Origin of the sequence: Bradyrhizobium sp. STM 3557 (genome assembly GCF_045571465.1) — a bacterium.
Taxonomy (GTDB): Bacteria; Pseudomonadota; Alphaproteobacteria; order Rhizobiales; family Xanthobacteraceae; genus Bradyrhizobium.
Genome location: NZ_CP120697.1, coordinates 1488845 through 1585000, shown reverse-complemented (window position 1 = coordinate 1585000; position 96156 = coordinate 1488845). Strand labels below are relative to the sequence as shown.

Sequence of the window (96156 nt, the reverse complement as noted above, 5' to 3'; positions counted from 1 at the left end):
TCTCATACCTTCTCTTGATAACCGGAAATCCAAGACCTCACGGCCTCAGATCCTCTCGGTCTCCCAATCAAACCCCATGACCAAAGGTCTTGGAGTTCCGGCTATCGAAGGTGGGTTTCCCCATTCGGAAATCCGCGGATCAAAGCTTCTTCGCAGCTCCCCACGGCTTATCGCAGCGTAGCACGTCCTTCATCGCCTCTCAGCGCCAAGGCATCCACCGAACACCCTTAAGGCACTTGATTGCTCTCATCATCAATGTCCACACACTCGGCAGAATGTATGCCGTGCACCACGCCCGAAGACGCGGACATCACGGCCGGACACTGATTAGAAAGACCAGCTTGCTTCGTAAGATCGAACCGATGGCGACGCGGTCAAGCCTCGCCAACAGAGTCATTTACAACAGGACAGCCCGCTTCACAGCGTTCAGTCCCGCGCCGAAATGACCCGGAGATAGTGAAGGATCCGCGCAAATTCCGACCGCCGCCGATTGCTCGGTGACGCTCCATTGCGCGATCCAACTCGGATCGATCTCCTCTTCACGATGTCGAATAACCCGCATCCCACGTCGATTGCGACATGGATGCGAAGTGATGTTTCGCGGACGACGATTCGAGCAACCTCGGTGATCAAACCATCTGGTGGAGCCAGACGGGATCGAACCGACGACCTCATGCTTGCAAAGCACGCGCTCTCCCAGCTGAGCTATGGCCCCGTAACCAGAAGACGAATGCATAACGCCCGTCTTCGCCAAGTGGCTTCGCCGGGCACGCTTCGCTCATTTCAGAGCACGGCGTGCCACGCGAAGCCGAAGGCGAAGCGTGGTGGGCCTGGGAAGACTTGAACTTCCGACCTCACGCTTATCAAGCGCGCGCTCTAACCAACTGAGCTACAAGCCCCAAACGCTCATCTCTTCGAGAGACGCCAGGGCCCGCGCACGCTCAGCCCGGCTCGACGCCGATGCATCGCACAGCGCCAAGCCCCAGGCAGCGTGTTCGTCCGCGAAGAAAGAGAAACGAAGACGGCGAAATCCCGCCTATGGAGCTCATCAAAGATCTGGCGATCCGATGGCCCCTGAATGTTTCTAAAACAGCTCGATAGAAGCAGATGGTCAAAGACCAAAGCTTGCTGAAGAGCCATCCTTAGAAAGGAGGTGATCCAGCCGCAGGTTCCCCTACGGCTACCTTGTTACGACTTCACCCCAGTCGCTGACCCTACCGTGGCCGGCTGCCCCCTTTCGGTTAGCGCACCGTCTTCAGGTAAAGCCAACTCCCATGGTGTGACGGGCGGTGTGTACAAGGCCCGGGAACGTATTCACCGTGGCGTGCTGATCCACGATTACTAGCGATTCCAACTTCATGGGCTCGAGTTGCAGAGCCCAATCCGAACTGAGACGGCTTTTTGAGATTTGCTAGGACTTGCGTCTTCGCTTCCCATTGTCACCGCCATTGTAGCACGTGTGTAGCCCAGCCCGTAAGGGCCATGAGGACTTGACGTCATCCCCACCTTCCTCGCGGCTTATCACCGGCAGTCTCCTTAGAGTGCTCAACTCAATGGTAGCAACTAAGGACGGGGGTTGCGCTCGTTGCGGGACTTAACCCAACATCTCACGACACGAGCTGACGACAGCCATGCAGCACCTGTGCTCCAGGCTCCGAAGAGAAGGTCACGTCTCTGCGACCGGTCCTGGACATGTCAAGGGCTGGTAAGGTTCTGCGCGTTGCGTCGAATTAAACCACATGCTCCACCGCTTGTGCGGGCCCCCGTCAATTCCTTTGAGTTTTAATCTTGCGACCGTACTCCCCAGGCGGAATGCTTAAAGCGTTAGCTGCGCCACTGGTGAGTAAACCCACCAACGGCTGGCATTCATCGTTTACGGCGTGGACTACCAGGGTATCTAATCCTGTTTGCTCCCCACGCTTTCGTGCCTCAGCGTCAGTATCGGGCCAGTGAGCCGCCTTCGCCACTGGTGTTCTTGCGAATATCTACGAATTTCACCTCTACACTCGCAGTTCCACTCACCTCTCCCGAACTCAAGATCTTCAGTATCAAAGGCAGTTCTGGAGTTGAGCTCCAGGATTTCACCCCTGACTTAAAGACCCGCCTACGCACCCTTTACGCCCAGTGATTCCGAGCAACGCTAGCCCCCTTCGTATTACCGCGGCTGCTGGCACGAAGTTAGCCGGGGCTTATTCTTGCGGTACCGTCATTATCTTCCCGCACAAAAGAGCTTTACAACCCTAGGGCCTTCATCACTCACGCGGCATGGCTGGATCAGGCTTGCGCCCATTGTCCAATATTCCCCACTGCTGCCTCCCGTAGGAGTTTGGGCCGTGTCTCAGTCCCAATGTGGCTGATCATCCTCTCAGACCAGCTACTGATCGTCGCCTTGGTGAGCCATTACCTCACCAACTAGCTAATCAGACGCGGGCCGATCTTTCGGCGATAAATCTTTCCCCCGAAGGGCTTATCCGGTATTAGCCCAAGTTTCCCTGGGTTGTTCCGAACCAAAAGGTACGTTCCCACGCGTTACTCACCCGTCTGCCGCTGACGTATTGCTACGCCCGCTCGACTTGCATGTGTTAAGCCTGCCGCCAGCGTTCGCTCTGAGCCAGGATCAAACTCTCAAGTTGAACTTGAAGCTTGAACCGGCTGATCACAACGTTTGACGAGGTCCCACCAACAGATCGCCTACGCTTCACAGCGCAAGCAACCATGGTGTTACCTTTGAAACGTGTAACCGCCGAAGTCTTCTCGTCCGATCCCAAACATCAAGCCGAAGCCCAACGCCCGAGACCCGCAAGGACTCCGCCGTCCACGTTTCTCTTTCTTCATCTTCACTTGTCAAACAGCCTGGGACCGAAATCCCACTCCCACATAATATGGGAGCCTTGCCCAATCCCACCCGACGACAATGTGCAACCGGGTTTTACCGGTTGTGCACCACTCATCATAAGGTGAGGAGCAACACCGGCGCGAATGCTTGCCTCGGTCAGTTCCGAAGCAGCGCCGCGCTCAGTGGTGGTGCTTATATGGCCCTCCGATCCGGGTGTCAACGGTCAATGTCAACAAATCGTCGCATCGAATCATTTTTCTGCGGCGCGCTGGGATCGCTGCTCTGCACCGTAGTTTTTTGGAGACGACGTGCCGCACTTGAGCCACAATCCTGCGACGATTTGTTAATAGGTAGGTATTGTGAATCGCCGGCCACCAGCGGGGACCACCGGTTATTCATTTCCTAGTGGAGACGGCGATCCCATCGCCCGATCCTGCGGATCAAGACCACTATCGAGAGCTCCTGATCAAGCGTCATGGTTCGATTCCGGCCGATTCAAATCGGCCTTCGGTTCCGAACCGCCTGCGGCACGCCATCATCCTGAACCTTTTTTGGATAGAATGGTGCGCTCGGATCGACGGATGCTTGATCTTAAGGATTCGGTATCGGCGCTGAATTTGGGGGACGCGGGTTGAACCATCGGACGTCACGCGGGGCTTATGGGCGCGAGATCGGGATGATCGATCTCGGGCACGAGCCGCCGCTATCGGTCGATGGCTCCGAGGCCGCGGTGATCGACCGTCGCCGCGTCTCCGTACAATGGTTCAGCGGCACCATTCTCACCGGCCTGTGCGGCGCAGCCCTGATCGGCGGCGCCGTCTTCGCATCTCTCGACGGTGAGATGACCTTTGCGCGCATGCCCGAGCGCGTCGAAAGCGCGCTGCGCGGCGCCTTCGGTGCCAATGATCACGTCGCCACCTTGCGCAAGAGCGATCGTCTGCCGCCGCCGAACGAGGCCACCGCCGCGCGTAACCTGGTCCGGATCTCGACCGTGACCCGGGTCGGCGCCCGCGACGTGGTCCGGGTACGTCCGTTCGTGCGCATCTCCGGCAACCTGTCGATGACAACAAGCGACTTGTCGGCGAAGATTCCGCCATTCAACGCGCAGCGCCTGCTCGCCGACAGCGGCCCGGCGGCGCCCGGCACGGCAGAGGATCCGAACAATCCCGAGGCCGTCGAGCCGGATGCCGAGGTGTCCTTCGTCACCAAGGACCTTGCCGCCGTGCTGCCCAAGGCGAAGATCGCCGCCTCCGTCGGGCTGGACGAGATCGTGATGCGCGTCCGCGACGCCGCCAACTGGCGCGGCAGCGGCACCGGCGTGCGCTATGCGGCGCTGGCCAATGCAGCGGCCGACGCCAGCGGCGCCGGCGCCCAGTCCAGCGATCTGAAGCTCGCCTATGCCAGCGAAGGCAGCACGCCTGCCGACCCCTATGCCGGTTTCGAGACACGCGTGGTTCCCGAGAACGTCACGCTGCTGCCGAAGACCAAGGAGCAGATCACCGGCGGCAATCCGGTCGCCGAGCGCGTTCATCTGGTCAAGAAGGGTGACAGCGTCGCGTCCGTGCTGCGCGACCAGGGCGCCACCCCCGACGAGGCCAAGGCGATCGCAGCCCAGCTCGGGCCTCGCGGCCGGGACGGCGGCCTGAAGGAAGGCGAGAAGCTTCGCATCCTGATGGCACCGGCGAGTTCGACGCCGGGTGCCCGGCTGCAGCCGTTCCGCGTCATCGTCGCCAACGACACCACGGTGGAAGCGGTCGCCGCACTCTCCGATCTCGGCAAATATGTTGCCGTCGACGTGCAGAGCATGAACACCGCCACCGAGACCGCCGACAACGGCAAAGACGACGAGGAGGACGACGGCAGCGGCGTAAGGCTCTACCAGAGCATCTACGAGACCGCGCTGCGCAACAAAGTGCCGACGCCGGTCATCGACGACATGATCCGGATCTACTCCTACGACGTCGACTTCCAGCGCAAGGTGCAGCCCGGTGACTCCTTCGACGTCTTCTATGCCGGCGACGACGACGACAAGCCCGGCAACAACGACAAGGCCGAGGTGCTGTTCGCCTCGCTCACGCTGGGTGGTGAGACCAAGAAATACTACAAGTTCGTGACCCCCGATGACGGCGTGGTCGACTACTACGACGAGAGCGGCAAGAGCGCGAAGAAGTTCCTGGTGCGCAAGCCCGTCAACAACGCGATCATGCGCTCCGGCTTCGGCGGCCGCCGCCATCCGATCCTTGGCTATGTCAAGATGCACACCGGCGTCGATTGGGCCACTGCCTACGGGACCCCGATCTTCGCCTCCGGCAACGGCGTGATCGAGAAAGCCGGCCTCGAGGGCGGCTATGGCAAATACATCCGCATCCAGCACAACAACGGCTACGAGACCGCCTACGGTCACATGTCGGCGTTCGCCAAGGGCATCGAAGCCGGCAAGCGTGTGCGGCAGGGCCAGGTGATCGGCTTTGTCGGCTCGACCGGCCAGTCGACCGGCCCGCACGTGCATTATGAGATCCTGGTCAACGGCCGGTTCGTCGATCCGCTGCGCGTGAAACTGCCGCGCGGCCGCTCGCTGGAAGGGCCGATGATGGCGAACTTCGAGAAGGAGCGCGACCGGATCGACACCATGATGACCGGCCGCAACGGCGCCGGCGCCCGCCTCTCCGATGCCGGCCCGCTGCAGATGCAGTCGACCAGCCGGTGAGCCGGCAAAGCCCTTGCTCTGGACCACTATCCAGACCGCAGCAGCCGCACCGGCACCTCTGCGATCCGCGCGCGCCTCATGGCCCGAGCTTCGCCGGAAGCACAAGCAGCGGCACAAGTGCGCTTCAAGGCAGGCTCATCAGCCGACCACGAACAGAGCGCCATCTGGGAAGCGGATTCGCCGTGCTAAATTGATTGATCCGCAGAGGAGTATCTTTCGCTCCTGGTGAAGCCGCTCGTAGCCACGGCCAACGATCGCCCGGCGTCAACCGCGAAGCCCGAGAGCGGCGCCATAGATGCCGCGGCCCCCTTGCTTGCCAGCCGGCGTACGCACCCACGGTTTTCAATCAAGATTTCATCGCGAGGCCGAGGAACCGGCGCGGCAATGGTCCGGTTGATTATTCAGAGGACCTTCGACAGAGGGAGCGTGCCATGGAAAATTGGAGCAATGCAAAATGGTGCGACGTCGCCAATTTGGTGCTCGGCGCATTCCTGTTCTTCACGCCTTGGATGTTTGGTTTCGACGCAGGAAAGGTCTCCCAGAACGCCCATATCTCCGGGCTTGTCATTGCGGTGCTTGCAATCGCAGCCCTCGCTGCATTTGCCGTCTGGGAGGAGTGGCTGAATCTGATCGTCGGATTATGGGTGCTTGTCTCACCCTGGGTACTTGGGTTCCAGGGGACCACCAATGCCTTGACGATCCACGTCGTGGTCGGCATCGCCGTCGCCGTGCTTGCCGTGATCGAACTGTGGATGATGCAGCAGCTCCCGTGGAGGCTCACCACGCACCGCTGAGGTTGGTTACCCGGCTACCCTGCCCGCCATCTTTGGTGGTGGGGCGACAGAAGTCTGTGAGGGATGAGAGTCATGAGACACGTCACGCGAGACGACGTTATCAAGGCGGTCGGCCCCGTCGACGATGTGACGATCGCCCAGATCATCGGAACCGGAGCAACGATAGACGAGCTGGCCGAGGCGCAGGCATGGCTCGCCAATGACGAGCCATTCATGAACACGGGCAAGCCCTTGGCGACCGGACGCGTGCGCGGACTGGTCGAGATACTTTCCGAGCTTGAAACGAGCGAGGACCCCGACGACGGGCAAAGCGGCCCGGCAGTCAGCTGATTTGCCTAAAGCGCGATGCGATTGGGAGGAATCGACATCGCGCTTTAGGTTGTTGTTTGAGCATGATCTTTGCGGAAAACCGCTTCACACTTTTCCGGATCATGCTCCGGCGCGACGACAATTCATTCGAAATCATCGTGCTCTGACGAAAATGCCCCAATCCTCAAGATCGGATTGGGGCATTCGCTTGGTTCAGCTCGGCTTATGCGTCTCAGTTCAGCTTGCGCTTCGGTATCGGCGCTTCGAACTGCGCGATCTCCGCGGTGCGGTGCGCCTTGCCGTTGAAGGTGAGCACATTGCCTTCCGATGAGATCGCGACGGTGTCGCCGTCCCGCACCTCGCCAGCGAGGATCATCTCCGCCAGCGGATCCTGCACATTGCGCTGGATCACCCGCTTGAGCGGCCGCGCGCCATAGGCCGGATCCCAACCCTTGTCCGCGAGCCAGTCGCGCGCCGCCGCATCCAAGGTCAGGGTGATCTTGCGGTCCTCCAGGAGCTTTTGCAGACGGCCGAACTGGATCTCGACGATCCGGCCCATCTCGCTCTTCTGCAGCCGATGGAACAAGATGATCTCATCCACCCGGTTCAGGAACTCGGGCCGGAAATGCGAACGCACGGTGCCCATGACCAGTTCGCGCACCGCCGAGGTATCCTCGCCCTCCGGCTGACTGACCAGGAACTCGGAGCCGAGATTGCTGGTCATGATGATCAGCGTGTTGCGGAAGTCGACGGTGCGGCCCTGGCCATCGGTCAGGCGGCCGTCGTCCAGCACCTGCAGCAGCACGTTGAAGACATCAGGATGCGCCTTCTCGATCTCGTCGAACAGCACGACCTGATAGGGACGCCGCCGCACCGCTTCGGTGAGCGCGCCGCCCTCATCATAGCCGACATAGCCGGGAGGGGCGCCGATCAGCCGCGACACCGAGTGCTTCTCCATGTATTCGGACATGTCGAGGCGGACCATCGCGGTCTCGTCGTTGAACAGGAATTCGGCGAGCGCCTTGGTCAGCTCGGTCTTGCCGACGCCGGTCGGGCCTAAGAACATGAACGAGCCCATCGGCCGGTTCGGGTCCTGCAGCCCGGCGCGCGAACGCCGCACCGCGGTCGCGACCGCATGCACCGCCTCGGCCTGGCCGACGACGCGCTTGCTGAGGCCCTCTTCCATCTTCAGCAGCTTGTCCTTCTCGCCCTCCAGCATCTTGTCGACGGGCACGCCGGTCCAGCGCGAGACCACCTGCGCGATGTGGTTGGCGGTGACCGCCTCCTCCATCATCTCGCCGGCATTCTCCTTGGCCTCGATTTCGGCCAGCCGCTTCTCCAGCTCGGGGATCCGGCCATAGGCCAGCTCGCCCGCCTTCTGGTACTCGCCGCGGCGCTGCGCATTGGCAAGCTCGATGCGCAAGGCGTCCAGCTCGCTCTTGAGCTTCTGCGCGTTCGACAGCTTGTCCTTCTCGGCGCTCCACTTCGCGGTCAGCGCTGCCGACTTCTCCTGCAGCTCGGCAAGATCCTTCTCGAGCGTCTGCAGCCGGCTCTTGGAGCCGGGATCACTCTCTTTCTTCAAGGCTTCCTGCTCGATCTTGAGCCGGATGATCTCGCGATCCAGCGAGTCCAGCTCCTCCGGCTTGGAATCGACCTGCATCTTCAGCCGCGCCGCCGCCTCGTCCATCAGGTCGATGGCCTTGTCGGGCAGAAAGCGGTCGGTGATGTAGCGGTTCGACAGCGTCGCCGACGCCACCAGCGCGGAATCGGTGATGCGCACGCCGTGATGCTGCTCGTACTTGTCCTTCAGGCCGCGCAGGATCGAGATGGTGTCCTCGACCGACGGCTCGTTGACGAAGATCGGCTGGAAGCGCCGCGCCAGCGCGGCATCCTTCTCGACGTGCTTCTGGTACTCGTCCAGCGTGGTGGCGCCGATGCAATGCAGCTCGCCGCGCGCCAACGCCGGCTTCAAGAGGTTGGACGCGTCCATCGCGCCGTCGGCCTTGCCCGCGCCGATCAGCGTGTGCATCTCGTCGATGAAGAGGATGTAGGTGCCCTCGCCCGCGGTCACCTCCTGCAGCACCGCCTTCAGCCGCTCCTCGAACTCGCCACGATATTTCGCACCCGCGATCAGCGCGCCGAGGTCGAGCGACAGCAGCCGCTTGTCGTGCAGGCTGTCCGGAACGTCGCCATTGACGATGCGCAGCGCGAGGCCCTCGACGATGGCGGTCTTGCCGACGCCGGGTTCGCCGATCAGCACGGGATTGTTCTTGGTCCGGCGCGACAGGACCTGAATCGTGCGGCGGATCTCCTCGTCGCGGCCGATCACCGGGTCGAGCTTGCCGTCACGCGCCGCCTGGGTCAGGTCGCGGGCATATTTCTTCAGCGCATCATAAGCGTTCTCGGCCGTCGCGGAATCGGCGGTGCGGCCCTTGCGCAAGGTCTCGATCGCCGCATTGAGATTCTGCGCGGTGACGCCGCCCTTGTTCAGGATGCCGCCGGCTTCGCTGTTCTTGTCCAGCGCCAGTCCCAGCAGCAATCGTTCGACGGTGACGAAACTGTCGCCAGCCTTCTCGGCCGCCTTCTCCGCCGCATCGAAGGCACGCGCGAGTTCCGGCGACAAATAGATCTGCCCGGCGCCGCTGCCCGACACCTTCGGCAGCTTGCCAAGTGCATCCTCGGTCGCCTTCAGGATGGCGCGCGAATTGCCGCCGGCCCGGTCGATCAGACCTCCGGCCAAGCCCTCACTGTCGTCGAGCAGCACCTTGAGAAGGTGCAGCGGCGAGAACTGCTGGTGTCCATCGCGCACGGCCAGCGACTGCGCCGATTGAATGAAGCCCCGCGCGCGCTCGGTGTATTTTTCGATATTCATAACTCAAATCCCTCAGCCTGCCGCTCGAGCCCCGAAGGCACTGTCCGCGACATCTTCATTGGGTTCCGCAGGCGCGCATTGACGTCCGTCAACGCGCGGCCAAGCGGTCGCTTCGCCGGCATCTCGTCGCCGGCTTGAGGCAGATGTGGGAAGCACACGCGGAAATCGGAAGAGGTACCCTCACAATTTCGTGTTCCCGGACGCGGCGGAATCTCTTAACTAAGGCCGATGACCCAGAGCCCCATCGCCACCATCGCCGGCCTTTACCGCTACCCGGTCAAAGGCCTCACGCCCGAATCGCTGCAAACCGTGCCGCTGCGGGTCGGCCAGACCCTGCCCGCCGATCGGCGCTACGCCATCGAGAACGGCCCGAGCGGGTTCGACCCGGAAGCTCCTAGCTGGAAGATCAAGACCGTCTACCTGATGCTGATGCGCAATGAGCGCCTGGCCGGCTTCAACTGCCGGTTCGACGATGCGACCCATGTGCTGACCATTCGACGGGATGGCATGGTGGTCGCGCAGGGCGACCTGGAGAGCGCGTCAGGACGCGCGACGCTGGAAGCCTTGTTCGCCACCAACTTCGCAGACGAGCTGCGCGGCCCGCCGAAGATCCTGTCGGCCAGCGGCCACAGCTTCTCCGATCTCGCCCGCAAGGTGGTCTCTATCATCAATCTCGCAAGCCTCGCCGAGATCGAAACGATGGTCGGCGCAACCGTCCACCCCTTGCGCTTCCGCGCCAACGTCTACGTGACCGGCTGGCCGGCCTGGCACGAAGCCGGTCTAGTCGGCGAGACGCTCCGCATCGGCGCGGCGCGACTGAAAGTTGTGAAGACCATCACCCGCTACGCGGCCGTCAACGTCGACCCCGACACCGCGGCGCGCGACCTCGAGATTCCGCCTGCACTGATGCGCCACCGCGGCAACAATGAATGCGGCATCTATGCCGAGGTGATCGAGGACGGCGACATCGCCATCGGCGATCAGCTCGCGGTGGAGCAGCCGAGCTTGGTGTGATGCTCTCGCACCGTCATTGCGAGCGAAGCGAAGCAATCCAGAAGTGGGCAAAGACTCTGGATTGCTTCGTCGCTTCGCTCCTCGCAATGACGAGTCACTAATCAGTTCGGCATCACATAGGCATAGATCCGCCCGCGCGAGATCGGCAGTTCGCGGACACGATGGCCGCTGTTGCCGGAGATCACGATCGGATTGCCTCTGGCGTCGATACCGGAGACGACGCCGACATGACCGCCGCCGCGCCGGCCCATCACGGCGATCGCGCCCACCTGCGGGCCGGAGACGCGCTGGCCGTAGCTCGCAAACGAGCGGGCGAGATCGGAACCGGTGCCGCGATGGCCGGTATGCTCCAGCACCATGTTCATGAAGCGCGCACACCACAGGCTGCGGCGGCTGGTCGGATTGCCGCCGATGTAGCGCCGCGCCTCGGCGACCACGCTCGAAGCGCCAAAGCCGCCCGACATCCCCATGCCTTCGGTCGCGGTGCCCGGCATCATCAGGCTTGCCTGTGTGTCAGCGAAACCACCCGCACGCAATTGCGCGACACCGCGCTCCCAGCGCGATGCACGGGCGTAGGACCTGACATGACGGACATGGCGCCGAGCGAAATGACTGTGATGACCTGAATGGGCGTGATGCCCCGCGCCGTGATGATGCGAACGGGCCGAAGCCGGCGTCGCAGAAGCGGCAAAAGCCGCCGAACAGATGGCGAGCGCGGCAAGCTGCAGCGACCGGCGAAACGTAGACACAACCATACTCAATCCTTCTTGTTCTTGCCCCTGTACGCAGACCTGGACACCCCCTGGTTCTCTGCCGGCTCTCCAACTGCCGACAGCGGGCCGGTCGTAAAGTGGCGCGATGTGACGAAAACAAGGCGGAGGGCGGCCGATCGGCGCAACGCACAGGTCGGCTTGCGATGACTGCATGACTAGAGCTGCATGAGCGGTGCCGCATTGCCGCCGGAAGAGTTAATTGCGATGCTCGCGCGCAGCCAAAAGTCCGGCTGCGCGGCCAACGCGTGGCCTCACGGAAGGAGCCCGATCATGCCTCACGCAGCGGCCAAGGACGGTGTTCGCCTGTATTTCGAGGAGGCGGGCCGGGGCACGCCGATTCTCTTCCTGCACGAGTTCGCAGCCGACCACAGCAATTGGGAGCCGCAGATTCGCTATTTCTGCCGCGGCCATCGCTGCATCGCCTATGCCGCACGCGGCTACACGCCGTCAGACGTCCCGCCTTCGGCCGAGTCCTACACCTATGAGCATTTCTACACCGATGCGCTCGCGGTGCTCGATCACCTCGAAATCGAGGCGGCGCATTTCGTCGGTCTCTCGATGGGCTCCTACTCATCGCTGCAGGTCGCGCTGCATGCCCCTCACCGCCTGAGCTCGATGACGCTGGCCGGCGTCGGCTCGGGCTCGGCCATCGAGAACCTCGATGCCTTCCGCGCGCAGTGCCGCGCCACTGCCGAGCAGTTCGAGACGTTGGGATCGGCCGAGGTCGCCAAGGTCACGCGCGAGGCGCCGGGACGGATTCCATTCCTGGTCAAGGACCCGCGGGGACACGCGGAATTCTATGCCGCGCTGGCGCGGCATGATGCGACAGGCTCGGCCAATACCATGCGCGGCTTTCAGGGCGGCCGCCCGTCGATCTACACGATGACGGACGCCATCCGCAAAGTGGCGACGCCGGCGCTGATCATCTGCGGCGACGAGGACGACGCCTGCATCGCGCCGAGCCTGTTCCTGAAGCAGCATTTGCCGGCCTCGGGCCTGACCTTCTTCCCGAAATCGGGCCACGTGCTGAATCTGGAGGAGCCGTCTTTGTTCAACGCCGCGGTGGAGCGCTTCATCGCGCTCGCCGAGGCGGGCCGCTGGGGCGCGCGCGATCCGCGGTCCGTGGTCTCTTGAACCAAATCGACGCGATCAGCGATTTGCGCGCTTGCGTCAGGAGAAGGTCCTGCTGTCGAACAAGAAAGGCCACCTCGCGGCGCCCGCAGCTCATGTAATAATCGAACCTGCTGATCCACTTCTGCTGCGAGGCACCCGAGACAACACTCGGCGCAGTATGCTTTTCTGCACGGTATGCTTTTCTGCACTCCAGGCTAGGGCACGTCATCACACGACAAGGAGACGTCAGATGGAGGTCGCCGGCCTTGTTCTTCCCGTATTCGCGATCATCGTCACGGGTTGGCTTGCCGGATGGCTCGGCTACCTCTCCCGTTCGCTTGCCGATGGGCTGGTGCAATTCGCTTATAACGTTGCGATGCCGGCGCTGCTGTTCGTCACCATCGCGCAAGAGCCGGCGCGCAACCTGCTGGAGTGGCGTTTCCTGCTCGCATTCGGAGGCGGCTCTCTGCTCTGCTTCGCGCTCGTATTCCTGCCGGCTCGCGCGGGCGAGGCGCATGATCTGGCGAGCAGTACGATGCGGGGAATGACGGCGGCGATGACCAATACCGGCTTAGTCGCGCTGCCGATCCTGCACGCCATCTATGGCCAGCCTGCCGTCTTGCCCGCAGCGGTCGCGACCGTGTTCGTGGCGGCCGTGATGTTCCCGGCGACGGTGATCCTGCTGGAGAGCGACAAGAGCGGCACGCTCGGATCGAAAGCGCACCCGATGACCTTGGCGAAACAGATCGTGCTCAATCCGATGGTGCTATCGACCCTGCTCGGTCTCGCCTGGGCGATCGCAGGCTTGCCGATCCCGGCTCCGGTGGCGGCCTATCTCAACATCATCGCAGCCGCGCTCACGCCCTGCGCGCTGTTTGCCATCGGGCTTGGCTTGTCGGTCGAAGGACTGCGCGCGAACCTTGCTGCGTCGCTCGTGCTGGCGGCCGTGAAGCTCATGATCATGCCGGCGATCGTCTATGGCATCGCGGTGGCTTCCGGCCTCAACCCGCTCTACACGGTCGCGGCCGTGATCTGCGCGGCCGTGCCGACCGCGAAGACGGTGTACGTCCTGGCACATGCCTACAAGGTCGAGGAGCCGCTGGTCGCCGGTACCGTTTCGATCACGACGATGTTGTCCGTCGCAACGTTGCTTGGCTGGCTATACCTGCTTTCCGAGCTGCCCACAGGCACGAGGTGACATTGCGGCCATTGCGGCGGAGGCGCAGCAAGGTGGGGAAGTCTTCCTGCCTTTTTGCGACGAAAGATGTGGAGTAATTTTCCGCTGCGAGCTGCCGTCCCGCGCGTGCCGTACGCTCGCACATGACGGACAGCGATAGCGTCGTCGCCGGGCAGCATCCCGCAACTTTTCAAAGAATTTTTTCCGACGCAATTCGCGGCGCACGCCCACATGCCCAGCGCAGTGCCCCGTGCTGCGATCGAACGGAAAGGCTTGAGGAGACGGCCGAAGCGTCGCGCGCGGTTCGAACAGGCTTGCGCGTGATCAGGCGAAGGGGAGACTTACGATGAGCATTCAGTCTGCGCGGATGGCATTTGCGACCGGGCTGATCACTGCCGCATTGGCAAGTGGCGCAATCGGCCAGCAGGACCAACAGCTCGGCAAGGTGACCTTCCCCACCTCCTGTAGTCCCGCCGTGCAGGATGAGTTCGACCGCGGCGTCGCCATGCTTCATTCGTACTGGTTCCTGATCGCCCGGCGCAAGTTCGAAGCGATCCTGCAGCAGGATCCGAACTGCGCCATGGCCTATTGGGGCGTGGCCATGGACCTGCTCGGCAACACGCTGGCAACCACGCCGACGCGCGCCGAGGCGCAGGCGGCCTGGGACGCGTTAGAGAAGGCCCGGGCTGCGGGACCAAAGACACCGCGGGAGCGCGATTGGATCGAGGCACTGAGCGCCTATTTCCGTGACTACGAGAACGTCCCGGTGAATGCTCGCCTCGCCGCCTACAACGCCGCGATGGAGCGGATGGCGCAAGCCTATCCAGATGACTACGAGGTCCAGGTCTACTACGCGCTGACGCTGCAGGCGTCCGCGCCGAAGAGCGACCTCACCTATGCCAACCAGCTCAAATCTGCATCGATGCTCGAGAAGCTGTACGATCAGAACCCGCAGCACCCTGGCGTGACGCACTACCTCATTCATGCCTACGACTTCGCACCGCTTGCCGAAAAGGGCGTCGCATCGGCGCGCCGCTATGCCGGGATTGCGCCGGCCGTGCCGCATGCCCGGCACATGCCCTCGCACATCTATTCCATGGTCGGGCTGTGGGAGGACTCCATCGCCTCGAACGCCTCGGCGCTCGAGATTCAGCCGGACTACCATCATGCAGCGGATTTCACGGTTTATGCGCATCTGCAGCTTGCTCAGGATGCCAAAGCCGATGCGATGATCAAGAAGTCACTTGCGACCGCCGATCGCGGCGACCGGCCGATCAACTTCGTCAATTTCACCGCCAAGGCCGCCATGCCTGCGCGCTATGTGCTGGAACGGGCAGACTGGGCCGGTGCGGCAGCGCTTCCGATGACCTCCACCAAATATCCCATGGCGGACTCCCTGGTCCGCTTCACCCGTGGCCTCGGCATGGCGCGCACCGGCGACCTTGCCGGGGCAAGGGAGGAGATCGAGGCCATGAAGGCGCTGCGCGCGACCCTGCAGAGTGCCGATCAATCCTACTGGGCGGACCGCACCGAGGAGCAGATGCTGGCGATTTCGGCCTGGGTGGCGCTGAAAGAAGGTGATCGCGACCGGGCGCTGAAGATGATGCGGGCGGCCGCCGACAGCGAGGATGGCAGCCTCAAACATGTTGCGATGGAGAACCGTCTGTTTCCGTTCCGGGAGCAGCTCGGGGAGCTGCTTCTCGCAACCGACCAACCCGCGATAGCCCTGAACGAGTTTGAAACCGCGCTCAAGCAGACACCCAACCGCCTGCGTGCATGGTTGGGTGCCGCCCGCGCGGCGGACGCCGCCGGCGACGGCCGGAAGGCAACCCAATACTTCGGCAGTCTCCTGGAGCTCACCAAGAATGCCGATACGGAGCGGGCGGAAATCCGCGAGGCAAGGGCCTATTTGGGCCAGGGCGACACGGTGGGTGAATCACGCAGATGACATCCGGCCAGCCCACAAGAACCAGGCGGCCAGCAATGGCGGGACGACGGCGGTGACCCGCGCGATCATGATGACTGCGGTGCTGGGATTGCTGGTCGCCGGAGCCGCAATCTCAAGTGGCGGCCTGGCGGAGTGGTGGACCGCACCGTCGGGCGGCGGGCGCGGAGGTCGCGCGGAGACCGCGATCGCGCCGGAGGCTTGGCCGATCTGCACCACCATGACCTCGGTGGTGCCGGACGCTGATTGGGCGCAGCTGGATCCCGAATTCAAGGCCGGCAAACGAGCGCTTGCCGCAGAGGATTGGAACGGCGCTATCGCGGCGTTTGAACGCGCAGCCTTGCGCGATCCGGAGAACGCCGACATCCAGAACTACATCGGCTATGCCTACCGACGGCAACGTCAGCTCGGTCCGGCGATCAGTCATTATCAGCAGGCGCTCGTGCTCAATCCCCGCCACCGCGGCGCGCACGAGCATCTCGGCGAGGCCTATCTGGTGCTTGGCGAGCCGGCGAAGGCCGAGCGGCTCCTGAGCGGGCTCGAAGCCCTGTGCCTCATTCCCTGTGATGAATATGCCGACCTCAAGCGAGCCATCGGCACCTACAGGAGATCGGCCGCGCGGTGACACCACTCCAGGCGCCGATCGCCGGCTGGCGCAGCGGTTCGCCGGGACGACTTAGTGAGCCAAACATCGTCACATCGTGGACTGCGGGTCCGGCGCAGTCGTGAGGCTCAACCGCAACTTGGTCGGTGACGTCATGCACGCCAGCAACACAATCCCGTCCGAATCGATTCCCGTCAACATCTCCAGCGCAGAAATCAAGTTCGCGCCAGGCGTCGCTTCCGTCCCCAATCATCTCGCTAGCGATTGCCGGCCCCGTCCGATCGGCCTAACCTTCACAGAAAAGCAGGGAGGAACCAAAATGGCGCGCATCGAGACCACCGAGAGCGGACTCTACCGCATTCCTCTTGCTGTCACGCTGTCCGACAGCACGCATGGCGAGATCACGGCCTTCGAACTCGTCACCTGCCGCGTCCGCGATGCCGATGGCGCCGAGGGCGTCGGATACACCTATACGGTGGGCCGCAATGGCGGCGCTATCGCCGACATCCTCGTCAGGGAAATCCCGGACCTGATCGCGGGCCGCGAAGCCGACGACACCGAGGCGATCTGGCAGCACGTCTGGTGGGGGCTGCACTATGGCGGGCGCGGCGGCGCCGCCGTGCTGGCGCTCTCGGCGCTCGACATCGCGCTATGGGATCTGAAGGCGCGGCGCGCCAATCTGCCGCTGTTTCGCCTGCTCGGCGGTTTCGATGCCCGTGTGCCCTGCTACGCCGGCGGCATCGACCTCGATCTGTCGGTCGAGGCGCTGCTCAAGCAGACCGACGACAATCTGGCCAAGGGCTTCCGCGCCATCAAGCTGAAGGTCGGCCGCCCCGATCTCGCATCCGACGTCGCGCGCGTCGCGGCGATGCGCAAGCATCTCGGCGACGGCTTCCCATTGATGGCCGACGCCAACATGAAGTGGACGGTGGAGCAGGCGATCCGCGCCGCCCGCGCGCTGCAGCCTTTCGACCTGACATGGCTTGAGGAGCCGATCATTCCCGATGACGTCGCCGGTCACGCCCGCATCCTGGCGGCCGGCGGCGTGCCGATCGCCGCCGGCGAGAACCTGCGCTCGCTCTGGGACTTCAAGAACTACATCGCCGCAGGCGCAGTGTCCTATCCCGAGCCTGACGTCACCAATTGCGGCGGCGTCACCTCCTTCATGAAAATCGCGCGGCTCGCGGAAGCCTTCAATCTTCCCGTTACCAGCCATGGCGCCCATGACATCACGGTGCACCTGCTCGCCGCCTGCCCCAATCGCTCCTACCTCGAGGCGCACGGCTTCGGGCTCGACCGCTATATCGAGCACCCGCTTTTGCTGCAGGACGGCTTGGCACTGGCCCCGACTCGGCCCGGCCACGGCATCGGCTTCGACTGGAAGGGGCTGGCGCAGCTTGCGTGATAGTTCCGCGGGCCATACGGCAACGGCAGGCGGCCCCTTCGCGGGCGATCCGCTCGCGAGCCCGCATCCGGGCGTCCGCTGCCGCTCAGCTGGCGTGGTTACTGGTCCTGCTCGCGGGCTGGCTCGCCTTGCTGCGGAAACGGCTCGAAGGTCTTGCGTCCCAGGAACGTGTCCGGCAGCGACTGCTTCAGCAGCTCGCGCGCCCGCTGCACGATGCGGCGCATCTGTGTCGTCTGATCGAAATCGCTGCTGGACGGATGATGGACTGGTGGACGGCTCGCCATGAGCATCTCCCTCTGCTGTGCAGGCGGGAGCACGCTCGGTCTCTCAGCCACCGACGCCTACGGGCAAAGCCTCAGCCGGTGATATTGGCAAACTAGCACAGCCCGAAATGGTTCAAAATCGATCCGGCGCGGGAACGATGCGTCGATCGGCCGCTTGCCGGTTCCAGCACTCCTCTTGTCGCCAGACCGTCTGCAGCCGCGATCCGCCGGGACAACACCCGCTGGTGTACTTCTTAGGAACGTTGAGCGCGATGACCGATTGCCTGCGATGCGGATCGGATGATGCGCCAGGTCAACTTTCGAAAGGACGTCGGCCGGACCGAATGGCAGATCGTGACGAACTTCTCGGGCGTCAGCGCGCGCTCGCCGAATTCGGCGAGTTCGTGCTGCGCTGCGACGATCTGGAGCCCATCCTCACGCAAGCATGCCGGTTGATCGCCGACGCGCTACAGACCGAATTCGCCAAGATCATCGAAATCGAGCGCGACAACGACTCCGGGTTGATCCGGGCCGGCGTGGGCTGGACCCACGGCGTCGTCGGACAGCAGCGGGTATTCTTGAATGAGCGCTCCTCCGAATCCTACGCCATCAGACAATCGGTGCCTGTTGTCACCCGGGACATCGGCGAGGAGCAGCGGTTTGATTTTCCGCCCTTCATGACCGCCCACGACATCGTCGCGATCGTCAACGTGCCGATTTTCCTGCCCGGTGGCCAACCCTACGGCCTCCTGCAAGTGGACTCCTGCGAGAGGCGCGAGTTCGGCGATGAGGACATTCAGTTTCTCCGCACCTACGCCTCCGTTCTGGGTCCGGTCGTCGACCGCCTGCGGAACGTCGGCGAGCTGAGGCACGCCGCCGAGCGGTTCCAATTGATCGTCGAGAACGCACGCGATTACGCGATCTTCATGACCGATCCCAATCAGGTCATTACGGACTGGCTCCCCGGCGCGGCCGCAGTCTTCGGCTGGCGCGAGGATGAAATTGTCGGCAGGCCCGTCGCTGTCACCTTCCTGCCCGATGACCAGGCGAGCGGGGTGCCCGAACGTGAGTTCGAGCACGCGCGCAACGACGACACCGCGCCGGACGTGCGCTGGCACATGCGCAAGGACGGCTCGCCGGTGTTCATCGACGGCCAGACCGTCACGCTACGCTATCCCGACCGAAGGGTCCGCGGCTTCATGAAGATCGGTCAGGACGTCACCAAGCGGCGGCGCGACGAAGAGCGGCAAGGCGTGCTGCTGGCCGAGCTGCAACACCGCGTCCGCAATGTGCTCGCCATGGTCCGGTCGATCATCAACCGCGGAGCCGGCGCCGCCACCGTGGCGGAGTTCCGCGCCGAGCTCGACGGCCGGATCGCTGCGCTTGCGCGGACCCAGGCGCTTCTGACCCGCGGGACCGACGCGGGTGTCGATCTCGCAGCATTGGTGCATGACGAGCTGCTGGTCCACAGCCCCGACGAGGCGCGGCTGAGCATAGCGGGGCCACCGGTCACGCTGGCCGCCAAGGCGGCCGAAATCCTGACGCTCGCCGTCCATGAGCTTGCGACCAACGCGATGAAGCATGGCGCGCTCAGCCAGCCGGCCGGTCATGTCGACATCAGCTGGCACATCGTTCCGCGGGGCGACCACAAATGGCTCGAGCTGACCTGGCGCGAAACTGGCTTGGCGATCGCGTCCGATGCGGTGCCGGGAAAGGGCTTCGGCACTGAGCTGGTGACCCGCCGTGTCCCCTACGAACTTGGCGGGCGAGGTCACATGAAGTTCGAACCGGACGGGCTTTGTTGCGAGATCGCGTTCCCGCTTCGCCCGGGCACGAGCACGCTGCAAACAGATGCGCCGGCGGCCTTTCGCGACGCAAACCCTCGGAAAGGATAGTCCTGTGAGTGCAGTTTCGCTCGATGCCTTGGATGTGCTCGTGATCGAAGACGATTATTATATCGCGGACGACATGCGGCAATGGCTCGAGAACGCCGGCGCCCACGTGCTCGGCCCCTGCCCTGACGTGGAAACTGCGTTCCGGACATTGGAGCAGTATCATGCGGATTGCGCGGTGGTCGATATCAACCTCGGAAATGGCCCCAGCTTCGATCCGGCGCGGGATCTGCTCGCCCGCGGCATGTCCGTGGTGCTGGTGACCGGCTACGACGCCAAGGTCATTCCAACGGACCTTTCGCATCTGCCCTGTCTTCACAAGCCCACGGAGCCACAGAAGATCATCAAGGCCGTTCATGACGTCTGCAGCACAGGCGGCCGATGATGATCCGCCTGGGATTTGCGCCGGCTTCGGCGCAGGATCGAGGACCTCATGGTTCAAGGCGATGCGAAGCGCGGTTGCCCTGCGATCAGGAAAGACCGGAGCGCTGGGATTCGAACTGCAGGTTCGACTTCGCAGCTTTGAGCGCCGCGGCGAGCTCGTCGATGTGATAGGGCTTCGGCAGGATCTGAACGCCGGCAGCCTCGGCATCGTGGGCCGCGGCTTCGGAGTATCCGCTGGTCAGCAACACCGGAAGATCGCTACGTCGTCGCTTGATCTCTCGCGCGAGCTCGACGCCGTTCATGCCGCCCGGCATCATGATATCGGAGAAGATCAGGTCGACGGAACGGCCATCGGCCAAGGCGCCGAGAGCCGCCGCGGCACTGGCGGCGCGCGTGACCTCGTAGCCGAGCTGCGCGAGCATCTCGCTCACCAGTGCGGCAACCTCGTCGTCATCTTCGACCAGAAGGATCTGGCCATGATTGCTCTTCTTCGGGCGCCCCCGGACCGTGTTCAAATCGATGAGATGCCGCGCCCTGGAAGGCGCGTTTCGGGAGCGAGGCAAATAGAGCTCGATGCAGGTTCCCTTGCCGAGCTCTGATTTGATGCGGACAGCGCCTCGCGACTGGGTGACGAATCCATGAACCTGGGCGAGCCCCAGCCCCGAGCCTTTGCCGACGTCCTTGGTCGTGAAGAACGGCTCGAACACGCGCGACAGGACCTCCTGGCTCATCCCCGTGCCGGTGTCGATGACAGACAGGCGCACGTAGTCACCCGCGATCTGCTCGTCGTTCAGGTCCAGCAGATTTTCGCCGCGGACGATGATGTTGCCGCCATTGGGCATTGCGTCGCGGGCGTTGACGGCCAGGTTGAGGATGACCAGTTCGAGCTCGCCGGGATCGACCTCCACCGGCCAGAGAGCCTCCGGAAAATCGAACTCGACGTGAACGTCACCTCTGAGGCTTCGATCGAGCAGCTCGCGCATGCCGCCGATCTGCATGGCGACGTCGACCGGCTCCGGATGGAGTTTCTGACGGCGCGAGAAGGCGAGAAGCTGCCTGGTCAGGCTGGCGCCGCGCTGCGCCGCCTGGATCATCCCATCCATCAGGCGGCGACGGCGGTTCGGATCGGTCTGCCGATCCAGCATGTCGAGGCCACCGGAAATGACCATCAGCAGATTGTTGAAGTCATGCGCCACGCCGCCGGTCAATTGGCCGATGGCCTCGATCTTCTGAGCCTGGCGAAGCGTCTCCTGGACGCGGGCGCGCTCGTCCATCTCGACACGCAATTGCCTGTTGGCTTCCTCGAGCGCGCGCGTCCGCTCGATCACGAGCTTCTCGAGTTCCTGGGCGGTCTGCTCGCGCGCTTTCAGCAAGGCCCGGATCTCATATTGCCGGCGGCGCGCTCGCATCGCCGACTGAACGGCGCTGGTCAGCGTCATCGGCTGAACCGGCCGCTCCAGCAGCGACACGTTACGAAGCAGCTCGACGATGCGGCGGCGCCAGGCCACGACCGCCGGCTGCTCCCGATGGCTGGTGAGAACCACGAACGGGAGGTCGGACCAGGGCGGCTGGCTCTCGATCCACCGGGCCAGTGGCGCCGTGTCCTTCCCGAACAAGCCTTCTTCGGCAAGAAAAACAGTGCCCGCGCCGACAGCCATCTCACTGATCAATTCAGGAAGGCTTCGGCAACTGATCGCCTCGAGATTCGAGCTCCGAAACAGCTCGGCGGACGCCGGACCGTCGCGGCCGATCGGAGCGAACACGAGAACCCGATGGTCCAGGTCAGCACTCATCCCGCCGACCCTTCCGGCATCACCGTGCCGGTATAACGCGGATTGCCGGAAAAGATTCCGCTGAACTCCTTGAGCGGCGGGCCGAGCTTGACTCCGGCACTGCTGAGGCGAAATTCGCGGATGGTGTGTTCATGATTGCCACTGCGCTTCTTGACGACCGAGAGGGCGCGCCGCACCGTTCCATCGAACTCGAAGTAGCGCAGCATCAGCACCGCATCGCTCAAATAGCTGATGTCGAGCGGCGTATCCATCGGACCGACCAGCCCATGCTGCGCGAGCACCAGGATGGTCAGCACGCCCTGCTGCGCGAGATAGGTCAGCAGCTCGTGCATCTGCAGAACGAGAAACCGCTCGTCCGGCATCGCGTTCAGGTAACCGTTCAGACTGTCGATGATGACGACACGGGCGTTGTCCACTTCGACACTCCTGCGCACATTGGCGGCGAACTCGCCAGGCGACTGCTCGGCAGGATCGATCTGCTGAAACCGGATATGTCCGGACGAGATATGTTTTTCGAGCGGCAGTCCAAGCGTCCGGGCGCGGGCTTCGACCGTGCCGCGGCCTTCATCGAAGGCGAAGAAAACCGCGTGCTCGCCGCGCTCGGCGGCTGCGATCGCATAGGTCAACGCGACCGACGATTTGCCGACGCCGGCCGCGCCGATCAGAAGCGCGTTGGTACCGCGCTCGAGGCCGCCGCCCAGGAGCTCGTCGAGCTCGACATTTCCGCTCGACGTGAACTCGCCGGAAAACGGCTTGTGATGTTCGGCCGCAATCAGGCGGGGGAATATCCGCAATCCGCCCTTTTCGATGATGAAATCGTGGTAGCCGCCACGAAATTGGATGCCGCGCATCTTGATCACGCGAAGCCGCCGCCGCTCCGCGCCATAATCGATGGCGAGCTGTTCGAGCATCACCACGCCATGCGCAATCGAATGCAGCTGCAGGTCATCCTGCGATGAAGACAGGTCGTCAAGCAGCACGACCGTGCAATTGCGGTTGGTGAAGAAATGCTTCAGCGCCAGAACCTGGCGCCTGTAACGCAGCGGACTCTGGGCGAGCAGGCGCAGCTCGGACAGGCTGTCCAGCACCACGCGCGTCGGATTGATGCGCTCGACCTCCTTGAAGATCAGGCTGGTGGTTTCGCTCAGCTCCATCTCAGCAGGATGGAAGACGGTGAGCTCGCGTTCCGGATCGAGCGTCGTCTCGGGCGGGACCAGCTCGAAGATCTCGACACCTGCGAGCGACCAGCCGTGCCGCTGCGCCACGACGGTCAACTCGCGCTTTGTCTCCGACAAGGAGACATAGAGCACGCTTTCTCCGGCGCTCACGCCCTTGAGCAGGAATTGCAGCGCGATCGTCGTCTTGCCGGTGCCTGGCCTGCCCTCGTAGAGATACATTCTATTGGCGTCGAAGCCGCCTCCCAGGATGTCGTCCAGGCCCTCGCTGCCCGTCGACACCCTCGGCAAATCTCCGGCGTCAGCCGCGTTGTTTCTAACGGTCATCGGATGTCCTGCCGCTTTTCCTCGAAAAGGGCACCTGTCGCCTTACATGAGCCGGAGGCTAGCGGCTCGGGTTGGGACCGAAAAGGGACCTGAACAACGATTTCGGGAGCCGGCGGGTTCCCCTCCGGCGGACCAGCGCGAGCCGGCAGTTGCAATAAAGCCGCGCTGCCCTTGCCAAGACCGAGCATGCGGTATACCGTCATCACGTTCGATTAGCCGCTGTGCCTTGTTGAATTGCGCCTGCGGGCTCCTTTTTCCAAAGACATCGACAGTTGAATTTGGCTTGCGTGATCGTCACGCGAGATGTGCGCGTGCGCGCTTTGGAGAAGAGATATGGCGACAGGTACTGTCAAATGGTTCAACGGCCAAAAAGGCTTTGGCTTCATCCAGCCCAACGACGGTGGAAGTGATGTGTTTGTGCACATCAGCGCCGTCGAGCGGGCCGGTCTTCCCGGCCTCGCCGAGGGCCAGAAGGTTTCTTACGAACTCAAGACCGACAAGATGCGCGGCAAGGTCAGCGCCGAGGGCTTGTCACTGGTTTAATTCGCTCGGCCATTTCACGGATGTACTGAAATGGCTGTCTTGCCCGCTCGATCTCCGGACCGAGCGGGCAATGCCTGTCTCCGGTATGGAAGAGATGAGCAGCAAGAAATCAGCCGAGCCATCCCCCGCAAGCGCGGCGCGCGCCGAGCGGCAGCGTCTGGCCAAGGAAGAGGGCGCTCAAGCGATGGCCGACGTCGAGCGGCGCGCGATCGAGCTGCGTCAAAACATGCAGCGTCTGCGGGCGTTGCGGGAAGCCAGGGAAGCGGACGAAAATAGCACTGGGGCGCCGGTCTCGACGCCTGCAAAGAAGAAACGCGTGAAGCGGATCGTCAGGTGACCCGATCCGCACCGAGGTGAGCTGGCACTTCAAGGGTTCATTCCCGCGAACCGGCCCCCCGTCCCCGCGACTTCCAAGAGCGGACTTCCAAGAACGAACTTCCAAGGACGAACGTCCAAGAGCAAAGCTCGCTCCTCTCGGCGCCACGACGTCGCTTGGCCGATCGCGACGGGATGCGGTTCGCGTGGACGACTTAGTGAGCCAAACGTCGTCACACGATGGACTGCGGGTCCGGCGCAGTCGTGAGGCTCAACCGCAACTTGATCGGGGAGGACGAACTCGCTCGGGCCGATGACGTCCCGGGTCCGTTCTTCACGCTATCAGCCGGGCCGCGATCCTACCAGAAGTTCGAACCATCTGCCGGTTCGATGCCGCCGTGCGGTCTTGTCGCAGGGGCCCCCTGGTGCCGATGCTGATGATGCTATTTGTTTCCCTGCTGCAACTTGCCCAGCGCTGCCTGTGCGCGCTCGGAGCCAAGCGCGGCTGCCGCTTTCAATTGGACTGCCGCTTCTTTCGGATGATGTCCCGCAAGCAGCGCCAGACCTAATGTTGCCATGGCCTCGCGGCGGACGATCGGCATCAGGAACGGCTCGGGCGAATCCGGCCACTGCGCGGTCAGATCGCGCCGCGCCAGTGCAGCCGCCTGGTCAGGCTTGCCGAGTCCAATCAGGATGGCCGCCCTTGTGGTGTTCGCGCCTGGTACGGACTTGATGCCGGCCGCGCCTGCGAGAACACTTTCGGCTTCGGCGTTCGCGCCTTCGGCCGCAAGAGCGGACGCCAGTGCGAGCGCTGCCGGGCCCCAGGCCGGATCGAGCGCAAGGGCATGGCGGGCCGACGCCACGCTCGAATCGAGCCTGGCGAGCACCGTCGCGATGCGCGCCGAACGCGGCGCCCGCGATGCGGCTTCCCGCGCCAGCGCTTGCGGACTTGCGAATTCCTGCCGCGCGATCGTCAGCGGGAATTCGCCAAGACCGAGCTCGGATGCGCGGATGACCGTGTACCAGAGAGGCTCCGAATCCGGACAGTCGGCCAGGCGTTCTCGCGCACCCATCAACTGATTGCGCAGCTCACCGGCTTCGTTTTCGGCATACCCGGCCAACGGATCGGGCGAAGCGGCTGCCAAAGAGCCGCAATCCGCAGCCCGCAGTGCCGTCGACCCGAACACCAGCAGCAATGCGGCGATGATGCGTGCGACAATCACGGCGGCCCCTTCTCTCCGTACGACCTGACCTCGAATTCGACGCCCTGCTTGAGATAACCGCGCGACATCATGTCGTCCCGATCGGCGGGCCGAAGATGGATGCAGCCATGGGAGTTCATCAGAAAGAACGCCTTGTGCGCATCGGTCGCGGCCTCGTCCTCCGGCGTAGTGTGGATGTAATAGGCCGTTCCGCCGCCCTTGGTCCGCAAATTCCATCCCCAGCGGCCGAAATCGTTGAACTTCCATTCAGTGAAACGAAGCGTCTTCGTCACGGGATCGATGAACGAGTTGCGGACCCCTTCGGTGACCTTCCTGATGTCGACCTTTTCCTTGTCGCGCATCTTGAAATTGATCACCGCGCGGGTGACGACACCATGCGGTCCTGTCACGACATGCCAGCCGCCGGTATGACTGTCGTCCTGGTATTCGACCTCGCCCTTGTGAATCCGAAACGTGGCGCCATAGGGAATCGCCGACTTCGGCCAGCTCGGCGCAATGACATGGGCGCGCGGACCGAGCGTGTAATGGCCCTTGGGCGTGGGCTCTGCGGTGTGACCACCGCGATCCTTGAATCCCTTGGTCGGGCCGCCCGCGGCTTCGTATTTCTCACCCTTGCCGCCGATGACGTAGATGGTCCCGACCGTCTGTCCGTGGGACGTCGTTTCGCCGGGGAAGAATACGAGCCGCACGCGAGGCGGGTGCGCCGGAGCATGCGGATGTCGATGCACTGGAGGAGCCATGACCTACCATCTCACCGTTTATGGCAAATGCGGGTATCCAACTTATCCAGAGAGACCGCTTGTTAGAGGTTCACACGATGCGTTCGGTTCAATGCCCGCGGGCAGTTTTTGCATGCAGGGCATGCACGAATTGCCCATCGTGCCAGCTTGTCGCAGGTGGGGGCGCTTGCGTCGTCGGCCAAATCAGCTGCAGATTTCCGCGCGTCCCGCCCCGGTGAGAGGGGCGTATCGCGATCGTCACGACACGCAGGGTGGGATGCGATGGACGCGGCGTGCCGCAGCGTGTGTTGTGCACGCGGACGAACGGCACGGCGCGGACGGCGAAATCGTGTGGTCCTGGCGCCCCGGTGCTGGCGTTAAGGCCGCGATGTTCATGACGAGCATTGCGGACGACAGGGGCAAGAAAGCCGGTCCCTGGGGAGATCACGTATAAGCGTTAAAACTATCGCGCAGGGAAGGCCGGTTATTTGGCTGAACCTGTGGTTCTGCCGCGTGCTTTTTTGCTGCACGCGGACCATGGGTATCAGTCGGTACCCGGCCTTCCCTGCACCCTCTTGCTATTCGAGGGTGATGCTTTCGCAAAGCTCGGGCGCGAACTGCGCCGCGAGGATGCTTGTGCATGTGCAGGGCTGTTTGAGATGTGAAGAGACGGATCACGCGTCCGTCGGTGGCCGGAGCCGACGCCGGTAGTTGCTTCATCCAAAGCGGCACCTCCAGCACAAGTGTCGTCCCGGCGAACGCCGGGACCCATACCGCGTAATCGCAGTTGCGTCCGCGCTGTAGCTCCAGCTCATTCGAGCATCAATGACGGTGATTATGGGTCCCGGCGTTCGCCGGGACGACATGGGAGAATGCCGAGGCGTCACCGAGCGGCGTAGCCCGCATGAGCGGAGCGACATGCGGGGCCGACCCTATTCCCCGCATATCGCTTACGCTCATGCGGGCTACTTGTTCACTGTTGCTAACGCTACCGCCCCTTCCCCGCCCGGCTGAGCAGAAAGACGCCCTGCTCGCCGAACATGTTCCAGAACCACCAGGGCATGTTGAAGCGCAGCGGGCGGGCGTAGGAGTCGAGCGCGACCGCGCGCTCCATCTTGACGTGGATCTCGTCGCAGAGCTGGACGAAATCCTTGATGGTGCAGAAATGGATGTTCGGCGTGTCGTACCAGGTGAACGGCAGGTTCTCGGTCCGCGGCATGTGGCCACCGATCAGAAGCTGCAGGCGCAGCCGCCAGAAGCCGAAATTCGGAAAGGTGACGATGGCGCGGCGGCCGATGCGCAGCAGATTTTCCAGCACGGCCCTGGGCTGCCGCGTCGCCTGCAAAGTCTGCGACAGGATCACATAGTCGAAGGCATCGTCGGGATAGTTGACGAGATCGGTGTCGGCGTCGCCCTGCACGACGGCAAGCCCCTTGGCAACGCAGCGGTTGACGCCCTCGCGCGACAGCTCGATGCCGCGCCCGTCGATGCCGCGACTCTCGAGAAGCTGCAGGAGATCACCATCGCCGCAGCCGACGTCGAGCACCCGCGAGCCGCGCTCGATCATCTCCGCAATAAGAAGATGATCGGCGCGATAGGCCAGTGGCTGCGCACCCGCGAGGCCGTTCAGCGGCAGAACCTGTTGCTGCATCGACATCGCTTACTCCCCCTGCGCGGTCAGCCCGCGGGCATGGCCCGCCGAGTCCAGGAATGCGCTGGCGATGTCGAAGAACTCGGGCACATCGAGCAGGAAGGCGTCATGGCCCTTGTCGGTCTCGATCTCGGCGAACGACACCCGCGCGTTGGAGGCGTTGAGCGCGTGCACCAGTGCCCGCGACTCCGCTGTCGGAAACAGCCAGTCGCTGGTGAAGGACACCACGCAGAAACGGGTCTTGGTGCCGCGAAACGCTTGCGCCAGCGCACCGTCATGATCGGCGGCGATATCGAAATAGTCCATCGCACGAGTCAAATAAAGATAGGAGTTGGCATCGAAGCGCTCGACGAAGGACGAGCCTTGATAACGCAGATAGCTCTCGACCTGGAAGTCGGCGTCGAACGAGAAGGTCGGCAACTCGCGGTCCTGCATGCGCCGTCCGAACTTGCGATGCAGCGCTGCGTCCGAGAGGTAGGTGATGTGTGCGGCCATCCGCGCCACGGCGAGCCCGCGATGCGGATGGATGCCCTTGTCGGCATAGCGGCCGTGATCCCAGTCCGGATCGGCCATCACGGCCTGGCGGCCGAGCTCATGAAAGGCAATGTTCTGCGCCGAATGCCGCGTGGCACAGGCGATCGGCAGGGCCGAGAACACGCGCTGCGCATAGGCGGCGGTCCATTGCAGCACCTGCATGCCGCCCATCGAGCCGCCGACAACGGCAAACAGCGTGTCGATGCCGAGCTTATCGATCAGCATCGCCTGCGCGCGCACCATGTCGGGAATGGTGATGATCGGGAAGTCCAGCCCGAACGCCTTGCCGGTCGCGGGATTGAGCGAGGCCGGCCCGGTCGAGCCCATGCAGCCGCCGATTACGTTGGAGCAGATGATGAAGTAGCGCGAGGGGTCGAGCGGACGGCCGGGGCCGACCAGCGTCTCCCACCAGCCGGGCTTGCCGGTGACGGGATGAGGATTGGCGACATGCTGATCACCGGTGAGCGCGTGACAGACCAGAATGGCGTTGGACTTGTCGGCATTGAGCTCGCCATAGGTCTGATAGGCGATCTGGAATGGCGCGAGATCGACGCCGCAATCGAGTCTCAACGGCTGATCGGGGCCGAACATCGCAAGCTGCGAGCTCGGATGATCCACTTCATGCGAGCGCTCTTCCGGCTGGATCGTGCGCCGCGGCGACACGAGCTTCGATTTGGCCGCCTTCGATTTGGATGTCAGGCCTGTCATCTGCTTCGTCCCCGGCTGCTCGCCGGGGCTCCCGAACCGCGCGACAAATCAGGCCACAAAAAACCCGGCCTGAACTGGGTTCGGCCGGGATCGAAACTGTCCCCGGCCTGTTTAGCGAGTTTTTTAACGTGGCTGCAAGCCGGCCGGCTCAAATGACCACGGAACCTTCGTAAACTAGTCCGGCTCGGTGTCGCCGTCAAGGCGAGGCATGGTTAACCGCATCGAGGTCCGGCCGCATCGCCGGAGCATTCGGCCTCATCAGCATCAGATAAACTTGATGTTGCGCCATGCTCGTTGATGCGACAGAACCACGATGTCCTCGTAGAGACGTTGGGCCAGCGCCCCTTTCGAGAACGATTAGCGAGATTCCGCCGATGCCCCAGACGCCTCCCGCCCCGCCATCGCTCGCCGACCTGCGCAAGGAGATCGACACGATCGACGAGCAGATGCATCGGCTGCTGATGCAGCGCGGCGACATCATCGACCGCCTGATCAAGGTCAAGAAGACCCAGGAGGTCGGATCGGCGTTTCGCCCGGCGCGCGAGGCCGACATGATGCGGCGCCTGGTCGAGCGCCATCGCGGCATCCTGCCGCTCGATACGGTCGAGAGCATCTGGCGCGTGATCGTCTCCACCTTCACCTATGTGCAGGCGCCGTTTTCGGTGCATGCCGATGTGTCGGTCGGCGAATCCGCGATGCGCGATTCCGCGCGCTTTCATTTCGGCTTCCTGGTGCCCTATGTGGCGCATTTCAGCGCCCAGGCCGCGGTCGAGGCGGTGGCGAGCTCCAAGGGCGACCTGGCGCTGGTGTCGGCGATCGCAGGCCACACGCCGTGGTGGATCACGCTGGAGCCGGTCGGTGCGCCGAAGATCATCGCGCGGATGCCGTTCCTCGAGCGCGCCGATCATCCGGCCGCCCTGCCGGTATTTGCGATCTCGCGCGTCGCCGATGACGCATTGCTGACGGAGGTCGAGACCTGGAGCGTCCGCGTCTCCGGCTGGAACGCGCAGGTGTCCCGGGCGCTGTCACCGCTCGCCGATGTCGTCGCGGTGCCCGACACCGCGTTCGACAGCGCCGCGCTGCTGGTCTCGATCACGGCCCCCACCGGGATCGACCAGATCAAGTCAGCCCTGATCGCAGCGGGCGCCTCGGTGCGCTCGACGGCCCTCGTCGGCGGCCATGCAACGCGCTATACGGTCCCGAGCTAGGGCTCGATTGCCCGCCCTTGATACCTTCCGGAGTCTGAAATGTCCCGCCCTGTGCCGAATCCCGGCATCCTCGATATTGCGCCCTACACCCCCGGCAAGAGCCCGACGCCGGAGCCGGGCCGCAAGGTGTTCAAGCTGTCCGCCAACGAGACCCCGTTCGGACCGTCGCCGAAGGCGATCGAGGCGTTCAAGAGCGCAGCGGCGCATCTGGAGGACTATCCGGAAGGGACCTCCCGGGTGCTGCGCGAGGCGATCGGCCGCACTTTCGGGCTCGATCCCGACCGCATCATCTGCGGCGCCGGCTCCGACGAGATCCTGAACCTCTTGGCGCACGCGTTCCTCGGCCAGGGCGACGAGGCGATCTCGACCACGCACGGCTTTTTGGTTTATCCGATCGCGACCATGGGCTGCGGCGCCAAGAACGTGATCGCCGCCGAGACCGACTTCACCTGCGATGTCGATGCGATCCTGAACGCGGTCACGCCGCGCACCAAGCTGGTCTGGCTCGCCAACCCGAACAACCCGACTGGCACCTACATCCCATTCGACGAGGTCAAGCGGCTGCGCGCCGGTCTGCCTTCGCATGTCCTGCTGGTGCTGGACGCCGCCTATTCAGACTACGTCTCGCGCAATGACTACGAGCTCGGCATCGAACTGGTGGCAACGACCGAGAACACGGTCGTCACTCATACTTTTTCGAAGATCCATGGACTCGCCGCGCTGCGCGTCGGCTGGATGTTCGGTCCCGCGCATATCGTCGATGCCGTCAACCGCATCCGCGGGCCTTTCAACGTGTCGACGCCGGCGATGCTGGCAGCGGTCGCAGCGATCCAGGACACCGCGCATCAGCAGATGTCGAAGACGCACACCGAACACTGGCGCAACTGGCTGAGCGAGGAGATCGGCAAGCTTGGACTGAAGGTGACGCCGAGCGTGACCAATTTCATCCTGATTCACTTCCCAACCGAGAAGGGCAGGACGGCGGAAGAAGCCGATGAGTTCCTCACCCGCCGCGGCCTCGTGCTGCGCGCGCTGAAGAACTACAAGTTGCCGCATGCGCTGCGCATGACCATCGGCACCGAGGAAGCCAACCGCCTGGTGGTCGATGCCCTGCGCGACTTCATGGGGCCGAAGTGACGGGAGCGCCCACATTCGAGCGCGTCGCGCTGATCGGCTTCGGCCTGATCGGCGGCTCGATCGCCCGCGCCGCCCGGGTGCACAACCTTGCCGGCGAGATCGTCACCACGGCACGCTCGGAAAAAACGCGCGCGCGCGTAGCTGAACTGGGCCTCGTCGACCGCGTGGTCGAGCGCAATGTCGAGGCCGTCAGGAACGCCGACCTCGTCATCCTCTGCATTCCCGTCGGCGCCTGCGGGCCCGTCGCGCAGGAGATCGCCGCGCACCTGAAGCCGGGCGCGATCGTCTCGGACGTCGGCTCCGTCAAGGGCGCTGTTGTCCGCGACATGGCGCCGCATCTGCCGGATGGCGTTCACTTCGTGCCGGCGCATCCGGTCGCCGGCACCGAGAATTCGGGTCCGGATTCGGGTTTTGCCGAGCTCTTCATCAACCGTTGGTGCATCCTGACGCCGCCCGACGGCACCGATGCCGCGGCGATCGAGAAGCTGCGCGCGTTCTGGGCCGCGATGGGCGCGAAGGTCGAGATCATGACGCCGGATCATCACGACCTGGTGCTCGCCATCACCAGCCATCTGCCGCACCTGATCGCTTATACGATCGTCGGCACTGCCGATGAGCTGGCGCAGGTCACCGAGTCCGAGGTGATCAAGTTCTCCGCCGGCGGCTTCCGCGACTTCACCCGCATCGCCGCCTCCGACCCGACGATGTGGCGCGACATTTTCCTCAGCAACAAGGAAGCCGTGCTGGAGATGCTCGGCACCTTCAACGAGGACCTGTCGAAGCTCACCCGCGCGATCCGGCGCGGCGACGGCGAAGCCCTGTTCGACCATTTCACAAGGACGCGGGCGATTCGTCGCGGCATCGTCGAGGTCGGCCAGGACTCGGCCGCGCCGGATTTCGGCCGGCCGCACCCGCAGCTCAAGACGCCTTAGCGATGGCAGCCGCGCTCAGAATAGAGGCGGGATCTGCGCGACCTTCAGCGGCCCGACCAGCACCGCGCCGTCGGAGAAGCGCAAGGGGAAGGTGCGGGCCTTGCGTCCTTCCAGCGTGGCTTCCTTGCCGAGCGCGTTGATGGTGGCGGCAACGCCGACATTGGCATTCTGCTTGACCACCTTGCCGAGCCCGGGAATGGCACGGTCGAGCGCGCCGAACAGGTTGTTGAGGTCCTGCGACTTCACGCCCGGCGCAACGCGGTCGAGCGTCGATTGCGGCACGCCCTGCTCCAGCATCTTGTCGATGCCGAGCGCGGGGATCACCTTCTCGAAGCCGGTGACCGTCATCTGCAGCTCGCCGTCGATATTGCCATTGGCGGTGAGGCCGAGCGTGCCGGTAGCCACCGCGATCAGCTCGCCCTGCTGAATGCGCGACCGCACGATCTCCACATGACCGCCGGCCGCCTGAAGCTCGCGAAACCGCTGCGGCCAGGGCTTTGGCGCAAAATCCTTCAGACCACTGACGCGCGCGTCGACGTCGGCATTGAACGGCTCCGCCAGCATCGGATGCGCACCGAGAATGCTGCCGCCATTGACCTGCAGGTCGGTCTCGATCACCGGATGGTCGGCTGGCGTGCCATCGACCAATCGCCCATGCAGTTCAACATGATCAGCGCGCGCGACCGCGGTCTGTGCGGCGCCATCGTTGCGGCTGATCGTGGGCGCGTCAAAAACCAGGGCGCCACGCTGCGGCACCGACGGCAGGCCATAGACGCTGGCTTCGCCGAGGCGCCAGTTCACGGCGAAGGAGGACGATGGATCGCCACCATTCGAAATCGTCGCAGGTCCCGCGAACAGCGCGATCAGGCGCTTGGGATCATAGACCTGCGCAACGACCATGATCTGGCCGAGCTTGGCATTCATCAAAGCCGTGCCGGCCGCCTGCGAGAACAGCGATACGCTCGGATTGTCGCAGCGGACCTCGAGTCGGAACGGGAAGCCGGCCACCGAGCGGCGGCCGCAATCATAGACGCGCCCGGACTTCGCCTCGCGCGCACGCCACGCATCGGCCTGGACATCGACCTGCGAAGCAGCAAAAAACCAGAATACGCTCCAGGCGACCGCTGCGATCAGGAGCAGGACGGGAGCGATGAAAAGCCCCCACAGCGGGCGCCGGCGCGGCGCAGGCATCATATCGGACATGCGGGGAGCCTTTGAGCAGCAATTTTGGCAATTACGCGATCACGGGTTGTGTATTTGCGTTAACAAATATCAATCGACCCACCAGATAGGCCTCCATCGGCATGTCGGCAATGACCGTCTCTGATACCGTGTTCCCCAAGGGCGACCTCTGGGTGTTTGGCTATGGCTCCCTGATGTGGCGTCCCGGCTTCGATTTCATCGAGCAGGTTCCGGCGCGGCTGATCGGCGAGCATCGCGCGCTCTGCGTGTACTCCTTCGTGCATCGTGGAACGCCGGAGAAGCCGGGTCTCGTGCTGGGACTCGATCGTGGCGGCGCCTGTCGCGGCATCGCGTTCCGTGTCCCGGAGCGGACGCGGGAGGAGACGATCGCCTACTTGCGGGCCCGCGAGCAGGTCACCTCGGTCTACCGCGAGGTGATGCGCTCGGTCTGGCTGGAGAACGATGCCAGGCAGCGCGTCAGCGCGCTGACTTATGTCGTCGATCGCGGCCACGTGCAATATGCCGGCCGGCTCTCGCTGCACGAGCAGCTCAGCCATGTTCGGCAGGGCCACGGCCAGTCCGGCGCCAACCGCGACTACGTCACCTCGACCGTCAAGGCGATCGAGGCGCAGGGTTTTCGCGATCCGCAGCTGCATCGGCTGGCGATGATGCTGCATGATGATGGACATTCGCTGCATCCCGCCACACCAAAGACGACTACGCTTTAGCTGCCTGTGGCATACGGCCGAACAATCGCGCCTGCTCGGCCTGGCCGGCGGCAACCAGCCGGCCGGTCGCCTCCTCGATGACGCTCTGGATGCGCTTGAGAAACTCATCGCGCGGCAGGCCCGGCGGCAGCGGATCGAGAAACTCGACCACCAGCGTACCGGGATAGCGCATGAAGGTGCGGCGCGGCCAGAACAGGCCGGAATTGAGCGCAACCGGCAGGCATGGCACGCCGCAATCGGCATAGATCAGGCCGACACCGGCTTTGTAGTCAGGTGGCGCGCCAGGCGGGCGCCGCGTGCCTTCCGGGAAGATCACGAACTGCCGCCCGCGGCGCACCTCCTCGCTGGCCCGCTTGGCGATCTTCATCAATGCCTGCCTGCCTGAGGAGCGATCGATCGCAACCATGTCGGCCTTCATCAGATACTGACCGAAGATCGGGATACGCAACAGCTCGCGCTTCAACACGAAGAACGGTGCATCGAAGAAGTGCAGCAGCGAGATGGTCTCCCACATCGACTGGTGCTTGGCGGCGACGATCAAAGGCCCTTTCGGGATCTTCTCGGCACCGCGATATTCGACCTTGATGTTGCAGATGACGCGCATCATCACGATGTTGCTCTGGGCCCACCAGTTGGCGACGCGCAGCAGCGCCTTGCGCGGCATTGCCAATGTCGGCAGCGCGACGATCGCCCAGAAGACAAAGTTCGGATAGAACAGCAGGTTGAACAGCAGCGAACGCAGGAAGATTAAAACCATCGAGAAACCTGTTCAGTTGGCCAGCGCGGTCGCCGGACGGCGGGGAAGCTGGCCCCCCGGCGGCTCGCTCTCCGGCGCAAGGTCGAGGCCGAGACGGGCGAGACGAACCCGAAGCTCGGCAGCGACGAACTTGACATATTCGGACAGCAACAGCCGGACGGTCGCTCCGCTGGTCCACCACGGCTCGTCGCGCCATTTTTCGCCGACCACGGCAAACGGAATGAGGTCGATGTCCGGCATCGCGTGGGACAGCTCCACGATGGCGCGGGGCATGTGATAGTTCGAGGTCACGACGATCAGCGACTTGAAGCCGCGCTCGCGCGCCCAGCGCCGGGTCTGCGCGGCATTGCTGCGGGTGTTGATGGCGGAGTAGTCGAGATCGACGCAGCAATTGATCAGCGGCTTGCTGTCAGGGACCGAGCGCGAGATGTCGCTGGCGTCGTTGGTCGGATGCACGCCCGATATCAAGAGCCGCTTGCCATAGCCGGCGGCGAGCAGGTCCATGGCATCGGAGACGCGCGAGGAGCCGCCGGTCAGGACCACGATGCCGTCGGCCGGCCGCTCCGGCTTGATCTCGGCGCCACGCAGCTGCGACAGGAAGCCGATGAAGCCCACTGCCGCGGCGAAGAAGCCCACCGCCGTGATCGCGACGAGACCCGCGCAGACGCGGCCGACCGCGACGTGCAGCGGCGTTCTCGGCGGCGTATCGTCGACCTCTGACGCCATGAGGGCGAATGATCCTTAGTCGATACTCTCAAGCGTTGCGAACAAGGTGCGGCGCGCAGCCCAGCCGGTCACCGCGGCGATCACGACCGCCTGCACGGCGATGACGAGATAGCCGGCGGGCCGCAGCGAGAAGGTGCCGAGCAGCGCCGCGAACTGGTCGCCGACCGGCGTGCCGGAGAACCAGTTGGCGATCGACTCGGAGAAGCCGAAACCGAGCATTGCGATGCCGCCGCCGATGACGCCGCCCTCGAGTCCGAGCTGCAGGAAATGCCGCAGGAAATGGTTGGCGATGTAGCGATCGCCGGCGCCGACGAAGTGCAGGACCTCGACGATCGGCCGGTTCGCCGCCATTGCGCCGCGGGTCGCGAACGACACGGAGATGATGGTCGCGATGATCACCAGCGCCAGGATGCCGACCCCTGCGAACAGCGTGGCGCCCGTCATCGAGCGCATCCGCTCGATCCAGGCGCGGTGGTCGTCGACACTGGCATTCGGCGCCACCTGCGTCACCCGGTTGCGCAAGGCGGTGAGATCGAAGCCGGTGCCTGGCTGAACGCGGGCGACGATCACGCGCGGCACCGGCAAATCATCGAACGACAGCCCGCTGCCGAGCCACGGCTCCAGCAACTTGGAGGACTCGTCCTTGGTAAACGGCTTGGTCTCGACGATGCCGGGCTGCGCCCGCATCGCCTCGGCCACGGCCGCGGTGTCGCGCTCGAGATCGCGCCCGGGCTTGGGTCGGACCTGCACGGTGATCTCGCTTCCGACCTCGGACTGCCATTCCGCGGCCGACTCGCTGACCAGGAACACAGTGCCCGTGGTGATCGAGGCGAGAAAGGTCATGATCGCAACCACCGCGACCAGCGCGCGGCCGGCGATCGAGGCCCGCGGCACGATCGGTGACACGATGCGGGCCTGTGCCGGCAGTTGCGGGCGCTCCTCGCCGAGATCGACCAGAAGGCCGTGTTCGTCCACACTACTCATAGATGTGCAAGCGTCCCTGGTGCAGCACCAGCCGGCGGGCCTCGTACTGGTCCATCAGCGTGATGTCGTGGGTTGCGATGATGACGGCGGTCCCCGAACGGTTGAGTTCGATGAAGAGGCGCAGCAGGCGGCGGCCGAGCGTCGGATCGACGTTGCCAGTCGGCTCGTCGGCGAGCAGCAGCTGCGGCCGCGAGATCACCGCGCGCGCGATCGCCGCGCGCTGCTTCTCGCCGCCGGACAAGATCGGCGGCAGCGCATCCATGCGCTCCCCTAAGCCCACCCATTTCAGGAGGTCGATGACCTCCTTGCGGTAGCTCGATTCCTCGCGGCCCATGACGCGGAACGGCAGCGCCACGTTCTCATAGGTCGTCATATGATCGAGCAGCCGGAAGTCCTGCAGCACGATGCCGATCCGCTTGCGCAGGTCGGCGACCTCGTCCTTGCCGAGCAGCGAGACGTCATAGCCGAACAGATTGACCAGCCCGCGGGTCGGCCGCAGCGACAGGAACAACAGCTTGAGCAGCGAGGTCTTGCCGGCGCCCGACGGCCCGGTGAGGAACTGGAAGGAATGGGCCGGCACCTGGAAGCTGAGGTCGCGGAGGATCTCCGGCCCTAGTCCATAGCGCAAGCCGACATTTTCGAACCGAACCAAGGCTCAGCTCCGTTCGCAGGCGGGTCGGGCCGGACGTGGCCGCGCTGGAACCGCGGCCGAAACCAGCGATGCGCCTGTTATGGTTTCCGGTTCGTTAACGGTCATTTTGTACCATCCGCGCGGCCGTGTCCCGAAGTTCGTCAATAGTGCGGCCCTTGTAGCACGGACTTTTGGAAACAAGGCGGCACCGGCCGTTGCTGGAGAACAGGCTCGATGTTCATCGTTTGCCCTCATTGTACAACATCCTACGCCATTGATCTCGCAACCCTTGGCGCCACCGGCCGCACCGTGCGCTGCTCCCGCTGCAAGGAAGTCTGGCTGGCGCACCCCGAGGACGCAGTGAATACGCCGGCGCCGCTGGCGGCGATGGCCGACGCCGGCGACGGCCCCCTGCCCGATGCCACCGAGACCGACTGGGAGGCGCTGGCGCGCGGCGACGATGACGAGCACCCTCCCCAGGTCGACAGTCCCCCGCTCGCGGCCGGCTGGCCTGATGACGCCGAGGACGAGATGGCGGGCTCTGAGCTGTCGGAGACCGACAGCCCCCGCCCCTGGCACCGCAGGCTTCTGAAGCGGCCTGCCTCATCTCGCACCGCCGGTAAAGCCGTATTCAACCTGCCCGCGATCACCGCGGCCATGGGCGCGCTCGTCATCGCTCTCATCGTCTGGCGCGCCGACGTCGTCCGGCTCATGCCGCAAACCGCGACATTCTACAAGATGGCAGGCCTGGAGGTGAACCTGCGCGGCATCTCATTCAAGGACTTGAAAGTCGCCACGGAAACTGTAGACGGCAAGCCGGTGCTGGTGATCGAAGGTGTGATCGTCAGCGCCAACAAGAAGCCGGTCGAGCTGCCGCGGCTGCGGTTCAGCGTCCGCGACGCCCAGGACGTGGAAATCTACGCCTGGAACGCGGTGCTCGATCAGTCGGTGCTGAAGCCTGGCGAACGCACGGCGTTCAAGTCGCGGCTGGCGTCACCTCCGGCCGAGGGACGCAATGTCGACATCCGCTTCTTCAACCGGCGCGACCTCAACGCCGGCAACGCGTAAGGTTCGAGGTCTCGCGCGATCCCGAGGCCGCAGGATGGAAGGGCATTAGGCATGGCGCGCGTTCTGATCGCGGACGACGAGGACTCGATGCGGACGCTGGTGGCGCGCGCCATCGCCATGGATGGTCACGACATCGTCACCGCGCAGGACGGCGCCGAGGCGCTGGAGGTCCTGACGCGCGAGTGCGGCGCCTTCGACCTCTTGCTGACCGACATCCAGATGCCGATCATGGACGGCATCGCGCTGGCGCTCTCGGCGGCGCGTGATTTCCCGAAGCTGACCATCCTCCTGATGACCGGCTTTGCCCATCAGCGCGAGCGCGCCTCGAACCTCACAGCGATCGCCCACGACGTGATCACAAAGCCGTTCTCGGTGGCGGACATCAGGACTGCGGTCGCCGACGCGCTGGCGTCGAAGAGGACGTGATCAACAACAGATCCCTGCTTCACCTTTCAAACAGCTGACGCATGTGAGGGCGCGTTCTCGCGGCGGATCACGCCCGAGTCTTGCGCATGTTCTCGGCCCCCGGACATAACGAGGGCGCAGGGAAGGCCGGGAGCTCGCCGCCCCCATGGCCCGCCTGCAACAAGGAAAGCAGGCGGCAGTCACCACAGGTTCGGCCGAAACATCCCCGCCTTCCCTGCGCGATGGTTTTAACGCTTATACGCGCTCTCCCCAGGGACCGGCTGTCTTGCCCCTGTCGCCCGCGAGCTCGTCGCTATCCGCAGACTTGACCTCAGCACCGGGAGGCCAGGACCACACGATTTCACGTCCGCGCCCGCCTGCGCTCGTCTGGCGCAGCGGCCGCGTCCACCGCTCCCCTTCTCTACGTATCGTGACGACGCGTACGCCCCATTTCGATGAGGCGGGATGGCGATCATCTAGCACGACTTCTGAAAAAAAGAAACAAAAATTTTGTTGCGGTAGAGCGTCAGAGGCCACGCCACCTTGAAAAGACCGGCAGACTTCGCGTTTCGGCGCACGACTTTTCCCGGTGATGCGTCACCTCTGACGTCAACGAGGGAAGCGAACGGTCCCGGCGCAGTATCGGCTGCGAGACAAGCGCGCTATCGAAACGCCAGCGGCGACTCCCGCAAGGCGAGTGGAGATCTGATATGCCGTCCAGAAGATCTCAGATGGACGCGCCAATCGGAATTCCGATTGCACGGATTTACAACTCGTGATCTTGTGCCGGCGAATGTTGAAGATCTGGATCATGATGCGGCGACTTGTAGCTTGGGCTTTCGTGCTCTTCGTTTTTGCCCAGTTCGGTGGATGGGTGTCAGTTTCCGAAGCCGCGACCAAAGCCCAGCCTCGGTCGAAAGCAGCGGCCGAACCACAGTCCAAGCAGCAGGCTGCGCGGCTCGCGCGCTTGTATTTCTTACGCGAGAAGGGACTTTTGGCGACTGAAGCTGGAATCAAGATCGACGGTCAATCCGTCGGTTCGGTCTCCAAGGGATTCTATTTCTCTGTCGACAAGCCGCCCGGACGATATCGGATAACCTGTGTAAACGCTGTATCCGCGGATTACGAAGCCGAGGTTCAAATCGAGGGCGGACAAACCTATTATTTCGGCATTGGTACGCCTCAAACGGCCGCACCGGCTCAAAACCTGCTCAATCAGGCCATTTCCGGCAGCAGCGGGCGGCAACTGCCATCGGCGTCGCTCATGTCAGGCTTGGCCGGTACTGCCATTTATCAAATCGACGCAGCAGAAGGCCCTGCCATCATTAGCCAATTGAAGCCGGAATAGCGAACCTCCGCTTTGACTCCAGAGCGGCCCTTGATCCCACGATTGCTTGCGTCCGGTATGAGCGGACGCCGCCGAGCCGTCGCAATCGCAGAGGCCCCCGCCAGGTGCCTCCCAGACTCTGCGTACCGGCACGCCGAGTTCGGTCCGACGGTCTCGATTGGGTCACTCGCGTCATCAGGAACGTTGGCGTCGACCTAAGACACCCGTCCGTTCCGTGCGGATTGGTCATCTAGCGGCGGTATGCTGGAGGACGTACCGCGCCAAACGACAGGGCACCCAGCGGGATTGCAAAACACCGGTCGAGATGCCCGAACCCGTCGGCTGCAATCGCGACTGGCGGCGCCGTCCAGAATTGCGGCGATCATCCTCCAGCCCTGGGATATTGGCGTCTTTCGACGTTCGGCTCTTTGCTTTTCGCGTACAGGCGAAGAACCACGGCCGGGGCCGGCGCGAGCACAGCCATGTGCTGGACCCCGATAACCGGAATCCATCCAGCCTTCATTCAGGCGATACTCCCAGAGCAAAAATAAAATAGTAGGGTTAGAATTCCCGTCGCGTCTTGTATCTCTACGTCGGCTACTTCCGGTTGATTGCCGGGAACGGACATCGTTCGCGCCGACCGGAAGGTCCGATATGGGTCTTGGGCGTGTAAAAACGGCCTTATGGGTGTCCGTCCTGACCACGAGCACGCGGGCGTTTCTCAGGCTACGATCGCCGCGATCAGCGGCTTGATCCCCATGATGTTCATGACCCGTGTCAGATTGTAGGCCAGGACAGAGAGTGCCATTTCGGCGGCTACTTTCGGAAGCGTTTTGGTCAGGAAATGCGTCGCCCCCATGCGGGCCTTCATCGTGCCGAACGGATGCTCGACTGTCTCTCGGCGCAGGCGCATGGCTTGTGGATTCGCATCGAGGCGCTGCTGCACAGCTTCGAGCAGATGCTCATGCTCCCATCGCGGAATCCGCCGCTCTGGCCCCGTCGTGCACTGGGATTTGAGTGAACAATTCTGGCAGGCAGTGGTCCAATAGCGCCTAATCCGCTTACCGTCTTCTTCGCCCGTAAAGCGATATGGCAGTTGCTCTCCAGCTGGACAGCGATAGGCGTCCGCCTCTGGTAGATAGACAAAGTCCTGCTTGCCGAAGCGGCGATCTGATTTGGCTCCCGACGTCTGCGGCTTGGGCAGAGTTACCGTGATTCCGGCCTCGTGGCAGGCGAGGATCTCGGGGCTGTTGAAGTAACCGCGATCGGCAACGGCGGTGAGCGCATCGGCCTTTAGAACAGCCTTCGCCTGCTTGGCCATGCTGGCAAGTTGCGCCCGATCCGAGCCGCTGTTCGTCACCTCGTGCGCCACAATCAGATGATGCTCGGTATCGACGGCAACCTGCACGTTATAGCCGACAACGCCGGAGCCACGGCCGCTCGTCGCCATCGAGCGGCTGTCAGGATCGGTCAGCGAGATTTGCTGGTCGGGCGAAGCAAGCATTCGTGTCTCGTAGACAGCGAGCTTGCCAATTTCCTCCTTCAGCTTTGTCAGCTTCTCGCTAAGTCTCGTCACCTTCGTCGCCAGCGCCTCCGTCGGCTCCTGCCGGTCCGCCGTATCAAGTTGGCTTAGATAACGCGCGACACTCTCCTCCAGCTGATCACGGCGTCGTTGCACCTTCGCCCGCGTGAAGTTCTTGTCCCGGTTGTTCACGGCCTTGAACTTGCTGCCATCAATGGCAACACTCGCCGTTGCGAGAAGACCCATCTCACGACAGAGTTCGACAAAGCGCGCACAGACCCTGCGAAGCGCCAGGCCATTGTCCTTGCGGAAATCCGCGATCGTCTTGTGATCAGGAGCGAGTCGACCCAGCAGCCACATGACCTCAACATTACGTCCGGCTTCCCGTTCGAGCCGACGGCTCGACTGCACTCGGTTCAGGTAGCCGTAAATGTAGAACCGAGGGGTGATACGAGGGCCGTCCCGTTGCCGCTGGCTCAACCCCGTCGAACCCAGTCTCGGCCAGATCGAGTGCGTCGACAAACACGTCGATCACGCGAACGGGGTTACTCTCGTCAATGAAATCATCGAGGCATTCGGGCAATAGCATCCATTGCCCACGATCCGCCTCTTCAACGAAGCGCTTCATCGATTCCCCTAAGAATCACAGGAGAATCTTAACAGAAGCACAGCGTTTTCACACAGCCAGGGCCAGAAGCGGACCTTGAGGAGCGCTGCTGAGCGGATATTCTAGGCCGCGTTCATAGGTACCAAATCAATGAAATTCGTTGTTTTGCACGTTGATCTTCCGGCTCGTTCCGAGGTTCTCGATAAACTGCGGGCTTTGGCATCCGGCTCTAGCTCACGTGAAGAGGTCAGTCACTGGGCCGCGGCATGGCTTATTGCCGATCACACTCCTGGCGCAGAACTGGGATTGTGGATTGGCCCGTTTGGCAAGCGATCACACGGTTAGCGGGAGCGGACTCGCTGGTACGTCCCCGCGTATATCTACACAGCACAAACGATTTTCGTGCGTGGCTCGCCGAGTTGAATTCGGCACCTTTGCCTACATAGCTTAACGCATCGAATTCGGCACAAGCGGGCTTCACAGGATGCGACCAACAAGTCCGCTTCGAGTCTTGGCTGTGTAAAAACGGCGTTTTCACACAGCCAGGGTCAAAAGCAGTCCTGCCGCTTCCGCCGACCACGTATTTGATGTAGGCTCGCTATCGAGCTGCCCGACAGGGATATGCCGAAGCCCTATTTTGAGCGGCAGCGCTAGTGCCGTCGGCGGGCTCTCCCACTCCAATAATCGAATTGACCTGTTTTTTGCGGAGGACTCACGAGGCATCCGCAGCTAAACGCGTTCTCGGGTGCCGGATAAAGGGAGGAGCAAATGAACACTGATCGGTCCATATCGCCCTTATTCCTAAGGTCGCTGGCCGGGGCCATCATGGGCGCTCTGCTTGTCAGCATGCCGTGCCCGGCCTATGCGCAGATGCGTATCGAAATACGGCCTGTCGAGACCATCACGCTCAGCACTCAGCAATTCCTGACGGGCGACAAGAATGGCAAGCCTGCTGTCTTGGCTGGAGAATTGCGCATTCCGAAGCCGGGAAGCGACAAGCTCCCCGCCGTGATCCTTGTGCACGGTTCAGGGGGAGCCAGCGCACTTCATGACCGATGGGTGCAAGAACTCAATGGCATTGGGATTGCAACTTTCCTTCTCGACAGTTTCTCCGGTCGCGGCATCGTCAACACCATCAACGATCAGTCCCAGCTAGACAGTTTGGCCATGATGGTCGATGCCTATCGCGCCCTTGGCAGTTTGGCGCAGCACCCGCGAATTGACCCAAACCGCATCGCTGTAATGGGCTTCTCGAAGGGTGCCGTAGCCGCGGTGTATTCGAGCAATGAACGGTTCCGGAAGATGTATGGTCCACCAAATGCAGAGTTTGCCGCACACATCGGCCTCTACACTCCGTGTAATGTCACCTATCGCGACGACGGTAAAGTGACGGGAAGGCCGATACGCCTATTCCATGGCATAGACGATGACTGGGTCTCAATCGAGCCGTGTCGCGCCTATGTTGCGCGGCTGAAGAACTCAGGAGCAGATGCAGTATTGACCGAATTTCCGGGTGCCTACCATGCTTTCGATGCGTTTTACTTCAAGGACGCAGTGAAGTTTCCGCAGGCATAGACTACCCGCCACTGCCTGCTGGTAGAAGGCAATTCCGGTGAGATTTTGAACAGCAAGAGCGGCGCGCACTACGATCTGAATGATCCCTGCGTAGAGAGAGGAACGACGGTCGTGTATAACGAGGAGGCAACCGCAGCTTCGACCAAGTCCGTGAAAGAGTTGTTTGCAGCGATGCCATCAAGCATCAACAACTGAGGGCATCTCTGGAACAGATTGGTAGTGAGAACCAGGTCTGGTCAGGGTCGCAAGCGGCCCTTAGATCCTTCGAATATGATTTCCGGTGTGGCCCGGTAAGCGGACATCGTCAGCCCCGGCTGGGCGGTCCGGAGCGAGCCAATCCGGACTAATTACTACGCTTTGGCGCGGAGACGGGTTGGCCAACCGACACGGACCAACGTCTCATCTGGGTCAGAGATCGCAAATTCGTACATCCCCCACGGCTTGTCCTCGGGCGATTGCTGAAATTCGCGCGCCGCGGCGTCAACACTCTGGAGGTAGAGATAAAGCCCAAAAGGGTTTCTGCCCGGCGTTAGCCATCCCTCGACCGCGTCCGTCAGATGCAGATATCCGCCTATCCCATTCGACAGCATGCGATAGGTGTCTGGCTCTCCCGGAGCGAGCCTTTCGCCGTCCGACCGCGTAAAGCCGAGCCGATTGTAGAACCGCTCCGACGCATCAAGATCGTTGCACGGCAGGATCGCGATCAAGGCTCCCGATGGACTCATTAGTTCACCCCGCCGTTATGCAAAAACTTTCGTCCGCTCTTCTTCTGAAAGTTTGTCACCTTTAAGGTGGGAGTTAGAGAGTAGGATTGCAACAGCCAGATGACCACTTCGGGTCAGGGGCTGCCTTCCCGAATGAGTTAAGGCCCGGTCGCTGTACCCCTAAGAGCTGCCGAATTGCTGCACGACAATCCGTCAAAACCACTGTGCAGAGGTACTAGGCTGTCATTTTGCTCGCAACCGGATTGCAAAGACGGATATCTCCTTAAATCATCCGCTCTGAAACGAATTGGGACTCTGTGGAGCGATGTTTGCTCCGTTAGGCTGTCGTCGATGACGATCGTTCTGTTCAGTATCTGCTCGACTCGCCATGCCGAACCCTCGTCGGCTTGCCACGGGTGTCGGTCAAGACCGGACAAGGATGGCGCAAGCAGGCCAGTGAGGCCAACCCGGTCCTTCCGGCGGCGGCGCTGGTGGCGCGGGAGGGGCCATCCCCGGAAGGCGAGCGTTGGCATCCGCCTTGATCAGGCTCGCGTCGACTGCGAACCCTTCCGCCGCCGTCCAGGCGCTCACGGGTGCAGCGGCGCAAGACGACCTCGGACACGCGACGGAAGAGATCGCGTTCACGGAAGCGGCCGTGCCGGTTCGTCGAGAATGTCGAATGATCGGGGACAACTCCATCCAGATCCAGCCGGCAAAACCAGCGGTGTGTCGCGCATCGGGCGTATCGAGATCGTTAACCCTGTCTGCAAATGATCCGGGCGAGGGTCGGAAACCGTCGACAAAATGTCTCGTTGGGCCGGAGAATTTTAGCCGGCACAAACTCGGGATAGAGGTGCATCATGCTAAGAATGGTGTTGCCGGGCTTTCTCATCCTATTGGGTGTAGGCGTCTTGTCCGCAATGGAGCTCAGAACTCCAGCGCGCAGTACAGCAGCGATCATCCAGCCAGTTAACGAGCCGACTGACGACATCTCCGATTCACATGACGCGTTGGCGAAGGCTGATCGCCTTGATGTTGCAGCTATGAGCAGCAAGGCGCCAGAACAGGCTGTTAGGAAGGACGAAGGCGTTGCTCGGCCGGAAGACATCCGAATCGCTTCTGAAAACATCGGTCTCGGTTCTTTGGAGCCTCCGAAGCCGATCGCCCGCCATCGGCACACTCCCAAGAAGGTCACGACCGTTGCACGTCCCAAGTCGGAGCCGAAGGCAAGTGTTGTCAGGCGGACCGCCATTTCGCAGCCTTCAAAGGCCGCCAGCGATACGGAGCCCTGTCGGCTCGCGGCCTTTGGCGGCTTACGCAAGGCTTTGAATTCAGCCGACTGCGAGATCTGAGGGCCCCACGAGCACGGCAGATCGAATTCGAATTATCCGTGTTCGTGCGGCGGTAGACATTCGTCTCAACTCAGATGACAGCTCCGGCCAGCAGGAAAGCGCTGCCAAGTGCGAGCATCACAAGTCCAGGCCAACTCGATCTGATATCGAAGCCGCTACCCGGTCGTGTCGGCTCGAGCGTGTCACGCCCGGAGCGAAGCCGTCTTCCACCGCTCAATCGGCCTTGCCAGATCGGCTGAAACGCCATCTGGAGCACGCCGCCGAAAACAAGGAGCACACCAAGCCATATCAGGGTCATGCTCGCCTCCTGCACCCGTGAACGCTGAGAGGTTGCTCCGCTGAGAACCGTGACTTATTCGATTTCTGTCTGCTGCTCCCGCGATTTGAACAGCCTTGGCAGGCACCGCACAGGCCAAGCGCCGCAGATGGCGCGGATCACGCCCTTCCAAGCTCAGGCCATTCTTGCCGCGTCATGCCGTCCCAAAGCATCCGGCTTAGTCTTCGTCCGGCTCGCGCACGACCGGCGGCTCGTCGGCCCGGCTATCCTCGTCATCCTGCTCTTCGTCCTCGTCCTCTTCGTCATCATCGGGATCTCGCGGCGGCACCGCGTTGCCCAAGATCGCGAAGATTTGCCGGCTGTCACCGGCGGGAAGGACCTCAGGGATTTCTAGGGTCATGTTGTCGCTCCTTGGCTGTGACCCCTGGGGCACTCTACTCCGCTTTCGGAGGGACGGATACGCAATTGGCGGCCGGCGTCGATGAGGGCCGGTTCATGCCTGGCAGTCGGCCCCTACCGGCAACAATCGGCAGCCTACCTCCTCGTCAGGACGTTCGGCTGCGCTGTGCCGCGGGCCGGTTCGAGAGTGCCGGCCTGCAATGCCGCGCGGCTTTCGGCGACGGCATGATTGAACAGCTCGAGCACCAAGCCAAAGGCCGCCAATTCCTCTTCCTCGATCGCGCCGTCGTCGTAGCATTCCAGCGTTTCGCCGATGATGGCGTCGACCTCGCGCTGCATCACCAGCAGGTCCTGGTTCGATTCCGCGGTGCGCACCCTGGAGACCATGGCCAGGATTCTGTTGCGATGACTGGTATTTTCCTCCCTTTCGTCCCTGTTCAAATAGTGGCGCAACCAGGCGCCAGCCGATCCGATGCCGGAGACGAGCAGGAGAGCAAACCAGAAGTAATCGCCGTACCTATCGAGGAAGGTGCGTTCGGTGCCGTCGATGACGGCTGCCGCTCCCCGATGGATCGGCAGCCCGGTCTCTTTGTCGGTGTCGGGCTTGGTGATATGGGCAGCGCCAGGCACCTGCCTCGCAATCGCCTGGCGGAGCGCGAATAGCTCCCGGAAAAATGCTGCCACCGTCGTTTCAGACAACGCCTTTCGCGCCACGATGAGGTGGCTGACGCTGACCGTCTCGAGCTTGTCGTCGGGCCAGGCCGGGTCTGCATTGAAGACGCTCGGTGGAATCTCCTCGGATTCGTACTGCGGATGCTTCAGGGCGATCGCTTCCGATGCTTCGATCGCGAGAAACTTCGGCTCGCCTCGCGCCCGGGCGGTCGCGGCGATGGCGTCAGCGGTGATCTTGCTGTCGAGCGGACCGGTCGCCATGAATGCATCGACGGTCGGGTCGCGCGCCAGCTCCTCGATCTGGTCAGTGCCGAATTGCGTCACCGCGACCTTGTCCGCCGCGGCGCCGGCGGCGCTCAGGATGATGCGCAGCAACGCAGCATTCGCCGGCGTCCGGCCGATGATCCCGACCTTGTGCCCGGCAAGATCGGCGATCTCCTTGATCTTCGCCGCGGGCTTTCTCTTGGAGCTTTTGCCCGCAAGTCCGGCAGGCGACCACAGCACAACGAAGTTCTGGCGCATGACGGCGACGGTCTGCGCGTCGGCCGGCATCTCCAGATCGCCGCGAGCGACCGCAAGGTCAGCTTTGCCAAACCCGAGCAAAGCGAGCGCTTCGCCGGCTCCGTCCGTCGTGATCGGAGACAGCCTGACCGTCCTGCTTTCACCGGCAAAGGCCGCGGCCATCGCCTGAACCACCTTGTGATCGTCGCTTCCCGCCGGACCGACGGCAATGCGGAGCGTGACTGGCCGCAACGCATAGTACAAGGCGCCCGCGGCGGCGCAAAAAACAAAAAATCCCACAGCCAAGACGAGCAATAAGGAATTGCTCCTTCTCCGCCGCCGGCGGGCTGCATCGCTGGGTTCGTTTGTACCGTCGGACGAGGACATCGCCGCTGCCAATCGGACATCAAAAAGGGTTTCCCACTCTGCAGGAATACCATTTTTCACAGGATAACAGCGGAGAAACGAGCTTCGTTTCGCGGGACGAAACGCCAGGCGGTCGGCGATAGCGGGTCCAGGCGAGCGGCCGCGGCCATCGGCTGGCATGGCGCGGCATGCTGTCCTTCTTGGAATACCTAACGGCTGGCGCCGGCAAGTCGGTCGGCGACCGTCCGCGCGATGGCCGCCGGAGCTTGTTCGGGGATCGCAAAGCACGAGCTCGCATTGATCTCGCAAAGCACGTAGGTGTCGGCACCAGCCGCGTCGCGTGGTCCGTAGAGGAAATCGGCGTCCCAGATGACCGGTAGCGACGGTTCATCGATGGCCAGCGTCTCCATCATTCGCGGTGTCCATTCATCCTCCATCAGCCGCCGCAGCCTCTGGAATGGTGGCGCATCCGGTCCGTGCATGATCCGCGGGCCCGGTTGCGCCTCAGGCGAGGCCGGTCCTTCCGGCGGCGGAGGGATCAAGGCCTTGATCAATTGGTGTCCGAAGCCCGCGACCTTGGAGCCGCTCATGTAGCAGCGGATCATCCCCTCGGGCAGGCGGGACTGGAACGGCTGATCGATGATGCAGCCGCCCCATCCGAAATACGGTTCGCATCGCGCGAAGAAGGCCTCAAGCGGCAGGTCCTCGGGAAGGCTGCCGCGCTGCGCATGGAGAACGCGGACGATGGCTTCCGCCTTCGATAGCGCCTCCACCTTCCAGACCCCCTGACCTCCGTTGCCGCGATTTTGCTTGAGCACGCGGGGGCCGCTTGTCATCAGCCGTGCCGGAAACTCTGCCCGGAAGGCCGCAGCCGTGTCATAACGGTGCGTGTCGGTTCCCCAGCCCAGGTGGCGCGTTCGGTAGAGCACGTCCTTGACACCCATCTTCAGGATGACGTCCGGGTGCGCGCTCACCCAGGGCCCTTGCGCAGCAACGTCACGCAGCAGGAGATCGAGCTCTGCACGCGTCTTGCCTTGATGGATCGGGTCGACCCAGACGAGCACGCCGTTGACCGCGAGCAATTGCTCGCGCACGGCGTCGGCGAAGCTTTCGTCGTAGATGGCTGGACATGCTTCGATGCCAATGGCGGCGAGTGCTTCGTAGACACGGACGAAGCGGCTGTTTTGCGGCGTCGCATCTCGACGCGCGGCCGCGTCGCCTCGCGACAGAATGGCTAGGGAATATCGGAGAAGTGGCTGCCGGTCGGAGTCCATGCGCAAGCTCCACGTGTTGCGTGCTGCGCAGAGCTTGGACCGAGGTCTCACGGGGAGTCTGCAGATCCCCGCAGAGACAGTCTATGTGAGATCATCCGGACATTTCAAGACGCCACGACCAAGGCCGACATGCGGAATGCCGAGCCAAGGGAGATCGCCCCCGGACGCCCGGCCGCTGGTGCAATGGTGGCAGGTTCCAAGGAGCGTTCGCTCCGGTCGTCGGCCATTTCGTTGGATGTCCCGCGGGCAGGCAGGTTGACAGCTCCAGGCTCTGGGTTTTTTATTTGGGCACGGGGATGTGCGATCTCCCCGCGAGGCGACATGCCCAAGTATCGCGTCCTCACTCACCAAGGGCGCAGCATGTCATCATCATATCCATCCAATCCGTTCGACAGACTGTCCCGCTTGATCGGGACCGCGAGCACGCCGACGCGTATCGAGATGCGCATCGCCGAGCCATGACGAGGAGGACGAACATGCGAACACGCCCGATCTACCAGGCAGCCATTTTGCTCGCGATCGCGGCGGGACTGTCACCCGCCCATGCCCTGACCCAGGAGGAGCTCGTTGCCAAGCTCCAGGCGGCCGGCTATTCGCAAGTCAGCGACATCAAATCGACGGCCGAAGGCACGACCGCCAAGGCGGTGAAGAACGGCAAGCCGGTGAGGCTCGTCGTCGACAGCAGCGGCCAAATCAAAGAACAGCAATGAGATGCCGACGCTACACATGCTTTGCTGCCGGCAGAGGGAGGGATGATCGCAAGACGCTCCCGCGCCAAGTGAGGGCGACGAAAGAAGGGCAACAGCAATGTCGCGTCCGCGCTGGATTGTAACTGCACTGCTGGCGGGCTTGTGGATGATGGCCGCTTTCCAAAACATGGCTCACGCGGCCGACGAAAGAGCCCTGCAGTTCGAAACCAAGATCCCGCTGGGCGATGTGCGCGGCCGGATCGATCATTTGGCGGTGGATCTGAAGAGACAGCGGCTGTTCGTCGCCGAGCTTGGAAATGACAGCGTCGGTGTGGTCGATCTTGCCGGTGGAAGCGTCATCCACACCATATATGGTCTGAACGAGCCCCAAGGTGTCGGCTACGAGCCCTCGACAGACACGCTCTATGTCGCCAATGCGCGCGATGGCTCGGTCAGATTGTTTGACGGCAATGCCTACGAGCCGACGGGTCGTATCGAGCTTGGCAGCGATGCCGATAACGTTCGGATCGATCCTGCGTCAGGTCATGTCGTCATCGGCTACGGCGATGGAGCGCTGGCGGTGATTGATCCATCGACCCGCAACAAGGTCAACACGCTGCCGCTGAAGTCACACCCCGAAAGCTTCCAGATCGATGCGAGCGGGACACGACTCTTCGTCAACCTGCCGGAGGTGCATGCGATCGTCGTGTTGGACGGGACGTCTGGCAACGCGCTTGCCACGTGGAAATTGAACGAGGCCGGCAACTTTGCCATGGCCCTCGACCGGCAGAAAAACCGGCTTCTCGTGGCGTTCCGCAACCCGCCAAAGCTGGCCGTCTTCTCCATGGCTGACGGCAAGTCCATTGCGAAGATCGAGACCTGCGGTGACGTCGACGACCTCTTCGTCGACGGCAAGCGCGAGCGGGTTTACCTCAGCTGCGGAGCAGGATTTATCGACGTCTTCGAGACAACCGACAATGGCTACGGCCATGTGGCCCGCATCCCGACCGCAACGGGCGCGCGCACGTCTTTGTTCGTGCCGGGAGTGAATCGCCTGCTCGTCGCCGTCCGCGCGAGCGTCGCCGGACCGGCAGCGATCTGGGTATTCAAACCATCGCCGTGAGAAGGATCCATGGTCGGGAGGTGCACATGCTGTCCAACTACCGACTTTGCCGAGAATTATCAAAGCCAGCTGTCGCCGTTGTTGCGCTCGGCCTGCTCGCCTGGCCCTTCCCGACGTGGGCCTATCGCCCCTTCGATGGCACTGATGCCGCGGTTGCGAAGAAGGGAGAGATGGAGATCGAATTGCAGCCGGCAGGCGGTGTGCGCGATGACGCCGGAACCAAGCTCCTGGCGCCGGCGACGGTTATCAATTACGGCCTAAGCGACGAATGGGAAGCCGTTTTTGAGGGGCAAGGGCAGACCTCGCTCTCGCCGCCGGGACCCACAAGCCTCACGGCGGCGGGGGCGTTCCTCAAGCACGTGCTCGTGCCCGGCAGCCTGCAGGACAAGACCGGTCCAAGCATCGCGACGGAATTCGGAGTGCTGGCACCGGACAGCACCGGCAATTCCGGCTTTGGCGTCAGTCTGGCCGGTATCGTGTCGCAGCGTTGGGACTGGGGAACGATGCATCTCAATGCGGATGCGGCGCTCACCAGAGAACATCACGGCGACCTCTTCCTGAGTGCCATCGTCGAGGGACCGTCGACATGGACGGTTCGCCCCGTCGCCGAGATCTTCTATGAAAACGAGTTCGGAACGGCGCAAACGTTTTCGGGCCTGGTCGGCCTGATCTACCGGGTCAGCGACGACCTGAGTTTCGACGTCGCCATACGTCACGCGCTGACGAACGGGCGCCCGGTGAACGAGATCCGCGCGGGCCTGACCTTCGGCTTTCCGCTGTCTTCATCCGAGCAGCACGCCACACGCCGCCAGACGTTACCGAGCCTGCCTCATTAGCTAGTGATCCTGCTTGTCGGGATGCGCGCGCCAATCGCGGCCGACGGTCTCGTGATCCTTGTCGACCGGAGCGGCCCCCGCATGGCTGGACTCACCTTCTTGAGCCTTCCAATCGCGCCCGATTCTAACGTCTTCGGCGCGGCTGCGATCCTGCTCACGGGATTGATCGGCCTGTTGAGGCGTTTGCCCGGCCTCAACTGGCGCGGATTGGGCTTGGACGGGCGTCCAGCTGGCTTGGATGACCGCAAGTGCACACGCAGATGCGACTAGCAAAAACCCTGTTGCTAGACTCCTCATGGGTGTTCTCCTTCATTGGAACACCCATTCAACGGGCCATTCTGCGCGGCGTTCGGAGAACTCACATTTATTTTCCTCCCGCGACGCATCAGGCAGATTGCCCCGACCGAGCCAGCCTGAGCCGATCCGGACCCCGCCGAACCGGTCCGCATCGCTTGGTACACAAACTTTGTGCGTTCTTGGTGCTTTTTTGCGGGCCAGAGCAGCAGCACCTACCCAACGACAAGGGGAGAAAGGCACCATGAAAATGCAATCCATGATCGGCAAGGCCTGCGCTGCCATCGCCATTGCCGCCGCAATGCCTCCCGCGGCCCACGGGGCTGGCGAAACGGTCACGCCGCGTTTCGAGCAGGCGCTTCCCAACGTTCCCGGCAAGTCGATGATCGCCGTCGTGGTCGACTATGCGCCGGGCGGAGCGTCGCCTTCGCATACCCACGCCAAGTCAGCGTTCATCTTCGGCTACGTTCTATCGGGAGAGATCGAGTCGCAGGTGAATGACGGACCCAAACGCGTCTATCGCGCCGGCGAAAGCTTCTACGAGGCGCCCGGCGCTTGCCATCCCGTCAGCCGCAATGCGAGCAAGACCGAGCCGGCAAAGCTGCTCGCGGTGTTCGTCGTCGATAGCGACGACAAGCCGCTAACCATGCCCGTCGAATAAGAGCATCGAGGACGACAGATGACCCCAGCCGGCAATGTCTCGCAAAGTTCTGATCGCCCCATGTGGGCGTGGCGAGTCCACGCGTTTGGACCGCCGGAAGCAATGATCTTGGAAAGGATTCCTCGGCCAGAGCCGGGGGCGGGCGAAGTTCTTGTCCATGTCCACGCGGCAGGAGTCGGTCCTTGGGACGGCTGGATCAGAGCCGGCAAAAGTGCGCTGCCGCAGCCGCTCCCTCTGACGCTCGGCTCCGATCTCTCGGGTACGGTCGCCGCGGTGGGATCCGGTGTCTCCGACATGGCTGTCGGCGACGAGGTGTTCGGTGTCACCAACCCCCAGTTCGTCGGTGCCTATGCGGAGTATGCCGTCGCCTCTGCCGGCATGCTCGCAAAGAAGCCGAGCTCGCTCAGCTATACCGAGGCGGCGTCCGTTCCCGTCGTCGCGGTCACCGCGTGGCAAGGCCTGTTCGAGCATGCTCGCCTCGAGGCCGGCCAAACGGTCGTCATTCACGGAGCGGCAGGTAATGTCGGGGCCTACGCGGTTCAGCTCGCGTATCGCGCCGGCCTGCGTTCAATTGCGACCGCCGGGGCGAAAGACATCGAATATGTGAGGTCGCTCGGGGCTGACAAGGTCTTGGACTATCACACGCAGCGTTTCGAGGACGCGGTGAAGGATGCCGACGCCGTCCTCGATCTCGTCGGCGGCGAGACCCAGGCGCGCTCCTTTCAGGTTCTTCGCCCGGGCGGCAAGCTGATCTCCGCGGTGTCGCAGCCTGATCAGCAGCGCGCTAGGGATCACGGGGTCACCGCAGCCTTCTTCCTGGTGGACGTGACCTCGCAGCGGCTACGCACGATCGCCGAACTCATCGACCGCGGCGAGCTGAAGACCCGCGTCGGCGCCGTCCTCCCTCTCAGGGATGCACGAGATGCGCATCTGATGTTGGAGGGCCGAAAGCCCCAGCCGAAAGGGAAGATCGTTCTCGACCTGGAGGCTATCTGCAAGTAGCCTCCGCGTGGCATGAGCATCGCCGGCTTCGAAATTGCCGGCGACGAGTCTCAAATCACTGCTCAGCTAGGCCATGGTGTGTTGCGGATGCGCGTGCATGCGTTCGGCCTGTGGAAGGTGGGGTCACAATCCTCGATATAGTCGACATTGACCGTGCCGTATGTCGTCTGCGGTTTCCTCAGCGCCGAGCAGGCCTGAATCTTGATGAACTCTTTCTTGAAATCGCCGCGCGGATAGGCGGCGATGACCGCCTCGCGCTGCTCAGGCGTGTACTCATCATATCCAATGCCGACGACATCAACCAGAACACCGGCATTCGTGAGCGCTATTTCGGGACGCATATATTGCGGGATGCCGGGCGTGGTATGTAAGGCGATGGCTTCCCAGACCAGATCCGCCTTGGGCTCGGGGATGCCGCGGCTTCGGAGAAATTCACGCGCGGCGTCGGCGCCGTCGACTTCGAACCGCTTCGTGTCCGTATGATAATGGTCGACAAGCCCCAAGTCGTGAAACAGCGCAGCGACATAAAGCAGTTCAGAATCGAATTTGAGATTTTGCCGAATACCTTTCATCGCGCCGAACACAAAAACCCGGACGGAATGGTTATACAACATCTCATTTTCATATTGCCGAACGAGCTCGGCCGCTTCGCGCGCGATCTTGCTGTCGGGAATCCTGATGCCAGATAAGACGTCAACCATTGTCGAAACTCCTATGTCCGTCGCAGCGACCTTGAAATTGCATTCCGCGATCGCTCGGGTCGCTGCTTTCGACGAATAGGTGCATTCAAGGCCCGCCACAAAACAGTACCAAGAGCGCCAATTCTGGCTGTACCATCGCAGGATGGCCGCCCTTCCCATCCAGCTCGACCGTGCCAGAAAGACCCCGCTGGCTTCCCAGATCTACCAGTCCATCCGAGAGGGCATCGAGAATGGGCGGCTCGCCCCGGGTGCGCGGTTGCCTTCCTGGCGCGATTTGGCTGCTCAGCTCGGTGTCTCCCGCGGCACCGTACGCGTCGCCTACGAACGTCTCATCGTGGAGCAATTCGTCGTCGGTCTCGGGCCGGCAGGAACCCGCGTGGCCGAGCGCCAGTTCCAATCTTCAACACCCGACTCGTCGCCGGAGGCGATCCCCCTTCCGGACCTCTTCTATGAGTTCGGAAGCGCACCGCTCGCGTTTCAGATGGGCGTGCCCTCTCAAGACGCTTTTCCTTTCAAGCTGTGGTCGCGCATTCTGACCGGACAGACTCGGCGGGCCGCCTTGGCACCGGTGACGTATCCAGATCCGCGAGGCGACCCGGAGCTGCGAAAAGAGGTCGCGGCGTATCTGGGGCTCGCTCGCGGCATTCGTTGCAGTCCCTCTCAGGTGCTCATCACCGGCGGATTCTCCGGTGCGCTCGGTCTTGCGATCCATGGGCTTGCGCTCGGAAGGACAGCGGCCTGGATCGAGGATCCCGGTTTTCCACTCACCCGCACCGCGCTCCGTCTGGCCGGCATGTCAGTGACGGCCGTCCCGGTCGATGCCGAAGGGCTGGATGTCGCAGCTGGTGTCCGGACCGCGGCCGACGCGAGGCTGGCCATCGTGACGCCAGGCCAACAGGCCCCGCTCGGGATGACGATGTCGCTGCCGCGGCGGCTTGCCCTGCTTGCCTGGGCGCGGCGGTGCGGCGCCTGGATCATCGAGGACGACTACCTCAGTGAACTGCAGTTGAACGGACGGGCGGCTCCGGCTCTCGCTTCTCTCGATCATGGGGGACGGGTGATCCACATCGGCAGCTTCAGCAAGACGATCAGCCCGGCACTGCGGCTGGGCTTCATGGTCGTGCCTCCGGAACTGAGCGCTCGGTTCGCTGAGCTCGCCGCTTGCCTGACGCCGGCGCCAGCTGCGGCCGTGCAGCGCGCCGTAGCGGAATTCCTGCGGGACGGGCACTATCTTCGGCACCTGCGCCGCATGAAACAGCTGTACGCCGACCGTCGAGAGATTCTGCTTGATTGCCTGCGGGAGTCGGAATTGGCCTCGCCAAAGGTACAAGCAGCCGCCGGCCTCGCCGTAGTGATCACGCTGCCGACGTCCGTGTCAGACGTGAACATTGCCTCGCAGGCCATCCAATTCGGTCTGGCGCCTGCTCCGCTGTCGCCGTGGTACATGCAGCCGTCCGGCAAGCGAGGACTGCTGCTCTGCGTGACCAATCTTAGCGAGCGGCGGCTGCCGGCGGACTGCCGCAGGCTGTTCGATTTGGTGCGGTAGCGGTCGCCCCGAACGAAGCAGATCGGCACAAGACCTCAGACGATCGCAGGCCAGACCACGATTCGGCAAGTCCTCAAGAGAGCGGCACAGAGACGCATGGTTAATCGCGGCTTAAGGCGGCCGATATGCGCTTTCGCCGCCGATTAACCGCGGCGAAAACTGTATCACCTATGGTGCGCAACGCGCGGGAAGCTGGAGCAGCATTCGCGCGTGATCGCGACATCGGGGGAATCAGGTTATGAGCAAAGCACCATTGATCTCGGCTGTCCTCTTGATCGCGGTCGGCATGGTCCCCGCGCTCGCAGGGCCGCGCACGATTTCGGTGCCTGCACCCGAAGGCGACGCGCCGCGGGCCACGCCGACCGCACTCGACGAATATCGCGGCTATCGGTTCAATCTCACCGAGAATGCCGGACGCAAGGACGACGGCGCGATCGCCGACGCGCTTCGCCGCCAGCTGGATGTGGTGGAAAGCGTGGGATTCAGCCCCAGGGTGCTGCAGTTCTTTCACACCGTTCCGATCGTCGCGAGCGAGATGGCATGCCTCGAGCAAGGCGCGGCGTCCGCCTGTTACGGCAATCTGGCGCCGGTGCGCGACGGATTGGGTGTGACCACCTGGGACGAGGCGAAGCATCAATGGACCAATCCGGACGTGGTGGCGCTTGCCGCCGACACCGGAATTGGCGTGATCATGCTGCACCCGAGCATGCTGCGGTATGAGAAGGATCCGGTCATCCTCCACGAGTTTCTGCACGCCTACCACGCCAAGCTGATGCCGCGCGGCTACGACAATCTGGGCATCGCCGCCTATTACAGCGAGGCGAAGCGTACCGGCTCTTTCGGCAAGGATGCCTACGCGCTAAAGAACAAGCAGGAATTCTTTGCGGTGACCGCGAGCATCTTCCTCGCAGGCAAGGACTCCGTCCACGAACCTAATACGCGCGCGAAGCTGAAAGAGCAGATGCCCGAGTACTACAAATATCTCGTGGGCGTGTTCGGCTTCGATCCCGAGACCCCCAACGTCGCGTCGCTCGCTTCGAACTGAGATCGAGGGCAATCGTCATCATTGAGGACGCGCCGCCATAAGATGCGCGCGGCCGCCCTCACGTTCAGCTTTCGAGCTCTGCTCTCGGCCAAACGGCCAGCGCAATGAATGTCCGGTTAAGACGACCGGACAATCCACCCGGCATCCATTAATCGAGCCTTGATCTCCACCCACTTAGAGTGGAGTTCATGCACGTCGAACCAACGGTAAATTGTCCTCGTGCGGCCAGCTCTCGGTCGCCTGCCCTCCGGTCGTCCTGGCTGAGCTGGACCATCGTGTTTGCGCTGTTTCTTTCTGCCGCCCTGCTGGGGACCGAGGCATGGCAGATGTGGCATGTGCGCGATGCGAACCTGCGCGGCGCCAAGATCGTCACCGCGAGCCTTGCCGAGTCGCTCTCGCACCAGGTCGACATGACGCTCAAGACAGCCGACAGCGTCGTGTCCACCTTGGTGCAACGGGTCGAGGCGGAAGGGTTCGGCCCCGACAGCCTGCAGCGCCTCTACGGGCTGATGACGTCGCTCGCCGCGGCATTACCGGCGATTCACGAGATGGGTCTGATCGACGAGGACGGCAATGCGATCGTCAAATCGTTGCTTCCGCATCCCGTAGGTAAGAACTACAGCGAGCGCGACTATTTCCGCTTCCTGAGCACGCACGATACGAGGGAGGTGTTCATTGGAGTGCCGGTCAGGAGCAAGGTCGACGGCTCGATCAACGTCACGGTTTCCCGCCGGGTCAATGCTCCGGACGGCCGCTTCGCCGGGGTCGTGGTGACCAGCGTTTCGATGGACTTCTTTCGCAAGCTGTTCGAGTCCGTGCAGGACCGGTCCGGCGCCTCGATCAACCTGGTGATGGACAACGGGACGCTATTAGCGAGCAGCCCCGCTTCCTTTGGCAGCAGCGAGCTTACCGCGCTGCTGACGCTGCCCACTGACGCGACAGAATATGTGTCACCTGACGACGGTGTCCGCCGGGTCGGATCGTACAATCATCTCTCGCGCTATCCGATGGTTGCGGTGGTCGCGCAGGACAGCGCGATCGTCTTGCGCGAATGGCGCGGTCAGTTGATCGTCGATAGCGCGATCATGCTCTGCGTCCTGGTCCTCATTGCCGTGCTGGGCTACCGTGTGGACCGCGCCAATCGCGCGACGCAGCTGCATGCGCTGCGGGACGGACTGACCGAGCTCGCAAACCGTCGCTGCTTCAACGAGACGCTCGAACGCGAATTCAAGCGTGCCGCCCGCAGCAGGCTGCCGCTCTCCCTGATCATGGTGGACATCGATCTCTTCAAGAGCTTCAACGACCGGTATGGCCATCCAGCCGGCGATACGTGCCTGCGCACGATCAGCGCTACGGTACAGAGCGTGCTGCGCCGGCCGAGCGACCTGGCTGCGCGCTATGGCGGTGAGGAAATCGCGATCATCTTGCCGGAGACGGATGTTGCGGGAGCCATTCAGATCGTGACCGACCTGATGCTTGCTGTTCGTGCGCGTGCCATTCCGCATGAGGGCAGCGCCCACGGCATCGTCACCGTCAGTGCAGGGATTGCATCGTGCAATCCGGCGCGACGGGATGCAGACTCCGCGCAGCTTGTCGAGAAGGCCGATGCGGCGCTCTATGCCGCGAAGGCGCTTGGGCGCAACGCATTCACCGTGCATGCCGCGACCGACACTGCCGCCTCCGTGGCAAAGCGCCGAGAGGCGGCATGACGGCCCGCGCGGCGAATCGAGCTACCGCCTGCGCAGCTCCGACGGGCTATGCCCGAACTTCCTGCGGAACACCGTGCTGAAGTGCGACGAGCTGCTGAAGCCGAGCTGATAGGCGACCTCGGTGACGGACAAGGACCGCAGCTCCGGCCGCGTCAGCACGTCATAGCAGCGCTGCAGGCGGCGATCCAGGATCCACTCGGAAACGGATACATCGGTGAGCCGAAACAGATAATGCAGATGCCTGAGCGAGACGCCGTTGCTCCTGGCGATCTTCTCCAGCGAAAGATCGGGATCGGTGAGATGCGCCTCGATCCAGGCCTTGACCGAACGCAGACGAACCTTCTGCGCGGTGGTGTCCTCCGACAGCTCGTCCTTGTCGCCCATATCGAGCGCGAGCGCCAGGACGTCCATCAGCTCGGTGCCAAGCCGAGACCTGACAGTCTCGTCGAGCGCTGATCCCTCGGCTGCAACCGAGGCACAGAATTCAGCGGCAATGCGGCCAAGACCGCGTCCGGTGGGAATGGTCAGGGCAACGGGGAGCCTGCTGTCGCTGAAGCGTGCTGCGAATTCCTTGCGCGGAATCTCCAGATAGAGCGAGCGCACTTTGCCTATGCATTCCAAATCATAGGCTTCGCTCGCCGAGAAGATCGCGCCGACGCGCGGATTGGACAGCAGCGTCCGGCCCGCCTGCAGGATGTTGACCTGCCCCTGCTGCATGAACTCTACATAGTAGCAGTCCTTGTCGAGCTTGGCGATGTGCCGCTCGCGGCGCGTGATCCGCTGCTCAGAGAGCAGCACGTCCGTCATTGTCACAGGGCCGAGCCGCGCTTCACGGATGAAGCCTTCGTAGTCCGACGGCTGTTCGGCGTTGACGTCGACGTGGACATAGACGTCGCAAATGGCGCCCTGCCAAGCGGCGTAGCGCTTGGACGGCTCCAGCTCGTCCGTCGTGAATACCAGATCCATCGACCGTCCTTGTTGCAAGTGCGAGACGCTTGCGCGCCGCACAAACTGCCAAGCGTGCAAATCTTAGATGCCCATCGTCGCTGCGCAAGCGAACTTTGCGCGCAGACGCAAAAGCTTTGCGCTCCCGGGCAAGCGCTTTTCGGGACGGCGAGCTATGGACAGCGGAAAACGGGAGGACGCATTCGCACGCGCCGGCATCGCACCGGTGTTCGCGAACGGCTGCTTCCCCCGGGATAGCAGCGATGGTTTTCGGCCAGGCCTCACCTATCACCACACGATTCACGCGCCCCGTCACGTCCATTGCCGACATCGAGGCGCTGGAGCAACTTCCCTATGATTTCCTCGTGCCGTCCCGCAATCTCTTTCATCTGTTCGAGGCCACGGCGGCGTTGCATCCGGACAGGCCCGCGCTGACGGTTCTCAATCCTCATGAGTCCTGCGAGGCCGGCCTCACGCATCGGCAGTTGCTGGCGGAAATATCCCGCGCGGCGAACTTATTCAGATCATGTGGGATCACGCCTGATGGTCCGACCGTTGCGGTGCTCTGCCCGAGCCTGCCGCAGATCTTTCCGGCGCTGCTCGGCGCACAGGCCGCAGGTGTCGCAAGCTCGATCAACTATCTGCTGAGCGAAGACACCATCGTCGACCTGCTTGAGGCGCAGAATGCAACGGTGCTGGTCATTCCATCGGAAGCGGCCGATCCGGCGATCTGGCGCAAGGCGAGCTGCGTCGCGGCCCGGGCCAAGACACTGCAGCATGTCCTTGTCGTCGGCGAGAGCAGCCGTCTCAGCGGTCGCATGGTGCGCTTCGACGAGGCGATCGCAGGCCAGCACGACACGCTCGCTTTCGAGCCGCCCGACGATCGGCGCGCGGTGTGCGCGCTGTTTCACACCGGAGGCACGACCGGGCGCCCGAAGCTCGTCCGCCTGACTCACGGCAATCAGATCCATGCCGCCTGGAGTTTTGCGCAGGTTCATGGGCTGGACGAGCACGACGTCGCCTTGAATGGCTTTCCGCTGTTTCACGTCGGCGGTACCATGACCGCCGGCCTGTCGATCCTCGCCGCCGGCGGTCATGTGATCATCCCCTCGCCCTATGGTCTCCGAAGCCCGGAAGCCATTCGCGACTACTGGCACACCGTCGCGCGCTTCCGAGCAACCATGGTCAGCGGCGTGCCGACCTCGATCGCCGCGCTTGCCGAGGTGCCGATCGAGGACTGCGATCTCAGCACGGTCAGGATGGCGTTGACCGGCGGCGCTGTGCTGCCGAAGGCGGTGAGCGAGCGCTTCCAGGCGCGGACCGGGATCCGGCTGTTCGAAACTTACGGCATGACGGAAACCGCCGCCGCGATCGCCTTCAATCCGGGGCACGGCGAGCCACTGCAAGGCAGCGTCGGCTTCCGGGCGCCGTTTGCCAGGACCAGGATCGTGGCGATCGGCAATGCGGACATGACCAAGGACTGCCCGCCGCTCACCAGCGGCCTGGTGCTGGTCAAGGGTCCGCAGGTGTTTCCCGGCTATCTCGATCCCGCGCACAATCGCGGCGTCCTCACTGACGATCATTGGATCATCACCGGCGACATTGGCTATCTCACCGAGGACCAGCGGCTGGTCCTCACCGGCCGCGAAAAGGATCTGATCGTCCGCAGCGGGCACAACATCGATCCCGCTGCGATCGAAGACGTCGCAAACGCATTTCCGGGCGTGCAAATCAGTTCGGCCGTCGGCATGCCCGACGCCTATGCCGGCGAGGTGCCGATTCTGTTCGTCGTGCCCTCGCCCAACCAGACCATCGATGTCGCGCAACTGAGCGAGCATCTCGAGCTCAACGTCAACGAGCCGCCGGCGCGACCGAAGCGCGTCGTGGTGCTGGATGCGCTGCCGGTCACCGCCGTTGGCAAGATCTTCAAGCCGGCGCTGCGCGACCTCGCCGTTCAGGAGAAGGTGAGGACCGAGATCGATCGCATCTTCGGCGCGGCCGTCCCTGCAGAAATCCAAGTCGACAAGGACGACAGGCTGAACACGGTGGTCCGCATCTCCATCGGCGCCAGCGACACGGCGCTGCTGGACCAGCTCGCCGCGAGCCTGTCCGCGCTGCCGCAAACCTATCGGATCGAGAGCGCGTCGCCGCAAGCGCCGGCACCAGCCGGAAACGATGAGGCCAAACCATGAAGCGCATTCGGCTCAGCCAGCAGGAGATCGTGTTCGTCGTCTTCGCGGCGCTGTTTCTGTCATTTGCGATCTTCCTGAACGGCTTCCTCACCGCCGAGAATATGCTGACGCTGCTGCAGAACGTGGCCGTGCTCGGCATCCTTGGCCTTGCCATGGCGATCGTGGTGATCGGCCGCGGCATCGACCTGTCGCTGATCGCGGCGCTCGCGGTCCCCGGCGGCCTCGTGCTGCAGATGGTCCAGAACGGACACTCGCTCACCGCCTCACTGCTCGCGGCCGGCCTGCTGTCGATCGCGCTCGGCGTCGTCAACGGCTGGCTCATTGCCTACGCTGAAGTGCCGCCGCTGTTCGCGACGCTGGCCACCGGCCTGTTCGTCGCCGGGCTCGGCCAGGCCGCGCTGTTTCAGCTCGATGTCGTGCAGTGGAGCGAGGGCATGGCGGGGTTCGAGCGGCTGGGACAAGGCAGCATCCTTGGCATTCCCACCTCGATCGTGATGTTCGCGATCGCCTGCGTCGTGGTGTTCGTGCTGCTGCGCCGGACCCGCTGGGGCGCCTATATCTACGCCGTCGGCGACAATCCGTTCGCCGCGCGCGTCACCGGCATCCCCTCGCGGCCGATCATGGTGCTGCAATATGTGCTGGCCGCGTTGATCGGCTGCTTTGCCGGCCTCGTGCTGGCCGCATCCGTCAACTCGATGCCGACCCGCATCTTCAATTCGACCTTGATCTACGACGTCATCCTGGTCGTGGTGCTCGGCGGCATCGGCCTGTCCGGCGGCCGCGGCGGCGTGGTGAACGTCATCATCGGCACCCTGCTGATCGGAACAATGCTCAACGGCATGACCATCCTCGACATTCCCTATGCCGGCCAGAACCTGATCAAGGGCGTCGTGCTGCTGATCGCCGTCATCACCGATACCTTCCTGAATCCAAGAAACGAAGAAACCGCCCAGCAAGGCGACATCTAGACAGCCAAAACATCGAAGGAGGAAACAATGCTGCGCGCTCATCAATTTGCACTTTGGACCATAGCCGGCTTGACGCTCGCGGCTAGCGCGGCGCCGGTGCTCGCCCAGCAAGGGCTCGATGAGCCGTTCCAGAAATCCTTCCGCGAGGCGCTGGCCGGCAAGACGGTGGCTTATGTGCCGGTCGCGATGAACTTCGATCTCACGGAAGGCTGGTACGCCGGCCTGAAGAAGGAGCTCGAGCCCTATGGCGTCAAGTTCGAGATCCGCGACCCCAACTGGAACACCAATGCCGGCGCGCAGGCCGTCACCTCGCTGATATCAGAGAAGCCGGCCGTGATGGTGATTCACAATCCCGACGTCCAGACCTATGCCAAGCTGCTGCAGCGCGCCGAGAACGAAGGCATCTACGTCATTCAGATCAACATGGGCTCGGCCTATCGCAGCTCGGCCTTCGTCGGCGCGAACTGGATCGAGATCGGCGAACGCCAGACCGAAGGCGTGGTGAAGGCCTGCGAGGGCAAATCGAACAAGATCGCGGTGATCCAGGGCGCGTTGTCCGCCGCCGCCAGCGCCTACACCCTGAAGGGTGTCGAGAACGTGCTCGCCAAGCATCCAGAGATCAAGGTCGTCTCCAGCCAGGCGGCCGACTGGGACGCGGCCAAGGCCAAGGCGATCACGCAGACGGTACTGAAGCAGAATCCCGATCTCTGCGGCATCGTCGGCTTCTGGGACGGCATGGATATCGGCACCGCGGCCGCCATCAAGGAAGCCGGGCTCACGGGCAAGGTGTTTCTGGCGACATCCGGCGGCGGCGAACGCAAGGGCGCGTGCGAGCTGGTGAAGAACGGCTCGTTCGATCTCGACATGAGTTACGACGTGCCGACGCAGGCCGCGCAAATGGCCGGCACGATCAAGTGGCTGCTGTCGTCGGGCGCCAAGCCCGGCTCGGTCAAGGGCTCGGAATACACGACGCTCATTCCGATCACCAAGGAGAACGCCGATACCCAGACGGCGTGCTGGAACCTCTCCGATCTGAAGAAGTAGTCCGCCTCGTCAAAGCGCGTTCCGCCCTCCGGCGGAGCGCGCGCCATGGTGCATGGAATCAGGAAAGACCCACGGAAGGCAGATGCACGAGACACTGACGAGGCTACGATATCGCTACTGGCCGGACCATCTCCTTGGCGAGATCCTGTCCAAGCGATGGACAGAAACCGCCATTCCGGTGATCCTGCTCTTGATCGTCGGTTTCAGCCTCAGCCGGTCGCTCGAGCATTTCCTGTCGCCGTCCAGCCTTGCCGATACCGCGCGGCAGGCCGGCGAGATCGGCTTCATCGGCCTCGGCATGGGGCTCGTCGTGATCGTCGGCGGCATCGATCTGTCGGTCGGCTCGATGTTCGCGCTTACCGATTTCTGCGCACTCTATCTGCTCGACGTGCTGGATTGGCCCGTTCCCGCCGTGATCGTCGCAACCATGCTCGTCGGCGCCATGCTCGGCGCCGTGAACGGCATCCTGATCGGATATCTCAGGCTTCGCGCCTTCATCACCACGCTGATCACGCTGATCATCTACCGCTCCGCGTTCGATCTCCTGATCCAGCGCTATTCGAACGCCATCGCGTCGGCCTTCCCCGACATCCCCGCATGGAATTTCATCGGCGGCGGCGACGTGCTCGGCGTTCCCAGCGTGGCGCTGGTCTACATCGCGGTCGCCATCTTCGGGCACGTCTTCCTGACGCGGCTGCGCCCCGGCTGGCACATTACGGCGATCGGCGGGTCGCGTCGCTCGGCCTACAACTCCGGCATCCCGGTGCGGCGAACGATTGCGCTGTGCTATGTCGCGAGCGGCGTGCTGACCAGCATCGGCGCGCTGTTCTTTGCCGCACGCCTCGGCACGGTCGGCGGCGACATTGGGGTCGGCCTCGAGGTGATCGTGTTGACCGCGACCGTCCTTGGCGGAATCACGCTCGGCGGCGGCAAAGGCTCGGTGGTCAAATCACTGGTCGGCGTGCTGATCGTGCTTCTGGTGACCAACGGCCTGACGGCGATGAATGCGCGCGGCGGCGTCAACCGCATGGCGCTCGCCAGCATCCTCTTGGGTGCCGCGATGGTCGACATCCGCTGGCAGAAGAATCGCACCCGCATCATCAGCAAGGTCTATGTCGCGCCGACCTATCACGCGCTGCCGCCACCGCCTCCGACCGAGATCGGCAAGGGCGGACCATTCGAGCAGAACGACAAGCTGCGCGACGTGTCGCTGATCGGGCTTGGCCGCATCGAAGCCCCGGAGGACGTCATCCTCGATCGCAACGACGTGCTCTATGCGGGCTCGCGCCACGGCGACATCATCAGATTCTTCCCGCCCGACTACGAGCGGATGGAGGTGTTCGCCCATATCGGCGGCCAGCCCCTCGGCATGGCGTTCGACCGGCAGGACAATCTCTACGTCTGCATCGGCGGCATGGGCCTCTATCGCATCACGCCCGAGGGCATCGTGCAGAAGGCCACGGACGAGACCAATCGCAGCCTGTATTCGGTGAACGACGATAGCCGCCTGCGGCTCGCCGATGATCTCGACATCACCGATGACGGGCTGATTTTCTTCTCCGAGGCAACCGTCCGCTACGAGATGGACGAATGGCCGGTCGACGGGCTGGAAGCCCGCGGCAATGGTCGCATCATCTGCTACGACACCAAGACCGGCGCGACGCATACGGCGCTGCGCGGGCTGAAATTTCCGAACGGCGTCGCCGTCGCAAGCGACGGGCAGTCGATCCTGTTCGCGGAGACCTTCGGCTGCTCGATCAAGCGCTACTGGTTCGCTGGGCCGAAGAAGGGCGCCGTCGCGGTCGTGATGGACAACCTGCCCGGCTATCCCGACAACATCAATCTTGCCTCCGACGGCAACTATTGGCTGGCGCTGGTCGGCATGCGCAGCCCCTCGCTCGATCTCGCCTGGAAGATGCCCGGCTTCCGCCGGCGCATGGCCAAGCGGGTGCCGGTCGACGAATGGCTGTTTCCGAACATCAACACCGGCTGCGTGGTCAAGTTCAACGAGCAAGGCAAGATCCTGGAATCCTTCTGGGACCTCAAGGGCGTCAATCATCCGATGATCACGTCGATGCGCGAGCACCGCGGCTATCTCTATCTGGGCGGCATCGCCAATAACAGAATCGGCAGATACAAGCTGGAGAATGCCGATCCCGATTTCGTTCATTACGACAAGCGTTGGAGGAAACCGTCGTGATCGCCGCTGTCAGCGAGTTCGCCAACCGCTTTCTCGGCCGGGGCGATGCGGCCATTACGGTGCCGTCGTTCGATGGCGCGCTGAAGCCAAACCAGCTGATCGAGACGGCGGAGATCCTGCTGGCGTGCGACGCACCGGAGGATCTCGCCGTCGACGGCCAATCGCTGCTCGTCGCCGATGGAAACCGGCTGCTGCGCATGACCGGATCGTCGCCGACGGTGGTTCGTTCGTTCGAGCGGCCAATCTCCGCACTCGCCGTACTCCCGGCCGGACGGCTGGCGGTGGCGCTCGGCGGAACGGAGGTCCACGTCTATGACGATATTGCAGCCAAGGCGCCGTCGTCGGTGTTTACGGGTGATCTTCACGCCATCAACGCCCTCGCGCCCGCACCTGATGGTGCCTTGATCACCACCGACGGGTCGACACTGCGCGGCGTTCGCGATTGGGCTCGCGACCTGATGGAGCTCGGCGACACCGGCCGGGTCTTCCGGCTCGATCCAAAGACCGGCCTGGTCAAACAGCTGGCGAGCGGACTCCACTATGCCTTCGGCGCTGTCGCAAGCGGCAGCGACGTGCTCGTCAGCGAGAGCTGGCGGCATCGCCTGGTCGCGATTGCGCCTGATGGCGCGCGGAAGATCGTGCTCGGCCGCCTGCCCGTCTATCCCTCGCGGCTTGCAGCTGCGAGCGGCGGCGGGTTCTGGCTCACCGCGTTCATCGCCCGCACGCAGCTCGTCGAATTCGTGCTGCGCGAGCCGGCCTTCCGCCGCCGCATGATCGCGGAGATCGAGCCGGATTATTGGGTGGTGCCGCGGCTCAGCTCCGGCCATTCGTTCAAGGAGCCGCTGCAGGGCGCGCATATCAAGACGATGGGCATCATGAAGCCATGGGCGCCGCCGCGGTCTTACGGCCTCGTCATCCGCCTCGGCGCGGACGGATCGCCGCGCTATTCGCTGCACAGCCGCGCTGACGGCGTCAATCACGGCATCGTCGCTGCCGTCGAGCTTGGCGGCGACCTCGTCATGATCGCCAAGGGACCGGGACGCATCCTCAAGCTGCCGCTCGCGAGCCTGGATGAAGGGATCGGCGCATGAGCGAGATCATCCTGTCGCTGGCGAAGGCGACCAAGCTCTATGCCGGCGTGCCGGCGATCGATGGTGTCGATTTCGAGCTGCGGCGCGGCGAGATCCACGCGCTGGTCGGCGAGAATGGCGCCGGCAAGTCGACGCTGACCAAAGTGATGGCGGGCGTTGTATCACTGACGTCCGGCGCGATGACCATCGACGGCGTCGCGGTGGCGCCCAACACGCCGCTGGAGGCGCGGCAGCTCGGCATCGCGATGGTGTTCCAGGAGAACAGCCTGGTGCCCACCATGACCGTGGCGCAGAATCTGTTCTTGGGCCAGGAGAAGTTCTACAACCGTCTGCGCGGCATCTACATCGCCGCCCAGCAGTTCCTGCAGTCGCTCAACTTCGATGTGACGCCCACCGCGACCGTCAGCGGGCTCGGCGCGGCCAAGAAGCAGATGGTGGAGATCGCTCGCGCCGTCCTGCACAAGGCGAAGGTTATCATCTTCGACGAGCCCACCGCGACGCTGACGCCGGAGGAGAAGAAGTATTTTTTCGATCTGGTGCGCGACCTGAAGAGACGCGGCGTCTCGATCATCTTCATCTCGCATGCGCTCGAAGAGGCGCTGCTGCTGGCCGACCGCATCACCGTGCTCCGCGACGGCAAGCATGTCGTCACGGACGATGCGTCCAGGTTCGATCGCACGCGCATCGTCCAGGCGATGGTCGGACGCGACCTCTCCAACACGCTCTACGGCGTTCGCAAGGACAAGGTGCGCAGCGCAGGCCGGCGCGTGCTGACGGTGCAGAACCTGAAGATGGCGCCGATGGTCAAGAACAACTCGCTCTCAGTGTTTTCAGGCCAGATCACCGGCGTGTTCGGCCTGGTCGGCGCCGGCAGGACCGAGACCTTCAAGATCGTCTCGGGCGTCATGAAGCGTGACTTCTTCCACGGCGGCGAGATCCTGCTCAACGACAGACCGGTGCGCTACCGTGTGCCGGCGCCCGCGGTGAAGGCCGGGATCGCCTATGTGACGGAGGATCGCAAGGTCGAGGGCTTCTTCGAAACCGCCTCGATCGCGCGCAACATCTATCTCGGCCTGCTCGCCAAGTTTCCGTCGGGACGGGCCTGGCTGTCGCGGCGCGAAAGCAATGCGGCAGGCCGGGCCTGGATCGAACGCCTCAAGGTCCGCGCCACTGCCGACGACATTAAGGTCGTCGAGCTCTCCGGCGGCAACCAGCAGAAGGTCGTCATCGCCAAATCGCTGATCCAGGATCCGGAGCTGATCATCTTCGACGAGCCGACGCGCGGTGTCGATGTCGGCGCGATCGTCGAGATCCACGAGCTGATCAACAAGCTCGCGGACGAAGGCAAAGCGGTGGTCGTGATCTCGTCCTATCTGCCGGAGATCATGGCGCTGTCGGATCGAATCCTGGTCTCGCGGCAGGGCAAGGTCGTCGAGGAATTCTCTGCGCTGGAGGCAACCGAGGAAAAGATCATGTACGCGGCGATCCATTGACAGGAGCGCAGATCGCGCTGCTTCGGATCGCAGCACGCGGCGGCCTTGGTTCCACCCGCTACACGCGGCTCAATGATTGACGTGAAGAATTATTTACGCCGCATTCATGTCATGTTCAGCGCCCCCGGTCTAGGTGGCCTTGCAGGGACGGGCGAGGATTGGTGAGGGTGGATTGGCTGATCATTTCGACGAAATGGCCATTGTAGTCGACTGGCTGGATTGTTGCAGAAGTCGGAACCTCGATGCGCTTCTTGATTTTTTTGCAGAGAATGCCGCGCTCGAATGCCGGTGCGAATGTGCGTGCAACGGGATTACCGGGCGTTCCGAGCTGGCGGGCTATTGGGGGCCGAAGCTTGCGAACGTCTCGCCGGACGCATTCGCGCTCGAAGAGATCACACCGCACGACGATGGCGTGGTGCTCGACTATCTGAGCTTTGAAGGCAAACCGGTTCAGATCCTCTTTGTCTTCGACGCGCAAGGCAAGATCTCCTACATGCGCTGTGCGCCGTCACCGCGGTAGTTTCTTCGTCAATTCTCGCGGTGACTTTCAAGCGGAAGCCGACAGCGGACGACGGTCCGGCCCTGCTCGCGAATGAGCTCGAGTGTTCCATTCAGCGCACGCACCCGTTCGAGCATGCCGGTCAGCCCTCGGCCGAACTTCAGCTGGTCAGGCACGCCGATACCGTCGTCGGAAATCTCGATGGCGACGTGACCGTCTTCGATCCTGGCCATGACGTCGATCGCCGCCGCCCGGGCATGCCGAAGCGCGTTGGTGACGCCCTCCTGGATCAGGCGATAGACGGTTTGAGATAACAGGGCGTCGAGCCGATCCAGGTCGGGTGCGATCCGCGACACGAGGCGGATGGTTGGCGCCTGCTTTTGCGCGTTGCGCAGCAGCGCCTGGATGCTTCCGATCAATCCGAGATCGGCGACATAGAGCGGGCTCAGCCCTTCCAGGATGCGCTGGTTCGCCTGCTGCAAAGCCTCTGCGGCACTGACGATGCCGTGCACGGCCGATCCAGGCTGGCACGATCCCTCGGCGTTTTCCGTGAGCGCCGCAGCATTGGCGCGGATGGCAAACAGCAGCGGTCCCATCTCGTCGTGGACCTCGCGCGCAAGCTCCCGCCGCTCATCGTCCTGGAGCGAAACCATCCGGCGCAGCAGCTCGCGGTTGTCGCGGTTGAGGCGCTTGAAGGTCGCAGCGAGCTCGTTGGCTTGCGCGCAGAATTGCCGTATTTCCGGCGGGCCTACGACCGGAACGACCATCTCGTAGTCGCCCTCACGGAAGCGGACGAGCCCGGCGGCCAGCCGCTCCATCGGACGCAGCGCGGCTCCGACCACCAAATAGGTGCTGATCGCGGCCAGCAGCATCGGCAGCGAGCTGGAGGAGATGATCGCCAGGAGACCGATCCACTTCTCCCGGATGTCGGCGGACAGGTCAGGAGAGAGAACGAGGTTGCCGACATGCGCCGGCCCGATCATGATCGGATAGGTCTTGCTCAATTCCGGGATCGTGAGATGAGACACGAACCAGGCAGGGACGCCGCTCCCGCCGATGCGCGGGGGATCGGCAGCCGCGCCGGGCGAAACGAACTTGATCGACTCGCTCGTGCCGAGGCTGGCGGCGAATGCATCGAGCGTCTGCTCCGGATTGCTCGCGACCGCAAGCGCGGCATTCAACGCAGCGGCGACAACCCGCGCGGACCCTGCCTCCAGCTCACTTTCGTGTTCAAACTGATCGGGGGAAAAGATCTGCAGCGCGAGTACACCCGACACCAATGCGCCGAGAACCATCGCGGCGATCGGCAGCAATAGCCGTTTGCGCAAAGAGAGATTACTCCATATCCTTGTCTGCATTCGATCTCCCTTTAATGAATTCTAATTTCGTCATTTGGGCCAGCTTGTATACCTGGACCTTTCCACCGTTCCGGGAGTTCGCCTGAGAAGCGAGCGAGGCCGTGCAGGATACGACAAGATCAAGCATGAGGATATTGATCGTAGACGATCACCCCGTCGTCGTGTCGGGCTGCCGATCGCTGTTCGCCTCCGATAAGACGGTGAAGATCGACGAAGCTGCGGACGCAAATTCCGGCTATCGCGCCTTCACGCAAAAGCGGCCGGATGTGACCGTCATCGACATCAAGCTGCCGGACGTCTCCGGCTTCGAGCTGATGCGGCGGATCCGGAAAGATGATCCGGACGCCAAGATCATCATGTTCAGCATGAACGACGACCCCGCCTTCGTGGTCCGCGCCGTCGAAATGGGCGCGCAGGGCTATGTCTCGAAGGGGGACGATCCCCGGCTGTTCGTCAAGGCGGTCCGCAAGGTCGCGGCCGGTGATCGATACATCTCACCTCATCTCGCGGAAGCCGTGACTTTCGCAGGTGCCGCGATCAAGGCCAACCCTGCGGCGCTGATGACCGCGCGCGAGCTGGAAATCCTGCGGCTGCTGGCGCGCGGCGCCAAGATCGTCGAAGTCGCGTCGGCGCTCGGCATTTCCTACAAGACGGTGGCCAACACGACATCGCTGCTCAAGCAGAAGCTTGGTGCAAAGAACCATTCGGATCTCGTCCGCATCGCGGTCGAAATGGAGCTGGGCTAGAGCCTTCGTTCCGATTGAATCGGAGCGAAGGCTCTAGATTTCTGGTTTGACGCGTTTGCCTGACGCGAACCGGTGTCCGCTTCGCTTGAAAACGCTGCTGCATCTGGAGAAAGGAACTGGCCGTGCACGATGACGCGGCCAGTTCCTTATCGCCGGGAGGCCGATCGCATGAGTCGGGGCAATGCTGACGACGCGTGCGACCTACCGGCAATCTGCGTGCACATCTGCCGATGTCACCAACTCGCCAGGAACCAATCGTGCGGTTCCGGCTGGCGATAGCTCGCAAACCGCCGCGCCTTCCTGGTGGATGCAGTTCGCGCCACTCTGGTGTGGCGCCGGCCGCCTGCGGAAGCGGCGTGCGCCGGTGACGGCTCGGACGCGTAAGCGTTCTTGACGCCGGCCGGTAGCGCGCCGCCCGCGAGCGTTGCGCCCCCTGGCGCTGCCGAGTCAGCCGTGTCTGGGGCTGCAGGAGCGGTCGCAATGATCGGCACGCTGGTATCGATCTTGACCGCCTCCGGCCATTTCCGGTTTGAGTGGATGCGAATGGTCGAGCGGTCCATCTGCGCGGAGAAAGCGGGAGGCGGCGCCCCCGGCAAATACCAGTTCAAGAAAAGCAGCAGGCCGAGCAGCATCCCGCTTGTGAAAATAAAGTATCGAGCCAGGGGCATGGAGTGTCACTGCGTCAACGAACCAGAGTCTAGCGCCGGGGTCATGAAACGGGAAAAAACGGTAGTTGTTCCCGGTGCTATGGACTGCATGACAGGCAAGAGGCCGTCCGCGGGCGACCTCACCGGGACGCGCACGCGACTTACCAAGTCACCCACTTGTCGTCGCGCCAATAGCCACGGCCCTCGTGCTCCCGGAACGAGAACTTCTCCGCCGGGGCCCATTTCCAGCTGTCTTCGTGAATGATGACCTTGGCTTCGGGCGGATAAGTGTAGATCTCGTGGGTGTGCCAGCACACCTTCCCGGAGCACACGATTGCTGCAGTCGCACTGATCGCGGATCCAGCCCAGAAAGCGGCTCCAAGGACAGCGGCAGCGGTGGTCCTGCTTGCCAGTCTCATCTCATTCGCTCCTCAGGTCGTCCGAACATCGCCCCGCTTGCCAACACAACGATCGCGCCGGCTGTTCCTGCGATCGGGAAAATTATGCAACTACATATTCGACAAGCAGGCCGGTTGAATATCGCAAGCTTCGGCAGGGGCGACCTCAGGTTCCCGGCCGCGCCAGAGCGCGCGTTTGTGCGCAGCAGCGCACGCGCATCATCTGCAGTGTCATTGACGGAGAGGAAAGGCAGATAAGCGCGCGAACCCGCATCTCGAGTGCTACTCGAACTCTCGGAGGCGCAGTGCGCTTGTCTGTTGCGCACTGTTCCTCATAACGGGACTCGGATCTCCTGCGCCGAGAAGATCGTCGGGCTCTTGGTCGTCCTGGACGCCACGAACAGGTTCGCGGTCACCAGCAGCCCGATCAAGAACAGCGCAACCAGCGATGCGCATGCGAACTGATTACCGACGCCCATCTTCAGCCACTCCTTGCACGGGCAAAAACCTGAAGACGCTGACTTGGTTCCTAGCGCCGGGAAAAAGTGGCAATGATGATTTGCGGAGCCCTCGCGGCAATCGCCGCCTTGCAAAACGCCGTCGCGTGGACCACCTTGATCTGTAGCAGCCGACAAGCTGCGGCTACCCATGTCAGGAGTTCGGAGCTTGAGCGTCGCCTTCACCAAGGAAGACAGTGCCGAGACCGCGTCGGAGACGCTGCTGCCGGACCGCCCGATTTCGCCGCACCCCAACCTCGTCACCGAAGCAGGATTGAAGGCGCTGCAGCTTCAACTTCAGCAGGCTCAGGACGCCTATGAGGCGGCGCAGGCGATCGAAGACGTCAACGAACGGCGCCGGCAAGGCGCGCTTCCCTTGCGCGATGTGCGATATTTCGCAAGCCGCGTTCGGACAGCGCAGGTGGTGCCCGCCCCCGCATCCGCCGAGACGGTCGCGTTCGGCAGTACGGTCACGTTCCGCCGTGACGATGGACGGGTGCAGACCTACCGCATTGTCGGTGAGGACGAGGCCGATCCCAAAGCCGACATGATTTCCTTCGTCTCTCCCATCGCCAGGCTGCTGATGGGCAAGGCGGTCGGCGATGTCGTCGGGACCGCCGGTCAGGAGATCGAGATCGTTGCGATCGCATAGGCCGTGCGTCGCCGTCCGCGATGACGAACAGGAACCGGCTGGAGGAGCTGGGGTTAGGTCTGATTGTGGACCGGTTCTCGGAAACGAAATGACTGATCTTTCGATCGATGCCCGATTGCTGGCACCCGACAACGACCGGCACACCGCCAACGCCAAGGTGGTCGCCCTCGCGAGCGCGATCCTGATCCTGGGTGCAGCGGTGTTGAGCGCTGCGATCTCGGCACGTCAGGGCTTGCTGCTGATGCTCGGCGGCGCACTTGGGCTGACGCTGTATCACTCCCTGTTCGGCTTCACCTCGGCCTGGCGCGTTTTCATTGTCGCAGGGAGAGGCGCGGGCCTGCGTGCGCAGATGGTGATGCTCGCCATTGCGATGGTGTTGTTCTTTCCTGCGCTCGCGCAAGGCACGCTGTTCGGCGAACCCGTTCGCGGCGAGTATGGCGCGGTCGGCATCGGCATGCTGACAGGCGCCTTCCTGTTCGGCCTCGGCATGCAGCTCGGCGGCGGCTGTGCGTCGGGGACACTCTACACCGCGGGCGGCGGCAACACCCGCATGCTGGTCACGCTCGCCGCCTTCATCGCCGGGTCGACCATCGGCGCGCTCCATCTGCCGTGGTGGAGCGCGCAGCCGAATGTCGGCTCGGTTTCGCTGATCGACAAGCTAGGCTGGGCGCCGGCGCTTGGACTCTGCCTGATCGTGATGGCATTGATCTATCTCGTCACGGTCAGAATCGAGACGCGCATCCACGGCCAGCTCGAATCGGGCGCGCGAACCTTCCGGCGGGGCGCGCGACGGCTCATGCAGGGACCATGGCCATTGCTCTGGGGCGCGATCGCGCTGGCGCTCGGCAACTTTGCCACCTTGTATCTCGCAGGACGTCCCTGGGGCATCACCTCGGCTTTCGCGCTGTGGGGGTCGAAGATCCTGATGCTGTTCGGAGCAGATGTGGCGTCGTGGCCCTATTGGCAGGGCGCACGCGCGGCCTCGCTGCAGCAGAGCATCTTTCGGGACGTCACTTCCGTGATGGATTTCGGCATCATGCTCGGCGCGTTGCTGGCCGCGGGACTTGCCGGCAAGTTCAATCCGACCTGGCGCGTCTCCGCATCCTCGCTGCTCGCTGCGATCGTCGGCGGGCTCTGCTCGGCTATGGCGCGCGGCTCGCCTATGGCTGCAACATCGGCGCCTATTTCAGCGGGATCGCCTCCGGCAGCCTGCACGGCTGGTGCTGGTTCGTCGCGGCCTTCATCGGCAACATGCTGGGCACGCGGTTGCGTCCGCTGTTCGGGCTTGCGGTGGAGCGGATCCCGGTCCGCGAACTGAAGGTCTGATCACCGCACTTTCGTCAGCCGCGCACGGCGCTTCGAAACGCCGCCGAGAGCGCGGCAAGTGCGTCGCGTGGCCGGCCGTCCTTGACGCGCGTGTGGAGCAGAACGGGCAGGCGTGGCAGATCAGGCAGGCCGAGCCTGGGGCCGACATCGATCGCGCCGAAGGGCAACATGCGCGGCGCTAGCGCGGCCACGCCCAGACCGGCCATGACAGCTGCCGCGACGGCGGCCACACCGCCACCGACGAAAATCTCCGTCCAGGGCACGCCTGCCGCATCGAGCAGTTGCTCGGCGATCGCGCGCACGCCACAAGGCTCGGCCATGGTGGCGAGCGGCAGCGGCTCTCCGGCACGATGCTGCCAGACTGGGGCTGCGAACCAGCCGAACTCCTCTTCCGTCAGAAGCTCGCCGTCGTTCCGTCCCGCATGCAGGCGTACGATCACGGTGTCGAGCTCTCGCCGGTCAAAGCTTTGCAGCAGGTCATTCGAGGATCCGATCCGGATCTCGATCAGCAGTTGCGGATCTTGCGCGTTCATGCGGGCAATCAGCGCCGGCAGCTCCGGTCCCGCGACATGGTCGCTGATGCCGACGGTGAGACGCTGCCGGGCCTCTACGCAGGCGGCGAGCGCGCGGTCATGGACCTCTAGAAGCTCGCGGGCGCGGGCGAGGAAAGCTGCGCCGCGTGCCGAGAGCTGCACGTAGCGTGGCGTGCGATCGAGCAGCCGACAGCCGAGCCGATCTTCGAGCCGCTGCAGCTTCAGGCTGACCGCTGCCTGCGTCGTTCGCATGACTTCGGCGGCGCGGGTAAAGCTGCCAAGCTCGGCAACGCGGATGAAAGCCTGGACGGCATCCAGGTCGAGGGGGCGTTCCACCATTTCCAGATGTTATCACTGATATCAAATTGCATAGCATATCAAAATGAGCGAATGCGCCCCTAAGATCGCCCAGGCCCACTGGAAAGGACGCCCCGATGCCGCTGCTTCACATCTCTCTGCGCGCCGGAAAGCCGGTCGCTTACCGGCAGGCAATCTTCGACAGCCTCTATCTTGCGATGCGCGACACGCTCGATGTTCCCGAAGGCGACCAGTTCATGACCATCAGCGAGCACGATGCCACGAACTTCCGCTACGGAAATGCCTTTGGCATCATGCGACGCGATGATCTGGTGCTGATCCAGATCACGGTGTTCAACACCCGCACGACGGCACAGAAGGCGGCGCTGTTCCGTCGCATCGCCGAGCTGCTCGGCAAAAGCCCCGGCATCCGGCCGGAGGACGTGTTCGTGAACGTGATCGAGGCCGCGAAGGAGAACTGGTCGGTCGGCCACGGGCTCGCGCAATTCGCCTGAGGCGTGCGACGCACCGCGCGGCTGCGGCCTCGCGAACGACCGATCAGAAGTCCTTCAGGAGCCGCTCGATGTAGTCGAGCTCGATCTGCGGCCGGGCGGGATCGCCGAGACGGCGGCGCAGTTCCTCCAGGATGCGGCGGGCCCGCTGCACGTCGATTTCGCCGGGGACTTTCTGCGAATAGTCGTCGACATTGCGGTCCGCATGCAACGGCCGTCCGAGCGGATCGGTCTGCGCGCCATTCGGCTGCCGGCCGGCGCGACTGCCCGGGCCGTCGCCCTGCTGTTCGCCATCCGCCTGCTGCATCGCGTCGGACAGGCTCTGTTGACCTTTGCGCAGCGCGTCGAGTGCCCTGCCCTGCGATTCGACCGCGCCGTCGGCATTGTTGTCGCCGAGCTGGGTGCCGGCGTCGCCCATCGCGCTGTCGGCCTCGTCCAGCCCATCGCCGCCATCGCCCTGATCGACCCCCTGGTCGTCGCCTTGCTGTCCCTGCTGACCTTGTTGGCCCTTCTGCCCTTGCTGGCCCTTCTGGCCGCGCTGCTTCTGTCCAAGGCCGCGCTTGGCGAGCTGATCCTGAAGCTGCTTCAGCCGGTCGCGCAGCGATTGCTGGTCCTGCTGCAGGTCGCTCATGCCCTGGTCCTGATCCTGGTCGCCCTGCTGCTTGCCGCGCATGCGGTCACGCCGCGAGTCCTGACCCTGCTTGAAGGTCTTGTCGCGGAGCTGCTGCTGCTTGCGGATCATGTCGTTGAGCTCGTTGAGCGCCTGCTCCATGTCCTCGTCGCCGCCCTGGCCGGGCTGCGCCATCTGCAGGTTCTCCAGCATCTGCTGCAGCTGCTCGAGCAGCTCGCGGGCGCCCTCCTTGTCGCCCTGGCGCGACATCCGCTCCATGCGGTCGATCATGTTCTGCAGGTCCTGCTGGCGCAGGACTTTCGTATTCGGATCGAGCGGGCGCTGCGCGAGCTGCGGATTGTTGCGCAGCTGCTCGGCGAGCTGGCGCATGTAATTGTCCATCGCCCGCCGCAGATCCTGCGTCAGCTTCTTGATCTCCTCGTCGCTGGCGCCGCGCTCCAGCGCCTGCTTCAGCGCGTCCTGGGCGGCGCGCAGCGCCTTGTCGACATCGGTGATGTCGCCGTCCTCGATGGTGACGGCGAGCGCCCACATGCTGGCGACGACCTCGCGAAGCGCGTCGTCGGTGTGCGCGGCCTCGAGCTGGCTGGCGATCGAGCGCAGGCCGAGATATTGCCCCGTCTCGGGCATGAACAATTCGGGCGCGATCAGCAGCGCATCGAGCGCGGCGAACACGTCGCCATTGCGGTTGGCGTCGAGCGCCAGGATGCGGCGCTGCTCGATCAGCGCACGCGCCAAGGGCTTGGTGAACAGCCGCTCCGGCAGCCGCGTCTCGAACGGCTCGCTCTTGCCTTCATTGCCCGCCTCGTCCTTGGCGGTCAGCGTCAGCGTCACCTCGGCGCCGGCATACGGATTTTCGCTCAGATCCTTCACGGTCTGGCCGACCCCGTTGCGGGTGCGGGCATTCGGCAGCACCAGCGCGAAGTCCGGCGGCTGGAACAGGGGCCGCGCCTTCTCGGCATCAGTGGATGGTTCGGTCGGGCGCGCCGCGACATGGGCCTGCGCTTCCGTGACGCCGTAATCATCCTCGAGCTTGTAGGACAGTTTGAGCGAGCCGCGCGCCTGGCGTTCGGGGTCCTTGGCGAACGCAATGGTCGGCGGACGGTCCGGCGTCGCGCTGAAAGCCCATTGCGGCTGGCCCGAGGGCGCGCGCACATGCGCGGTGCCGTCGCTCGCGATGGTGAAATGCTTCTCCGTGGTGCCCTTCGGCGCCTGCTCGGCCGGCACCGCCTCGGTGACGCCGCCGGAGGTCGCAACGTCGAGCGAGCCGCCGGAGGAGCGGACGATCAGCGTGCTGCCGGCGGGCACCGCGAGCGGACCGCTCGGCGGCAGTGCGCCTTCCTTGTTGGCAGCGGAGAGAATGATCGGCGGCTTGCCGGTATAGAGCGGCGGCGTCACCCAGGCATCGACGCGAATGGTGACCGGCGTCAGCATGCCGTTCCAGTCGAAGGCGGAACCGACGCGGAAGGCCCGCTCGTCGCCGGCGGCGACATAGGTCGCGACCAAGAGCACCACGACCAGCGCGCGCAGCGCCCTGGGATCGTGCAGCGACAGCCGGGGCCGCGGCAGGCCGGCGCGGATCCGCTTGATCGAGGCCAGCGTCCGCTCGCGCTGCGCGAGCCATAACGCGCGGGCGATGGGATCTTGTGTCGTCAGCGTGTCGGTGAGTGCGGTCGCCGGACGATGCGCGATGCCGGAGCCCCGGTCGAGCCGCGCCAGGCCCTGCTCCCGGGTTGGCCAGCGGAACCGCAGCGTCGGCAGTGCGGCGGCGAGCAGCAGCACGCCGAACAGGCCGACGCCGACAACGCGCCCGGTGAATGGCAGCGCCAGCCAGAGGCCGGCCCATGACGCGACCAGGAACAGGCCGATGACGGTGAGGATCCGGGCGAGATGCGGCCAGCCGTGCTCCCAGGCGATCGCGATGCGCGCCCGCTGCAACGCCTGCGCCAGCCTCAGCCGGGCCAATGCATCTTGTGTGTTCACCGGCCGGGCCGGATCAGGGGTGACACCGCTCAACAAAATCTCCGGGTTGCCCGCAACGACACGCTACCACAAAGGCACCAGTGAGGCACCCGTTCCAATCCGGCTTTTCCGCCCGTCCCGCGGCTGCCACACGAGAGTGTGACCGGCGGTGAGTTCCCGCATGTGTGGCGAGTTCCCGCATATGTACGGAGAGAACCGCTCCAGTCGTGCCATCCCTCTCCCTCACGGCAATAGTTGCAAGACGCAGGCCAAGGGCGTGGAATAGTAACTTTGTTTAGTCGGCGGCTTGGCGGCCTCGAGAAAAGCCATTCGGCCCTCCATAAGTCGGGGGCGCAATTCGGCCGCCGCGCGATCTCGCATGTCACATGCGCCTTCGTTCTCGCGGCATGTTCCGCCCGAGTTTTCAAGGAGTCGTCGCCCTCGGCAAGAGTGAGGGCGCAGGGAAGGTCGGGAGCTGGCCTCTCCCATGGCCCGCCTGCAACAAGAAACGCAGGCGGCAGGTACCACAGGTTCGGCCGAAACTTCCGACCTTCCCTGCGCGATGGTGTTACGATTTATACGCGCTCTTCCCGGGGACCGGCTGTCTTGCCCCCGTTTTGCGACGATGCTTCGCATCATCGCGTCCGCGACAATGCGTAAACGCATTGCGCGGGGCATCAGCACCGGGATGCCAGAACCACGCGACTTCACCGTCGCATCGGATCGTTCGTCCGCATGGAAACCACGCTGCGACCCGACGCGCCCACCGCATCCCGCACCCGACGTCCGTGACGATCGCGAAGCGCCCCCTCGTTGGGACGGGATGAGCGGATCAAACCATAATTTCGGAAAAAGCGCAATAGAAATATTTGCGCGGAAGGGCCGGATGGGGCGAGGCGCGCTGAAGATGCTCGGGCGTTTAGTTGTCCAACGCGACAATCGGCACATTGCGCGCAATGCGGCCGGCTTTGTCATCGATCGCAATCTGCCATCGAAAACAGAAAGCTCATCCGAATCCACTGCCAACTCGGCGCCCATCATCGGCCTGATCAGGGCACAAAGACATCCAGCCAAACAGCCAAGTGTAGCCCGGCGTGTCACCGGAACGGCCGAATGTCGCCCGTTGACCATCTCGAACTTCCGGCCGGCGCCGGCGAGGTCAGTCCCGGAGTTCAACCGGAACTAAGCTGGCCGGACAATTGAAGGCTGATGCATTGCGGAGATCGCGTAACGGCGTCGAGGCACCGCGCGGCTCTGAAAGCCAGCTGGAATAATCATCCAACGGCAGCGACATTCGATTACCACTGGTCTATATTGGACGAGAATACACGGTGACAGCGAAGGCTCGGTCACGATGCTGCGGACGCTTCGCGAGATGCTATCCAGCAAAGATAGTCTGGCCAGGGCGTTCTTGCGCCTCGGCTGGGCTGGCCTTTGGATCCAGATCGTCATCGGTTCGATTCCCATTCTGCTTGCGATCTACGCTCTGATGTTTGGCCGTAGCGCCAGCGTGGGCACACGCGGTGGGTCCGTACTGATTGAAGGTCTCACCATTGTTGGATTGATCCTAATGGTGTTCACCACGATATGGTCCTATCGATATATACGCCTTGGCAAGCAGATTGCCGATCCTGCACGGCGGCCATCGGAATTTGAGATTCGGCGAGCAGCCTGGATAGGAGTTGCCGCAAGCGCGGTAGGCATACTCTTTTCAATGCTCGTAATCTTGTTCGAGGTCGTGCAGCTTCTGATCTATTTCCTCCGAGCTCCCCAGGCCGGCGTACCCGCGGTCCAGACTACAGGGGGAGGACAGGCGAGTTGGGTATCCGCAGCGGACATGATGAATCTGTTGGCCCTGACGCTCAGCCTATTTGGTGAACTCACCATTTTGGTATTTAGCATATGGCTGCTGTTCCGCAGCATGATGGCTTCTACTGAATTTCCCCAGGCCGGCAACGAAGGATAGCAGCCATCCCTTGGCTCGGCACAAATGCCTGCCCTCGGCTGTATGGCTGATCGCCTGGATTGATTGTCCACTTGCGGTTCTGGCCCATCTCGGATCGCGCTCGGTGTTGGGGATGTCCCCTGCTGCGGCTCAACCGGAAGTCTATCAGACGGCTTTTGGACCCCCAACGGGCATCCGCCTGTGCGTGACGTTGGCTGACATCGAGAGCCGTCTCAATCAGGCGACGATTCAACTTCACGCTATGCTTTTTGCGTTCTCCGCTCGCTTTAAGGGCGAGACATTCACCCGGAAAACGATAACCTCAGGCTCTGTGATCTTCACTCTGGAGCGACGAATGAACGTGCAGCGGATCGCCGCCTTCTCGCAAGGAACGAAAGGAGGCAACCCCGCCGGGGTCGTTCTCTGCGAAACGCTTCCTCCCGCCGATCGGATGCTGGCGACTGCGGCAGAGGTCGGATTCTCGGAGACAGTCTTTGCCGCACGGGGCGAGAATGGGTGGCTGGTACGCTACTTCTCACCTGAGATCGAGGTGCCGTTTTGCGGCCACGCAACAATTGCACTCGGAGCCGCGCTTGCTCTTGCGCACGGCGACGGCACCTTCACGCTCCAACTCAACGACACACGGATCACCGTGACAGGATCGCGGAATCCACTTATCGCCGCGTTGCAGTCGCCGCGCACGCGCAACGAACAGGTGCCGGAGGAGTTGGTCGAGACCGCACTCGATCTTTTCTCGTACACCGTAGCTGATCTCGACCCACGTCTGCCTCCCGCGATCATCGAGGCTGGTGCTCGGCATCTCGTCCTGGCCCTGACAAGCCGGCAGAAGCTCGCCACCATGCGGTATGACCTTGAGCAAGGAAGACGGTTCATGATGGCAGCCGGCATTGTCACCATCGCTCTCGTCCATGCGGAAACCAACACGCTTTTCCATGCCCGTAATCCATTCGCAGTCGGGGGCGTCTACGAAGACCCGGCAACGGGAGCAGCCGCAGCGGCGCTTGCGGGATATCTGCGCGACCTTGGATGGCCCCACGGTGGCATGATCGAAATCCTCCAGGGGGAGGACATGGGTATGCCGTCGCGGCTAAAAGCCGAGATCACCTCTGAACCCGGTGCCAGCATCCGGGTGTCAGGGGAGGCTCGACAGATGTAGCTGCGCTATGCGCGTGGCCAATGCTGGCCCGCCTTGGCGAGACGATCGGGGGAAGCTTGCCGGCTTCCGGGCCATCTCGGACCTTCCGGTCGGCGAAGGTCCTGTCCGCTTCCGAGGCTCAAGCGGAAGTGACCAATGGCGGGACCGAAGGGTGGCTTTGGACCTGTTGCTGACTTCCCGCGCCTGCGGTTAGAGCTATGCTGAATACGATGACCTTTGTCAGGAAATGGCGATTCCTGCATCCGAGGAACTGGACGTTCGGCGTTTGGGTTTATCTAACAGCCGCCGCGGCTTCTGCTTTGTTGTTGATCTGGGACACCCACAACAACGGAGGATTCCATCGCCACCATACACTCGCTGAACTGGCGATAGTTGGGAGCCTCGACTTGGCGATAGCACTCTTGTGGCCTGTAGTTCTGATCGTCGTCATTCTGCAATACGTTGGGTTATTGCCTCACCCGATCACACTCTGACGCGGCCTCCATGTGCGGTCTCCTCTTTTTCGCTGAGGTCGCCAATTGGCCCCCGAGTCGGACCTCCCAACCGGCGCCACGATTCTCGGAGGGCTTGAGCGCACTTTCGATTTGCTCGCAAATTCTCCGCGCATTGGTACGAGCGTAGACAATATCGCGCCAAGGTGCCGCCGCTTCCGATTTCAGGCGCGTGTGGTGTTTTACAGCAAGGATCACGACGGCATAATCATTCGTGTGGTCTTGCACCATGCACGCAAGATCAGCCGGATCTGTTCGATCGATCGAACTCACAACCACGGCGGCTTGTCCATCGCGATCGGCGCGTCCACGTCGATACGCGGGCGGATCACGGCGGCCCGGTCGCCCTTGACCGGCACCTCCGGCACCAGCGGCCTGCTGTTGTAGTGCCGGCCTGCACCGCGCCACAGGCGCCTGCGATCACGATGGCGAGGAGATCGGCCGCCTTCGGCTCCGGCAGCGTGCGGTCGAACGCAAGATAGTCGCCGCTCTCGCACACCGGCTCGATCACGGTCGCGTGTAACACTGAGGCCCGCAAAAGAAGCACTTGACGTTAATACGTACGTACGTATTATACGCTCATGCCCAAACCCTCTCTCCGAGACGCCATCCTCCACGCCGGCCTGAAGGCCATGTTCCGCACCGGCTATCACGGCACCAGCGTGCGCGACGTCACCGCGGCGGCGGGGGCGCCGCAGGGCTCCTTCACCAACCATTTCCGCTCCAAGGAGGCCTTCGCCTCCGAGGTGCTCGATCGCTATTTCGAACACACTAAAGGGCTGGTCGCCGAGGCACTCCAGGACACCTCGCTCACGCCGCGCGCGCGGCTGCGGCGCTATCTCGACATCATCACCGGCAGGCTCGCGGACGACGGTTTCAACCGCGGCTGCCTGATCGGCGATTTCAGCCTGGAAGCGTCCGGCAGCAGCGAATTGCTGCGCGCGCGGCTTGCCGACATCTTCGCCGCATGGCGCGTGCCATTTGCGGACTGCATTGCGGAGGCGCAGGCGCGCGGCGAGATCGCATCCGATTTCGATGCAGGCGAGCTTGCCGATTTCCTGCTCGCATCCTGGCAGGGCGCCATCCTGCGCATGAAGGTCGACCGCAATCCGAAAGCGCTCGAACGATTCAAGACCATCGCATTCCAAACCGTGTTCAAGGAGCCGTCATGAGCAAGCCGGTCGATGCCGCTATCCGCACGTCCCACATTCTTGGATCAACCATGGCTTATCGCGAGGACGGTGCCGCCGACGCACCCGTCGCGCTGTTCCTGCACGGCAATCCCACCTCGTCGCACATCTGGCGCAACATCCTGCCGCTGGTCGCGCCGGTCGCGCATTGCATCGCGCCCGATCTCATCGGCTTCGGCCAATCCGGCAAGCCCGACATCTCCTACGGGTTCTTCGACCAGGCCCGCTATCTCGACGCGCTGATCGATGATCTCGGCATCTCCTCGGCCTATCTGGTCGCGCAGGATTGGGGCACCGCGCTCGCGTTTCATCTGGCGGCACGGCGGCCGGATTTCATTCGCGGTCTCGCCTTCATGGAGTTCATCCGCCCGATGCCGACCTGGGAGGACTTTCACCAGTCGGAAGCCGCGCGCGCCACCTTCCGCAAATTCAGGACACCGGGCGAGGGCGAGGCCATGATCCTTCAGGGCAACGCCTTCATCGAGCGCGTGCTGCCCGGCTCGATCCTGCGCAAGCTGAGCGATGAGGAGATGGCACCCTATCGCGCGCCATTTCCGGACCCGGAGAGCCGGCGTCCGATCCTCGCGCTTCCGCGCGATCTGCCGATCGCGGGCGAGCCTGCCGACGTCTACGGCGCGATGCAATCCGCGCACGCGGCGCTCGCCGCCTCCTCCTATCCGAAACTCCTGTTCGTCGGCGAGCCCGGCGCACTCGTCTCGCCCGACTTCGCGGCGCGGTTCGCTGCATCATTGCGGCACTGTGCCCTTATTCAGCTCGGTGCCGGGCTGCACTATCTCCAGGAGGACCATCCCGAGGCGATCGGCCGCTCGGTTGCAGGCTGGATCGCGGGAATCGAGGCCGTGCGCCATTCACAGCTCGCCGCCTGAAGGGAGGACGCGATGTCGGATGTCACGATCATCTACTGCCGCCCTTGCGGCTACGAGAAACATGCGAAAGCGGCGGCCGCAGCCTTGCGCCGGCATCTTGCGCTCGAAGCAAGCCTGGTGCCGGGCAAGGGCGGCATCTTCCAGATCCGGGTCGGCGACAAGGTCGTCGCGAGCCGCAGCAAGGGGCACTTTCCGGACGAGGACGAAATCCTCGCGGCCGTCAAGGCTGCGCGGCACTAATTAGTCTCAAGAACGCGAAACATCACTTCCCTGCAAAAGGACCACCCGATGTCGATTGTCTGGAGCGAAGATCCTGCCGCGGTGGACTGGAGCGAGCTTTCCGCGCTCTATCGCGTCGCCCCGCTCGGCGACAAGTCGCCGGCCGACCTCGCGCTTGTGTTCGGAAACAGCATGTATCGGACCTTCGCATTCGAGTCCGGCCGCCTCGTCGGCGCTGGTCGAGCCCTGGCCGACGGCCGTGACTGCGCGTATCTCTGCGACGTCGCAGTGCATCCGGAGTGCCAGGGCCAAGGGCTCGGGCGCCAGATCATTGAACGGCTGCTCGCGCGCTGCCGAGGGCATCGCAAGATCATCCTGTATTCTGTCCCTGGCAGGGAGGCCTTTTACGAGCGCCTCGGCTTTCGCCGGATGACGACGGCCATGGCGATCTTCGCCAACCAGGCGGATGCCTATGAACGCGGCTATCTGGCCGCCCCATAGAGAAGCAAGGTCTGGCGACCGTCGGCTCGCGCTACATCGCGGCAGAGCTGTCTTCACCTCCTAAGCCGGGAGTGGGAACTAGAACCCTCACAGCCACGGCGCCGGCTTATCCATCGCGATCAGCGCCTCGACATCGATCCGCGGACGGATCACGGCTGCCTGGTCGCCTTTGACCAGCACCTCCGGCACCAGCGGCCGTGTGTTGTAGGTGCCGGCCTGCACGGCGCCATAGGCGCCTGCGGTCATGATCGCCAGGAGATGGCCCGCCTTGGGCTCGGGCAGCGTCCGGTCGAGCGCGAGATAGTCGCCGCTTTCGCAGACCGGGCCGACCACGTCGGCAATCATCTGCGGCGTTCCGGCGGCGGGCTGCACGACCGGCAGGATGTCGTGATGCGCTTCATAGAGCGTCGGCCGGATCAGATCATTCATCGCAGCATCAATGATGACGAAGTTCTTGGCCTCGCCGCGCTTCACATAGATCACGCGCGCAACGAGGATTCCGGCGTTGCCGACGATCATGCGGCCCGGCTCGAACAGCAGCGTGCAACCGAGATTGTGGCTGACGCGCTTGACCATGGCCGCATAGGCGGCCGGCTCCGGCGGCGCGGCGCGGTCCATGTAATAGGGAATGCCGAGACCACCGCCGAAATCGACGTGGTCGATGGTGTGGCCGTCGGCGCGCAAGGTCTGCACGAATTCGGTGAGGATCCGGAACGCGGTCTCCATGGGGCCGAGATCGGTGATCTGGCTGCCGATATGCACGTCGACGCCGGTGACCTGGATGCCGGGCAACTTAGCGGCACGGGCATAGACCTCGCGCGCAGAGTTAAGCGGAATGCCGAACTTGTTCTCGGACTTGCCGGTGGAGATCTTGGCATGCGTGCCGGCATCGACGTCCGGGTTGACCCGCACCGAGATGCGCGCCGTGCGCCCGGTCTCCGCGGCGAGCCGCGACAGCAGTTCGAGCTCCGGCTCGGATTCGATATTGATGCAATGGATGTCGGCGGCGAGCGCGGCGCGCAGCTCGGCCTCGGTCTTGCCGACGCCGGAGAACACGATCTTGCCCGCGGGAATGCCGGCGGCGAGCGCGCGCTTGAGCTCGCCGCCCGAGACGACATCGGCGCCGGCCCCACACTTCGCCAGGGTGCGCAGCACCGACTGATTGGAATTGGCCTTCATCGCGTAGAGGATCTGCACCCTCTCGCCGGCGAAGGCCTCGGCGAAGACGCGGTAATGCCGCTCCAGGGTCGCCGTCGAATAGCAGTAGAAGGGCGTGCCGACCTGCTCGGCGAGCGCGGAGAGATTGACCGCCTCGGCATGCAGCACGCCATCGCGATAGTCGAAATGATTCATGGTTCTGATCCGCGCACTGAGCCGCGAAAGCGATTCTGATTGTGGCGGCGAATTGCCGGGAAACCGGCTGGAATGTCAAATTGACGCTGTCACCCTCCCCTGGAGGGTCGCCTCACGGCGAGCGGAGCGAAACGTGAGGCGGGCGGGGTGATATCTCCACGTGCACCGTCGCGTGTGGCGTCACCCCAACCCGCCGCGGGTCGCTGACGCGATGCGCGTCGACCCTCCCCCTCAAGGGGAGGGTGGGAGACTGGTCCTACTTGCTGTCCAGCAGCGGATCGAGCACGAAGGATTTCTTGGTGCCGCGTGGCGCGCTGGGGGCAGCGTCGGTGCCGTAGCTCGGGTTGAACAGGCCGGGCTTATTGGCCGCGTCGGTCGCGGTGTCGGCCGGCGCGGACGAGAGCTGCGGTGCCGGCGGCGCGGTCGGCGGCAGATCCAACGGACCCTTGCGCCCGCAGGACGCGAGCATCAGCGCGGCGGCACTCACGACAAGAATGGTCCAGCCGGACGAGGTCGGACGTCGGATACGATTCACGGTTGATATCCCCAATGCGGCCGGCACCATACCGGGATTGCCGGGCTCTGGCGAGTGCAGGATAGCCACGGAAAGGCGGTCAAATTTCGCGCCCAAGCCCTATTTTCGCTGCTTTTCCAGCCGCTTCAGCCAGCCCTTGGCCTGCGCGGCGACGTTCTTCGGCGCGGTGCCCCCGTAGCTCGTCCGGCTCTTCACCGATGATTCCACGCTGAGCACGCCAAGCACGTCGGCCGTGATCTTCGGCTCGACCTCCTGCATCGCCTTCAGCGGCAGCTCGTGCAGCGCCACGCCCTCTTTCGCTGCCAGCGCCACGATCCGCCCGGTGACGTGGTGGGCGTCGCGGAACGGCATCTTCAGGGTGCGCACCAGCCAGTCGGCGAGGTCGGTCGCGGTGGAATAGCCCTCGCCGGCAGCAAGCCTCATTCGCGCCTCGTCGGGCACCAGGTCGGTCGCCATGCCGGTCATGGCCCGGATCGCCAGCGACAGCGCGGCAAAAGCCTCCATCGCCCCCTGCTTGTCCTCCTGCATGTCCTTCTGATAGGCGAGCGGCAGGCCCTTCATCACGATCAGGAGCCCGTTCAGCGCTCCGATCACCCGGCCGGTCTTGGCCCGCACCAGTTCGGCGGCATCCGGGTTGCGCTTCTGCGGCATGATCGAGGAGCCGGTGGTGAACTTGTCCGACAGCTTGAGCATCCCGACGAGGGGCGAGGTCCAGATCACGATCTCCTCGGCGAAACGCGACAGGTGCACCGCGCAGATCGAGGCGGCCGAGAGCGTCTCCAGCACGAAGTCGCGGTCGGAGACCGCATCCAGCGAATTGGCCATCGGGCGGTCGAAGCCGAGTGCTTCCGCCGTGGCGTGGCGGTCGATCGGAAATGAGGTGCCGGCGAGCGCAGCCGCACCGAGCGGCGATTCGTTGAGGCGCTTGCGGGCGTCGGCAAAGCGGCCGCGGTCGCGCGCGGCCATCTCGACATAAGCCAGGAGATGGTGGCCGAAGGTGACGGGCTGCGCGGTCTGCAGATGGGTGAAGCCCGGCATGACCGTGCCGGCATGCTCCAGCGCCCGCTCCGCCAGCGCCTGCTGGTAGGCGGCGAGCGCCGCATCGACCTCGTCGATGGTGTCGCGGACGAACAGGCGGAAGTCGGTCGCCACCTGGTCGTTGCGGGAGCGCGCAGTGTGCAGCCGCCCCGCGGCCGGCCCGATCAGCTCGCCCAGACGGCTCTCGACGTTCATATGGATGTCTTCGAGCGCCCGCTTGAAAGCGAAGGAACCGTTGGCAATCTCTGACAGTATCGTGTCTAGACCCTTGCCGATATTTTTCGCATCACTCCCGGTGATGATGCCCTGCGCGGCCAGCATCGCCGCATGGGCCTTGGACGCGGCGATGTCCTGGGCGTAAAGGTGGCGGTCGACGTCGATCGAGACGTTGATGTCCTCCATGATCTCATCGGGACGCTCCGAGAACCGGCCGCCCCACATCTTGTTGCTCATGACTTGCCGCTCTTTACCTTTGGCCGCTTTTGAATCTTGCCTGACCGCGATCCGACGTGCCGGCCGGCGACGGCGACCGCTTGCGATTTCGGCCTTCTGATAGCCATAACCGACCCGAAATGACAAACGATATGCCTGCTCCATCCCCCGCGCCGTCGCCCTCCACGGGCCGGCGCGTGTTCATCGTCGCCACGGTGCTGGTCGGCGCCGCGATCGGCTTTGCCGTCACCTATGGCAGCGGCCTGTTCAGGGCGCCCCCCTCCGGCGATCCGACCTGCCGGGGGGCTGTCGCGCTGGCCGGCAAGATCGCCCCGCTGATCCATGGCGAGGTGGCGGCGCTGACCGCGGCCACGACCCCGCTCAAGCTGCCCGATCTTGCTTTCGAGGACAGCGGCGGCACGCCGAAGAAGCTGTCGGACTTTCGCGGCAAGACGGTGCTGTTGAACCTCTGGGCGACCTGGTGCGTGCCCTGCCGCAAGGAGATGCCGGCGCTCGACCGGCTGCAGGCCAAGCTCGGAGGTCCGAACTTCCAGGTGGTCGCGGTCAATATCGACACCCGCGATCCGGAGAAACCGAAGACGTTCCTCAGCGAGGCCAAGCTGACGAAGCTGGACTATTTCAGCGACCAGAAGGCCAAGGTCTTTCAGGATCTCAAGAGCATCGGCCGGGCCCTGGGCATGCCGACCTCCGTGCTGGTCGATCCCAAGGGCTGCGAGATCGCGACCATCGCCGGCCCCGCGGAATGGGACAGCGACGACGCCGTCAAGCTGATCACGGCCGCGATGCAGCCGGTGGCCGCGGGGCTGTAGCGCTGGTGAATATCAGAAGATTGAGGCCAGAAGCTCGCCACGCTCGGTTCACCTCTCCCCGACGGGGAGAGGTCGATCGCGAAGCGATCGGGTGAGGGGGCACAGGACCATCGACGGACCGTAACCCCTCACCCGGATTGCATCTGACGATGCAATCCGACCTCTCCCGATGGGAGAGGTGGACCTCCAATGCCGAACTGTATGAGCCGGACTAACCGAGGTCTCGACGCGCCGAAATCAGGCTGAGATGTTCAGATTATTGCCGATGCCGGGGCCGACATTGGCGAGCGACTGCTTGGCACCACCGAGCAGGGTCAGGACCGTGTCCTTCTGCATGTCGAGATTCGATTTCAATGTTGTGGTGGCGATCTGCTGCTGAAGCGCACCCGCCTTCTGCATCATGACGGCGGCGACCAAACTCATATCCATACGCGTCGACCCTTTACCTGTAAGGGCACGTTAACCGACGGATCTTAACGGCCGGTAGCCAAGGTCCGGGCAGATTGTCGCGGACGGCATGATGCGAAGAATGCAGGATGGGGTGAGCGCTGCGCTCACCCCATCCTGCAATGTTCGATCCAATGGATTGATGATCTAGCGCGTTGGTACCGGCTTCGGTCCGCGGTAGTCGTAGAAGCCGCGCTGCGTCTTGCGGCCGAGCCAGCCGGCCTCGACATACTTCACCAGCAGGGGGCATGGCCGGTACTTGGAATCCGCCAGTCCCTCGTGCAGCACCTGCATGATCGAGAGACAGATATCGAGGCCGATGAAATCGGCGAGCTCCAGCGGCCCCATCGGATGGTGCGCGCCGAGCTTCATGGCCGCGTCGATCGCCTCGACATTCCCGACGCCTTCATAGAGCGTGTAGATCGCCTCGTTGATCATCGGCAGCAGGATGCGGTTGACGATGAAGGCCGGGAAATCCTCCGACACCGCGACCTGCTTGCCGAGCCGGCCGACGAACTCCTTCGCCGCCTCGAAGGTGGCGTCATCGGTGGCAATGCCGCGGATCAGCTCCACCAGCTCCATCAGCGGAACCGGATTCATGAAATGGATGCCGATGAAGCGCTCCGGCCGGTCGGTGCAGGCGGCCAGCCGCGTGATCGAGATCGACGAGGTGTTGGAGGCGATCACCGCGTCCTGCTTCAGCACGGCGCAGAGCTCGTGGAAGATCTTGCGCTTGACCTCTTCCTTCTCGGTCGCGGTCTCGATCACCAGATCGCAATCGGCAAGGCCGTCGATCGTCTCGGTCGGGGTGATGCGGCCAAGGGCCTGGTTGCGGTCGGCCTCGGTAATGACGTGCTTGGCGACCTGCCGCGACAGGTTGCCGTTGATGGTCGCCATGCCCGACTTCAACCGATCCGCGGAAATATCGTTGAGCACCACGTCGAGCCCGGCGAGCGCTGCGACATGCGCGATGCCGTTGCCCATCTGCCCCGAGCCGATCACGCCGATCTTGTTGATCTGAGCCATTTTGCCTGTCCACCGAACGGCGTGCATATCACGCCTGTCCATGCCCTTGACCTGTTCAAGAACACCGGCGGGGACCGCCCCGTCCCCGCCGGTGACCGCGTCGTTATTTTCCGAGCTTGCCGAGTGCCTCGGTCAACTCGGGAACTGCCTGATAAAGATCCGCGACCAAGCCATAATCCGCAACCTGGAAGATCGGCGCATCTTCGTCCTTGTTGATCGCCACGATCACCTTGGAATCCTTCATGCCGGCCAGATGCTGGATCGCGCCGGAAATGCCGACCGCGACATAGAGCTCGGGCGCCACCACCTTGCCGGTCTGACCGACCTGCCAGTCGTTCGGCGCATAGCCGGCATCGACCGCCGCGCGCGAGGCGCCAACGCCGGCGCCGAGCTTGTCGGCGAGCGGCTCGATATATTTGGCGAAGTTCTCGCGGCTCTGCATGGCACGGCCGCCGGAGACGATGATCTTGGCCGACGTCAGCTCCGGCCGATCGCTCTTGGCGACCTCCTCACTGAGGAAGCTCGACAGCGCCGGATCGGCGGCGGCCGCCACGCTCTCGACCGGCGCGCTGCCGCCGCTGCCGGCCGCGGCGAAGGTCGAGGTCCGCACCGTGATCACCTTCTTGGCGTCCTTCGACTTCACGGTCTGGATCGCATTGCCGGCATAGATCGGCCGCTCGAAGGTATCCGGCGCCACCACCTTGATGATCTCGGAGACCTGCATGACGTCGAGCAGCGCCGCGACGCGCGGCATCACGTTCTTGAAGCGCGAGGTCGCGGGCGCGACGATCGCGTCATAGTCCTTGGCGAGCGAAACCACGAGCGCAGCCAGCGGCTCGGCGAGGTCGTGCGCATACGGCTCGCCCTCGGCGACCAGCACCTTCTTGACGCCATCAAGCTTCGCGGCAGCCTCGGCCGCTTGCTTGGTGCCCTGCCCGCCACCGGCGACCAGCACATGCACGTCCGCGCCGAGCTGGCTAGCTGCGGTCAGCGCCTTGTTGGTGGCGTCCTTGAGGTGCTCGTGTTCGTGTTCAGCAATCAACAGCGTGGTCATCGTCAGAGCACCCCGGCTTCGGTCTTGAGTTTGGCGACGAGCTCGGCGACGTCCTTGACCTTGACGCCAGCCTTGCGGCCCGCCGGTTCCGCGGTCTTGAGGATCTCGAGACGCGGGGTGAGATCGACGCCGGTATCCGCGGCGGTCTTCTCCGCGATCGGCTTCTTCTTCGCCTTCATGATGTTGGGCAGCGAGGCGTAGCGCGGCTCGTTGAGGCGAAGGTCGGTGGTGACGATCGCCGGTCCCTTCAGCTTGACGGTCTGCAGGCCGCCATCGACCTCGCGCGTCACCTTGAAATCGGAACCCTCGACCTCGAGCTTGGAGGCGAAGGTCGCCTGGCCCCAGCCGAGCAGCGCGGCCAGCATCTGGCCGGTCTGGTTGGAATCGTCGTCGATCGCCTGCTTGCCCAGGATGATCAGGCCCGGCTTCTCCTCCTCGGCGACGCCCTTCAGGATCTTCGCCACGGCCAGCGGTTCCACAATGCCTTCGGCCTTGACCAGGATGCCGCGATCGGCGCCCATCGCGAGCGCGGTGCGGATGGTCTCGGAGGCTTGCGCGGGTCCGATCGAAACCACCACGATCTCGGTCGCCTTGCCGGCTTCCTTCAGCCGCAGCGCCTCCTCGACCGCGATCTCGTCGAATGGATTCATCGACATCTTGACATTGGCGAGCTCAACGCCCGATCCGTCGCTCTTGACGCGGACCTTGACGTTGTAATCCACCACCCGCTTGACCGGCACCAGAACCTTCATCGATCCTCTTTCGCGTATATTAAGGGGGGTTGACCTGTTCGGGCGCGGAACCTAAAGCGCCGGCCCACCTCGGTCAACGCGCGACAAGGGAAAAATAGCCTCTCCTCGCATCCCCGGTTAACGGTTCTGCCCTGGCACCCAGAGCACGTCGCCGGCGCCATTACCGTTGGCCGCGCGGCTGGCGACAAACAGGAAATCCGACAGCCGGTTCATGTAGCGAAGCGCCGCCTCGCTGACCGGCTCGTCCGGCCGGCTCGCCAGTTCCGCCATGATCCGTTCCGCGCGCCGGCATATCGTCCGCGCCAGATGCAGATAGGCGGCCGCAGGCGTACCGCCCGGCAGCACGAACGAGGTCAGTGGCGCCAGGTGCTCGTTGAGCGTGTCGATGTCGCGCTCCAGCCGGTCGACCTGGCTCGCCACCACCCGTAGCCGTTCCGCCTTGCCCTCGCGCTGAGGCACGGCGAGATCGGCACCGAGATCGAACAGATCGTTCTGGATCAGGCCGAGCATCGCATCGATCTCGGCGCCATCCGTAAGATGCAGCCGCACCACGCCGATGGCGGCGTTGGTCTCGTCCACGGTTCCGTAGGCCGCGACGCGCAAATCGTGTTTCGGACGCCGCTCGCCATTGCCGAGCGCGGTCGTACCGTCGTCACCGGTCCGTGTGTAGATGCGGTTGAGAACGACCATCTCTGTTCCTCAGCGTCCCATCGCCCAGACTGTGACCATTGCGATGATGATGGCGACGAACTGCAGCAGCACGCGCCAGCGCATCAGCTTCTGCGACACGTTCGGCGAGCCGCCGCGCATCATGTTGACGAGGCCCATGAACAGCACCAGCGCGACGGCACCGACGGCGATAGGAAGAATGAATTTGCTCAACAGGGAAGCCATCATTGCTAGATAACACCGCAACGCGGGGAGCGCCATGGCGGATGGCGGCGGCGGTCCCGCCGATCTGGCTTTTTGCCGGAGAATATCAGAAGGTATTGCGGAGCGGCGTGCCATCGGCGGCATGGCCGCTGCCTGCGGGCAAGGGTGCAATGTGAGGCCGCTGCGCTACATCTTTCACGTCGGCCTGGATGCGTTCTACACCTTCCTCGCCGATGACGGCTGGGCGATCGCGAGCCACATCGCGTTGTCGACGCTGATGGCGCTGTTTCCGTTCCTGATCGTGCTGACCTCGCTGGCGGGCTTTCTCGGCTCCAAGGACCTTGCCGATCAGGCCGCGGAGCTGCTCCTGGAGACATGGCCGACCCAGGTTGCCAGCACGCTCTCTGGCGAGATCCACAATGTGCTGACCACGACCCACACCGGCGTGCTGACCATCGGCGCCGTGCTGTCGCTCTATTTCGCCTCGAACGGCGTCGAGGCGCTGCGCGTGGCGCTGAACCGCGCCTATGACGTGGTCGAGCCGCGGCGCTGGTACTGGCTCCGGCTGGAGTCGATCGGCTACACGCTGATTGCCGCCTTCACCGCGCTCGCGATGGCGTTCCTGATCGTGCTCGGGCCGCTGCTCATCGAGTCGGTCAGGCGCTACATTCCGCTGATCGTCGAGAGCAACGAGCAGCTTCTCAATGTCGGCCGTTACGGCATCACCATCACCGCCCTGATCGCCGCATTGTTCATCCTGCACGCCTGGCTACCGGCCGGACGGCGCAGCTTCCTGCAAATCCTTCCCGGCATCGTCTTCACCTTCGTGGCCTCGCTGGTCTCGGGCATCGTGTTCGGCCAATATCTGGCGCGCTTCGCCAACAACTACGTCACCATGTATGCGGGGCTCGCCTCTGTCATCATCGCGCTCGTGTTCCTGTATTTCATCGCCGCGATCTTCGTCTATGGCGGCGAGTTGAACGCGGCGATCATCAAGTCTCGGCTGCCGCACGGTGTGTCGCTTCAAGCAGCGCAGTCGCTAGCGCACGCGGGGAAACGGGCTTGAGCAGGAATGCGTCGGCGCCGGCGGCGCGCGAGGGCACCTCATCCTCGCCGCGGCCCGACACCCCGATGATCGGAATCTGGCCGTAAGGCGGCGCAAGCTTGCGGATACGACCGATGGCTTCGACGCCGTTGATGCCCGGCAGCACCATGTCCATCAGCACCGCATCCAGCCCGCCCCTGGCGATCCGCTCCGGCGCGGCCTCGCCGCGGCCGATGAACTCGGCCTGATGCCCGAGCTCGTTGAGGATGGTGTTCAGCACCACCCGGCCGAATGGATTGTCCTCGACGCCGAGCACGCGCAATTGACGCGCCGGCACCAGCGTCACGCCATCCTCCGCATGGATCATATCGGAGCTCGGCGCAGCCGCCTCGCACAACGTCACGGTGAGCGTGAAGGTGGTGCCCTCGCCCGGATGCGGCGCGACCGCGACGTCGCCGCCCATGGCGCGCGCGAGCTGCCTGACCGAGGACAGGCCGAGGCCGGCGCCGCCGAAGCGCGAGGCGATCGAGACATTGGCCTGGCTGAACGGCCGAAACAGCCGCTTGATCTCCTGCAAGGTAAGCCCGATGCCGCTATCCGACACCGCGAATGCAATCGTCACTTTGCCGGGAGCCCAGCGCTTGCCGCGCTTACCGCTCTCAGCCGGCCGGACCTTGAGTGTGACGCCGCCATGCTCGGTGAACTTGACGGCATTGTCGATCAGGTTCTCCAGCGCCGCCCGCAGGCGGACGGGATCGCCGATCACGAGCCCCGGCAGCTGGCTGGAAATCTCCACCTCGGCCGTAAGGCCCTTGGCGGCGGCGCGCCCGGCCAGCGAGTCGCCGGCGGCGCGCGCCAGTACGCGCAGGTCGAACAGGTCCTGGCGCGGCACGGTGCCGCGGGTCTCGTCCTTGGCGGCGTCGACGAACAGGGTGGCAAGGCTGGAGAGATGCTCGGCGCCGGCCTTGATGGTGTCGACCCAGCGCCGCTCCCGCTCGCCGAGCTCGGAGGTCGCAAGCAGGTCGCTGATCGCGAGGATGCCCGTGAGCGGCGTGCGGACCTCATGGGCGAAAACGGCCAATGCCGTTTCGACCACACCGGCCGCAGGCACCCGAACGCCGGAGCCACGGGGTTTCTTGCCCCGCGCCTGATCGACCGCCGTTTTGGCGGTCACCTGGGGCGCGCGCGCTTTCAGCAGCCTCGTCTTAGCTCTTGTCTTGGCAGCGCCCGTTTTGGTCCGAACCGTCTTCGACGATTTCGCCTTGGACGCGCCTCGCTTGGCCAGCTGGGCTCGGCGCCCCGTACCTCGCTTCCGAACGCGCTTCATCATGGCCCCTCTGACATGAACTCCGGAAAC

General features: G+C 63.5%; 87 protein-coding genes, 2 tRNA genes, 2 rRNA genes, 4 pseudogenes and 1 riboswitch (1 of these 96 running past the window's edge). Of the genes and pseudogenes, 51 read left to right on the top strand and 44 right to left on the bottom strand.

The window, feature by feature from the left end; all coding sequences use genetic code 11:
* The 4 genes from P6U24_RS07170 to P6U24_RS07155 all read right to left on the bottom strand — a co-directional run.
* Positions 1–242 (bottom strand): 23S ribosomal RNA (locus tag P6U24_RS07170); it reaches 2607 nt to the left of the window's first position.
* Positions 243–639: 397 nt separating this feature from the next.
* Positions 640–715, bottom strand: a tRNA-Ala gene (locus P6U24_RS07165).
* A 107-nt stretch (positions 716–822) separates the two neighbouring features.
* Positions 823–899: transfer RNA gene (locus tag P6U24_RS07160), tRNA-Ile, on the bottom strand.
* Between the two features lie 247 nt (positions 900–1146).
* Positions 1147–2633, bottom strand: a 16S ribosomal RNA gene (locus P6U24_RS07155).
* The 16S and 23S rRNA genes sit together here with 2 tRNA genes alongside, the layout of an rRNA operon.
* An 834-nt stretch (positions 2634–3467) precedes the next feature.
* Here P6U24_RS07155 and P6U24_RS07150 point away from each other — a divergent pair.
* The 3 genes from P6U24_RS07150 (at position 3468) to P6U24_RS07140 (ending at position 6667) form a co-directional block, all read left to right on the top strand.
* Positions 3468–5543, top strand: a complete 2076-nt coding sequence (locus P6U24_RS07150; RefSeq protein ID WP_407158455.1) for a M23 family metallopeptidase — start codon at positions 3468–3470, stop codon at positions 5541–5543.
* A gap of 431 nt (positions 5544–5974) precedes the next feature.
* Positions 5975–6337, top strand: coding sequence for an SPW repeat protein (locus P6U24_RS07145; RefSeq protein WP_407158454.1), 363 nt, complete (start codon positions 5975–5977; stop codon positions 6335–6337).
* A gap of 72 nt (positions 6338–6409) precedes the next feature.
* A complete protein-coding gene (locus tag P6U24_RS07140; protein ID WP_407158453.1) occupies positions 6410–6667 on the top strand; it encodes a hypothetical protein in 258 nt (85 codons plus the stop codon).
* A gap of 211 nt (positions 6668–6878) precedes the next feature.
* On the opposite strand, the gene clpB is transcribed toward P6U24_RS07140, so the two are convergent.
* Positions 6879–9518: an ATP-dependent chaperone ClpB gene (gene clpB / locus P6U24_RS07135; protein WP_407158452.1), complete on the bottom strand. Its 2640-nt coding sequence runs from the start codon at positions 9516–9518 to the stop codon at positions 6879–6881.
* A 228-nt stretch (positions 9519–9746) separates the two neighbouring features.
* On the opposite strand from clpB, the gene P6U24_RS07130 reads away from it, so the two are divergent.
* On the top strand, positions 9747–10532 hold the full coding sequence (locus tag P6U24_RS07130) for an MOSC domain-containing protein (protein WP_407158451.1): 786 nt from the start codon (positions 9747–9749) through the stop codon (positions 10530–10532).
* Positions 10533–10633: 101 nt separating this feature from the next.
* Here the strand turns inward: P6U24_RS07130 and P6U24_RS07125 are convergent, their stop codons facing one another.
* Entirely contained in the window at positions 10634–11287 is a 654-nt protein-coding gene (locus tag P6U24_RS07125; protein WP_407158450.1) for a TIGR02594 family protein, read from the bottom strand.
* Between the two features lie 288 nt (positions 11288–11575).
* Here P6U24_RS07125 and P6U24_RS07120 point away from each other — a divergent pair, with 288 nt between their 5' ends.
* The 5 genes from P6U24_RS07120 to P6U24_RS07100 all read left to right on the top strand — a co-directional run bounded on the left by P6U24_RS07120 (position 11576) and on the right by P6U24_RS07100 (position 17549).
* Positions 11576–12439 carry an alpha/beta fold hydrolase gene (locus P6U24_RS07120; RefSeq protein WP_407158449.1) on the top strand — a complete coding sequence of 288 codons (864 nt, stop codon included), beginning with the start codon at positions 11576–11578 and terminating at the stop codon, positions 12437–12439.
* Positions 12440–12668: 229 nt separating this feature from the next.
* Complete coding sequence (locus P6U24_RS07115) at positions 12669–13616, top strand: AEC family transporter (RefSeq protein WP_407158448.1); 948 nt, start codon at positions 12669–12671, stop codon at positions 13614–13616.
* 325 nt (positions 13617–13941) lie between these two features.
* Positions 13942–15543, top strand: a complete 1602-nt coding sequence (locus tag P6U24_RS07110; RefSeq protein WP_407158447.1) for a hypothetical protein — start codon at positions 13942–13944, stop codon at positions 15541–15543.
* Positions 15527–16165 carry a tetratricopeptide repeat protein gene (locus P6U24_RS07105; protein ID WP_407158446.1) on the top strand — a complete coding sequence of 213 codons (639 nt, stop codon included), beginning with the start codon at positions 15527–15529 and terminating at the stop codon, positions 16163–16165. The genes P6U24_RS07110 and P6U24_RS07105 overlap by 17 nt, the downstream gene beginning before the upstream one ends.
* A gap of 298 nt (positions 16166–16463) precedes the next feature.
* Positions 16464–17549 carry a mandelate racemase/muconate lactonizing enzyme family protein gene (locus P6U24_RS07100; protein WP_407158445.1) on the top strand — a complete coding sequence of 362 codons (1086 nt, stop codon included), beginning with the start codon at positions 16464–16466 and terminating at the stop codon, positions 17547–17549.
* A 98-nt stretch (positions 17550–17647) separates the two neighbouring features.
* On the opposite strand, the gene P6U24_RS07095 is transcribed toward P6U24_RS07100, so the two are convergent.
* A complete protein-coding gene (locus tag P6U24_RS07095) occupies positions 17648–17833 on the bottom strand; it encodes a hypothetical protein (RefSeq protein WP_407158444.1) in 186 nt (61 codons plus the stop codon).
* A 323-nt stretch (positions 17834–18156) separates the two neighbouring features.
* On the opposite strand from P6U24_RS07095, the gene P6U24_RS07090 reads away from it, so the two are divergent.
* Both P6U24_RS07090 and P6U24_RS07085 read left to right on the top strand, forming a co-directional pair.
* Entirely contained in the window at positions 18157–19707 is a 1551-nt protein-coding gene (locus P6U24_RS07090) for a sensor histidine kinase (protein WP_407158443.1), read from the top strand.
* Between the two features lie 4 nt (positions 19708–19711).
* Positions 19712–20089 (top strand): response regulator, encoded by a 378-nt coding sequence (locus P6U24_RS07085; RefSeq protein ID WP_407158442.1) that lies wholly within the window; start codon positions 19712–19714, stop codon positions 20087–20089.
* 85 nt (positions 20090–20174) lie between these two features.
* Here the strand turns inward: P6U24_RS07085 and P6U24_RS07080 are convergent, their stop codons facing one another.
* A complete protein-coding gene (locus P6U24_RS07080; RefSeq protein ID WP_407158441.1) occupies positions 20175–21881 on the bottom strand; it encodes a response regulator in 1707 nt (568 codons plus the stop codon).
* Entirely contained in the window at positions 21878–23383 is a 1506-nt protein-coding gene (locus P6U24_RS07075; protein ID WP_407158440.1) for an ATPase domain-containing protein, read from the bottom strand. Before P6U24_RS07075 ends, P6U24_RS07080 begins: the two co-directional genes overlap by 4 nt.
* A 333-nt stretch (positions 23384–23716) precedes the next feature.
* On the opposite strand from P6U24_RS07075, the gene P6U24_RS07070 reads away from it, so the two are divergent.
* On the top strand, positions 23717–23926 hold the full coding sequence (locus P6U24_RS07070) for a cold-shock protein (RefSeq protein ID WP_407158439.1): 210 nt from the start codon (positions 23717–23719) through the stop codon (positions 23924–23926).
* 70 nt (positions 23927–23996) lie between these two features.
* A complete protein-coding gene (locus P6U24_RS07065; RefSeq protein WP_407158438.1) occupies positions 23997–24263 on the top strand; it encodes a transcriptional regulator in 267 nt (88 codons plus the stop codon).
* Positions 24264–24684: 421 nt separating this feature from the next.
* Here the strand turns inward: P6U24_RS07065 and P6U24_RS07060 are convergent, their stop codons facing one another.
* From P6U24_RS07060 to P6U24_RS07045, 4 genes are all read right to left on the bottom strand, one after another.
* Positions 24685–25464, bottom strand: a complete 780-nt coding sequence (locus P6U24_RS07060; RefSeq protein WP_407158437.1) for a hypothetical protein — start codon at positions 25462–25464, stop codon at positions 24685–24687.
* Positions 25461–26153, bottom strand: a complete 693-nt coding sequence (locus tag P6U24_RS07055) for a L,D-transpeptidase (RefSeq protein ID WP_407158436.1) — start codon at positions 26151–26153, stop codon at positions 25461–25463. The genes P6U24_RS07060 and P6U24_RS07055 overlap by 4 nt, the downstream gene beginning before the upstream one ends.
* Positions 26154–27171: 1018 nt before the next feature.
* Positions 27172–27840 (bottom strand): methionine biosynthesis protein MetW, encoded by a 669-nt coding sequence (metW, locus tag P6U24_RS07050; protein WP_407158435.1) that lies wholly within the window; start codon positions 27838–27840, stop codon positions 27172–27174.
* Between the two features lie 3 nt (positions 27841–27843).
* Positions 27844–29076, bottom strand: a complete 1233-nt coding sequence (locus P6U24_RS07045; RefSeq protein ID WP_407158434.1) for a homoserine O-acetyltransferase — start codon at positions 29074–29076, stop codon at positions 27844–27846.
* Positions 29077–29166: 90 nt separating this feature from the next.
* A riboswitch (SAM riboswitch) is annotated at positions 29167–29246 on the bottom strand.
* Between the two features lie 204 nt (positions 29247–29450).
* Here P6U24_RS07045 and P6U24_RS07040 point away from each other — a divergent pair.
* The 3 genes from P6U24_RS07040 to P6U24_RS07030 are packed head-to-tail and all read left to right on the top strand — an operon-like array spanning position 29451 to position 32353.
* Positions 29451–30284 (top strand): chorismate mutase, encoded by an 834-nt coding sequence (locus P6U24_RS07040; protein ID WP_407158433.1) that lies wholly within the window; start codon positions 29451–29453, stop codon positions 30282–30284.
* Positions 30285–30323: 39 nt separating this feature from the next.
* On the top strand, positions 30324–31421 hold the full coding sequence (gene hisC, locus P6U24_RS07035) for a histidinol-phosphate transaminase (protein WP_407158432.1): 1098 nt from the start codon (positions 30324–30326) through the stop codon (positions 31419–31421).
* Positions 31418–32353, top strand: coding sequence for a prephenate/arogenate dehydrogenase family protein (locus tag P6U24_RS07030; RefSeq protein ID WP_407158431.1), 936 nt, complete (start codon positions 31418–31420; stop codon positions 32351–32353). Before hisC ends, P6U24_RS07030 begins: the two co-directional genes overlap by 4 nt.
* 15 nt (positions 32354–32368) lie before the next feature.
* Here P6U24_RS07030 and P6U24_RS07025 read toward each other — a convergent pair whose 3' ends face one another.
* Positions 32369–33556 carry a DUF2125 domain-containing protein gene (locus tag P6U24_RS07025; protein ID WP_407158430.1) on the bottom strand — a complete coding sequence of 396 codons (1188 nt, stop codon included), beginning with the start codon at positions 33554–33556 and terminating at the stop codon, positions 32369–32371.
* Positions 33557–33666: 110 nt separating this feature from the next.
* Here P6U24_RS07025 and P6U24_RS07020 point away from each other — a divergent pair, with 110 nt between their 5' ends.
* Entirely contained in the window at positions 33667–34263 is a 597-nt protein-coding gene (locus P6U24_RS07020; protein ID WP_407158429.1) for a gamma-glutamylcyclotransferase, read from the top strand.
* Here P6U24_RS07020 and P6U24_RS07015 read toward each other — a convergent pair.
* From P6U24_RS07015 to ftsE, 4 genes are read right to left on the bottom strand one after another with little or no spacing between them, the layout of a single operon-like run.
* Positions 34253–35020 carry a lysophospholipid acyltransferase family protein gene (locus P6U24_RS07015; RefSeq protein ID WP_407158428.1) on the bottom strand — a complete coding sequence of 256 codons (768 nt, stop codon included), beginning with the start codon at positions 35018–35020 and terminating at the stop codon, positions 34253–34255. The two genes, P6U24_RS07020 and P6U24_RS07015, sit on opposite strands and share 11 nt — an antisense overlap.
* Before the next feature lie 12 nt (positions 35021–35032).
* Entirely contained in the window at positions 35033–35746 is a 714-nt protein-coding gene (locus P6U24_RS07010; RefSeq protein ID WP_407158427.1) for a YdcF family protein, read from the bottom strand.
* A 15-nt stretch (positions 35747–35761) separates the two neighbouring features.
* Positions 35762–36730 (bottom strand): cell division protein FtsX, encoded by a 969-nt coding sequence (locus tag P6U24_RS07005; protein WP_407158426.1) that lies wholly within the window; start codon positions 36728–36730, stop codon positions 35762–35764.
* Complete coding sequence (gene ftsE / locus P6U24_RS07000) at positions 36723–37382, bottom strand: cell division ATP-binding protein FtsE (protein ID WP_407158425.1); 660 nt, start codon at positions 37380–37382, stop codon at positions 36723–36725. Before ftsE ends, P6U24_RS07005 begins: the two co-directional genes overlap by 8 nt.
* 213 nt (positions 37383–37595) lie before the next feature.
* On the opposite strand from ftsE, the gene P6U24_RS06995 reads away from it, so the two are divergent.
* The 3 genes from P6U24_RS06995 to P6U24_RS06985 all read left to right on the top strand — a co-directional run bounded on the left by P6U24_RS06995 (position 37596) and on the right by P6U24_RS06985 (position 40182).
* A complete protein-coding gene (locus P6U24_RS06995; RefSeq protein WP_407158424.1) occupies positions 37596–38429 on the top strand; it encodes an MJ0042-type zinc finger domain-containing protein in 834 nt (277 codons plus the stop codon).
* A gap of 51 nt (positions 38430–38480) precedes the next feature.
* The gene (locus tag P6U24_RS06990) at positions 38481–38855 is read left to right on the top strand and encodes a response regulator (protein ID WP_407158423.1); all 375 of its coding nucleotides are present in this window, start codon (positions 38481–38483) and stop codon (positions 38853–38855) included.
* A 772-nt stretch (positions 38856–39627) separates the two neighbouring features.
* Positions 39628–40182, top strand: coding sequence for a DUF2846 domain-containing protein (locus P6U24_RS06985; RefSeq protein ID WP_407158422.1), 555 nt, complete (start codon positions 39628–39630; stop codon positions 40180–40182).
* A 700-nt stretch (positions 40183–40882) separates the two neighbouring features.
* Here the strand turns inward: P6U24_RS06985 and P6U24_RS06980 are convergent.
* Positions 40883–42311 (bottom strand): annotated as a pseudogene (locus tag P6U24_RS06980) (IS1182 family transposase).
* Positions 42312–43058: 747 nt separating this feature from the next.
* On the opposite strand from P6U24_RS06980, the gene P6U24_RS06975 reads away from it, so the two are divergent.
* Positions 43059–43865: a dienelactone hydrolase family protein gene (locus tag P6U24_RS06975; RefSeq protein ID WP_407158421.1), complete on the top strand. Its 807-nt coding sequence runs from the start codon at positions 43059–43061 to the stop codon at positions 43863–43865.
* 350 nt (positions 43866–44215) lie between these two features.
* Here P6U24_RS06975 and P6U24_RS06970 read toward each other — a convergent pair whose 3' ends face one another.
* Both P6U24_RS06970 and P6U24_RS06965 read right to left on the bottom strand, forming a co-directional pair.
* Complete coding sequence (locus P6U24_RS06970) at positions 44216–44590, bottom strand: VOC family protein (protein ID WP_407158420.1); 375 nt, start codon at positions 44588–44590, stop codon at positions 44216–44218.
* 504 nt (positions 44591–45094) lie between these two features.
* A pseudogene (locus P6U24_RS06965) lies at positions 45095–45296 on the bottom strand (transposase); the annotation flags it as partial.
* 133 nt (positions 45297–45429) lie between these two features.
* On the opposite strand from P6U24_RS06965, the gene P6U24_RS06960 reads away from it, so the two are divergent.
* Complete coding sequence (locus P6U24_RS06960; RefSeq protein ID WP_407158419.1) at positions 45430–45921, top strand: hypothetical protein; 492 nt, start codon at positions 45430–45432, stop codon at positions 45919–45921.
* A 70-nt stretch (positions 45922–45991) separates the two neighbouring features.
* Here the strand turns inward: P6U24_RS06960 and P6U24_RS06955 are convergent, their stop codons facing one another.
* The 4 genes from P6U24_RS06955 to P6U24_RS06940 form a co-directional block, all read right to left on the bottom strand.
* Positions 45992–46219 (bottom strand): hypothetical protein, encoded by a 228-nt coding sequence (locus P6U24_RS06955; protein WP_407158418.1) that lies wholly within the window; start codon positions 46217–46219, stop codon positions 45992–45994.
* A 196-nt stretch (positions 46220–46415) separates the two neighbouring features.
* The gene (locus P6U24_RS06950; RefSeq protein WP_407158417.1) at positions 46416–46598 is read right to left on the bottom strand and encodes a hypothetical protein; all 183 of its coding nucleotides are present in this window, start codon (positions 46596–46598) and stop codon (positions 46416–46418) included.
* A gap of 134 nt (positions 46599–46732) precedes the next feature.
* On the bottom strand, positions 46733–48157 hold the full coding sequence (locus tag P6U24_RS06945) for a TAXI family TRAP transporter solute-binding subunit (RefSeq protein WP_407160808.1): 1425 nt from the start codon (positions 48155–48157) through the stop codon (positions 46733–46735).
* 188 nt (positions 48158–48345) lie between these two features.
* The gene (locus P6U24_RS06940; RefSeq protein WP_407158416.1) at positions 48346–49410 is read right to left on the bottom strand and encodes a Cj0069 family protein; all 1065 of its coding nucleotides are present in this window, start codon (positions 49408–49410) and stop codon (positions 48346–48348) included.
* A 476-nt stretch (positions 49411–49886) separates the two neighbouring features.
* Here P6U24_RS06940 and P6U24_RS06935 point away from each other — a divergent pair, with 476 nt between their 5' ends.
* The 5 genes from P6U24_RS06935 to P6U24_RS06915 all read left to right on the top strand — a co-directional run bounded on the left by P6U24_RS06935 (position 49887) and on the right by P6U24_RS06915 (position 54015).
* Positions 49887–50120 carry a PepSY domain-containing protein gene (locus P6U24_RS06935; protein ID WP_407158415.1) on the top strand — a complete coding sequence of 78 codons (234 nt, stop codon included), beginning with the start codon at positions 49887–49889 and terminating at the stop codon, positions 50118–50120.
* Between the two features lie 97 nt (positions 50121–50217).
* Positions 50218–51222: a YncE family protein gene (locus P6U24_RS06930; RefSeq protein ID WP_407158414.1), complete on the top strand. Its 1005-nt coding sequence runs from the start codon at positions 50218–50220 to the stop codon at positions 51220–51222.
* A 26-nt stretch (positions 51223–51248) separates the two neighbouring features.
* The gene (locus P6U24_RS06925) at positions 51249–52058 is read left to right on the top strand and encodes a hypothetical protein (protein WP_407158413.1); all 810 of its coding nucleotides are present in this window, start codon (positions 51249–51251) and stop codon (positions 52056–52058) included.
* Between the two features lie 538 nt (positions 52059–52596).
* A complete protein-coding gene (locus tag P6U24_RS06920; RefSeq protein ID WP_407158412.1) occupies positions 52597–53013 on the top strand; it encodes a cupin domain-containing protein in 417 nt (138 codons plus the stop codon).
* 60 nt (positions 53014–53073) lie between these two features.
* Positions 53074–54015, top strand: a complete 942-nt coding sequence (locus P6U24_RS06915) for an NADP-dependent oxidoreductase (protein WP_407160807.1) — start codon at positions 53074–53076, stop codon at positions 54013–54015.
* A gap of 62 nt (positions 54016–54077) precedes the next feature.
* On the opposite strand, the gene P6U24_RS06910 is transcribed toward P6U24_RS06915, so the two are convergent.
* Entirely contained in the window at positions 54078–54716 is a 639-nt protein-coding gene (locus P6U24_RS06910) for an HD domain-containing protein (protein WP_407158411.1), read from the bottom strand.
* A gap of 142 nt (positions 54717–54858) precedes the next feature.
* On the opposite strand from P6U24_RS06910, the gene P6U24_RS06905 reads away from it, so the two are divergent.
* The 3 genes from P6U24_RS06905 to P6U24_RS06895 all read left to right on the top strand — a co-directional run bounded on the left by P6U24_RS06905 (position 54859) and on the right by P6U24_RS06895 (position 59016).
* Positions 54859–56262, top strand: a complete 1404-nt coding sequence (locus P6U24_RS06905; protein WP_407158410.1) for a PLP-dependent aminotransferase family protein — start codon at positions 54859–54861, stop codon at positions 56260–56262.
* Positions 56263–56500: 238 nt separating this feature from the next.
* On the top strand, positions 56501–57307 hold the full coding sequence (locus P6U24_RS06900) for a hypothetical protein (RefSeq protein WP_407158409.1): 807 nt from the start codon (positions 56501–56503) through the stop codon (positions 57305–57307).
* Between the two features lie 275 nt (positions 57308–57582).
* Positions 57583–59016 carry a diguanylate cyclase gene (locus P6U24_RS06895; protein WP_407158408.1) on the top strand — a complete coding sequence of 478 codons (1434 nt, stop codon included), beginning with the start codon at positions 57583–57585 and terminating at the stop codon, positions 59014–59016.
* A gap of 21 nt (positions 59017–59037) precedes the next feature.
* Here the strand turns inward: P6U24_RS06895 and P6U24_RS06890 are convergent, their stop codons facing one another.
* Positions 59038–59982: a helix-turn-helix domain-containing protein gene (locus P6U24_RS06890; protein ID WP_407158407.1), complete on the bottom strand. Its 945-nt coding sequence runs from the start codon at positions 59980–59982 to the stop codon at positions 59038–59040.
* A gap of 242 nt (positions 59983–60224) precedes the next feature.
* Here P6U24_RS06890 and P6U24_RS06885 point away from each other — a divergent pair, with 242 nt between their 5' ends.
* The 7 genes from P6U24_RS06885 to P6U24_RS06855 all read left to right on the top strand — a co-directional run bounded on the left by P6U24_RS06885 (position 60225) and on the right by P6U24_RS06855 (position 69469).
* Positions 60225–62153: an AMP-binding protein gene (locus P6U24_RS06885; RefSeq protein WP_407158406.1), complete on the top strand. Its 1929-nt coding sequence runs from the start codon at positions 60225–60227 to the stop codon at positions 62151–62153.
* On the top strand, positions 62150–63121 hold the full coding sequence (locus P6U24_RS06880) for an ABC transporter permease (RefSeq protein WP_407158405.1): 972 nt from the start codon (positions 62150–62152) through the stop codon (positions 63119–63121). Before P6U24_RS06885 ends, P6U24_RS06880 begins: the two co-directional genes overlap by 4 nt.
* Before the next feature lie 27 nt (positions 63122–63148).
* On the top strand, positions 63149–64165 hold the full coding sequence (locus P6U24_RS06875) for a sugar ABC transporter substrate-binding protein (RefSeq protein WP_407158404.1): 1017 nt from the start codon (positions 63149–63151) through the stop codon (positions 64163–64165).
* An 82-nt stretch (positions 64166–64247) separates the two neighbouring features.
* Complete coding sequence (locus tag P6U24_RS06870) at positions 64248–66365, top strand: ABC transporter permease (RefSeq protein WP_407158403.1); 2118 nt, start codon at positions 64248–64250, stop codon at positions 66363–66365.
* Entirely contained in the window at positions 66362–67456 is a 1095-nt protein-coding gene (locus tag P6U24_RS06865; protein WP_407158402.1) for an SMP-30/gluconolactonase/LRE family protein, read from the top strand. Before P6U24_RS06870 ends, P6U24_RS06865 begins: the two co-directional genes overlap by 4 nt.
* The gene (locus tag P6U24_RS06860) at positions 67453–68949 is read left to right on the top strand and encodes a sugar ABC transporter ATP-binding protein (RefSeq protein WP_407158401.1); all 1497 of its coding nucleotides are present in this window, start codon (positions 67453–67455) and stop codon (positions 68947–68949) included. Before P6U24_RS06865 ends, P6U24_RS06860 begins: the two co-directional genes overlap by 4 nt.
* Before the next feature lie 172 nt (positions 68950–69121).
* Positions 69122–69469, top strand: a complete 348-nt coding sequence (locus P6U24_RS06855) for a nuclear transport factor 2 family protein (protein WP_407158400.1) — start codon at positions 69122–69124, stop codon at positions 69467–69469.
* A gap of 8 nt (positions 69470–69477) precedes the next feature.
* On the opposite strand, the gene P6U24_RS06850 is transcribed toward P6U24_RS06855, so the two are convergent.
* Positions 69478–70806: an ATP-binding protein gene (locus tag P6U24_RS06850; protein ID WP_407158399.1), complete on the bottom strand. Its 1329-nt coding sequence runs from the start codon at positions 70804–70806 to the stop codon at positions 69478–69480.
* Between the two features lie 125 nt (positions 70807–70931).
* Here P6U24_RS06850 and P6U24_RS06845 point away from each other — a divergent pair, with 125 nt between their 5' ends.
* Positions 70932–71552: a response regulator gene (locus tag P6U24_RS06845; RefSeq protein WP_407158398.1), complete on the top strand. Its 621-nt coding sequence runs from the start codon at positions 70932–70934 to the stop codon at positions 71550–71552.
* Between the two features lie 233 nt (positions 71553–71785).
* On the opposite strand, the gene P6U24_RS06840 is transcribed toward P6U24_RS06845, so the two are convergent.
* The 3 genes from P6U24_RS06840 to P6U24_RS06830 form a co-directional block, all read right to left on the bottom strand.
* On the bottom strand, positions 71786–72220 hold the full coding sequence (locus P6U24_RS06840; RefSeq protein ID WP_407158397.1) for a hypothetical protein: 435 nt from the start codon (positions 72218–72220) through the stop codon (positions 71786–71788).
* A 140-nt stretch (positions 72221–72360) separates the two neighbouring features.
* Positions 72361–72618: a hypothetical protein gene (locus P6U24_RS06835; protein ID WP_407158396.1), complete on the bottom strand. Its 258-nt coding sequence runs from the start codon at positions 72616–72618 to the stop codon at positions 72361–72363.
* Between the two features lie 311 nt (positions 72619–72929).
* On the bottom strand, positions 72930–73076 hold the full coding sequence (locus P6U24_RS06830; RefSeq protein WP_407158395.1) for a hypothetical protein: 147 nt from the start codon (positions 73074–73076) through the stop codon (positions 72930–72932).
* A gap of 187 nt (positions 73077–73263) precedes the next feature.
* Between P6U24_RS06830 and greA the strand changes: the two genes are divergently transcribed.
* Both greA and P6U24_RS06820 read left to right on the top strand, forming a co-directional pair.
* Positions 73264–73746: a transcription elongation factor GreA gene (greA, locus tag P6U24_RS06825; RefSeq protein ID WP_407158394.1), complete on the top strand. Its 483-nt coding sequence runs from the start codon at positions 73264–73266 to the stop codon at positions 73744–73746.
* A gap of 88 nt (positions 73747–73834) precedes the next feature.
* Positions 73835–75072, top strand: a pseudogene (locus P6U24_RS06820) (YeeE/YedE family protein).
* 14 nt (positions 75073–75086) lie between these two features.
* On the opposite strand, the gene P6U24_RS06815 reads toward P6U24_RS06820, so the two are convergent.
* Positions 75087–75944: a LysR family transcriptional regulator gene (locus tag P6U24_RS06815; RefSeq protein ID WP_407158393.1), complete on the bottom strand. Its 858-nt coding sequence runs from the start codon at positions 75942–75944 to the stop codon at positions 75087–75089.
* A gap of 95 nt (positions 75945–76039) precedes the next feature.
* Here P6U24_RS06815 and P6U24_RS06810 point away from each other — a divergent pair, with 95 nt between their 5' ends.
* Positions 76040–76417, top strand: coding sequence for a tautomerase family protein (locus P6U24_RS06810; protein WP_407158392.1), 378 nt, complete (start codon positions 76040–76042; stop codon positions 76415–76417).
* Positions 76418–76460: 43 nt separating this feature from the next.
* Here P6U24_RS06810 and P6U24_RS06805 read toward each other — a convergent pair whose 3' ends face one another.
* A complete protein-coding gene (locus P6U24_RS06805; protein WP_407158391.1) occupies positions 76461–79058 on the bottom strand; it encodes a TIGR02302 family protein in 2598 nt (865 codons plus the stop codon).
* Positions 79059–79491: 433 nt separating this feature from the next.
* Here P6U24_RS06805 and P6U24_RS06800 point away from each other — a divergent pair, with 433 nt between their 5' ends.
* From P6U24_RS06800 to P6U24_RS06785, 4 genes are all read left to right on the top strand, one after another.
* Positions 79492–80190 carry a hypothetical protein gene (locus tag P6U24_RS06800; protein WP_407158390.1) on the top strand — a complete coding sequence of 233 codons (699 nt, stop codon included), beginning with the start codon at positions 79492–79494 and terminating at the stop codon, positions 80188–80190.
* 168 nt (positions 80191–80358) lie between these two features.
* Positions 80359–80970, top strand: coding sequence for a DUF3611 family protein (locus P6U24_RS06795; protein ID WP_407158389.1), 612 nt, complete (start codon positions 80359–80361; stop codon positions 80968–80970).
* A gap of 334 nt (positions 80971–81304) precedes the next feature.
* On the top strand, positions 81305–82126 hold the full coding sequence (locus P6U24_RS06790; RefSeq protein ID WP_407160806.1) for a PhzF family phenazine biosynthesis protein: 822 nt from the start codon (positions 81305–81307) through the stop codon (positions 82124–82126).
* A 518-nt stretch (positions 82127–82644) separates the two neighbouring features.
* The gene (locus P6U24_RS06785; RefSeq protein WP_407158388.1) at positions 82645–83004 is read left to right on the top strand and encodes a type II toxin-antitoxin system RelE/ParE family toxin; all 360 of its coding nucleotides are present in this window, start codon (positions 82645–82647) and stop codon (positions 83002–83004) included.
* Here P6U24_RS06785 and P6U24_RS06780 read toward each other — a convergent pair.
* A pseudogene (locus P6U24_RS06780) lies at positions 82887–83128 on the bottom strand (diaminopimelate decarboxylase); the annotation flags it as partial. The gene P6U24_RS06785 and the pseudogene P6U24_RS06780 overlap by 118 nt on opposite strands.
* Positions 83129–83198: 70 nt before the next feature.
* Here P6U24_RS06780 and P6U24_RS06775 point away from each other — a divergent pair.
* The 4 genes from P6U24_RS06775 to P6U24_RS06760 are packed head-to-tail and all read left to right on the top strand — an operon-like array spanning position 83199 to position 85414.
* Positions 83199–83789 carry a TetR family transcriptional regulator C-terminal domain-containing protein gene (locus P6U24_RS06775; RefSeq protein WP_407158387.1) on the top strand — a complete coding sequence of 197 codons (591 nt, stop codon included), beginning with the start codon at positions 83199–83201 and terminating at the stop codon, positions 83787–83789.
* A complete protein-coding gene (locus P6U24_RS06770; RefSeq protein WP_407158386.1) occupies positions 83786–84694 on the top strand; it encodes a haloalkane dehalogenase in 909 nt (302 codons plus the stop codon). Before P6U24_RS06775 ends, P6U24_RS06770 begins: the two co-directional genes overlap by 4 nt.
* Before the next feature lie 12 nt (positions 84695–84706).
* Positions 84707–84934, top strand: coding sequence for a SelT/SelW/SelH family protein (locus P6U24_RS06765; protein WP_407158385.1), 228 nt, complete (start codon positions 84707–84709; stop codon positions 84932–84934).
* A gap of 48 nt (positions 84935–84982) precedes the next feature.
* Positions 84983–85414, top strand: a complete 432-nt coding sequence (locus P6U24_RS06760; protein WP_407158384.1) for a GNAT family N-acetyltransferase — start codon at positions 84983–84985, stop codon at positions 85412–85414.
* 87 nt (positions 85415–85501) lie between these two features.
* Here the strand turns inward: P6U24_RS06760 and lysA are convergent, their stop codons facing one another.
* From lysA to argH, 3 genes are all read right to left on the bottom strand, one after another.
* A complete protein-coding gene (gene lysA, locus P6U24_RS06755; protein WP_407158383.1) occupies positions 85502–86767 on the bottom strand; it encodes a diaminopimelate decarboxylase in 1266 nt (421 codons plus the stop codon).
* 256 nt (positions 86768–87023) lie between these two features.
* Positions 87024–87332, bottom strand: a complete 309-nt coding sequence (lptM, locus tag P6U24_RS06750) for an LPS translocon maturation chaperone LptM (RefSeq protein WP_407160805.1) — start codon at positions 87330–87332, stop codon at positions 87024–87026.
* A gap of 69 nt (positions 87333–87401) precedes the next feature.
* Entirely contained in the window at positions 87402–88793 is a 1392-nt protein-coding gene (argH, locus tag P6U24_RS06745) for an argininosuccinate lyase (protein ID WP_407158382.1), read from the bottom strand.
* 119 nt (positions 88794–88912) lie between these two features.
* Here argH and tlpA point away from each other — a divergent pair, with 119 nt between their 5' ends.
* On the top strand, positions 88913–89602 hold the full coding sequence (tlpA, locus tag P6U24_RS06740; RefSeq protein ID WP_407158381.1) for a thiol:disulfide interchange protein TlpA: 690 nt from the start codon (positions 88913–88915) through the stop codon (positions 89600–89602).
* A 237-nt stretch (positions 89603–89839) separates the two neighbouring features.
* Here tlpA and P6U24_RS06735 read toward each other — a convergent pair whose 3' ends face one another.
* The 6 genes from P6U24_RS06735 to P6U24_RS06710 all read right to left on the bottom strand — a co-directional run bounded on the left by P6U24_RS06735 (position 89840) and on the right by P6U24_RS06710 (position 93775).
* Positions 89840–90031 carry a putative motility protein gene (locus P6U24_RS06735; RefSeq protein ID WP_407158380.1) on the bottom strand — a complete coding sequence of 64 codons (192 nt, stop codon included), beginning with the start codon at positions 90029–90031 and terminating at the stop codon, positions 89840–89842.
* Between the two features lie 165 nt (positions 90032–90196).
* The gene (locus P6U24_RS06730; RefSeq protein WP_407158379.1) at positions 90197–91075 is read right to left on the bottom strand and encodes a 3-hydroxybutyryl-CoA dehydrogenase; all 879 of its coding nucleotides are present in this window, start codon (positions 91073–91075) and stop codon (positions 90197–90199) included.
* A 103-nt stretch (positions 91076–91178) separates the two neighbouring features.
* The gene (locus P6U24_RS06725; RefSeq protein ID WP_407158378.1) at positions 91179–92129 is read right to left on the bottom strand and encodes an electron transfer flavoprotein subunit alpha/FixB family protein; all 951 of its coding nucleotides are present in this window, start codon (positions 92127–92129) and stop codon (positions 91179–91181) included.
* Between the two features lie 2 nt (positions 92130–92131).
* A complete protein-coding gene (locus P6U24_RS06720; RefSeq protein ID WP_407158377.1) occupies positions 92132–92881 on the bottom strand; it encodes an electron transfer flavoprotein subunit beta/FixA family protein in 750 nt (249 codons plus the stop codon).
* A 117-nt stretch (positions 92882–92998) separates the two neighbouring features.
* Positions 92999–93571 carry a cob(I)yrinic acid a,c-diamide adenosyltransferase gene (locus P6U24_RS06715; RefSeq protein WP_407158376.1) on the bottom strand — a complete coding sequence of 191 codons (573 nt, stop codon included), beginning with the start codon at positions 93569–93571 and terminating at the stop codon, positions 92999–93001.
* Between the two features lie 9 nt (positions 93572–93580).
* A complete protein-coding gene (locus P6U24_RS06710; protein WP_407160804.1) occupies positions 93581–93775 on the bottom strand; it encodes a twin transmembrane helix small protein in 195 nt (64 codons plus the stop codon).
* A 121-nt stretch (positions 93776–93896) separates the two neighbouring features.
* Here P6U24_RS06710 and P6U24_RS06705 point away from each other — a divergent pair, with 121 nt between their 5' ends.
* Positions 93897–94820 (top strand): YihY/virulence factor BrkB family protein, encoded by a 924-nt coding sequence (locus tag P6U24_RS06705; protein ID WP_407160803.1) that lies wholly within the window; start codon positions 93897–93899, stop codon positions 94818–94820.
* On the opposite strand, the gene P6U24_RS06700 is transcribed toward P6U24_RS06705, so the two are convergent.
* The gene (locus P6U24_RS06700) at positions 94747–95880 is read right to left on the bottom strand and encodes an ATP-binding protein (RefSeq protein WP_407160802.1); all 1134 of its coding nucleotides are present in this window, start codon (positions 95878–95880) and stop codon (positions 94747–94749) included. The genes P6U24_RS06705 and P6U24_RS06700 overlap by 74 nt on opposite strands.
* Between the last annotated feature and the right edge of the window lie 276 nt (positions 95881–96156).

Excerpts from the sequence above, each read along its gene's own strand:
- P6U24_RS07145 (WP_407158454.1), top strand. The coding sequence starts at position 5,975 with ATGGAAAATTGGAGCAATGCAAAATGGTGCGACGTCGCCAATTTGGTG.
- P6U24_RS07140 (WP_407158453.1), top strand. The coding sequence starts at position 6,410 with ATGAGACACGTCACGCGAGACGACGTTATCAAGGCGGTCGGCCCCGTC.
- clpB (WP_407158452.1), bottom strand. The coding sequence starts at position 9,518 with ATGAATATCGAAAAATACACCGAGCGCGCGCGGGGCTTCATTCAATCG.
- P6U24_RS07130 (WP_407158451.1), top strand. The coding sequence starts at position 9,747 with ATGACCCAGAGCCCCATCGCCACCATCGCCGGCCTTTACCGCTACCCG.
- P6U24_RS07125 (WP_407158450.1), bottom strand. The coding sequence starts at position 11,287 with ATGGTTGTGTCTACGTTTCGCCGGTCGCTGCAGCTTGCCGCGCTCGCC.
- P6U24_RS07120 (WP_407158449.1), top strand. The coding sequence starts at position 11,576 with ATGCCTCACGCAGCGGCCAAGGACGGTGTTCGCCTGTATTTCGAGGAG.
- P6U24_RS07115 (WP_407158448.1), top strand. The coding sequence starts at position 12,669 with ATGGAGGTCGCCGGCCTTGTTCTTCCCGTATTCGCGATCATCGTCACG.
- P6U24_RS07110 (WP_407158447.1), top strand. The coding sequence starts at position 13,942 with ATGAGCATTCAGTCTGCGCGGATGGCATTTGCGACCGGGCTGATCACT.
- P6U24_RS07100 (WP_407158445.1), top strand. The coding sequence starts at position 16,464 with ATGGCGCGCATCGAGACCACCGAGAGCGGACTCTACCGCATTCCTCTT.
- P6U24_RS07095 (WP_407158444.1), bottom strand. The coding sequence starts at position 17,833 with ATGGCGAGCCGTCCACCAGTCCATCATCCGTCCAGCAGCGATTTCGAT.
- P6U24_RS07090 (WP_407158443.1), top strand. The coding sequence starts at position 18,157 with ATGGCAGATCGTGACGAACTTCTCGGGCGTCAGCGCGCGCTCGCCGAA.
- P6U24_RS07080 (WP_407158441.1), bottom strand. The coding sequence starts at position 21,881 with ATGAGTGCTGACCTGGACCATCGGGTTCTCGTGTTCGCTCCGATCGGC.
- P6U24_RS07075 (WP_407158440.1), bottom strand. The coding sequence starts at position 23,383 with ATGACCGTTAGAAACAACGCGGCTGACGCCGGAGATTTGCCGAGGGTG.
- P6U24_RS07070 (WP_407158439.1), top strand. The coding sequence starts at position 23,717 with ATGGCGACAGGTACTGTCAAATGGTTCAACGGCCAAAAAGGCTTTGGC.
- P6U24_RS07065 (WP_407158438.1), top strand. The coding sequence starts at position 23,997 with ATGCCTGTCTCCGGTATGGAAGAGATGAGCAGCAAGAAATCAGCCGAG.
- metW (WP_407158435.1), bottom strand. The coding sequence starts at position 27,840 with ATGTCGATGCAGCAACAGGTTCTGCCGCTGAACGGCCTCGCGGGTGCG.
- P6U24_RS07045 (WP_407158434.1), bottom strand. The coding sequence starts at position 29,076 with ATGACAGGCCTGACATCCAAATCGAAGGCGGCCAAATCGAAGCTCGTG.
- P6U24_RS07040 (WP_407158433.1), top strand. The coding sequence starts at position 29,451 with ATGCCCCAGACGCCTCCCGCCCCGCCATCGCTCGCCGACCTGCGCAAG.
- hisC (WP_407158432.1), top strand. The coding sequence starts at position 30,324 with ATGTCCCGCCCTGTGCCGAATCCCGGCATCCTCGATATTGCGCCCTAC.
- P6U24_RS07025 (WP_407158430.1), bottom strand. The coding sequence starts at position 33,556 with ATGTCCGATATGATGCCTGCGCCGCGCCGGCGCCCGCTGTGGGGGCTT.
- P6U24_RS07020 (WP_407158429.1), top strand. The coding sequence starts at position 33,667 with ATGACCGTCTCTGATACCGTGTTCCCCAAGGGCGACCTCTGGGTGTTT.
- P6U24_RS07015 (WP_407158428.1), bottom strand. The coding sequence starts at position 35,020 with ATGGTTTTAATCTTCCTGCGTTCGCTGCTGTTCAACCTGCTGTTCTAT.
- P6U24_RS07010 (WP_407158427.1), bottom strand. The coding sequence starts at position 35,746 with ATGGCGTCAGAGGTCGACGATACGCCGCCGAGAACGCCGCTGCACGTC.
- P6U24_RS07005 (WP_407158426.1), bottom strand. The coding sequence starts at position 36,730 with ATGAGTAGTGTGGACGAACACGGCCTTCTGGTCGATCTCGGCGAGGAG.
- P6U24_RS06995 (WP_407158424.1), top strand. The coding sequence starts at position 37,596 with ATGTTCATCGTTTGCCCTCATTGTACAACATCCTACGCCATTGATCTC.
- P6U24_RS06990 (WP_407158423.1), top strand. The coding sequence starts at position 38,481 with ATGGCGCGCGTTCTGATCGCGGACGACGAGGACTCGATGCGGACGCTG.
- P6U24_RS06985 (WP_407158422.1), top strand. The coding sequence starts at position 39,628 with ATGTTGAAGATCTGGATCATGATGCGGCGACTTGTAGCTTGGGCTTTC.
- P6U24_RS06975 (WP_407158421.1), top strand. The coding sequence starts at position 43,059 with ATGAACACTGATCGGTCCATATCGCCCTTATTCCTAAGGTCGCTGGCC.
- P6U24_RS06970 (WP_407158420.1), bottom strand. The coding sequence starts at position 44,590 with ATGAGTCCATCGGGAGCCTTGATCGCGATCCTGCCGTGCAACGATCTT.
- P6U24_RS06960 (WP_407158419.1), top strand. The coding sequence starts at position 45,430 with ATGCTAAGAATGGTGTTGCCGGGCTTTCTCATCCTATTGGGTGTAGGC.
- P6U24_RS06955 (WP_407158418.1), bottom strand. The coding sequence starts at position 46,219 with ATGACCCTGATATGGCTTGGTGTGCTCCTTGTTTTCGGCGGCGTGCTC.
- P6U24_RS06950 (WP_407158417.1), bottom strand. The coding sequence starts at position 46,598 with ATGACCCTAGAAATCCCTGAGGTCCTTCCCGCCGGTGACAGCCGGCAA.
- P6U24_RS06945 (WP_407160808.1), bottom strand. The coding sequence starts at position 48,157 with ATGTCCTCGTCCGACGGTACAAACGAACCCAGCGATGCAGCCCGCCGG.
- P6U24_RS06940 (WP_407158416.1), bottom strand. The coding sequence starts at position 49,410 with ATGGACTCCGACCGGCAGCCACTTCTCCGATATTCCCTAGCCATTCTG.
- P6U24_RS06935 (WP_407158415.1), top strand. The coding sequence starts at position 49,887 with ATGCGAACACGCCCGATCTACCAGGCAGCCATTTTGCTCGCGATCGCG.
- P6U24_RS06930 (WP_407158414.1), top strand. The coding sequence starts at position 50,218 with ATGTCGCGTCCGCGCTGGATTGTAACTGCACTGCTGGCGGGCTTGTGG.
- P6U24_RS06925 (WP_407158413.1), top strand. The coding sequence starts at position 51,249 with ATGCTGTCCAACTACCGACTTTGCCGAGAATTATCAAAGCCAGCTGTC.
- P6U24_RS06920 (WP_407158412.1), top strand. The coding sequence starts at position 52,597 with ATGAAAATGCAATCCATGATCGGCAAGGCCTGCGCTGCCATCGCCATT.
- P6U24_RS06915 (WP_407160807.1), top strand. The coding sequence starts at position 53,074 with ATGTGGGCGTGGCGAGTCCACGCGTTTGGACCGCCGGAAGCAATGATC.
- P6U24_RS06910 (WP_407158411.1), bottom strand. The coding sequence starts at position 54,716 with ATGGTTGACGTCTTATCTGGCATCAGGATTCCCGACAGCAAGATCGCG.
- P6U24_RS06905 (WP_407158410.1), top strand. The coding sequence starts at position 54,859 with ATGGCCGCCCTTCCCATCCAGCTCGACCGTGCCAGAAAGACCCCGCTG.
- P6U24_RS06900 (WP_407158409.1), top strand. The coding sequence starts at position 56,501 with ATGAGCAAAGCACCATTGATCTCGGCTGTCCTCTTGATCGCGGTCGGC.
- P6U24_RS06890 (WP_407158407.1), bottom strand. The coding sequence starts at position 59,982 with ATGGATCTGGTATTCACGACGGACGAGCTGGAGCCGTCCAAGCGCTAC.
- P6U24_RS06885 (WP_407158406.1), top strand. The coding sequence starts at position 60,225 with ATGGTTTTCGGCCAGGCCTCACCTATCACCACACGATTCACGCGCCCC.
- P6U24_RS06880 (WP_407158405.1), top strand. The coding sequence starts at position 62,150 with ATGAAGCGCATTCGGCTCAGCCAGCAGGAGATCGTGTTCGTCGTCTTC.
- P6U24_RS06875 (WP_407158404.1), top strand. The coding sequence starts at position 63,149 with ATGCTGCGCGCTCATCAATTTGCACTTTGGACCATAGCCGGCTTGACG.
- P6U24_RS06870 (WP_407158403.1), top strand. The coding sequence starts at position 64,248 with ATGCACGAGACACTGACGAGGCTACGATATCGCTACTGGCCGGACCAT.
- P6U24_RS06860 (WP_407158401.1), top strand. The coding sequence starts at position 67,453 with ATGAGCGAGATCATCCTGTCGCTGGCGAAGGCGACCAAGCTCTATGCC.
- P6U24_RS06850 (WP_407158399.1), bottom strand. The coding sequence starts at position 70,806 with ATGCAGACAAGGATATGGAGTAATCTCTCTTTGCGCAAACGGCTATTG.
- P6U24_RS06845 (WP_407158398.1), top strand. The coding sequence starts at position 70,932 with ATGAGGATATTGATCGTAGACGATCACCCCGTCGTCGTGTCGGGCTGC.
- P6U24_RS06840 (WP_407158397.1), bottom strand. The coding sequence starts at position 72,220 with ATGCCCCTGGCTCGATACTTTATTTTCACAAGCGGGATGCTGCTCGGC.
- P6U24_RS06835 (WP_407158396.1), bottom strand. The coding sequence starts at position 72,618 with ATGAGACTGGCAAGCAGGACCACCGCTGCCGCTGTCCTTGGAGCCGCT.
- P6U24_RS06830 (WP_407158395.1), bottom strand. The coding sequence starts at position 73,076 with ATGGGCGTCGGTAATCAGTTCGCATGCGCATCGCTGGTTGCGCTGTTC.
- P6U24_RS06815 (WP_407158393.1), bottom strand. The coding sequence starts at position 75,944 with ATGGTGGAACGCCCCCTCGACCTGGATGCCGTCCAGGCTTTCATCCGC.
- P6U24_RS06810 (WP_407158392.1), top strand. The coding sequence starts at position 76,040 with ATGCCGCTGCTTCACATCTCTCTGCGCGCCGGAAAGCCGGTCGCTTAC.
- P6U24_RS06800 (WP_407158390.1), top strand. The coding sequence starts at position 79,492 with ATGGCCCGCCTGCAACAAGAAACGCAGGCGGCAGGTACCACAGGTTCG.
- P6U24_RS06795 (WP_407158389.1), top strand. The coding sequence starts at position 80,359 with ATGCTGCGGACGCTTCGCGAGATGCTATCCAGCAAAGATAGTCTGGCC.
- P6U24_RS06790 (WP_407160806.1), top strand. The coding sequence starts at position 81,305 with ATGAACGTGCAGCGGATCGCCGCCTTCTCGCAAGGAACGAAAGGAGGC.
- P6U24_RS06775 (WP_407158387.1), top strand. The coding sequence starts at position 83,199 with ATGCCCAAACCCTCTCTCCGAGACGCCATCCTCCACGCCGGCCTGAAG.
- P6U24_RS06770 (WP_407158386.1), top strand. The coding sequence starts at position 83,786 with ATGAGCAAGCCGGTCGATGCCGCTATCCGCACGTCCCACATTCTTGGA.
- P6U24_RS06765 (WP_407158385.1), top strand. The coding sequence starts at position 84,707 with ATGTCGGATGTCACGATCATCTACTGCCGCCCTTGCGGCTACGAGAAA.
- P6U24_RS06760 (WP_407158384.1), top strand. The coding sequence starts at position 84,983 with ATGTCGATTGTCTGGAGCGAAGATCCTGCCGCGGTGGACTGGAGCGAG.
- lysA (WP_407158383.1), bottom strand. The coding sequence starts at position 86,767 with ATGAATCATTTCGACTATCGCGATGGCGTGCTGCATGCCGAGGCGGTC.
- lptM (WP_407160805.1), bottom strand. The coding sequence starts at position 87,332 with ATGGTGCCGGCCGCATTGGGGATATCAACCGTGAATCGTATCCGACGT.
- argH (WP_407158382.1), bottom strand. The coding sequence starts at position 88,793 with ATGAGCAACAAGATGTGGGGCGGCCGGTTCTCGGAGCGTCCCGATGAG.
- tlpA (WP_407158381.1), top strand. The coding sequence starts at position 88,913 with ATGACAAACGATATGCCTGCTCCATCCCCCGCGCCGTCGCCCTCCACG.
- P6U24_RS06735 (WP_407158380.1), bottom strand. The coding sequence starts at position 90,031 with ATGGATATGAGTTTGGTCGCCGCCGTCATGATGCAGAAGGCGGGTGCG.
- P6U24_RS06730 (WP_407158379.1), bottom strand. The coding sequence starts at position 91,075 with ATGGCTCAGATCAACAAGATCGGCGTGATCGGCTCGGGGCAGATGGGC.
- P6U24_RS06725 (WP_407158378.1), bottom strand. The coding sequence starts at position 92,129 with ATGACCACGCTGTTGATTGCTGAACACGAACACGAGCACCTCAAGGAC.
- P6U24_RS06720 (WP_407158377.1), bottom strand. The coding sequence starts at position 92,881 with ATGAAGGTTCTGGTGCCGGTCAAGCGGGTGGTGGATTACAACGTCAAG.
- P6U24_RS06715 (WP_407158376.1), bottom strand. The coding sequence starts at position 93,571 with ATGGTCGTTCTCAACCGCATCTACACACGGACCGGTGACGACGGTACG.
- P6U24_RS06710 (WP_407160804.1), bottom strand. The coding sequence starts at position 93,775 with ATGGCTTCCCTGTTGAGCAAATTCATTCTTCCTATCGCCGTCGGTGCC.
- P6U24_RS06705 (WP_407160803.1), top strand. The coding sequence starts at position 93,897 with ATGGCCGCTGCCTGCGGGCAAGGGTGCAATGTGAGGCCGCTGCGCTAC.